Here is a 110101-nt window from a genome sequence, read left to right as displayed (position 1 = left end):
CTGTTTCCGGAGCAGCGTCCCTGTTTCGCATCCATCCAAGGGCGATAGCGCCGACGAGTTTCCATTTGGCAACCATGACGCCCAAGGAAAATGACGTCATGCGGGCGCTCTCACGACATTTCCTGGCATGCGGGATTTTGCTGCCGTTCGGCGCCGCGGCATGCCTGTCGACACCGATGTCTGATGCCGATGTCGAAAGCATAGTCGCGGTATTTGACGATTTTCTGGAAAAGAACAGCAGAACGGGTTGGGAGGAACGGCAATGAAGGAAACCTCAATGATGAACAGCGTCGCGGACCGGATTGCAGAAGCGCTCGGACGCCATGGTGTCGAGATGATCTTTGCCCAAAGCTTGCCGTCGGCGCTCATCCTTGCCGCCGAGGCGCGCGGCATTCGCCAGATTGCCTATCGGCAGGAAAATATGGGTGGAGCCATGGCGGACGGCTATGCCCGCACCTCCGGAAAAGTCGGGGTGGTTGCCGCCCAGAACGGCCCCGCCGCGACCCTCCTCGTGCCGCCGTTTGCCGAATGCCTGAAGGCAAGCATTCCGGTTGTCGCGTTGGTCCAGGATGTTGAACGCGACCAGACCGACCGGAACGCTTTCCAGGATTTCGATCAGATTGCCCTGTTTCAATCCTGCACCAAATGGGTCCGGCGCGTCACGGTTGCCGAACGGGTCGACGACTACGTGGATGCGGCGTTCACTGCCGCCACCTCAGGCCGCCCCGGACCGGTGGCGTTGCTTCTGCCGGCGGACCTTCTGCGCTCGCCCGCGCCCGTTGCCAAGCCCCGTACCCGAAATCTCGGAAGATGGCCGCTTGATCGAACGCGGCCGTCGGATCGCGATCTGCAAGACGCCGCCGAACGGATCGCCAGTGCCCGATCACCTGTCGTCCTGGCCGGCGGCGGTGTCCATTGCGGCGGGGCTGCGGAAGAACTGGCACGTTTGCAGGATGAGGCCTGCCTGCCTGTCTTCACGACCAACATGGGGAAGGGTGCGGTCAGTGAATTCCACCCGCTGTCTGCCGGTGTGCTGGGTTCACTGGTCGGCCCGCGATCCCTGGGCCTCTACAGTCATGAACTTATGTCGGAAGCAGATCTGGTCGTGCTTGTCGGCACTCGCACCAATCAGAACGGCACCGACAATTGGCGGCAGATTCCAGCCAAAGCAAATGTGATCCATATCGATATCGATCCAACCGAGGTGGGCCGAAACTATGAGGCTCTTCGGCTAATTGGCGATGCCAAGGAAACATTGGCGGCGTTGCGCCGGACGCTTCAAGCCTGCAACCTTGCGCTTAGGCGAACCCAGCGTGCGTCTCTCGAAGAGCGGATCACTTCATTCTGGCGCCATTTTGATGACGCGCGCCTTGCTCAACATGCGTCGGTCGATTCTCCCATTCGCCCGGAACGGGTGATGGCTGAGCTGCAGCCTTGGCTCGCGCGCGACATCACAATAGTGGCGGACGCCAGCTATTCCTCCATGTGGATCCTCGGACAGTTGAGGGCGCCGCGGGCCGGCATGCGTTTCATAACGCCACGGGGTCTCGCCGGACTTGGATGGGGTTTCCCGCTTGCGCTCGGCGCCAAGGCGGCCGAGCCGAAACGTCCCGTGGTCGCCGTCGTCGGCGACGGCGGTTTTGCTCATAGCTGGGCCGAGCTTGAGACGATGATACGCATGCGCCTGCCGGTGACCATCATCGTGCTCAACAACGGAATTCTCGGTTTTCAGCGTGATGCCGAGACCGTGAAGTTTGGCCAATATACGTCCGCATGCCATTTCGCCGACGTCGACCATGCGGCGCTTGCAAAAGCCTGTGGATGCCCGTCAATCCGGATCGACGATCCGGCAGCGCTCGCTCCGGCCCTGAAGCGTGGCATCGAAGGAAATGAACCACTGCTCATCGAAGTGATGACCGATCCGGAGGCCCATCCGCCCCTGTCGCTCTTCGCTGAGATGGATCGTGCCGCATGACCCCGGCTCCCCGGCAAAGGCTTGCTGTCGTCACCGGCGGTAGCTCGGGGATCGGTCTTGCAACGGCTTCAAGCCTGCTTGACCACGGCTACAAGGTAGCGTTCTTCGGTCAGCGTCAGGACCATGTTACGTCCGCAGAACAGATGCTTTCGGCGCGGTTCGGCGCCGAGAGTGTCTTTGCCCGGACGGTCGACTTGGCCAAGCCGATACAGATACAAAGGTTCTTCCACGCGCTGGAGCGCAAGTGGGCCATGCCGGATATTCTTGTCAGCAACGCGGGTATATCCCCAAAGGGCGAAAACGGTGCCACACCCTTTGCGGAGATCACCTCGAACGAGTGGCACTCGGTTCTCGCGATCAACCTGACGGGCGCAATGCGGTGCTGCCAGGCCGTCCTGCCGCATATGATCGATCGTGATTTCGGGCGCATCGTATTTATCAGTTCGATTGCTGGCCGGACAATCCCAAGGATATCAGGTGCAGCTTATGCCGCCTCGAAGTCAGCGCTTGCCGGCTTGGCCCGATCGTTGGTGGCGGCCTCTGCCGGTCACGGTATCACCGTCAATCTTATCGCTCCAGGCAGGATTGCCACCCAAATGGCAGGGGCACCAGACAGTGAGACCAACAGGACCGCGGTGGCGCGCATTCCAGTCGGACGCCTCGGGACGCCGGAGGATGTTGCCGCCGCCATCTGCTTTCTTGTCTCGGAAGTGGCGGGGTTCATCAACGGCGCGGTGCTTGATGTGAATGGGGGTGAGTTTGCTCCGTTATAGGGCAAGCCGGAGGAGGAGATATGGATTTTCGGATTCTGGTCCATTCGCGCAATGCGCAAATGTTTCTGCTTCTGCAACACGTCCTGGCAATCGAAGGTTTTTCCGTTTCGCTGACGGCGAGCATGGAAGATGCGGTAAATGTGCTGGACGACGAGTCCGTGCGCGCCATCATTGTCGATCACTCCGCGTGCGAAGCGCGTTTGGGAGATGTCGCTACCCTGAAGGCCATGCGGGGCGAAATCGCGATCGCGCTTCTTTGCAATCAATCCTACGACTCGCCGGATATGCCCTTCGATGAAACTGGCGCCGATCTTGTTTTGGCTCGCCCCTTTGATCCCGCGCAGCTCATCAATTTTCTTCGCCGGCTAAGGCTTGACGCGTTGATCGCGAACGGCGGAGCGGTAGCAAGCGCCGATGTACTTCGCTTTGCCGATCTCGAGATGAACTCAGCGACTGTCAAGGTGCGCAGGAATGGTCGCGATGTTCCACTGACTGCCTTGCAGTTCCGTCTCTTGCGGTATCTTTTGCAAAATCCTGAGGCCGTTCGAAGTCGGGAACAGCTAATTGCTGCGGCCTGGCCGGAGGATTCGGAGGTCGAGCCTCGGACGGTGGATATTCATATGGGGCATATTCGTAGGGCGCTTCGGAAGTTGGGACCGGATCTCATTCGTACAGTTCGTACGCGCGGATATGCGCTGGGCATTTACGATTGTTTAGAAAAATAGCAGAGGCTTCGTTTCCGGTGGTGGGGATCTGATAACACGAACGTATATGAAATCAGGCCGACTTCGGGGGACCGTGCAATTCACAAAACAACTCATCGAATGCACGGTCGGCGCCCCATGCTTGCGCGGAGGCGAAAGCTAGCATGCGATTTTGATCAGGCGTTAAACCCTCCCCTTCAAGCTTGTAACCGAGATCGTGGTTTGCCTCCGACCAAGCGTGCTGGAACAGTGTTTTAACTTGCAGCTCGAAAAAGTTTGGGACGGATTCAGCAGGCCAATCCGGCAAAATCAGTTCCGCGGGAAAGAGGCACACTGAGTGCCATCCAAAATATCCGAATTCCCATTCTGACGCTGGAACGAGATTCTTCGACTCAACCGGTCGCAGGTAACGCATCAGTACTTTCCGGACGCTCTCGACGTCTGATTTATAGAACACGGTAACACGGGCGCCGATTTGGTCTTGGATTTGGTCAAGCGGATGCTCATATTTCGGGGTGTTTTGCTCCGTCAATTTTGCAGCTTTTGCGACAAACCGCTCTACGCTTTTAGCCCGCGAGCTGATCCGGTCGATCCGCTTGTGGCCATCTAGATGCTCCGTCAATAGCTCGGAAAGTGAAGCAGCAAGCGGCACCAGCACTTTTTCGTAGCGAGTTCGATATTCATCTTCGATCATTGCCGCTGCACCTTCTCAAGCTTCTCGTCAATGACTCTTCCCGTCGCTGTGTAGGTCACCTCCCCATCGGCAGTTGGCTCAGTATGAGCAAACACCTGATCGAACTCAGAGGCGGCGGCGCTCAGAATGGCGCCTGAGTGAAGCTCGACGGACTTGTAAGGCAGTTGGCGCTTGAACTCTTCAGCGTTGAACCGAAATTGTTCGTTCAAAAGTCCTTGATGGCGCATCTGCTCCGAGATCGCTTCCCGTGAAAGCCGGGAAAGGCCGAGACGGGCAATAAAGTCGTTCGCAGTCATCACTTGATCGTTGAGACCAGCCCCAAGCGTCGCCGCAGCGGTAATTTCTTTCTTTATTTCGAGATTCTCGGTCGCTTTTGCTGCTTTTCGCATGGCCACAGCTAGGACCCGCGTGCCGGTCGCCGACGTGGTTTTGAAATCAGAATCTAAGAAGTCTGCTATCCAGTACCGCGAGACCTCCGTCTCGCTGCTGTTAATCTGTCGATCCACAGCCTTAGCCATCCAGAAGCCATGCTCCGTGACTGCATCTTGATATAGCACAGCCTTGTAGGATCCAACGCTCCTTAGGAAGACACGTTCGACGAACTCAACGCTGAGAGCCTCTCGGTTCTCATCCGCTAGAATGCCGCTATTCGCGGCAAAGCGCGCGATCACGATTTTGCGCTGCGCGCCCACCATGCTCGTCGCGAGGAAGAGAAGACCAAGTGCCGAGCGCCGTGTAGAATGAATTGCCAAACGCGTTGCCAGAGGAAGTCCGGTGCCGACTGACGGTGCCCGAGCGTAATCAAGCAAAAGAGTTCGGCACGGGTTCAGGCCGACGCCGTCCGCCGGCTGGTTAAAGGCGATATCGATTGAGCACTCACGTTCCGATTTTATGTAGACGTCATTGAGAAGTGTGAAGACCTCTCCCTCTAAAGGCACGTCCGTGCCGTTGATCACCCGAGGTTCTGCAACGCCCTTATTCGGATAAACAAGATAAGTTTGAAGATGTTCGATAGTCATGTCCGCCCCCGCACATGGTATTACTATCAGTCTACTTTTCACTTTGTAAACTGCGGCAATTCGTGAGCTTAGGCAAAGAACAGCCCGTCCGCCGACGGTCCCAGGTCGATTGAGACCGAATAGGTTGAAGCAGAGCGTACAGGAATTGAAAATTCTGCTTGCGAACAAGGCGGGCCATACGTTGCGCCGAGAGGTGCCCCAGCTTCCGCGTCGGTGCCTTACCTTTCGAAAAGAATTACAAATGCTGGACTCTTAGAGCTCCATCCCATTTCCCATTGAGATATTCGCAAACGAGCCGCCGATGGCAATGATGGGGCTTATCTTCAGAGCAAAGCAGACACCCGCCTCGAAACATCTCGGCCTTTAGGCGTTCCTCGATCTTTCTTTGAGCCATGAGGCGCATAAAGGACGTCTCATAGATGGTCCAATCACCCTTATCGCGCTTATAAGCCTTGAGGATATCGTCGGTTGGTGCAAGCAATGGCTGGTGGACATAGTCCACGCCGCAAATTTCCTTGAGGAAATAGGCGAGGTCATCCGCCTTGGCGAAACCGGCAAGCTGGGAAGTGTTGTGGAGGCGAACGTCGATCACCTTTTTGATCCCCGCATGTTTGACACGCTCAAAGAAGCGGGATGCTGTCGTCTTGGTGAATCCGATTGTCGCGATATCAATTTTCTCCAAACGCTCTACTCCCCCACGGCCAATTTTTGTGAGTCGCTCGGCGGCCGCTCGGCAAAAGCGACCCTCATCGCCCGGTCACGATACGCTGCCGCAAGCCTCTTCTCCACGGGATCGAACAGATCGTCATCATTCTTGCCTGCCATATCCAGCAAACGTGCCTCAACCTCGCCTTGATCGATGATCGCGCCATTGCCCAGGATATGACGAACGCGCATACCGCGTTCGCGAAGGGCGCGTCCGACCAGAAGGCAGCGATGGCAATCAAGCGGGTCATGTTCCGAACACATCATGGCGATGCGATATTTCTGTGCGCCTTCAATGATACGCTCCAGTCCCCGCGCAAACTCGTCGGTTCTGGCCATCTTCTCATAGTCTGCGACGCCGTCGCAATAAAACCGTGCGTCTTTCGGTCGTCCCCCTAATTCCTCGCCTAGGAAGACATACGCAATATCGTCTTCTCGCAATTCGTCGCGCAGAGTGCTTCGGTTGAAATGCGAGAAATGCCGCGAATATGGGGATGTTCGCACATCAGCCACCGCCGTGACCGAAGCACCCCGCAGCAGTTCCAGAAAGCGCTCATAAGAAAGCGTCGAATGCCCGATCGTCAGTACCTCAACAGCCGCTTGCACCGAAATAGCCTCCTGCTTCCAAACGACCGCCCGTTCGATACGATCTCCATCTCAATGGCTCCGCTCATCTTATCTAAGGTCGGCTAGCAGAGCCAGCGCCCTTCGTGAAAACCCTCAGTGACCAGCGTGAAGCCGGGTGGCGACGTATCCTCCGGGACCGTCGCTACAGGCAATAGACCCCGTTGACCTGCGCATAGCAGGAATCCGGCATCGCCGCGAAAGGACGACAGAGGCCCAGGCGAACATGGATCCGTTGACTCGCCTGCACGTCCGCACTCAGCCCCGCGATCCCGCTCGCTAGGAATTGGGCTTTCGCTGCATCCGCAGGCACAGAGAGATCGTAATTCATGCCACCCTGAGCAATCAAGGCACGAAGTTGTCGCTTTCCGGGCTTGGGGCTAGCCTCATAAAAGGTAATCGCGGCCGGTGCGATTTCGATTGCGTCTAAGGAGCTTGTTTGCTGGCCTGCGGCGACGTGCGCCTTGCCCGACTGAGCCCTCTGAAGATGCCCGCCAAACGCCTGGATAATCGACGCAGAGACACCTGGCGCGACCGTCTGCGCAATTTGCTGCGGTGTCATCTGCCCCAGAACTGCGGCATTATTGCCACCGACATAAAGTCGATCTTCTGTCGCATGCGGGAATGGAGAATGCGCAGGCGCTGCGTCGGCGTTGAAGCGCACAATATTGCCTATCGCGAAAAACTTTCCAGGACCCGCGTGTTGATCGGTCCAAAAGCGAGACGCTTCGGCAGTGGCATTCATTGTCGGCGGCTCGGGCCGGATCATTCCTCCGCTCTGCAAATCCCAGCCCGCCACGCAAAAGCGGGAATCATATCGAGTGACGTCGGTAATAACCAATTCATATGTTGGCATGCCATCCTCCCCAGAATAGGGGTAATCTGCGGCATAATCGGTAAAATTGCAAGTTATATTGATTGTGATGCAAATATAGATTGCATGATGGCTCGGAATGTTCCCCGTATATAGGCGAACATCTCATGCCCGTGGACGCCTTTGTGGCTTTGACGGAGGAAGGCCAAATCGTTCTGCGCACTCCGCGCGACAGTTCAGTGCCGATCACCGAGGTCCACAAAGATGAGCGTGAAATCCAAGCGGTTGGTTTGGCGCGCTCGTTATGGAAAGCCTGAATACGTCCAGATGGAGAGCGGCACCCTGATCGTGAAGCCAGGCGCGAGCGATATCCACATTGCGGCCGAAGCCCTCAATGCCCACCGCACAGACATGCGTCTTCCGGTCGAAATACCTGACCTACTAGGGAGGATGCATGAATGGGCCTGATTTGGCGACGAACTCATCGATGTCCGGGCGGGGGACACGTCACAGTGTGTAATTCAAGCCGCGCATAGGACTGAACAAAAGAAGCCTGGAAGGCTCGCAAGTTCATAAGTCCGTGATTCCGGAGTTCCTGCGTCTGCACGAATAACCTCACGGGCATGGTCACCTGAACGAAACCGTAAACTTCGGGCAATATTGGCCAAACCTACAAAAAGGGGGCGAAATCCAAAGCCATGTCCGTTCTCGGTATAATACCGGGAGACCCCTTCCGAGAGAACGAGTTCAATCGCACGTCCATGGTCGGTCAGATGGGCATAGGCAGGATTTGATTTCAAACTGGCGAGGACGCCGATGCCATGATCGGCTACAACAAATTCAAATCTGCTCGATTCGAGGCTGAACGCGATATAACCTGTGTCGCTGCGTTGACTGTGATCGACGATATTCCCCCAAAGTTCACCAATGGCGGCGACGAACTTGCCGCTATGGTCGTTTGAAAAACCCGCAGCGATGCTTAGGCGCTTCAACCGGTTAATCACGTCTGTCCAAACGAGCGGGCTGGAGATCATCGTCGAAACTGGCACAAACCCGTAGGGGTGCGGGTCCTCGACAAACCAGGGCGTTTCCCGATGAGTAACGAATCGTCGGAAATGCCGCGGATCCAGCCATGCCGCCTCGGACGGTTTCACGAGAAGCTGCGGGAAGATATGGGCGAGTTCAAGAAATGCTCCTAAAGATTGAGCAGCGCACGGCGGAATGTCCGTCGCATCGACGGCGCCGGTCTGCAACGCCAGAGAAATATCCTCGACAAGATCAAATGTGAGCGTTTCGATGAATCACCTTTAGAGTAACGCCATATCTTGGTCATAAAAGCGTCCACGAAGGAAGAGGTTCTGTTCACTTAGGTTGTGTTGAAGCATATCGTCGACCTCGGAGGGGATGTTTGTCTTGGTCGCAACCCAGTCGAGCTTAAAATTACCAGAGCGAACAGCGCGCTGGCGCTTGATCGTCTTCATGTAAGCCATCGTATCGATATAGATCACCTTCCGGAAATCTCGCTGAAGGTGCGTTATGACGTCCGGGTCTCCTCGGACAACAATATCGAGCGGCCGATCGGCGGTCTGAGCGATCTTACGCAAGCCGTCGATATGGAACTGGCGGCGCGCCTTTTTGCCGGAACCCGTGATGAACTCGTATGCGATGATACCAATCTCGCTCCGCGCACGCACGAAGTCCGCCCAACGCTCGAAGTCTTTAAATGTCCTGGAGTTGACGTGGAGTGCGCAAGCGATCCCATTTCCCTCGAATTCGCTCCAGACTATCGCAATGCGTTTCATCGCATGCAGGTCATCGGTCCGCGGCTTGTCAAGGACCAGGCTGAAGTTTGGAGCGGTGACAAGTTGAATGTCCAAATCACGAAGCTGCCGAAGGATCTGTGACCGCCGATCTTGCAAAGCCCACCAGGGTTCGATGCGTTCGTCATGATCGACTCCGCTGAGCACGAGATCAGCCGACGGATCGATCTTGAACGCCTCGCAAAGAAGATCCCGTGTTGCGAACCGAACCTCGCCACGGGCAAAGTCCACCACATCGCGGAACCTTAGGGCAAAGGCAGATCCGGATACCGGGCGATCGCGGCCGGTCCGATGGTAGATCAGTGGCACGACATCGTGCTCGATGGTCCGATAGTTTCCGGTCAGGTGTGGGATATTCGCGAGATCGAAACCAAGGATTTCACGGAGTTGATCGATGTACTGGACCGGATTTTTCACACAAACATTGGTGCATTCGTTTGGCTTTCCACAACAGAAATCCAGGCAGTCCAGAATTGAGTCCCGCACGGATAGGCCCCCACACCACTCAAATTTGGTGCAGCTTCCGCATCCGAGGGCAAGCGAATGGGCAAACGGATCATCCGTGAGCGCGCGCACGAGCACTTCATTGCTACGCGGATCTAGCAAAGCGACACCTCCGCTTTGCCTGAGAGCTTCATAACACGCCGAACAACTGCGCCGGCGGTACCGCCGCTGCTGGAAAGATTGGTCAGAACGTCAAGGTTTGGATTGTCGTAGACGCCAACAACGTTGTTGTCGCGGCTTATGGTGATCGAGGCGTTGTTCAATTCGATAATCAGCCTATCACCTTCTTTTACGACCGCACCCTTCTTCAGTGAGATCATAGCGCAGCGAGGCTGATCGGTGGGCTGTTGCGTAAAGAGGTCCGGCGTCGCGAGTTCGACGCGCTTTCGGTCTATATGCTTTCGTATCGTCGTTCGAGTTCGCGTAAGAAACTCAATTCCCATAAGCGCGCTCCGTTAACAGTGGACGGTAATATTTCGATCTACCCTTGGTGTATTCCCGAATGATTCCGCGCGAGGCCAAGCTAGCCAAGCGATTATTCCATGCCGTTGTACTTTTTGTTTTTTCGGATTCGCCGAACTGTTCCATCAAGGAGTTGGCGTCGACTTCGTCGAACTTCAAGACAAGTTCAAACGTTAGCCGTTGTTTGGGATCAAGATTGCCTACCAGTTCGATGTTCGACGTGATGCCCTCGTCCGTAAGCTCACAGGTTACGATGACGTCGTTCTTGGCATGCGCGATTACTGACAACTCATCCCAGACATCGGAGTTCGCATTGGCGACGGCCGGATAATAGGACGAGCTCTTCGCCCGTAGATAGGCCTTAAGGGTAAAGACAGACTCGCGAAGATAACTTGCGGTAGCGACCGCGATACCGCCGAAGTCGAGGAAGAGCGGTTGCGGACCGACCACTTCGTCCGGGATACTCTTGATCATCTCGGCGAAAGCGATCTTCCCATTGACGGCGCCTGCAAGGACGGGGTTATCGGAAACTTGCATCAAGGAGATTCTCACGATTCTCATCCTTCTCACGTGTGTAACGTGAGATATAGGGATCGTTTAGTTCTGCGTCAAGGGTGCGATGTTGCTCGTTTGGGTGTTCATACGCTTGGAACCCGTCCAGGGTGAGTTAAACTCTACGCCGGTGTTATCCGTCGGCCGCAAGCGTCCTGAGCGAATATTGGCGAAGAAAAATAGACGTCCTGCGCTCGCCTAATGCATGGCGACGCCGATCTTTCGAATCCATCAATGAAATCGGCGCCTTTCTAGTTACGCAGGCGCTGAAAAATGCCCAACCAGAACTGATATTCTTCTTCGTCACCTTCGCACCAAGCCTCAAACGCACACCATGCCACTGCCGTTGGCGCGCTGTCTCCGTAAAGCGCGATCGTGTCATGGACTATTTGATGATTATTGCGGGCGGCATTCGATTTGCCGTCAAAGCGGCCTGCTGCTGCACGTGTCGATGAATTTCGGGACAAGCAAACACCTCCTGCGTCCGGCGCAGGGAGTTGATTTTGAAGCCGGACGTTGGAAGCTCATTGAGGAGCTGCAAAGGTCGATATTGCCGACCTATCCTATCGTCCCAGGCATTTCGCTTGTGGCAAGCGGATCACGTCGAAAGAGGCATCGTGCAAGAAATCCGACAAAGTTTCAATTCTGCTACGATCATCGTCCGCGTGAGCGACGATCAGCTTCTTCTACGTCTATCCTTAGCGTTTCAAGCTGATCCTGGCAGACTGCATCCACTCGATCGATCAAATCCGCCGTGCGGCTCAAGAGCCATGTGAGAGCTTCTCGGCTTATCTCATAATGCTTTGAATAGCGCGCCTTAACGTAAGCCTCGTTGAGAATGTTGAACCAGGCGACAAAGCGCTGCTGGTCGCGGGGCCAAGCGTCCGCCAACTGCTGCGCCTGACTTTCTGCGAGACCACGCAGGTGCTTGAGATTGTGTGAGGCTGGGCTGTAATTGGTCAGCACAAGTAGCAACGTTGCGTAAGCCTGTTCGATCGATTGGTGCAACAGAAATGCTGCTTCCTTGAGCTTGCCTTTCGCTGCAAAAAACTCCACTCCCTCCGCGAAGCTCTTCGCGAGAGGCAACCGATCCTCCAAATACTCTGCCGCAAATTTGTAGGCGTCCGCGGGGTGAAGGAGATTGGGATTGGCCAACGGCTTGTCATCGAGTTCGTACAACACGATGCCATCGCGGCGGAGGTCGACGAAAAAATACCGGCCTTGCTTGAGCAAGGTGTTCACCTCGCGAAGCGAATGCACGATGAAATTCACTGGCGTCTTAATTTCACCGAGATGCAGAAAGCGATCCGCAGCCTTCTGCCAATACTCGGAGAAATCGGTAAGCTTGCGATTGTTGACGATAATCAGCAGGTCGAAATCCGAGCGGTAACCCTTTTTGGTATGCGGCTCATCAACCCAGCTACCGCGCGCATAGGATCCGAAGAGGATAATTTTCAGGATGCGCCCGCGCTTCTTGAAATCCGCTGAGCCGCCCTTCAGCGCATCTTCAAACTCTTCGTGCAGCACCTCAAGGACCCGAGCGAGCTCGCGCTGTTTGAGCGGCGGCAGATGGTCGATGCTAGACTTCATGAACAACGGCGGCTCTTTCACAGACATTGGATAGGCATAAATGAGCTTGCGCTTCGAATCCACAGGGTGCGTGAAGGTTGCAAGAAAAGCAATAAAAATGTTGCATCAAAAAATGGAGAATCATACTAGACTTTTATGTAGGAAATGCGAATATTAAGCGCTCTTGGGCGAAAACCAACGAAAATCTAAGAAACTCGGCGATTTTGCCGTCATTTTTGATGCAACAGAATTCCGGATCGTCGATCTGGCAGCTAACAGGAGAAGGGCTGTCATATGAATCCCGAGGTTTTTTTCTGGTCGCAAAATCCCGACCTTTATCTTGTGTTTAGCCACATTCTCGCGGTGGAAGGGCTGAGTTCCGCACTCTTGGACGAGGAAGAGGTGGGAGAACTTGCAGGCCGCACGTCCGTTTTAGCGATTGTCCTCGACACCGAAAACAACGCCGAGCATGCATTGCGCATTTGCAGTCTGATCAAAGCTGATAGGGCGACGGCGCATATCCCATTGCTCGCTCTCATCCCCGGCGGTGATGAGCGGCACTATCTGGATCTGCTCAAGGCGGGTGTAACCGAAAGCTTTGTTCGCCCGATCTCACCGGCAAGGATACTGACCTATTTGCAATCCCTTATGTCGGGGCTACCTCCGAGAACAGGAGGGATCCGCCGGGACAGCAGTACATTCACCGTTTGGGAACTCAGTATCGAGGTGAGCAAGAGGCTGATCAGGCACGGTTCGGAAGAAATTCAGCTCGGTCCCATCGAGTTCAAGCTTCTATGCCGTTTGCTTCAGGTGCCCGGCCGCGTCATCACACGGTCGGAACTAATCGAGGCCGCTTGGCCTCCCAACTACTATGTCCAGCCAAGGACAATCGATGTCCATATTGGGCGTTTGCGCCGAATGCTGGAACAGATGACCGGTCGCAATATTATCCGCACGATCCGATCCAGCGGTTACGCGGCTGAATTCGGCTAACTTCTATATTCGCACAGCTTCACATATGTTCCCTAATTTAACATTAGGAATATTTTATATTTATGGAGATTTCTGACCCCGTTTGTTGATGTTGGTGGGCGCTGATTTCAACTTCTGGTCTGCACACTGACAGACCGGAGTTTGAAAAATGGAAAAGAAGATTTCCGCGCATTCTGAGCAAAACGGGAAAACAACCCACCGTAATACCGGCAGTCTCGTTGATGTTGCCGATCGGCATTTCGAAGCTGCTCATTACCAAGGCATTATGGCGATTTACGCCCATCCGTCGCAGGGCCGAGCCGTGAAGTTGAGCTACGAGGATCGGATGGTTGTCGACTTCGTCCGATGCTCCTACTTGGGCCTGGACAATCATCCCGACATTGTCGGAGGCGCTGTCGAAGCCGTGCGGGCTTCCGGTGCGCTGCACTGGTCATGCGCCCGCACTCGTCTGAACTTTGCGGGTCTAGGTGACCTGGAGGAATCCCTTTCTGATCTCTTCGCCGCGCGGGTGATCACTTACACAACCGTGCTCGCCGCCAATATGAGCGCCTTGCCGTTGGTCGCATCAGGGCATCTCACGGGTGGTCCGAAGCCTGTCATGGTGTTTGATCGGCTGGCGCATGCAACTCTTGCATACCATAAGGGCACGATCGCCGAAGAGACACGGGTTGAGACAATTGCCCACAACGATCTTGAAGCTCTTGAGCGGTTGTGCCGACAAAATGAGGCGGTCGCCTTTATCTGCGATGGCGTCTACTCCATGGGCGGCAGTGCTCCGATCGCCGAGCTGCGCCGACTGCAAGAAAAATACGGCCTGTTTCTCTATATTGACGATGCTCACGGCGTGTCGCTCTTCGGAGAGCATGGAGAAGGTTTTGCCAAGTCCCAAATTAGGGAGCTAGGCGATCGAACAATAATTGCAGCCTCTCTCGGCAAAGGCTTTGGTGCATCCGGCGGCATGCTCATGCTGGGCACAGCCCATCAAGAGGTTCTGTTTCGTAGGTTTGCGGTGGCACACGCGTTTTCTGCGTCGCTCAATACTGCGGCCATCGGCGCGGGTTTGGCGTCCGCAAGGCTTCATCGAACCAGTGAACTGCCGCGCCTGCAAAGAGCACTTCAAGAAAAGATTGCCTTGCTTGACGCATTAATGCCGACGTCACAGCGGGGTGCGCCGCTACCCATCCGGACTGTCCAATTCGGCGACGAACTTATAGCGATCGGAGCCGCAAGAAGTCTTTTCCAGGAAGGCTTCTACACCTCGGCTATCTTTTTCCCAACGGTATCGAAGGGCCAGGCTGGGTTGCGAATTTGTGTGACGGCGTCTCACACCGATGACCAGATCAGATCTCTTTGTGCGGCGGTCGAGAAGATCAAGGAAGAGATCGTGAGCGTCTTTGAATGATGATCGGTGATGGATATCAACGCCCTTCTTCACCTCAAGTACGTCTTTGCGGCAGTTGAGTACGGCAGCATGCGGCGGGTCGCGCAGGCTTTTGGCGTGCAGGAGTCCAGCGTCAGCCGTAACATCCTTTCGCTTGAACAATACCTTGATCTGCAGCTGTTTGAGCGAGGCAATAACGGTGTTCATTTGACAAAAGCCGGCCGGGCTTGGCTCAATGAAGTTCGCATCCACTATGAGAGATTGGAGGAGGCGCTCGCCCGCACGGCACGCGGAAACGAGAATCTGACGACGCTAAGAGTAGGGGTGAATCTGTCAGTGGGGCAGGACTTCCTTGTCCAGCTTATCAGGCGCTTTGAAAAAGCACATCCTGGCGTGGCAATTGCAATCGAAGACGTCGCATATAGAAAATATGCTCATGCCATACGTCGTCGGGCGCTCGATGTCGCCTTCATGAGTGGCAATTGTCGCGCGAAATCCTGCATGAGCGAAACGGTCTGGAAGGAGGGGCTCGCCGTTCTGCTTCCAGCCGGACACGCTCTGTGCAAAAAGAAAGCCGTTTCTTGGGCAGACCTTGCCGGCGAACAGCTTCTGATTCCGGCGGGAGGAAACGTAATGCAGTTCGACCCACCCTTTTTGGCGCATATCGCGACATCTACGGATGGGTTGGCCGTGCGGCGCTGTAATGTCGGCCAATCCACTATTTTCGTGGAAGTTCAACTTGGCAAGGGCATCACGGTGGCTAGTGAAAGTCTCGCAAAGATCATGAGCATTGATTGCACAGTGTGGCGCCCGATCGCAGGGCCAAACAGCATCAATCCCGTTTCGGCGATTTGGCTTGAATCCAATCCGAAGCGCGTAGTCTTTCGTCTCGTTGCGATGGCGAAGCATATGGCTACTGAAGGACGCGCGAAGATAGCGCCGTCTGCACCCAGTGCTGCTTTTTCAGGCTGAAGATCAAAAGATTTATGCATTCGATCCGAGATGAAAGAGCCGCGGCGTTAGGCCATTGCTACGCTGCTCTTTTCAGGACGCGGCTTTCAGTTCTCATCCCTGTTGAAATCATGCGATTCCAAATCATCCAATGCGACTGATCGCTTTTGTAGCGCCAATTGTGCTCTAGCGTTTCGGGGATTGTCTATACCTTTATCGGTTCGCGTCGAGCCGCCGGTGGTATCTCGGTGGTATCTCACGGCAAAACGTTAAACGGAGTTCGCCTAGTGGCGAACATAACCTATTGCGTTTCTTAGGAAAACTGGAGCGGGCGAAGGGATTCGAACCCTCGACCCCAACCTTGGCAAGGTTGTGCTCTACCCCTGAGCTACACCCGCTCATTCCCGTCGCGATCCGGGGTAGTGTGTTGGACCGCTGGGCGTCGTCTTGCGGCGACGGGCGCTATATGGCCTAACCATTTTTCAAATGCAACAGGGAAATGACGAGTTCGCGAAGAAAAATTGCATCTTCCTTCCGACCACCGCCGGAAAGCCCGGAAATGCTGGGCTTTTTCGCCTGAAAGATTGCAATGAAATTATGGGCGACGTATCAGGGGCGAACCATTTTCATTGCGAGATGTCATGACCGAGACCAGCCCGAAAACCCGCGACGATCTTTTCCGATTCCTGGATGGGCTCGGCATCACCCATGCGACGAAGGATCATGCCCCGGTCTTCACCGTCGCCGAATCGGTGTCGCTGCGCGACGAGATTCCGGGCGGGCATACGAAGAACCTGTTCGTGAAGGACAAGAAGGACAATTTCTTCCTGCTGACCGTCGAGGAAAACGCGACGGTCGACCTGAAGACCGTGCACACGCTGATCGGCGCGGCAAGCAAGGTGTCCTTCGGCAAGCCGGAAAAGCTGATGGAATATCTCGGCGTCATTCCCGGCTCGGTCACCGCGTTCGGCGCGATCAACGACACGGCCAACAATGTCACCTTCGTCCTCGATGCCGAGCTGATGGCGCATGACGTCGTCAATTGCCATCCCCTGTCGAACGACGCGACGACATCGATTGCCAGCGCCGACCTCCTGCGCTTCATGGAGGCGACGGGTCATCAGCCGCTAGTCTTGAAAGTGACGAGCTAACATACGATTTTAGCGCTAAGATCATGGCGGGCGGCTTCTCTATCGGATTGTCCGAGCGCTCCGACCATTTCAACGGGCGTGCTGCCAGGCGACCCTATTGGGCTCGTTTGGAAATCATGCTTTTCATAAGATCAAGGATGCCGGCAGGCGGGAGACACTCATGAGCGGTTCGAACAATCCCTATAACGCTTCCTTCGGCGGGCAGATGTCGGCCACGGCATCCTTCGGTGCCGCGCCTGCGGCCGGCGGCGCTTCGCCGATCAAGGACACGACGACGGCCAACTTCGCCAAGGACGTTATCGAGGAATCACGCAGGCAGCCGGTGCTGGTCGATTTCTGGGCGCCCTGGTGCGGTCCGTGCAAGCAGCTGACGCCGGTTCTCGAAAAGGTCGTCACCGAAGCCCAGGGCCGCGTCAAGCTGGTCAAGATGAACATCGACGACCATCCGTCCATCGCCGGTCAGCTCGGCATCCAGTCGATCCCGGCCGTCATCGCCTTCGTCGACGGCCGGCCGGCCGACGGTTTCATGGGCGCGGTTCCGGAGAGCCAGGTTCGTCAGTTCATCGATCGCCTCGGCGGCCCCGCGGGCGGTGCCGACGATCAGGCAGCCGAGATCGCGGCCGTTCTGGAAGAGGCAAGCGGCCTTCTCGCCGCCGGCGACGTCAATGGCGCCGCCGAGCTCTTCGGCGCGGTGCTGCAGGCCGACCCGGAAAATGCCAAGGCGCTTGCCGGCATGGCCGAATGCATGATCGCCGCCGGGCAAAGCCAGCGCGCCCGCGAGGCGCTTGCCGACCTGCCGGAAACGCTGGCCAACGATGCCGGCATCCAGGCCGTGGTCAAGAAGCTCGACCAGATCGACGAGGCCCGCAAGCTCGGCGATCCCGTGGCCATCGAGCATGAGCTGGCCATCAATCCGGACAATCACGAGCAGCGCATCAAGCTTGCCAAGATCCGCAATGTCGAAGGCAAGCGCGAGGAAGCGGCCGAGCATCTCCTGACGGTCATGCGCAAGGATCGCAGCTTCGACGATGACGGCGCACGCCGTCAGTTGCTGGAATTCTTCGAGGTGTGGGGACCGAAGGACCCGGCCACCATCGCGGCACGGCGCAGGCTTTCGTCGATTCTGTTTTCGTAACGGGCCTGTTTTCCTAATGGCATGGCGATCGCGGGAAACCTTTCGCGCGATCGTTCGTTGGATGGGAGCGTGAGCGCGGTGTATCGGCGCGTCTGCTAAAATGCTCTTGTGTTTTCGGCAGACAGGCCCACATTGTCGATCGACGCGGCGCGGAATGGGGCGTGCGCGAGTGTGTCGTTCCTGCGCGGCCCACTGCGGCGGGCAGCGCAGTGATCTAGCGGGATGGAAAAGATGCAAGTCGGTAATGCCAGATATCTGAAGCCGGGCGATCTGCCCGAATCGGTGGTCGTCTTTCCCCTGTCCGGTGCGCTGCTGCTGCCCGGCGCGCAACTGCCGCTCAATATCTTCGAACCGCGCTATCTCGCCATGTTCGATGCGGCCATCGCCGGCAACAGGCTGGTCGGCATCGTGCAGCCCGCGCTTTCCGAACCGGCCGACTCTCCGAATCTCTCCCATGTCGGCTGCCTCGGGCGCATCACCTCCATCGCCGAAACCGGCGACGGACGCTATATCGCCGCGCTGACCGGCATATGCCGTTTCCGGCTGATGGACGAAATCACCGGCCACCAGCCCTACCGCACGTTCCGCATCACGCCCTTCATCTCCGACCTCAAGTCTCACCATGAGGAGGATACGGTGGATCGCGGCGCGCTGCTGTTTGCCTTTCGCGCCTATCTGGAAGCCAACAAGCTGGAGGCGGACTGGGAAAGCGTCGAGCGGGCCGACAATATGATGCTGGTCAATTCGCTGTCGATCATGGCGCCGTTCGATCCCGCCGAGAAGCAGGCTCTTCTGGAGGCGCCGGACCTGAAAACGCGCGCCGAAACTTTCATCGCCATCGTCAAGATCCTGCTGGCCGGCTCCGGCGACACCGATTCCGTGATGCAATAGGAGCTTGCCCATGGATGTCACCGTCAGCAAGGTCGATCCGAAACTGCTCGACCTGCTCGTCTGCCCGCTCACCAAGGGGCGGTTGAGCTACGACCGGGACAAGAACGAGCTGATTTCGGAGAAGGCACGGCTTGCCTACCCGATCCGCGACGGCATTCCGATCATGCTGATCTCGGAAGCGCGCCGTATCGAGGATTGAGGTCGAGGAGTGCGATCCGGCCTATTCGGTTCAGATCGCCTCGCCGGCGAGCAGGCGCGGATTGTCCTTCGCGGTGGTGCCGGCGGCCTGGCCGATGAAGAAGGATTTGAGGCTTGGCAATCGGTCGACGAGGCCCAAGCCGAAGTCGCGGGCGATGCGGAGCGGCGTATTGTCATTGGAAAACAGCCGGTTCAGCACGTCCGTCGTCACCCCCATGCGGAAGGTGTCGAAGCGGCGCCAGGTCTGGTAGCGCTCGAGGATGTTGATCGAGCCGATGTCCAGGCCGAGACGGTCGGCCTCGACGATGGTTTCGGCGAGCGCCGCCACATCCTTGAAGCCGAGATTGAGGCCCTGGCCGGAGATCGGGTGGATGCCGTGCGCGGCATCGCCGGCGAGCGCAAAGCGCGGTGCGACGAAGGCGCGGGCAAGCGTCAGGCCGAGCGGGAAGGCGCGCCGGTCTCCGACAGTGCGCAGCGCGCCGAGCTTGTGGCCGAAGCGGCGCTCCAGTTCTTCTTCGAAAAGAAGATCGTCGGAGGCGACCAGCCGTTCGGCATCGGAGGTGCGCTCCGTCCAGACGAGCGAGGAGCGGTTGTTCTTCAGCGGCAGGATGGCGAAGGGGCCGGAGGGCAGGAAATGCTCCTCGGCACAGCCGCCATGCGGCCGCTCATGCTCGACCGTCACGACGATGCCGGACTGGCCGTAATCCCAGGTGACCGTCTTGATGCCTGCCATGTCGCGCAGCTTCGAGCGCACGCCGTCGCAGGCGACCAGGAGCCGCGTCTCCAGCGTGCTGCCGTCGGAGAGGGTGAGCGTCGTCTTGGCGTCGTCCGTGACGAAGTCCGTGGCGCTGAGCCCATGTCTGATCGTGATGCCGAGACGCTCGCAGGCGCCGCGCAGGGCGCCGACCATGGTCAGGTTCGATACCATATGGGCGAAGGGCTGGCCTTCGGCCACCTCGCCGTCGAAGGTGAGGAAGACCGGACGCACGGGATCGCTGGTGCGCGAATCGGTCACGACCATGCGGGTGATCGGCTCGGCCTCGGGTGCGATTTCGTCCCAGACGCCGAGGACACCGAGCATCTTCGAGGCGGCGGCGATGATCGCCGAGGCCCGCATGTCCTTCTTCCATGCGGTTTCCGGAGCTGCCTCCACGATCATGATATCGAGGTGAGGCGCTGCCTGCTTGACGGCGACCGCGGCGGCAAGACCCACATATCCGCCACCCACTACCAGCATGTCCAACATAGCGCTTCCCTGTGTCCTACTATCACGTCCTGCTCTATATAGAGCATCCCGTTCGTGGTTCCTACCATTGGAGTTCAAGCAAAATGTCGCGAGAGACCGAGAAGCTCACCCCGATGGAAACGGTGCTGGCGACGCTCGATCTGGAAACGATCGAAATGAACCTGTTTCGCGGCAACAGTCCGCAGGTCGGCTGGCAGCGGGTCTTCGGCGGGCAGGTGATCGGCCAGGCGCTGATGGCGGCGCAAAGGACCGTGGATGGCGATCGGTTCGCGCATTCGCTGCATGCCTATTTCATGCTGCCGGGCGATCCCTCGGTTCCGATCCTCTATCAGGTCGACCGCCTGCGGGATGGTTCCAGCTTCAATACGCGGCGCGTGCTCGCCGTCCAGCACGGCAAGGCGATCTTTGCGCTGACGGCGTCCTTCCAGGTCGATGAGCCCGGCTTCGACCATCAGGGCGACATGCCCGGCGTGCCGATGCCGGAGGAGCTGATGGACGAGGAGCAGATCAAGCAGCGCTACCTCGCCCATGCGCCCGAGAATGTGCGCCGCTACTGGGAGCGCAAGCGGGCGATCGAAATCAGGCCCGTCTCGATCGAGAGTTATTTCTCCCGCTCGCAGCCGAGCCAGCGGCAGAACATCTGGGTCCGGCTGACCGGACCGGTGCCGGACAACCGGCTCTGCCAAAACGCCGTGCTCGCCTATCTCTCGGACATGACGCTGCTCGATGTTGCCCTGAACGCGCATGGCACGTCGGTTCTGGATCCGGGCGTCCAGGTGGCGAGCCTCGACCACGCCATGTGGTTCCATCGCCCCTTCAGGCTCGACGACTGGCTGCTTTACAGCCAGGAGAGCCCCAGCGCCTCCGGCGCGCGCGGATTTACGCGCGGCAGCCTGTTTACGAGATCAGGTGTTCTGATTGCGTCGGTGGCGCAGGAAGGCCTGATTCGTAAAAAGGCAAATGATTAAATAAACGGCAAACTTATAAATTTGCACTTTATTTGTGCTGCTCTTGCGGCGCGAAATGCTGTTTTATTGGATCTTCACAATAAAGCCGTTATATTTCAATGTGTTATAAATGTGTCACGAATCTGGCACGTCCTTTGAATGTGTATACCCAGTCGCTGCAGAAACACTCGTCGGCGGCAAGGAGAGTCGGCTCCGTGCCGAGGGTAAACAAAGGATGGGAAACCAGATGAAAATTGTGATGGCCATTATCAAGCCGTTCAAGCTCGATGAGGTCCGTGAGGCCCTCACGGCTGTCGGCATCCAGGGCCTGACCGTGACCGAAGTGAAGGGCTACGGGCGCCAGAAGGGGCATACCGAGATCTATCGCGGCACCGAATACGCCGTGAGCTTTCTGCCGAAGCTGAAGATCGAGGTCGCAGTCGCATCCGAAATCGTCGACAAGGCCGTCGAGGCCATCGCATCCGCCGCCAAGACCGGGCAGATCGGCGACGGCAAGATCTTTGTCTATTCCATTGACCATGCCGTGCGCATCCGTACGGGCGAAACCGATTCAGAAGCGCTGTAAGAACACGGCGGATCAGGGAGTTATTTGCATGTCATTTTCCAAGCTTTCCTCCACCTTCGCACGGGTGGGCGCGCTTTCTGCGGCCTTGCTTGCGCCGGCGATCGCCTTCGCGCAGACCGCCACACCGGCCGCGGCGCCAGCTGTCGCTGCGGCAGCGCCGGCGATGACCATGGACAAGGGTGACAATACCTGGATGCTGGTTTCCACGGTTCTGGTTCTCCTGATGACCATTCCGGGCCTCGCACTGTTCTACGGCGGCCTCGTCCGCGCCAAGAACATGCTGTCGGTCCTCATGCAGGTCTTCATGATCACCTCCATGGTGATGATCATCTGGTGCGTCTACGGCTACTCGCTCGCTTTCACCGACGGCGGTTCGCTGAACAGCTTCGTCGGCGGCTTCTCCAAGGCCTTCCTCGCCGGCGTTACCACCTCATCGCTGTCCGAGACCTTCACCAAGGGCGTTGCCATCCCGGAGCTGACCTATATCTGCTTCCAGATGACCTTCGCCTGCATCACGCCGGCCCTGATCGTCGGTGCTTTTGCCGAGCGCATCAAGTTCTCGGCCGTCATGCTCTTCGTCTTCCTGTGGGTGACCTTCGTCTACTTCCCGATGGCTCACATGGTCTGGTACTGGGGCGGTCCGAGCTCCTATACGGCTCCGGGCGGCATGATCTTCAACCTCGGCGCGCTTGATTTCGCCGGCGGCACGGTCGTTCACATCAATGCCGGTATCGCCGGCCTGGTCGGCGCGATCATCCTTGGCAAGCGCACTGGCTACAAGAAAGAGATCATGGCCCCGCATTCCATGACGCTCACCATGGTTGGCGCTTCGCTGCTGTGGGTCGGCTGGTTCGGCTTCAACGCTGGTTCGAACCTCGAAGCCAGCAGCGGCGCTTCGCTCGCCATGATCAACACCTTCGTCGCCACCGCGGCAGCCGCCCTTTCCTGGTGCGTTGTCGAAACCTTCACTCGCGGCAAGGCGTCGATGCTCGGTGCTGCTTCGGGCGCGGTTGCCGGTCTCGTTGCCGTCACCCCGGCTGCCGGCTTTGCCGGCCCGATGGGATCCATCGTCCTCGGCATCCTGGTTTCGCCGATTTGCTACTTCTTCGTCGACGTCGTTAAGAACAAGTTCAACTACGACGACAGCCTCGACGTCTTCGGCGTACACTGCATCGGCGGTATCTTCGGCGCCATCATGACCGGCATCCTGGTCAACCCGTCGCTCGGCGGCGCCGGCGTCGTCGATTACAGCTCGCCGACGTTCGCGGCTGGCTATGCCGGCACGGCAACGCAGGTCATGTCGCAGTTGAAGGCCGTTGTCATCACGCTTCTGTGGTCGGGCATCGGCTCGGCGATCCTCTACAAGATCGTCGACGTCATCGTCGGCCTGCGCGTCACGGTCGAAGCCGAGCGCGAAGGTCTCGACCTCGCTTCCCACGGCGAAGCCGCCTACCACAATTCCTGATTGGAGCTTGCGATGCCGGAGCAGCGTCTCCGGCATCGCCGAATGTCCCGTCGCGTCCTATTTGATTGCAGATAGGCCGCTTTTGGCCCGAACCTCGGTTCGGGCCCTTTTTGTTTGTGCTGTACCAATCGGCGGCAAAGATGGACGACACGAGAGGTTGGAATGCATGGTTAACACGCCATTAACCCTCCTCTGATTAGGTAGGGCTAACCTGCCGGCGAGTGGGCATAGACCGATTCGCTTGCGCTATCGACAAGGAACGGGGCTGGATATCATGGGCAGAAGCAATTCGGCGGCGTTGAGCGGTCGCCCCGACCGCTTATCGCTATCGAGTGTGGTTTGGCGTCAGGTCAAGGGCCTGACAGGCTTCGCGATGCTGTTCCTGCTGGCGCTCGCCGTCGCGGCGCTGGCGACCTGGAACGTCATGGACCCCAGCTATTCCTACGCAACCGCCAACGCGCCGACCAACCTGCTCGGGTTCCCCGGCGCTGCCTTTGCCGACATCGTGATGCAGTCGCTCGGCCTTGCCTCGGTGCTGGCGATGCTGCCGGTTGCCGCCTGGGCGCTGGCGTTGATTACAAACCGCAAGCTTCATCGCGTGCCGTCTCGCCTTGGCGCCTGGATCGGCGGCTGTATCGTCGCAGCCGGTTCGATCGCCTGCTTTCCGGCGCCGCCCACCTGGCCGATCCCGAATGGCATCGGCGGTGTCGTCGGCGACCTTCTCCTGCGCCTTCCGGCTCTGTTCATCGGCACCTATCCGAGCGGCGCCGTCGCCACGGTCATCGGTTCGGTTCTCGCCGTTCCGGCCATCTGGCTCATGCTATTCGCCTCCGGCATCATCGGCGAAAACCTCGTGGAAGACGAAGACGAGGATGAGAGCGACTACGAAGAGACCCGCAGCCGCGCGCGACGCGTGGGCGATGAGGACGAGGATGACGACCGCGGCGGTTTCCTCGTCAACTTTATGGCCTTCGGTGCCGTCATGCACGCCTGGTACAATGCCCAGGCCCGCCTTCGCCGCCTGTTCGGCATGGGGCCGCGCAAGCGCCGCGACCATGCCTTCGATGCGCCCTACGATTTTAACGATGACGAATTCGGCACGCTGAACGAGCCCGTGCGCGCCAAGACGCCGGTTGCGCGCGGCGATCGTCTCGAGCCGTCCATGGACGGCCCTGCTGCCCGCCGCGTCGTCTCGGCCCCCTCGATCAGTCTCGGCGACGACGAGGATGAAGACGAGGATTCGGTCTACGATCGCGACCCGCCACGTCCGGCCGGCATCCTGCCTGACGACGAGGACGAAGATTGGCCGTTGACGCCATCCGCGTCGAAGGGAGCGGCTGCCGGCCATCGCGTCACTCCGGCCGCGCCGCGTCCGAAGCCGGGCGCGCGGGCCGAGCGCGAGGCGCAGACCTCCTTCATCCGTCCCTACGGTTTCCAGCTTCCGGCCGTCCACCTGCTCGCCGAGCCGAAGGCCGTTGCCCGCGATGCCACGCTTTCGGCCGACGCGCTGGAGCAGAATGCCCGCATGCTCGAAGGCGTGCTCGAGGATTTCGGCGTCAAGGGCGAGATCATCCATGTCCGCCCCGGCCCGGTCGTCACGCTTTACGAACTGGAGCCGGCGCCCGGTATCAAGTCTTCCCGTGTCATCGGCCTTGCCGACGATATCGCCCGTTCCATGAGCGCGATCGCCGCGCGTGTCGCCGTCGTTCCCGGCCGCAATGCCATCGGCATCGAACTGCCGAACTCCACGCGCGAGACGGTCTTCCTGCGCGAACTCGTCGCCAGCCGCGACTTCGAGACCTCGAAGGCGAAGCTCGCCATGGCGCTCGGCAAGACCATCGGCGGCGAGCCCGTCATTGCCGATCTCGCCAAGATGCCGCATCTGCTCGTCGCCGGCACGACCGGCTCGGGCAAGTCCGTCGCCATCAACACGATGATCCTGTCGCTGCTCTATCGCATGACACCGGAACAGTGCCGCCTGATCATGATCGATCCGAAGATGCTGGAACTGTCGGTCTATGACGGCATTCCGCATCTGCTGTCGCCCGTCGTCACCGATCCGAAGAAGGCCGTCGTCGCGCTCAAATGGACCGTCCGCGAGATGGAAGAGCGCTACAAGAAGATGTCCAAGATCGGCGTGCGCAACATCGACGGCTTCAACAGCCGCGTCGAGCAGGCCGTCGCCAAGGGCGAGGCAATCAGCCGTACCGTGCAGACCGGCTTCGACCGCCAGACCGGCGAGGCGATCTACGAGACGGAAGAGTTCGACTTGAAGCCGATGCCCTATATCGTCGTCATCATCGACGAAATGGCCGACCTGATGATGGTCGCCGGCAAGGATATCGAAGGCGCGGTGCAGCGCCTGGCGCAGATGGCGCGTGCAGCCGGTATCCATGTCATCATGGCGACGCAGCGCCCGTCGGTCGACGTCATTACCGGCACGATCAAGGCGAACTTCCCGACGCGCATCTCCTTCCAGGTGACGTCGAAGATCGACAGCCGCACCATTCTCGGCGAGCAGGGCGCCGAACAGCTGCTCGGCATGGGCGACATGCTCTATATGGCCGGCGGCGGACGCATCCAGCGCGTCCACGGCCCGTTTGTCGCCGACGGCGAGGTGGAGGATATCGTCGCCTATCTCAAGACGCAGGGCTCGCCGCAATATCTCGACGCGATCACCGCCGATGACGACGAGGATGACGACGACGGCCATGGTCCGGCGGGCACCTCCAATCTTTCCGATTCGGAAGACCCCTACGATCAGGCGGTTGCGATCGTTCTGCGCGACGGCAAGGCCTCGACCTCCTATATCCAGCGTCGCCTCGGGATCGGCTACAACCGCGCCGCGTCGCTGATCGAGCGCATGGAGCAGGAAGGCGTCATCGGCCCGGCCAACCATGCCGGCAAGCGTGAAATTCTCGTTCCCACCGAGGCGGACATTCTGGATCGCTGAGGCCAGCGGTCTTTCCATGGCGTATATCCAGCCTATGTTCAGCGAAATTTGATCGCCGCCCACAACCGGCCATGGGCCGTTGCGCCATGAAGACGCCGACTTTGCGCGCGATGGACAAAGCATGAAGGAGAATTCGATGACCAAGTTTGATGCGCCGCCGTCCAGCCGATTGTCCCTGACCCGCCGGCATTTCCTCGGCGCTGTGGTCGCGGCCGGTGCGGCAGGCGCTCTGCCGGTTTCGGCCCTTGCGCAGGCGCAGGCGGCTGCCCTCAATCCCAACATCGCCCAGGCGATTGCCGACCATTTCTCGTCCATCAAGACGATGAAGGGCGGCTTCCTGCAGATCGGGCCGCGCGGCGATCAGATGAGCGGCGCTTTCTTCATTCAGCGGCCGGGCAAGATGCGCTTCAACTACGATCCGCCGTCGCGCATGCGCGTGATCTGCGACGGCAACAACGTGCAGGTCATCAACGACCAGACGCAGACGAGAAACATGTATCAGCTGTCGAAGACGCCGCTGAGCCTGCTGCTTGCCAACAAGATCGACCTCTCCGCCGACATGGTCCGCAATGTCGATTCGCAGCCGGATCTCACCAAGATCACGCTCGGCAACCGTACCGTCTTCGGCGATTCCACCATCACGATGATCTTCGATTCGAAGACCTACGATCTGCGCCAATGGACCGTCATCGACCCCCAGGGCAAGACGACGGATGTCATCATCAACAATGTGAAGACCAATGTCGCCTTTGACGACAGCGTTTTCCGCATCGACTATACCCGCTGATCGCCGCCGGTAGTTTGGCCTTGGGCAAGCGCCGAATGGCGCTTTTCTTTCCGTCTCAGCCGGTCTAAAGCCTTGAGTATGACCGGAGTGGTGCAGCGTTTCGCGAGAATCGCTCAACCGCTCCGGCTGTCTGTTTTGACGCAATTCCGGATGGGAAACCGCTGCGCACTTTTCCTGGAATTGCTCTGAGGGAAAGGCTTGGGTATGGGATTTTCGATTGCGACCTGGAACATCAACTCGGTGCGGCTGCGCATGCCCATCGTCGAGCAGTTCGTCATGCAGGCCCGGCCGGATATCCTCTGCCTGCAGGAAACCAAGGTTCCGAACGAGCTGTTCCCCTATGCGCCACTCCGGGCGCTCGGCTACGAGCACATCATCATTCACGGCCAGAAGGGCTATCACGGCGTTGCTATCGCCTCGCGCATTCCGCTGACCGAGGATCACCGGCAGGATTATTGCAATGTCGGCGACAGCAGGCATATCTCGGCCATCTTCGAGCGTGGCGGCCGGCGTATCCGCCTGCATAATTTCTATGTTCCGGCCGGCGGCGACGAGCCGGATCGCGCCATCAATCCGAAGTTCGGCCACAAGCTCGATTTCATCGAGGAGATGAAGCATCTGCACGCGAATGCCGAGCAGAACACTTCGGCGATCCTTGTCGGCGATCTCAATATTGCGCCGCTGGAGCATGACGTCTGGTCGCACAAGCAGCTGCTGAAGATCGTCAGCCATACGCCTGTCGAGACCGACGGGTTGCTCGAGGTCATGAAGCGCGGCGCCTGGCTCGACCTGATGCGCCAGCAGGTGCCGGCAAACGAGAAGCTCTATACATGGTGGAGCTATCGCGCCAAGGATTGGGAAGCCGCCGACCGAGGCCGCCGCCTCGATCATATCTGGTCGTCCTCCGACCTCGGCCCGCTCCTGCAGCGGATCGAGATCCTGAAGGCGGCGCGCGGCTGGGACCGCCCGTCCGACCATGTGCCGGTCGTGGCGCATTTCAATCTCTAAGAGGGAATGGCGGCCTGGAACAACTCCGGGCAAAGTCCGCCGCGATTTCCCGTCCGGGATCGCGTCAAAACAAAGAGATGGAGTGGTTCCGCGATTTCACGAAACGCGGAACCACTCTAGGAAAAGCGGCCGAGCAATGCGGCTGCCTGCCTCGCAAGGGTGGCAAAGTTTTCTCGGATGCGGTTCTGGATCAGCAGGCCGGCATCGGGATATTCCTCGATCAGCCGGTGAAACAGGGCGCGCGTGATACGGATCACGTCGGACTCTTCGACTGCCACGGCCGTATATTTCCGCTCCACCAGCGTCACCATCGCCAGTTCCGAGAGCATCGTGCCGGCTTGCACGACCGCTTCCAGCTGTTTTTGCCCGGCGGCATCGATCGTGCTGAGTTCGAAACTGCCGCGCGTGACGACATAGGCGCATTCGGCGGGCGATTTCTCCCTGAAAAGCGTCTGGCCCTCGTTCACATGGCGGCGGTCGGCGCCGAAGGCGATCAGCCGCAACGGCTCATCGCCCATGCCGTGAAACAGCGGCAATTGCGACAGCAGTCGGATATCGTCGTTCAGCGCCATCTATTGCCTACGGAATGATCTTGTAGCCGCCGTTTTCCGTCACCAGGATCTCGGCGTTGGAGGGATCGCGCTCGATCTTCTGGCGGAGGCGGTAGACGTGGGTTTCGAGCGTGTGGGTGGTCACGCCGGAATTGTAGCCCCAGACCTCTTCCAGAAGGATATCTCGGGTCACGACCTTCTGGTCGGCGCGATAGAGATAGCGGATGATGGCGGCTTCCTTTTCCGTGAGACGGATCTTCTGGCCGTCGTCTGTGGTCAGCAGCTTCTGGCTCGGCTTGAAAAGATAGCGTCCCACAGTAAAGGTCGCATCCTCGCTCTGCTCGTGCTGGCGCAACTGGGCGCGGATACGGGCGAGCAACACGGCGAAGCGGAAGGGCTTCGTCACATAATCGTTCGCTCCGGCTTCGAGACCGAGAATGGTATCGGAATCCGTGTCGTGGCCCGTCAGCATGATGATCGGCGCCTTGAAACCGTTCTTGCGCAGCAGCTTCACGGCTTCGCGGCCGTCCATGTCAGGCAGTCCGACATCCATGATGAGGAGATCGACAGGCACGGTGCGCGCGGTCTGCACGCCCTTTCCGGCGGTCGCCTCCTGCAGGACATTGAATTCCTCGTAAAGCGACAATTGCTCGACCAACATCTCGCGCAGGTCGTTGTCATCGTCCACCAGGAGAATGGTGCGTGCAGTCATGCCCTTCGGATCCTCGTTCTAATCCTTCCTAAGTCCTACGCCAAATTGCATTTTTAGCAAGTCGCGACGCGGCCCAGGCTTGGTCGTTTGGTTGAAACTGCTATGATTTCAAATGAAATCACGCGCAAAGCAAAAACATGTGAGGAAAATGGAAAAGGCAAGGGCGGGGCCGGGTGCGATCAACTTTCGCGATATGTCGGGCCTCCTTCCATTCCCGCGCAAGGGAACGGCCGTTCAGCTGGTCTGAACCGATCCTACGGGGTTAAAATCGCAGCATTCTCCACTATATAGGTTTTCGACCGGCGCGCCCGCGCGGGCCAGTCCGGGACCTATTCCTTCCAGATTTGAATCACGCCTTCACTCCCTCCACATCTCATCCCTTGGAGACTTATCGTGACCACGCAACCGACAATCACCTTCAATGACGGCAATTCCATTCCGCAGGTCGGCCTGGGCGTCTGGCAGACGCCGGAAAACGTCGCGCCTTTGGCGGTCAGCACGGCCTTGAAGGCCGGCTACCGTCATGTCGATACCGCAGCCATTTATGCCAATGAAGACGGCGTCGGCGAAGGCATGCGCCAGTCCGGCGTCGCCCGCAAGGATATCTTCCTGACCACCAAGCTCTGGAACGAAGACCAGGGCTTCGATTCCACGCTGAAGGCCTTCGACGAAAGCCTGAAGCGCCTCGGCACGGATTACATCGATCTCTATCTCATCCACTGGCCGTCGCCGCATCGCAACCGCTATCTCGATACGTGGAAGGCTTTCGTGCGTCTGAAGGAAGAAGGCCGCGCCCGCTCGATCGGCGTTTCCAACTTCGCCAAGGAGCATCTGGACCGCATCATCGGCGAAACCGGCGTGACGCCGGTTCTGAACCAGATCGAGCTGCATCCGACTTTCCAGCAGAAGGCGCTGCGCGAGGTGCACGACAAGCTCGGCATCAAGACCGAATCCTGGAGCCCGCTCGGTCAGGGCAAGCTGCTGGGCAATGCCGTCATCGGCAAGGTTGCCGCCAAGCATGGCCGCACGCCGGCGCAGGTCATCATCCGCTGGCACATCGACAACGGCCTGATCGTCATCCCGAAGTCGATCACGCCGAGCCGCATCGAAGACAACTTCAAGGTTTTCGATTTCAAGCTCGATGGCGACGACCTGGCCGAGATCGGCAAGCTCGATTCGGCCAGCGGCCGCATCGGCCCGGATCCGGTGACGGCAAGCTTCTGATTCTGGAAATTGAGTTTTGGAAAGGCCGGAAGCATCTGCTTCCGGCCTTTACGCTGGAGCGGATCAGAGCGATCCTTTTGAAAGAGACGCTCGCTTCGCGCCCGCAAAACCGGCGAGTGCTATCGCCAATGTCACGGCAATCAGCAGGGCGCCGACCGTGAAGGCGATCTGCATGCCGGTCGCAATCGCTTCCGGTCGTGCCGTTGTGATATCCGTCGTTCTCGACCCCAGCGTGAAGACGGCGCCCATGACGGATGCGCCCGTTATCAGCCCGAGATTCCGGGACAGGCTCAGCATGCCGGAAATGACGCCGCGCCGCTCAGGCGTGACGTTGGACATGATCGTGGTGTTGTTGGCCGCCTGAAACGTCGCGTAGCTGGCGGTGACGATGACCAGCGGGCCGATATAGCCAGCGGCGCCGAAGCTGCCCTGCAGCGCCGCCATCAGCAGAAGGCCTGCAATCATGCCGATAAGACCTGTCGCGGCCATACGATGAGCGCCGAAGCGGTCGACGATGCGGCCGGCCGGCACGCCTGTCAGCGCCGACACCAGGGGGCCGGCCGACATGATGGCGCCGACATGGGCCGCATCGAAGCCGAGGGCGCGGGAGAGATAAAAGGGTCCGACCACGAGCGTCGCCATGATGACGGTGGAAACGAGCGTGCTCATGGCAAGGCTCGCGCTTAGCGAGGGATCGCGGAACATGGAGAGGCGCAGCAGCGGCGATTTCACTTTCGTCTCGGCGACCGCAAAGAGGGCGGCGCCGAAGGCCGCGGCCAGAAGCAGGCCAATATTTACCGCGCCGAAGCTGCCATGCCCTGTCGTCACGGCCAGCGCATAGGCAGCCAGCGTCATTGCCAGCAGCAAGGTGCCGATCGCATCCGGGCGTCCCTGCGCGACTTTCCTGTCGGCTCGATCCGCCGGCAGGAAGCGGGCGGCCAGCAGGAAATTGACGATCCCCAGCGGCACATTGACCAGGAAGATGGTTTCCCAGCCGTACCAAGCAATCAGGATGCCGCCGAGGGATGGGCCGAGCGTGGTTCCGATCGCGGACATGGTGCCGAGCAGGCCCATGGCGCTGCCCGTCCGCTCCTTCGGCACGGTTTCGCCGACCATCGCCACGGTCAGCGCCATCATCATGGCGGCACCGAGACCTTGCAGGGCTCTCGCTGCGAGCAGAAGCCAGAGTGTCGGCGCGACGCCGCAAAAGAGGGAGGCGAGGGTGAAGAGGGCTATTCCGATCAACAGCAGACGCCGCCGCCCGAAAATGTCGCCCAGTCGCCCGACGCTGACGATCAGGGCGGTAATGGCCAGCAGATAGGCAAGCACGACCCATTGCATCTGCTGGAAGGAGGCGCCGAATGCCTGGGCGAGCGTTGGCAGGCCGACATTGGCGATGCTGGTATCGAGTGAAGGCATGAGCATGGAGAGCGAGAGGCTGGCGAGCGCCCAATGGACCGAGGGTGCGGCTTTGATGCGTCCGGACCCGCTCCTGTCCGGCTTTTCGATGACTGGCTTCAACATGAACTCCATTTCTGGCGACGTCTGATATGTCCCGGCGGAAAGGTAGCTTCTCGGCTGGAATGGCGGAACGCGCAGCATTTGCACTTCATTCGTGCGTTTGACGCTACGTATTGGGAAAACCGTGCTATGATCGCGCCATGTCCACGCCCGATCTCAACTTGCTCGTCACCCTGAATGCTCTGCTTGCGGAAGGCAGTGTTGCGCGGGCGGCCCGGCGATTGCGGCTGAGCCCATCGGCCATGAGCCGGGCACTTGCGCGCCTGCGCGAGACGACCGGCGATCCGCTGCTGGTCAGGGCCGGGCGCGGGCTCGTGCCGACGCCGCGGGCACTGGAATTGCGGGCGCGTGTCGGTCAGCTCGTTCAGGACGCGGAAGCGGCCCTGCGGCCCGCCGAGACATTGGATCTGACGCAGCTCGTCCGGACCTTCACACTACGCACCCGCGAGGGTTTCGTGGAGAATTTCGGGCCTGGGCTGATCGCTCGCATCGCGGAGCAAGCGCCCGGGGTGCGGCTTTATTTCACGCAAAAGCTGGACAAGGATAGTGCGCCGCTACGCGACGGTACGATCGATATGGAGACCGGCGTCGTCGGCGACGACACCAGCCCGGAGCTGCGAACACAGGCCTTGTTCCGGGATCGCTTCATCGGCGTGGTACGCAGCGGCCACCCGCTGAGCGAGGGGCCGATGACGCCGGAGCGCTATGCCGCCGGCCAGCACATTCTCGTTTCGCGGCGCGGCTTACGGAAAGGACAGATCGACGAGACTCTGGAAAGGCTGGGGCGCGAGCGGCAGATCATAACCATCGTCGGCAGTTTTTCGGCGGCGCTGGCCCTGGCGCGCGCCTCCGACCTGATCGTCAGCGTCCCTGAGCGCTATACCGGCAACCTGCGGGCCGGTATGCACAGTTTCGCCCTGCCGGTACCGACGTCGGACGTGACGATCTCGTTGCTCTGGCATCCCCGGCTGGACGCCGATCCGGCGCATCGCTGGCTGCGCGGCTGCATCCGCGATGTCTGCGCCGAGCGGCGTTCGGACCTGTCAGCGAGATTCGAAGCTGGCTAAATAGTTGCGGAGCAGGCTGTCCAACGCCGTTCGCTCGTCTTCCGAAAGAGTTGAAACCAGCCGCGCCTGCGTTTCGACATGCGCCGTGACTGCCGCGTCGATGAGCTCGAAGCCTTTCGACGTCAGCGATATCAGAAAGCTGCGGCCGTCATTCGGATTCTGGCTGCGGGCGACGAGGCCTGCCTTCTCCAGCTGGTCGATGCGGTTGGTCATCGTGCCCGACGACACCATCATCGTGTCCATCAGGTCGCCGGGCGAGAGGGCATAGGGCTCGCCCGAGCGGCGCAGGGTTGCCAGCATGTCGAAGTTCGCCGCGTTCAGGCCGAAGCGGGCGAAGGTCTTCTCCATTTCGCGGGAGAGATGGAGCGTGAGATTGCGCATGCGCCCGAAGAGGCCCATGGCCACAGGGTCGAGATCCGGCCGTTCGCGGCGCCATTGCTCAAGAATTTTGTCGATGCGATCCATGGCTAGACATCGCCACGAATTTATCTTGACGTCAAGATATTTCAGCTTATCTTGAGGTCAAGATAAATTCGAGGCTTGGGCCATGAACCGCAATGTCGACCTGCTGCTGACGGCCATCGCGCCGGCGATCTGGGGCAGCACCTATCTTGTGACGACGCAACTGCTGCCGGCCGGCTATCCCCTCACGGTCGCGATGCTTCGCGCCCTGCCAGCCGGGCTGCTGCTGCTCGTCATCGTGCGGCGGCTGCCACGCGGGATCTGGTGGCTGAAGTCGCTTGTCCTCGGCGCGCTGAATTTCTCGGTCTTCTGGTGGCTGCTGTTCATTTCGGCCTACCGGCTGCCCGGCGGCGTGGCAGCGACCGTCGGCGCGGTCCAGCCGCTGATCGTCCTCGTGCTGGCGCGGCTGCTGCTGGGATCGCCGATCCGCAGCCTTTCGATTATCGCCGCCGTTGCCGGTATCGGCGGCGTCGCGCTGCTGATCCTCACGCCGAAGGCGACGCTCGATCCGATCGGCATCACCGCCGGCATTGCCGGCGCCTTTTCCATGGCGGCCGGCACCGTGCTCAGCCGGCGCTGGCGGCCTGATGTCTCGCCGCTGACGTTTACGGCATGGCAGCTGACCGCGGGCGGCGTGCTGCTGCTGCCCGCCGCGCTGCTGCTCGAACCGCCGCTACCGCACCTGACCGGCGCCAACATTCTCGGCTTCACCTATCTCGGACTGATCGGCGCGGCACTCACCTATATTCTCTGGTTCCGAGGCCTGTCGCGGCTCGAGCCCTCGGTGGTCTCTCCGCTCGGCTTTCTCAGCCCGACGATGGCCGTCATCCTGGGCTGGGCGGTGCTTGGCCAGCAGCTGAGCCCGATGCAGATCTTCGGCATCGTCGTCGTGCTCGGCAGCGTCTGGCTCAGCCAGAGGGCGCAGCAAGGTCCACCGGCGGCTCAAGCTCCTTCTCCCCTCGGGGAAAAGGAGGCCCGCCCTTCGATAAATTCATGAGGTTGGATGAGGGGGTAATCGCCTTAAGTCGTAAGCGTGTGCTTCTGGCATCCCTCTCGTCCGCCTGTCGGCACCTTCTCCCCGAGGGGAGAAGGGGGGCGGGGCATCGACCTCATTTGATATGCGATTATCCTATCCACAAACAAAAAGGGCGGCCTTGAGGCCGCCCTTTGTCATTCATGCTTCCGAGTGGATCAGTTCCACTCGCGGATATCGACGAAGTGGCCGGCGATCGCGGCTGCAGCTGCCATGGCCGGCGAGACCAGGTGCGTGCGGCCCTTGAAGCCCTGACGGCCTTCGAAGTTGCGGTTCGAGGTCGAGGCGCAACGTTCGCCGGGCTTCAGGCGGTCGTCGTTCATGGCGAGGCACATGGAACAGCCAGGCTCGCGCCAGTCGAAGCCGGCAGCCTTGAAGATCTTGTCGAGGCCTTCGGCTTCCGCCTGCTCCTTTACGAGGCCGGAGCCCGGAACGATCATGGCATCGACCGTGGAGGCAACCGTCTTGCCTTCGACGACCTTGGCGACGGCGCGCAGGTCTTCGATGCGGCCGTTGGTGCACGAGCCGATGAAGACGCGATCGATGTTGATCTCGGTCATCGGGGTGCCCGGCTTCAGGCCCATATAGTCGAGGGCACGCCACTTGGACGTACGCTTGGTCTCGTCGTGGATGTCGTCCGGGTTCGGAACGATGCCCTGGATGGAGACAACGTCTTCCGGCGAGGAGCCCCAGGAGACGATCGGCGGCAGGTTGGCGGCATCGAGCGTGACGATGCGGTCATAGTGGGCGCCTTCGTCAGACGTCAGCGTCTTCCAGTAGGCGATCGCCTGTTCCAGCGCTTCGCCCTTCGGCGCACGCGGCTTGCCCTTGATGTATTCGAAGGTGATCTCGTCCGGAGCGATCAGGCCGGCGCGGGCGCCGCCCTCGATCGACATGTTGCAGATGGTCATGCGGCCTTCCATCGACAGCGAGCGAATGGCTTCGCCGGCATATTCGATGACGTAGCCGGTGCCGCCGGCGGTGCCGATTTCGCCGATGATGGCAAGGATGATGTCCTTGGCGGTGACGCCCGGCGGCAACTGGCCGTCGACCTGCACCAGCATGTTCTTCGCCTTCTTCTGGATCAGCGTCTGCGTGGCGAGCACATGCTCGACCTCGGAGGTGCCGATACCATGCGCCAGCGAGCCGAAGGCGCCGTGCGTGGAGGTGTGGCTGTCGCCGCAGACGATGGTCATGCCGGGCAGGGTGAAGCCCTGCTCGGGGCCAATGATGTGGACGATGCCCTGGCGCTTGTCGCTTTCGGAGTAGTATTCCACGCCGAATTCAGCGGCGTTCTTGGCAAGCTGCTCGACCTGGATGCGGCTTTCCTCGTTCTTGATGCCGAGGTGGCGGTCGGCCGAGGTCGGAACGTTGTGGTCGACCACGGCCAGCGTCTTCTGCGGGGCGTGGACCTTGCGGCCGGACATGCGCAGGCCTTCGAATGCTTGCGGCGACGTCACCTCATGAACGAGGTGGCGGTCGATATAGAGAAGACAGGTGCCGTCGTCCTGGGCGTCGACCAGGTGGTCATCCCAGATTTTATCGTACAGTGTGCGTGGAGCGCTCATGGCTACTTATCCATATTGGCGGTGTCGAAAGGGGGGTAGACGGATAAGGACCGTCGGCCTCGGGTGTGATCAGCGAAGTCGGCTGTTGAGCGCGCCCGAAATCATCGCAAAGAAGCGTGCCGGCAGGCGCTTATGGTCCTGCAGCACGAAAGCCGTGACGTAACGCCCGTCTTTGCTCATGATCCTAGTCATGGCCATGCTCATATCAATTTTCAAAACCTTCGGCAATGGCGACGATGGGGTGTCTCGGTACGGTCGGCATTTGGCCGCACCAGTCACATTTGCGCGTCCGGCGGCTGGCCTGACGCGATGCGGCGGAAGGCGGAGCGATCGCTGCCCGAACGCCGGCGCATCCAGGATTCCAGCTGCCGCAGCAGCAGCGACAGGCCGACCGTCAGCAGCAGATAAATGAAGGCTAGGATCGACAGCGTTTCGAAGTAGCGGAAATTGGCCGAATAATAGAGCTTTGCGAGCTGGCTGATATCGGCGACCCCGAGCACGGACACCAGCGAGCTATCCTTCACCATGGCGATGAAATCGTTCGACAGCGGCGGCAGGATGACGCGGATCGCCTGCGGAAAGACGACGAGCCGGAAGCGCTGGAAGCGGGTGAGGCCCAGCGCCTTGGCCGCTTCGATCTGGCCCTGGTCGACCGCCTGGATGCCGGCGCGGAAGATTTCGGCGATGAAGGACGAATAGCCGATTGTCAGCGCGATGATGGTGCGCCAGACGAAGGGCACGTCGCGGGTGACAAGCGGGCTTGTCCAGCCGGCGGAGACCAGCGGTGAGGTGATGACGTTATAGACGGCAACGAAGGCCGGCGTTCCCACGAAGGCGACATAGGAGAGCAGCACGAGCATCGGAATGCCGCGCACGATCTCGATATAAAAGCGCGCGACCTGCCGCAGCACGAGGAAATCCGACAGGCCAAGCAGCGCAAGCCCAAGGCCGAGCAGCATGGCAAGCGTAAAGGCCACCAGCGTCACGAAGATCGTGACGCCGATACCATTCAACAGAAGAGAGAAAATCTGGGCGTAGAGGCCGTTTGCCGCGATTGCGATGGACGCGACGACGCCGAGTATGGCAAGGGCGACCAACCACCAGGGAAAGTCTTCCTTGCCGCGGTGCCCGCCCGGGCCTGCAAATGGTGCCATCAGAGCGGGCTTCCAGTATGTCGATCTGCGGGGCTCATTGGCCCATCTTGTAGTCGAGGAACCACTTTTTGTTCAGAGCTTCGAGCGTGCCGTCGGCCTTGAGGCTGGCGATCGCGGCGTTGACCGGGGCGACGAGATCGGAGCCCTTCTGGAAGATGAAGCCGAAATCCTCGGAGCCGAGCGGGCCGCCGATCAGCTTCAGGCCGCCGTTGGAGGCATCGACATAGCCCTTGCCGGCCGTGCCGTCGGTCAGCACCAGATCGACGTCGCCGGTCTTCAGCGCTTGCACGGTCGCGCCGAAGGTTTCGAAGGTCTTGATGCGCGGGTTCTGCTCGTTGCCGTCGAGGACTTCGTAGACGGCGGTGTAGAAGGGGGTGGTGCCCGGCTGCGCGCCGATCAGGCCGTCCTTGAAGGCGGCGAAGCTCTTGGCGTCGGTGAAGCGCTTCTCGTCGCCGCGCACGAGCATGAACTGCTCGGAACGCATGTAGGGATCGGAGAAGTCGACCTTCTGCTTGCGGTCTTCCTTGATGGTGATGCCGGTCATGCCGATGTTGTACTGGCCTTCTGAAACGGCCTGGATCATCGCATCCCAGCTGGTGTTCTGGTACTCGACCTTGAAGTTCAGGCGCTTGGCGATCTCGTTCATCGCGTCATATTCCCAGCCGATCGCCTTGTTCGTCTTTGCGTCGATGAACTGCAGCGGCGGATAGGCATTCTCGGTGACGACGACGACGGTCTTGCCTTTGAGATCAGGCAGGTCGGCTGCGAAGGTGGCGAAAGGTGCAAGCACGAGGGCGCTGAGGCCCAGTAGGAACGAACGACGGAATGCCATGGAAATCTCCCCGATTAGAGCATGATGCCGAAAAGCGTGAGCGGTTTTCGGACGACGTCATGCTCCCCCTGTTTGATGCCGGCGCGGATTGAGATTTCAGGTCGATGCGACCTGAAATCATCCGACGCCAGCGTGGCGGAAAACTGTCATATTTGGAAAGCTCATGGCAAGGGCATTGCCACGGCGACGATCATAAAAATGGGAATGCAACTCTAAAACATGCGGCTCAAGGAGAAATATTCTTTTCGCCGGAACGTGTATGACGGCCATCAAAAAAGGCGACCCGAAGGCCGCCTTCCATTGTCGCGATCCGAGTGGATCGAAACTTATTCTGCTGCCGGTTCAGCAGCGGCTGCTGCTGCTTCGGCGGCTGCCTTTGCTTCTGCGGCTTCCGCTGCTGCCTTTTCGGCTGCGAGCGCCTGAGCAGCTGCAACCTTCTCGGCTTCGATGCGTGCCTTTTCATCGGCAAAAGCCTGACGCTCGGCGTCGTTCAGCTTGCGGGCGCGGGTGCCGGTGTTCTCGACGATACGGGCAGCCTTGCCGCGCAGGTCGCGCAGGTAGTAGAGCTTGGCGCGACGGACCTTACCGCGGCGAACGACTTCGACGCTTTCGATCATCGGGGAGTAGACCGGGAATACGCGCTCGACGCCTTCGCCGTAGGAGATCTTGCGAACGGTGAAGTTTTCCTGCAGGCCACCGCCGGAGCGGGCGATGCAAACGCCTTCATAGGCCTGAACGCGGGTGCGGTTGCCTTCCGTGACCTTCACGTTGACGCGAACGGTGTCGCCGGCGGAAAATTCGGGAAGAGTGCGCTTGGCTTCGATCTTGGCAGCCTGTTCGGCTTCCAACTGCTGAATGATGTTCATAGTATCAACCTCGTTGTTGCTTCAACAGCCAGAGCGCCCGAACGATCTATCCTTGGTCGGACCCGAAGGTCTCGCCGCGCGATATATGCCTGTTACGGCAGGGGCGGATACGTCTGCTTTTCTTTGGTGGTTGATGGGAAATTTCCCATGCCGGGCGCGCACATACCCTATTGCCGCGCATTTGTCACCCCTTGCGGCCGAATTATGTGGCGTTTGTTGCGGTATAGGCGTGTTGCAGGGGTGAATCCGCGGTTCGCCGCCGCCCTGTCGCGCGAGGGTCAGGATTTCCTGGGCTTTTTCCTTGTCGTTGCATTGAGAGCCGCTGCAGCGCGAACAAGTGCCTTCAACGCCTCACCATCGATCTCTTCGTTTTCACTGATATCGATTGCTCGTCTCGTATTGCCTTCGAGACTGGAGTTGAACAGACGGGAAGGGTCTTCCAGCGAAGCGCCTTTCGCGAAGGTCAGCTTCACGATGCTTTTATAGGTTTCGCCGGTGCAGATAATGCCGTCAAGCGACCACACCGGAACACCGCGCCACTTCCATTCCTCAATGACCTCGGGTTCGGCCTGTTTGATGAGTGCGCGGACATGCGCAAGCGTCTTGCCGCGCCAATCGGTCAGTTCCTGAATTCTCTCGTCGATCAGCCGGGACGCGGATGCCGGCTGTTCAGCGCCCGCCGCATTGTCTCTCGCCATGTTCCTCGCCCTCCTCAAGGTCGCAATCTCACATCCTATAGCGTTATCGAACGGCTATTCAAAACCGCGATGGTCGCGAATCTTGAGCGCCAGAGCCTGCAACTCGCGAACATGTTCATCCGTCAGAATGCGCTTGGGGATGATTCTGTAGAGGCGCTGGGACTCGTAGAACATGATGCAATGCCCATCCTGACGTGCTTTGACGAAATCGGTCCAATGCATGCGTGCTTCGCCAAAATCGCTCCAGAGATGCACTCCATCCTCATTCCACGAAAGATGAATGGGCTTCTGCAGCGTGCGCTGTTCGTTAAAGGTCTTCCGCGCGGTTCTTCCGCCCAGCGTATAGACAAGCAGGAACGGAATGCCGACGATCGCAAAGGGCGCGATAACAGCAAACGACAAAATGGAGATAAGTGCATCGTTTGTATCGATAATGCTTGCGGTAATAAGCCCATAGGCCACTATCGCCAGAATCCAGAGCACGGCAAAGCGAACGATCCCTGGTCTGCTTCCCAGATGCTGGCGAAAATGCAGACGAAGAGCGTAGGTCAGATCCTGCGGGGTCAGCTGAAAAAGAATGTCTGTCCGCTGCTCGTCCTGCTTGAGTTCTGACATAGGCTTCTTGGCTCCCGCGTCATCGATCCATCAGTTGAACTGCACGAATAGAGGCGCTGCTATCCCCGAAAGCTGAGGACACGTGCTCAAAGCGTGGTGAGATAGCGTGGCCGCTTAAAAAGCACATAGGTAATGAATAGATCCGGGCAGACGAATAGTCAGCCGGCCTCTATGCCTTTGGCATTTTGTCCAAAAGATCCGGCCTGCGTTCCCTTGTCAGCTGTTCGGCTTGTTCCCGCTGCCATTTGGCGATGGCCGCATGGTTGCCCGACGTGAGCACGGCGGGGATCTCGCGATCCTCCCAAAGCTGCGGGCGGGTGTAATGCGGATGCTCCAGCAGACCACCTTCGAAGCTCTCGTGCAGACCGGAAAGATCGTTGCCCATGACGCCGGGCAGGATGCGGACGATGGCATCGAGCAGGATCAGCGCGGCCGGCTCGCCGCCGGAGAGAATATAGTCGCCGATCGAGACTTCCTCGAGGTCACGGCCGTCGATGACGCGCTGGTCGACACCTTCGAAGCGGCCGCAGACGATGATGACGCCATCGCCGTTCGCAAGTTCGCGCACGCGCTTCTGCGTCAGCGGCTTGCCGCGCGGACTCATCAGCAGGCGCGGACGATTGTCGTTTTCGCTGGCGTGATCGATGGCGCGGGCAAGGACATCCGGCTTCAGCACCATGCCGGCGCCGCCGCCAGCGGGCGTGTCGTCGACGGTGCGGTGCCGGTCGGTGGCGAAATCGCGGATCTGCACGGTGTCGAGCGACCATTGCCCGCGTTCCATCGCCTTGCCGGCGAGCGACGTTCCGAGATGGCCGGGAAACATCTCGGGGTAGAGGGTCAGGATGGTGGCCCGGAAGCTCATGGCGCGGTCACTTCCCAATGAGGATCACTTCTTCGTCTTGCCCTGCGGCTTTTCCGGCTTCGGCGGCTTGCCGATGAGGTCGTCGGGGTCGTCGATCAGGCCGGCGGCCAGCGGATCGATCAGGACCTTGCCGCCCTCGAGGTCGATTTCAAGTACGGCGGCTTCCGAAAAGGGGATCAGCACGGGCCGCTTGCCCGGCCCCTTCAGCTCCAGGAGGTCGCCGGCGCCGAAATCATAGATGCCGCTGATCGTGCCGTAGCTGGTGCCCTTGTCGTCGACCGCTTCCAGCCCTTCGAGATCGGTGTAGTAGAACTCGTCTTCGTCGAGCTCCTCGTCCGGCAGGTTGTCGCGCTCGATGTAGAGCTCCAGCCCGTTTAGCGACTCGGCGGCATTGCGGTCGTTGACGCCGCGGAAGCGCACCACCACGATGTTCTTGGCTTCGCGAATTTCCAGCACTTCGAAGCTGCGGCCATCCATGCTGTGCAGGTGGCCGTAGTCGCCAAGCGCCGTGGGGTCCGAGGTATAGGCGCGGGCCCGCACTTCGCCTCTGAGGCCCTGTGCCGCGCCGATGGTGGCCATCAATACCGGGTTTTGCAGTTTCGTCATGCTCTCTTCGCCGATTGCCGGGATCGCTGCATAATTCCTCAAATCGGATTCGATTCAAGGAATTATGCAGCGGATATAAAGTGCTGCAGCGGCCTTTGCGCGTCATATGTGACGCGCGGGCTGCCGTTGCGTTCTCTCATAGGATGAAGACCCGCGGATGGGAAATAAAAAACGGGCGCCATGTCGCCATGCCGCCCGTTTTTCAATGATTGCGGAGCCGATTACTCGGAAGCAGCGGCTGCGTCAGCGGCCTTCTGTGCCTTTTCAGCAGCGCGTTCCTGAGCGCGCTTGCCCGGCTTTGCCTTTTCCGGGTTGTTCTTGGCGTCGCGCTGGGCAATGCCGGCTTCGGCCAGGAAGCGCAGAACGCGGTCGGTCGGCTGTGCGCCGTGGTCGAGCCAATGCTTGATGCGCTCGGCCTTGAGTTCAACGCGCTTGGCGTCGTCCTTGGCGAGCATCGGGTTCCAGGAGCCGAGGGTCTCCAGGAAGCGGCCGTCGCGCGGCGAGCGAGCGTCGGCAACAACAACGTGATAGTACGGGCGCTTCTTGGAACCACCGCGGGCGAGACGAATTTTCAGTGCCATAATTTCTACTCCTTAGGCTTTTCTTGGCCGCTTCGTTTAGCGGTATTGGTTACGTCGCGCTGCCTTTCCCGTGCCGCACGATCCCTGTCGAAAACGTCCTGCGTCTTTCGGGGATCATGCTGCCGGGAATTACCCTTTGAGATCGGCAGCGATCTGTTCATGATGCCGGATGACTTCCTTGATGACGAAGTTCAGGAACTTCTCGGCGAAATCCGGGTCCAGATTTGCGTCCTTTGCCAGACGGCGCAGGCGTTCGATCTGGTATTCTTCGCGCGCCGGATCGGCCGGCGGCAGGTCGTACTTGGCCTTCAGCACGCCCACTTCCTTCGTGCAGCGGAAGCGTTCGGCCAGCATGTGCACCAGTGCGGCATCGATATTGTCGATCGACTGGCGGTAGTTGCCCAATTGGGCTTTGACGTCTGGATCAATCATGGGGTTCGGCGATCCTTCTCACTTCTTCTTCGGCAAACCGGGCAGGCCTGGGAAACCACCGCCGAGACCCGGCAGCTTGGCGCCGCCGAGACCGGGCAATCCGCCACCGCCGCCGAGGCCCGGCATGCCGCCGGGGCGGCCGAGGCCCGCGGCTTCGGCCTGCTTCTGCAGGGCTTCGAGCTGCTTGGGATCCATGTTCGACAGGTCGGGCATTCCACCCATGCCGCCGCCGAGGCCCATCTTGCCGGCGAGGCCGCCCATCAGCTGCTTCATCATGCCGCCTTTGCCCTTGCCGCCCATCATCTTCATCATGTCCGCCATCTGGCGGTGCATCTTCAGAAGCTTGTTGATGTCGGAGGCGTCGGTGCCGGAGCCGGCGGCGATGCGCTTCTTGCGGGAATGTTTCAGCAGGTCCGGATTGGCGCGCTCTGCCTTGGTCATCGAGGAGATGATGGCGAGCTGGCGGCCGAAAAGCTTGTCGTTGAGGCCGGCGGCGGCCATCTTGTCCTTCATGCCGGCCATGCCGGGCATCATCCCCATGATGCCGCCCATGCCGCCCATCTTCTGCATCTGGCCGAGCTGATCGGCGAGATCGTTCAGGTCGAACTTGCCCTTGGCCATCTTGGCGGCCATGGCGGCCGCCTTTTCGGCGTCGATATTCTCGGCGGCCTTCTCGACCAGCGAGACGATGTCGCCCATACCGAGGATGCGGTCGGCGATGCGGCGGGGATGGAATTCCTCCAGCTCGCCCATCTTCTCGCCGACGCCGATCAGCTTGATCGGCTTGCCCGTCACCGCGCGCATCGAAAGCGCCGCACCGCCGCGGCCATCGCCGTCCATGCGGGTCAGCACGAGGCCGGTAATACCGACGCGCTCATCGAAATTGCGGGCGAGGTTGACGGCGTCCTGACCGGTCAAGCTGTCGGCGACCAGCAGGATTTCGTGCGGGTTGGACCGCTTCTTGATATCCGCCATCTCGACCATGAGCGGCTCGTCGATATGGGTGCGGCCGGCGGTGTCGAGGATGACGATGTCGTGGCCGCCGAGCTTGGCGGCCTGCACGGCGCGGGCGGCAATATCGGTCGGCGACTGGCCGGCGATGACAGGCAGCGTATCGACGCCCGTCTGCACGCCGAGCTGGCGCAACTGCTCCTGCGCTGCCGGACGGCGCGTGTCGAGCGACGCCATCAGGACCTTCTTGCGGTCGCGGCTCGTCAGGCGATTGGCGATCTTGGCCGTCGTGGTGGTCTTGCCGGAGCCCTGCAGGCCGACCATCATGACGACGACCGGGGCCGGCGCGTTGAGGTCGATGCCGACGCCTTCGCCGCCGAGCATTTCGATCAGCTCGTCATGCACGATCTTGACGACCATCTGGCCGGGCTTGATCGACTTCAGGATTTCGGCGCCGACGGCCTTTTCACGGACGCGATCGGTAAAGGAGCGAACGACATCAAGCGCCACGTCGGCTTCGAGCAGCGCGCGGCGAACCTCGCGCAGCGCTGCGGAAACATCGGCTTCCGAAAGCGCGCCGCGGCCTGTCAGTCCATTCAGAATGGAACCAAGACGGTCCTGGAGGTTTTCAAACATCAATTCTTCCTTATCGATCGCCTGGAGCTTTGGATTTGCGCATAAGTGCGGATCCTCGCCCGAAAACGTCGTGCTTTTCCATGACGAAAACAAGACGCAAAGCCAAAAAGCACCCGAGGGCGCGTCGCGCTGTCGGGTGTTGACCTCCGGGATCTCTTTATACCTTTATGGGTCCCGGTCGGTGGCTCGGAGGCTTGTGCTCGTCGCAGATTGCGGGCGATAAACAGGAAAAGGCCGGCAAAGTCAACCCAAGGCGGCGGAAATGCCTGAAATGCCCGGCCGATATCGCTATATGAATGTCGTTTTACCGGCAGCGCCTTTTCCTAATTGTTGTATCGATCCCCGCCAAGACATGATTCTCCGAGACAGACCCGAATGAATGATGCAGCCCTGACCAACCTTCTTGCCGCCTGCCGCGCCTATGCCGGCGGCCGCGTCGACGCGCAATTCAATGCGGCGGCGCAAGCCTTCTATGCGGGCGCCAAGGTTCAGCCCAAGATCGTGGCGCGGGCGGCGCGCGAGCTTGGCCACCTGCCGCCGCCGGGCGCCGCGATCTTTGCCAACATGCTCGGCACCATCGTCGAAAAGGGCGGCGCGGTGGAGCGCAGCGGCGCGGCCGTGTGGGAGCTCTATATGGCCTGGCTGCCGCAGGTCCATCGCGGCTTTGCAGGCCACAAGGAGCTGAGCCCGCGGCAAAGACAGCTACTCGATGCCTTCCAGCTGCTGAGCCAGTCGGCGGTTTCGCATCTCTCCGCCATGCCGCAGGAACGTAAGCTCGCGGCCGGCAACAAGGCGCTGATGGCGCAGCTTGCCGAGCTGCAGGATTATACGCCGGGCGCAGCCTGGGTCCGCCAGGTGCTCTTGAGCCGAAGCGACGCCTTGCTCGTGCTGCATCTGCCCAGCCGTCAGGGCTTTCGCCTGCGCTACGACAATATCGTCAACTGCTTTCATCTTTTCACGCTCATCCAGGCGGCATTCGGCGAAACGTTGCCCGGCGGCCGCGCGCCCAACAGGTTCATCACCGACATGGCGCGGTGCGTAACGGTGGCCGAAGACGGCAATGACGAGCCCTGGTGGCGCTATGAGACGGTGCAGCCGGACCAATCCGGTCTCATCGAGATTTCCGGCGAGGCGCCTGTCGAGACGATAGCCCGCATCGATGACCGGCAAGTCATTCTGCTTTCACCGCCGATCGAAGGAGCAGCCCTCTGGGATACGAGCTTCTTCACGCCGCAGCTCTTCGCCATGCCGGCGAATGTCGTGATCGAGGGAACGCTGACGGCGGGCGAGGCCGAGGAGTGGCTTGCCAGGATCGGCCGGCCGCAAGGACAGGCAGCGGACCATCAAGGCGCGGACAAGTCATGACGAGCTCATCCGGTCCATCCAGGAAAAATCCCTATTATCAGGGTCCGGTCTCGGACCACTTCGATGGTCAGCGCTTCTTCAATCCCGGCGGCGTCGCGCCGGGCGGTCCGTTCGATCTGCTGAAATGGCAGTTTGGCGGCGGCCGGGTGCGCTGGCCCAATCCCGTCATCAGCGCCTTTCCTCCGGCCAGGCCCGACCGGCACGTTTTCGGCAGCCAGTTGCGTGTGACCATGGTCGGGCATGCATCGATGCTGGTGCAGATTGCCGGTCTGAACATCCTGACCGATCCGGTCTGGTCGGATCGGGTCAGCCCCTTCCGTTCCGTCGGGCCGAAGCGCGTGGTGCCGCCCGGCATCCGCTTCGAGGACCTGCCGAATATCGACCTCGTCCTGGTGACGCACAATCACTATGACCATCTCGACGTTGCGACGCTTGCGCGCCTGCAGGCGGCGCATCGGCCGAAGATGGTGACACCGCTCGGCAACGATACGATCATTCGCCGCGCCGTTCCCGATGCCGATATCACCGTGGTCGATTGGGGCGACCGCATTGCCGTCAATGACGGGGTGACCATCGATGTCGAACCTTGTCATCACTGGTCGGCGCGGGGCATGGGCGACCGGCGCATGGCTCTCTGGGCGGCATTCGTGCTGACCACGCCATCGGGCAAGATCTATCATATCGGCGATACCGGGTTTCACGACGGCATCAATTATCAAGCCGTCCGGGAAAAGCATGGTGGCTTTCGCCTCGCGATCCTGCCGTTCGGCGCCTATGAGCCGCGCTGGTTCATGAAGGGCCAGCACCAGAATCCGGAAGAGGCGGTCAAGGGCATGAAGCTCTGCAACGCCTCCTATGTCGCCGGCCATCATTTCGCGACGTTCCAGCTGACGGACGAGGGCATCGACGCGCCGGTTCAGGCGCTGGATGTCGCCTTGAAGGCCGAGGGCGTCGAGCCGGATCGCTTTCGCCCGCTCAGGGCAGGGGAAGTCTTCGACGTGCCTGTTGCGTGAGTATTGAAACCAAAACCCCTTCTCCCCGAAGGGTGAAGGGGTTGCGTGGCCGCCTTTTGGGGCATCGAGCCCTACTGTGTAATCTCGGGCTCGACGAGTTTCGCCAGGTTGACCAGCGATTCCTGCCAGCCGAGATAGCAGGCTTCCGGCGGGATGACGTCGGGCACGCCGGCCTGGGTGATGTTGATCTCCGTTCCGACGAGAACCTTCTTCAACGTCACGGTCACTTCCATTTCCCCCGGTAGGTTCGGGTCGTCGAACTTGTCGGTGTAGCGTACCAGCTCGCCCGGGATCAGCTCACGGAAATCGCCGCCGAAAGCATGGCTTTCACCCGTCGTGAAGTTGCGGAACGACATTTTGAACGTGCCGCCGACGCTCGGTTCCAGATGATGCACGGTGCAGGCGAAGCCGTTCGGCGGCAGCCACTTGGCAAGCGCATCCGCTTCGATGAATGCGCGATAGACCTTTTCGGGGCTGGTGGCCAGGACGAGGTGCAGGCGTATGGTATTCGGCATTGTCTAAATCCTTCTGATTTGACGGAGTGGACGAGCCTAGGACGGGTGAGGTTTCGGTGATCCGACACGGGGAGTGAAATTTTTCGAAGACAGGCCGACACGCGGCGATGTTGACGATGTGAGTTGCACAGCGGGCTCGTATCGCGCTTTTGGTCGGAAGCGGTCGCTCAATCACGTCATTACTCGTACCATGATAATCGATCTCACCTCGCGGAAGTATCTCTAAATAACAACCGTAAATACGTGCTATGATTGGTAAATCAGTTCAACGGCGGTCGTTTAATGAGTGGATTTGAGGACTGGAAAAACAAGAACATTCTCGTGAGAGTAGCTGTGCTTTTGGGTCTTGGCTGGATTTTCTTTTGCATGCTATTCGCGATCTTTCTTATGATCTGCACCGGGATCGCGGGCTATCGCTTCCTGCCGTCGTCCGAATGGGTAGCGTCGATTGGGCGATGGGATATTGCGATGGGTGGAGGCACGGCACTACTTTTCTTGTTGTTCGCGCGTTTTAGCATTTCGCTTCAATTGGATAAAGGAATGTTGAAACCGGGGTGGAGGCCGACTCTTAGTATCGTGTTTTCACCATTTATCGGCTATTTGGTAGGTTCAATGGCAGGGGGCATGGCTTGGCCCATGATGTTGGCCTTGGTTGCCGGGCATCACGAAGAGCTTGCCTATACGGTAGGTCGCGCTGACAAATATTATGAAAGATATTGCTATTCGCCTTTGAAACTTCAGGGGCTGATGACTGACTTTGACGAAGTGTGCGGCGTTTCAGACGAATTCAGAAAAGGCCTTACGACCGGCACGCGCGTTATCGTTGCCGGTCACGGTACTCGTTACGGGCTGTTTGTGGCGGAACTGCGTAGATCCGGTTAGGGTCCAGCCCACGAGTGATAGATGCTTCAGGCCTTGAGTCACCATCCCACTGGTAATTCCCCCGCATTTCCGCCATATACAGCTCGAAAACAGGAATGATCCCATGAGCAATACGGTCGAATTCGCGCGGATGAACGGGCTTGGCAACAAGATCCTGGTCGTCGACATGCGCGGCCGTAAGGATGTGGTGACGGCTAAGGCGGCGATTGCGCTCAATGCCGATCCGGCCACGCAGTTCGACCAGATCATGGCCATCCACGATCCGAAGGCGCAAGGGACCGATGCCTGGATCGATATCCTGAATTGCGATGGCACCAAGGCGCAGGCCTGCGGCAACGGCACGCGCTGCGTCGTGCAGGCGCTTGCGGCCGAGACGGGCAAGAAGGTTTTCACCTTCCAGACCGTCGCCGGCATCCTGAACGCCGTCGAGCATGAGGACGGCACTATATCGGTCGACATGGGCAAGCCGGTCTTTGCGTGGGACAAGATCCCGCTTGCCGAGGAATTTGCCGATACGAGCCGCATCGAGCTGCAGATCGGGCCGATCGACAATCCGGTCCTGCATTCGCCATCCGTGATGTCGATGGGCAATCCGCATGCGATCTTCTGGGTCGACAAGGATCCGATGTCCTTCGATCTCGCCCGTTTCGGGCCGCTGCTCGAAAACCATCCGATGTTTCCCGAGCGCGCCAATATCACGCTGGCACAGGTGCTTTCGCCGACGACGGTGCGCACCCGCACCTGGGAGCGCGGCGCCGGCTTGACGCTGGCCTGCGGTTCGGCCGCCTGCTCAGCCGCCGTCAGCGCCGCCCGCACCGGCCGCACCGGCCGCAAGGTGACGATCGATGTCGCCTCCGCGCCTGCTCCGGGTCTGCTCACCATCGAGTGGCGGGAGACGGACGACCATGTCGTCATGACCGGTCCTGCGGAATGGGAATGGTCCGGCACCGTCGATCCGATCACCGGCCTTTGGGCGCGCGATGAAGAGCAGGGGGCTCAGGCGCGGTGAGCGGGGTCGAGGTCATTACCTTCGGCTGTCGTCTCAACACCTATGAATCCGAAGTGATGAGGGCCGAGGCGGAGAAGGCCGGGCTCAATAATGCCATCCTGGTCAATACCTGCGCCGTGACTGGCGAGGCCGTGCGCCAGGCGCGGCAGGCGATTCGCCGCGCGCGGCGCGACAATCCGCATGCCCGCATCATCGTGACGGGCTGCGCGGCGCAGACCGAGAAGCAGACCTTTGCCAAAATGGACGAAGTGGATGCCGTGCTCGGCAACGAGGAGAAGCTGAAGAGCGCTTCCTATCGTTCGCTGCCGGATTTCGGTGTGTCGGCGGAAGAGAAGCTGCGCGTCAACGACATCATGAGCGTGCGGGCGACAGCGCCGCAGATGATCCGCCATATCGACGGCCATGTGCGCGCCTTCATCCAGGTGCAGAACGGCTGCGATCATCGCTGCACCTTCTGCATCATTCCCTATGGCCGCGGCAATTCGCGCTCGGTGCCGATGGGCGCCGTGGTCGATCAGGCGCGCAACCTCACCGAAAGCGGCTATTGCGAGATCGTGCTGACCGGCGTCGATGCCACCAGCTATGGCGCCGATCTGCCGGGAACGCCGACGCTCGGCCTGCTTGCCAAGACGCTTTTGAAGCAGATCCCGGATATCCGCCGCCTGCGGCTTTCTTCCATCGACAGCATCGAGGCCGACCGGCACCTGATGGACCTCATCGCCGACGAGCCGCGCTTCATGCCCCATCTGCATCTGTCCTTGCAGCATGGCGACGACATGATCCTCAAGCGCATGAAGCGGCGGCACTCGCGCGCCGATGCCATCAGCTTCATCGAGGATGTGCGCCGCCTGCGCCCCGAGACGAGCTTCGGCGCCGATATGATCGCCGGCTTTCCCACGGAAACGGAAGAGATGTTTGCCAATGCCGTCGGCCTCGCCGAAGAGGCCGCGATCGCGCATCTGCACGTCTTTCCCTACAGCCCGCGCCCCGGCACGCCCGCCGCCCGCATGCCGCAGCTCGACCGCGCCTTGGTCAAGGAGCGCGCCGCGCGGCTGCGCGAGGCTGGACAAAGACTGCACCAGACCCATCTCGACAGCATGGCCGGAACACGGCAATGGCTGCTCGTCGAGAACAACGGGCTGGCGCATACGGAAAACTTCACGCTTGTCGCCGCCCCCGGCCTTCGGCCGCGCGACCTTGTGCAGGTCGCAATCACCGGCCACAATGGCAAGCACCTCGACATGCAACTTCTGGCCGCCGACGCGGCCTAATGCTTCAACGGATACTTCATGGCGCTCGGTTTCATCAAAAAAGTCTTCACCTTCGGCCGTGAAAAGCCGGCGGTAGAACAAGCGCCTGCGGAGGATTCAGCGAAGGTCGAAACTCCTGCTGCGGATGTTTCGCCGGCTACCGATTTTGCCGAGCCTGCGTCATCCCCCTCTGTCCCTTCGGGACATCTCCCCCACGAGGGGGGAGAACGGTTGGAGGATGCCGCGCCGGTTGAGCAAGAGCAATTGGCTGAAAGCCAGGCAGATGCTTCTGTCGCAGAAGAGATTGAGGCTGCCAAGGTTCCCCATTCCCCCGAATCCGAGTCGAAAGAGCAGCATGAAGAGCTTCAGGCAATCGAACCGGAGCAATCCGCCGATACTGAAGCCAGCGTAGTTTCGGAAGAGCACCCCATCGAACCGATCTCCCCCCTTGTGGGGGAGATGTCCGACAGGACAGAGGGGGGTGACGAAGGTGCGGCAGAGACCGACCTAGCGTCGAAAGACATTGACACCGCCCCCATCCTTCCCAAGGGCTTTGCAACCGCCGCCAGCATTCCCGAGCCCACTCCGGAAGCCCCAAAGCAAAAACTCTCCTGGTTCCAGCGCCTGCGCGCCGGTCTTGCGCGCACCTCGTCGCAGCTGACCGGCCAGATCGCGGCGCTCTTCACCAAGCGCAAGCTCGACGACCAGACGCTGCAGGATCTGGAGGATCTGTTGATCCAGGCCGATCTCGGCGTCGAGACGGCGATGCGGGTGACCGATACGCTGGCCTCCGAGCGCTATGGCAAGGATGTGACCAGCGAGGACGTCGGCCGCATCATGGCTCAGGAAATCGCCAAGGTTCTGAAGCCCGTCGCTAAGCCGTTGCAGCTCGATCTCAGCCACAAGCCGCATGTCATTCTCGTCGTCGGCGTCAACGGCACCGGCAAGACGACGACCATCGGCAAGCTGGCGGCAAAGCTTTCCGGCGCCGGGCTGAAGGTCATGGTCGCGGCCGGCGATACGTTCCGCGCCGCCGCCATCGAGCAGCTGAAGATCTGGGCCGACCGGACCAAGTCGGAATTCATCGGCACCAAGCTCGGCGCCGATGCCGCCGGCCTTGCCTTCGATGCTTTCCAGCAGGCCAAGGCCAACAAGAGCGACGTGCTGATCATCGACACCGCCGGCCGCCTGCAGAACAAGGCGGAGCTGATGGCCGAGCTCGAAAAGATCGTGCGCGTGCTCGGCAAGCTCGATCCGGATGCGCCGCATACCGTGCTGCAGACGCTCGATGCCACCACAGGCCAGAATGCCTTGAACCAGGTGGAAATCTTCCGCAACGTCGCCGGTGTCAACGGTCTCATCATGACCAAGCTCGACGGCACGGCGCGCGGCGGCATCCTTGTCGCCATCTCGGCCAAGCACAAACTGCCGGTCTATTTCATCGGCGTCGGCGAGGGTGTAGACGATCTTGAGCCGTTCGAGGCTGAAGATTTTGCCAACGCCATCGCAGGAACGGGTGCCGGAAGCAGCCAATGAACGACAAGAACAAACTCGACGATAGCGAAAGTGCCGCAATGACGACCAGCGACAACGAACTGACCCCAAGCGCCGCCGACAAGCATCACCCGATGCTGAAGCTGGTGCTGGAACTCGGGCCCTTGCTGGTATTTTTCTTCGGCAATCTGCGGGGAGAATGGCTGGCACAGCAATTTCCGCAGTTGGCGACGCTCGGCGGGCCTCTTTTCGTCGCCACCGGCCTGTTCATGGCGGCAACGGTGCTCTCGCTCGTCGTCTCGAAGGTCATGCTCGGCCATCTGCCGCTGATGCCCTTCGTCTCCGGCATCGTGGTTCTCGTCTTTGGCGCTCTCGGCATCTACCTGCAGAACGAAACCTTCATCAAGATGAAGCCGACCATCGTCAACGCCCTGTTCGGCGTGGTGCTGCTTGGCGGGCTCGCCTTCGGCAAATCGCTGCTCGGCTATGTCTTCAATGCCGCCTTTCAGCTCGACAGCGAGGGCTGGCGCAAGCTGACACTGCGCTGGGGCCTCTTCTTCCTGGTTCTGGCCGTGCTCAACGAAGTCGTCTGGCGCCTGTCGAACTGGTATTATCTGCCCGACGTGAAGGCCGCAGACAATCTCTGGGTGAACTTCAAGGTCTGGGGCACGATGCCGATCACCATCCTCTTCACCCTGTCGCAGATGCCGCTGATCATGAAGCATACGGTCGAGCCGCCGGCGGAAGGTGGAAAATGAGCGAAGCCATCGACGCGCAACACCGCTACCGGCAGCAGAGCTTCTGGTTGATCGCCTGTGCCATCGTCCTGCTCGTGCAGATCGTCACGGAATACATGATGGGCCGCGTGCCGATCTGCACCTGCGGCTACGTGAAGCTTTTCGAGCCGGTCGTGAAATCGAGCGGCAATTCGCAGCATATCGCCGACTGGTACACGCCGTCGCACATCATCCACGGCTTCCTGTTCTTCGGGCTGACGCATCTGATCATGCGCCGCAAGCCGCTGTCGATGCGGCTTTTCGTGGCCATGCTGATCGAATCCGGTTGGGAGATCCTGGAAAACTCGCCGATCATCATCAATCGCTACAGGGCGGCGACGATTTCGCTCGATTACGTCGGTGACAGCATCCTCAATTCGTCGATGGACGCGGTGTTCATGGTCGTCGGCTTCCTGTTTGCTTGGCGCGCGCCCGTGCTGGTGACGGTCGCCATCGCCATCTTCTTCGAGCTGCTGACCGGCTGGCTGATCCGCGACAATCTCACGCTCAACGTGCTGATGCTGGTGTGGCCGGTCGAGGCGATCAAGACGTGGCAGGGCGGGATTTAGTCTTATCCTCGCCCCATCGGGGAGAGGGTGGCGCGATAGCGCCGGGTGAGGGGGCGTTACCGGGAGAGTGATGCCTTTCGCTTGCCGCTCAAGGCCCTAGTCGCTTCCCGACCCCCTCATCCGCCCTTTGGGCACCTTCTCCCCGAGGGGAGAAGGAGTTCAGGCCGCCGGTTTCCCCAGAGCCTTCTCAATCGCCGGATAAAGCCCTTCCTTCAAGCTCGTCGGAGTAAATGGACCGACCTGTTTGTAGAGGATCGTGCCGTCGGGCGAGACAAGGTAGGATTCCGGGATGCCGTAGACGCCCCAGTCGATGGCGGCGGAGCCGTTGGGGTCGATGCCGATCGCATTGTAGGGATTGCCGAGCTCGCCGAGGAAGCGTAGCGCGTTCTCGCTCGTATCCTTGTAGTTGATCGCCACGATGTTCAGCCGGCCGTCCTTGGCGAGTTCCTTCAGCACCGGATGCTCGTCACGGCATGGGATGCACCAGGAGGCGAAGACATTGACGAGGGTCAGCTTGCCCTTGATGGCATCGTCCGTCAGTGCCGGCAGGTTGGAGCCTGCGAGCGGCGGCAGGGCGAGCTTGGGCGCTTTCGTGCCGATCAGCGCCGAGGGAATGGCCGATATATCTGTGCCGTGCACTTCCTGGTCGTACATGACCTTGCCGACAGCGAGCGCGATGCAGGCAAAGACGATGAGCGGGATCAGCGCCAGAAGATAGCGCGCGGTGCCGCCACCCGATTTCGGCTGATTCTTGTCGTCGGCATCGGCAGTCATTTCGCGTCGCCTTCCGGCTTGCGCTGCGAGCGGCGGCGGATGCCGGAAGCTTCGAGCGCTGCCAGTTCGCGGCGGCGCAGGCGTCCGTCGATCCATGTCCAGGCGATGATGGCGAGGATCATGACGGCGGCAAAGCCGTAGGAGCCGAGGACGTAGAAGGGATGCGTCATGCTAGTCCTCCCGGCCTGCCATGCGCGCGGCGATGCGGCGCTGCGCGGCAATGCGGCGGCGCCAGATCTCGTTGCGGATCGCCATCAGGTGCAGCGTGAAGAACAGCAGCGTGAAGGCGAGCGCCATGATGAAGAGCGGCCAGAGGAATTCCGCGTCGATGGCCGGACCGTCGAGGCGCATGATGCTTTCCGACTGATGCAGCGTGTTCCACCAGTCGACCGAGAACTTGATGATCGGAATGTTGATGAAGCCGACCAGCGTCAGGACGGCGGCGACGCGGGCCGCCTTCGACGGATCGTCCATGGCGCGGTTGAGCGCGATCAGGCCGAGATACATGAGGAACAGGATGAAGACGGAGGTCAGCCGCGCATCCCAGACCCAATAGGTGCCCCACATCGGCTTGCCCCAGAGCGAGCCGGTGACCAGCGCGATCAGAGTGAAGGCGGCGCCGAGCGGTGCTGCCGTCTTGCCCGCGACATCGGCCAGCGGATGGCGCCAGACGAGCGTGCCGATCGCCGACATGCTCATGATCGTGTAGCACATCATCGAAAGCCAGGCGGCCGGGACGTGGATATACATGATGCGGACGGTATCGCCCTGCTGGTAATCGCCTTCGGTGGAGAAGGAGAGGTAGAGGCCGATCGCGAAGAGAATGGCCGAGATCACCGCCAGCCAAGGGATGAGACGCGCCGAAAAAGCCAGGAACCGCGTGGGGTTGGCGAGGTCGGAAAATCGGCTGATCGCAGGGCTGATATCGCTCATGCGGCTTGTTTAACCCGATATGGCTTTTCCGGCAATCGACAGCATTGTCTCAGATCGACGAAACAGTCTCTCATCAAGATCAATCTGTCGTGTTGCGCAGCGCGAGCGCTGCGGCGGCCGGGCCGATAACGGCGAAGAACAGGGTCAGCGCGATCAGGATCAGGAACGGCGGCAGGAAGGGTTGCGGTCCCTCGACGGCGGCGTAGGTGGCGCCGACGCCGAAGATCAACACCGGGATCGCCAATGGCAGCACCAGAATGGAGACCAACAGGCCGCCGCGCGGCAATGCCACGGCGACGGCAGCGCCGACCGCGCCGATGAAGGTGATAGCCGGCGAGCCGACGAGCAGGGTCAGAGCCGTCACGCCGATTGCCGTCTCGTTCATATTCATAAAGAGACCGAGAAGCGGCGAGGCGATGACGAGAGGCAGGCCGGTCGCCACCCAATGGGCCGCGCATTTGACGAGAACCGTCAGCACCAGCGGCGTCTCCTGCATGACGAGCAGATCGAGCGAGCCGTCGTCGCGCTCGGCCTGGAACAGCCGGTCGAGGCCGAGGAGGCTGGCCAGCAGCGCACCGATCCAGACGATGGCCGGGCCGATGCGCGACAGAAGCTTGAGGTCCGGACCGACGCCGAAGGGGATGACGGCGACGACGGTGAGAAAGAAGAGGATGCCGATCAACGCCCCGCCGCCGGCGCGCACCGAAAGCTTGAGGTCGCGGAGGAAGAGGGCGGTCATGGATAACACCTGCCTTGGCGAGAGATACCCCCCTCTGTCCCTTTCGGGACATCTCCCCCACAAGGGGGGAGATTGGGAACTTGCTGCGCGCGCGTGCCCCTATCCGAGATCCAATCCGCAGAGACCAGGCCTGTTGGCTTTGTAAGCAGGTTCGGCAATCTCCCGGCAATCTCCCCCCTTGTGGGGGAGATGTCACGAAGTGACAGAGGGGGGTGTAGCAGTCTCCACGCGGGAAAGAATACCTGCTTCATCCCCACACCCCTTCGCTCACCCCGGCAAACCCCGTCATCCGCATTTCCTGTGCCTTCTCCAGCCCCAGCGGCTGGTGCGTGGCCGCAAGGACAATGCCGCCATTCTTCTGGTGAGCGGTGATCAGCTGCGCGAAGAGCTGGTCCGCCGACGTGTCCAGCGCCGCGGTCGGTTCGTCGAGAATCCAGATCGGCCGATGGGCCACCAGGAGTTTGGCGAAAGCGATTCGCCGCTGCTGGCCGGCGGAGAGGTAGCCGAAGGGCAGGTGGGTGATGCCGGCAAGCCCGACGGCTTCAACGGCTTCGTCGACACCGAGGCCGAAGCCGCCCGCCATGTCGCCGAGGAAGGTCTTCCAGAAAGAGAGATTTTCAGCCACGGTGAGCTCGGATTTCATCGCATTGCGGTGGCCGAGATAGTGGCTGGCCTCGCCGGCCGGCCGGTCCGAATCGCCGTCCTTGCCCGTCCATGCGACACGGCCCTTTTCCTGCCTCAGAAGACCGGCCACCACACGCAAAAGCGTGGACTTTCCGGAGCCGTTTCGCCCCGTGAGAACGAGGGCATCGCCGCCGCCCAAGCCAAAGGAAACATTCAAGAAAATCAGGTCCTCGCCCCGCCTCGCCGCCAGATTTTCAGCGCTTAGATGCATTCGCTCAGGCTTTCCTATTTTCTTTACCGCAACGCGCAAAAAATTGTCCAAATTTGCATCTTGTCACTCTGGCAAGTCTTTACGAAATTATCTATAAGACCTGCAACCACGCCAGCGGTCGGCGTGAATTCCATCCTTGCGCCGAACTTAAGGTATTTTCCTTACGTGCGGACAGCGGAAATGGCCGTACCCGCATCCTGATGTGCATAAAGTGCATAGGCGTTCGCACGACTGTGTTGGCTATCAGAAACGGGGTATCTCGTGTCTAAATCTCTTGACAGTTTCAATTGTCGTTCCACGCTGACCGTGGGCGGGAAAGACTATGTGTATTTCAGCCTTCCCAAGGCTGAAGCCAATGGTCTGCCCGGCGTTTCCAAGCTGCCTTACTCCATGAAGGTGCTTCTGGAAAACCTGCTGCGTTTTGAAGACGGGCAGTCGGTCACGAAGGATCATATCCTTGCCGTCGCCGAATGGCTGACCAACAAGGGCACCGTCGAGAACGAAATCGCCTATCGCCCGGCGCGCGTGCTGATGCAGGACTTCACCGGCGTTCCGGCCGTGGTCGACCTTGCTGCCATGCGTGACGCGATGGTTTCCCTCGGCGGCGATCCTGAAAAGATCAACCCGCTCGTTCCCGTCGACCTCGTCATCGACCACTCCGTCATCGTCGACGAATTCGGCACGCCGCAGGCTTTCGCCCGCAACGTCGAGCTCGAATATCAGCGCAACGGCGAACGTTACCGCTTCCTGAAGTGGGGCCAGCAGGCATTCAAGAACTTCCGCGTCGTTCCTCCCGGCACCGGCATCTGTCATCAGGTCAATCTCGAATATCTCGGCCAGACCGTCTGGACGAAGGAAGAGGACGGCGAAACGATCGCTTATCCGGACACCTGCGTCGGCACCGATTCGCACACGACCATGATCAACGGTCTCGGCGTTCTCGGCTGGGGCGTCGGCGGTATCGAAGCTGAGGCCGCCATGCTCGGCCAGCCCGTTTCCATGCTGCTGCCCGAGGTCATCGGCTTCAAGCTCACCGGCAAGCTCAAGGAAGGCGTTACCGCGACCGACCTCGTGCTGACCGTCGTGCAGATGCTGCGCAAGAAGGGCGTCGTTTCCAAGTTCGTCGAATTCTTCGGCCCCGGCCTCGACGCGCTGCCGCTCGCCGACCGCGCCACCATCGGCAACATGGGTCCGGAATACGGCGCGACCTGCGGCTTCTTCCCGGTCGACAAGGAAACCTTGAACTATCTCGACATGTCCGGCCGCGCGAAGGATCGTATCGCACTGGTCGAAGCCTATTCGAAGGCGCAGGGCATGTGGCGCGACAATGACGGCGCCGACCTCGTCTTCACCGATACGCTGGAACTCGAGCTTAGCGACGTCGTTCCGGCCATGGCCGGCCCGAAGCGCCCGGAAGGCCGTATTCCCCTGGAAAACATCGCCTCCGGTTTCGCGACGTCGCTCGAAACCGAATACAAGAAGCCCGGCCAGCTTTCGAACCGCTATGCCGTCGAAGGCACGGATTTCGATCTCGGCCATGGTGACGTGGCGATCGCCGCCATCACATCCTGCACCAACACCTCGAACCCGTCGGTGCTGATCGCGGCCGGACTTCTCGCCCGCAACGCCGTTGCCAAGGGCCTGAAGAGCAAGCCGTGGGTCAAGACCTCGCTGGCTCCCGGATCGCAGGTCGTCGGCGAATATCTCGCCAAGTCCGGCCTGCAGGCCGATCTCGACAAGCTCGGCTTCAACCTAGTCGGCTTCGGCTGCACCACCTGCATCGGCAATTCCGGCCCGCTGCCGGCGCCGATCTCGAAGACGATCAACGACAAGGGCCTGATCGTATCTGGCGTTCTCTCCGGCAACCGCAACTTCGAAGGCCGTATCTCGCCCGACGTCCAGGCCAACTACCTGGCATCGCCGCCGCTGGTCGTCGCCTATGCGCTTGCCGGCACGGTGCAGCTCGACCTGACGAAGGAGCCGATCGGCGAAGACCAGGACGGCAAGCCCGTGTTCCTCAAGGACATTTGGCCGACCTCGCACGAGATCCAGGAATTCATCCTGAAATACGTCACCCGCGAACTTTACGAATCCAAGTACGCCGACGTCTTCAAGGGCGATGCCAACTGGCAGGCCGTGCAGGTTCCTCCGGGTCAGACCTACGCCTGGGACGACAACTCGACCTACGTGCAGAACCCGCCCTACTTCGTGGGCATGGGCAAGACCGGCGCCGGCGTTTCCGACATCAAGGGCGCCCGCGTTCTCGGTCTCTTCGGCGACAAGATCACCACCGACCACATTTCTCCGGCCGGTTCGATCAAGGCTGCCTCGCCGGCCGGTGCCTACCTCATCGGCCATGGCGTCGGCGTTGCCGACTTCAACCAGTACGGCACGCGCCGCGGCAACCATGAAGTCATGATGCGCGGCACCTTCGCCAACATCCGCATCCGCAACCACATGCTCGGCCCGAACGGCAAGGAAGGTGGCTACACCATCCATTATCCGTCCAAGGAAGAGACGTCGATCTACGATGCGGCTATGCAGTACAAGGCCGAGGGCGTTCCGCTCGTCATCTTCGCAGGTGTCGAATACGGCAACGGCTCGTCGCGCGACTGGGCTGCCAAGGGCACCAACCTGCTCGGCGTGCGCGCCGTGATCGCCCAGTCCTTCGAGCGTATTCACCGCTCGAACCTGGTCGGCATGGGCGTCATCCCCTTCGTCTTCGAGGAAGGCACCACCTGGGCCGGCCTCGGCCTGAAGGGCGACGAGCTCGTCACGATCGAAGGCCTGGAGCACATCAAGCCGCGCGAGCGCAAGATCGCCAAGATCACCTATGGCGACGGCTCGGTGAAGGACGTTCCGATCATCTGCCGCATCGATACGCTGGATGAGGTCGTCTACGTCAACAACGGCGGCATCCTGCAGACCGTTCTGCGCGATCTCGCCGCCTGATAGGTCTTCCAAGCATGCTTGCACGCCGCCGGGGAAAGTCTCCCGGCGGCGTCTTGTTTTTCACGCCGATGTGTACGGCAAGCCCGGTGCCGGGCCTTGGTCTCACCCCATCGTGACTTTGCGTCATCGCGCTAAACCATTATCTCTTGTTTCAGATTTTTCGGGCTTGATGTGGGCTTGGTTGCCCAGGGAGCGTGAGCGTTTCGGAACCTGTGCGGCAGATGGCTCTGGAACTTTGAGACAGAGGTAAAAGGGAAATGCGCCTTCGATTTTCGGTTTCGCTTCTGGCAGGCATCGCGCTGGCAAGTTCGTTGCACGCGCAGGAGGCCGCGAAGATCAAGGGTGTCGTCGAGCTCTTCACCTCGCAGGGCTGCGCCTCCTGTCCCCCCGCCGATGCGGCCTTCCGCAAGCTGATCCGCCAGGGCGATGTGGTGGCCCTTGCGTATCACGTCGACTATTGGAACTATCTCGGCTGGAACGACACCATGGCGTCCAAGGACAATACGGCGCGCCAATATGCCTATGCCCGCACGCTTGGGCGCAGCGGGGTCTATACGCCGCAGGCGATCGTCAATGGCCGGGACCATATGAACGGCGCCGACCTCGACGCCATCAATGTGAAGCTCGACGATTTCCAGCGTGTCGGCGAGGGGCTGACGATCCCGGTCAATGCGGCCATGAAGGGCGACGAACTGGAAATCAGGATCGGCGCCGGCCAGGGCAAGGCCAATGTGGTCATCGTCTATTTCGACAAGGAGCAGATGGTGGCGCCGAAGGGCGGCGAAAACAATGGCCAGCAGATCGCCTATATGCATGCCGTGTCGGATGTTGAAACGGTCGGCATGTGGGACGGCAAGGCCATGAGCCTCGTGCTGCCTTCCAACGTGCTGGACAAGGCCGGACGAAGAGGCATGGCCGTCCTCCTGCAATCCTCGACGCCTTCGGGCGATCCGGCGGCGATCCTCGGGGCGACGGTTCTGACGGTCGGTTCCGACGGCTGAATGGTTTCCCCGAATGTCGGCCTGTGCCGAAAGCTTCCTGTTTCGGCTTGCGCCAAAAGCTCTCTATTTTGGCTGGCGCTAAAAAGGTCTCTATTTTGGCTCGCGCCAAAAAGAGGGAGTGCCCGGCGGGACGCATTCGGGGCTGGGGTTTAATCGATGCGCCCCGGCCGGGCCGTTTGACGCGGCGGCGCCAAACGGCCCTCTATACTTCCTGTAAATTGGGCGTCGTTTTGACTGAAATGCGGCATGGAGGAGATGGTTTCAGGCGTGGGAAAGAAATTGTGAGGCCTCATCCGTCTTGCAATTTGATGCGGCTGAGGCAAACTGTCATTCTCCTGTCATGAGATAGCCCCTGGGGGATTGATGACTGATCAGCCGGATTTGCGACACGGTGAAAGCCGTTCCGTCGATACGAACTCCTCCGTAGTCGTCGATCTCAGGGAATACAAACAGAGCAAGGATCCGCTGCCGGTGACCTTCCATCGCCGGGAGCTGGACGCGATCTTGTGGATCTACGGCCGCATGGTCGGCGAAGGCGAGTGGCGGGACTACGCCATCGACCACCTCAAGGACAAGGCGGTTTTTTCCGTCTTCAAGCGTTCCGGCGAGATGCCGCTCTTCTGTATCGAAAAGAATCCGAAGCTTGCGGCCAAGCAGGGCGCCTTCTCCGTCATCAATACCAATGGCATGATCCTGAAGCGCGGCCACGACCTGCAGCAGGTCCTGAAGGTTTTCGACAAGCAGCTGAAGCTGGTGGACAAGTAGCCGTTTCTCCGCAGTTGGGGGTATCAGGGGCTCAACAGGAGCGCAGATCTATCCTCCAAACAACGTCCCCGGATAAACTGCGGGATCCGGATCGCTGCCGTTGCCGTCCCCGAGCGCTTTCTGCATCAGCATGGTATCCAGCCATCGGCCGTGCTTGTAGCCGGTGCCCTTCAGGAGGCCGACCTCGGTGAAGCCTGCGGCGCGATGCACGGCGACGGAGGCGGGATGGGCGCCGCCGATCACGGCGATCATCTGGCGGAAGCCGAGCGTCTGGCAGCCCTCTACCAATGTGTCGAGCAGCAGCCTGCCCACGCCGCGCCCGCGGGCCTGCGGTGCCAGGTAGATCGAATCCTCCACCATCCAGCGATAGGCCGGCCGCGTGCGGAACGACGAGGCGTAGGCATAGCCGAGAAACGCGCCCGCCTCGTCTTCGGCGACGATATAGGGATAGCCCTTCTCGCGGATCGCCTGAAAGCGCGCCGCCATTTCCTCCTCGGTCGGCGGCGTGATCTCGTAGCTCGCCGTGCCATTCAGCACGGAGTCGCGATAGATTGTCGTGATGTGGGAAAGGTCGTCTGTGGAAGCGCTGCGAAGGCTGACGGACATCTGCTTTTGTGGCCTGATCTGCGGTTTGCGACGGCTGCTATCAAATCGCACGGGCTGTGACCAGGCAAATAAAAAGGCGGCCGAAGCCGCCTTTTCGATGGTTGTTCACGCCGCGCGATTAGTTTCGGTTGCCCATGAACCGCAGCAGGAACATGAACAGGTTGATGAAGTCCAGGTAGAGCGACAGGGCGCCCATGATGGCCTTGCGGCCGGCCACGGTGGCATCGTCGGCGGCGTAGTACATTTCCTTGATCCGCTGCGTGTCGTAGGCGGTGAGGCCTGCGAAGAGCAGCACGCCGATCACGGAAATGGCGAACTGCAGCGCGGACGAAGCCAGGAAGATGTTGACCAGCGAGGCGATGATGAGGCCGAAGAGACCCATCATCAGGAACGAACCCATCGCCGAGAGATCACGCTTGGCCGTGTAGCCGTAGAGCGACAGCGCGCCGAACGAGGCGGCGGTCACGAAGAAGGTCTGCACGACGCTCTGGCCGGTGTAGATGATGAAGATCGACGACAGCGACAGGCCCACCAGCGCGGCGTAGACCCAGAAGGTCGTCGTCGCGGCGGCCACGCTCATGCGGTTGATCCTGAAGCTCAGGAAGAAGACCATTGCCAGCGGAGCCAGCATCACAACCCACTTCAGCGGGCTCAGATAGATCGCCTGACCGAAGGTCGTGATCTGTCCGTCTGCGAAAGCGAGCGAGAAGGAGAGATAGGCGGCAACACCCGTGATCGCCAGACCCAGCGCCATCAGGTTATAGACCTTGAGCATGTAGGCTCGAAGGCCAGCGTCTATCATCGCACCGGACTGTGCACCGCTCTGCACCCGGTTTTGGTAATTGCGAAAGTCAGCCATGTTTTCCTCTTTCAAGCTCCGATTTGAATACGGTGTCGGGTCTTTCGGACCCAGGCGCCGCTGCGGAGCTCCAGCATGCCTGCACAGAATATGAGGCTTTCAGGCCTTATACACAAGGGTCAAGCGGCGGCCCCCGTGTTAAATCGATGTAATATCGGGCCGTTTTGACGGCTCTCCGCGCGAATCAAAGCTCGCGCAGAACGGGTGCCGCCTTCTGGCCGAGGATGCGCCATGTGCCGATCAACCCGATGCCGACCGTCAGCACCAGGGCGATCATCAGCGTCGAGAAGGCGACGCCGGGCAGGAAGGCCGACGGCAGGTGCATGATATGGCTGACGATATACCAGGCGGATGCCGCCCCGGCGATCAGCGCGAAGATTGCGGTCGCCGCGCCGAGGATCAGGTATTCGTAGCTGAAGGCGCGAATCAGCGTGGCACGCGTCGCGCCGAGCGTCTTGAGAATGACGGCGTCGTGCGTGCGGGCGCGATTGCCGGCGGCGAGCGCCCCGGCCAGCACCAGCACGGATGCGATCAGCGCGACGGAGGCGGCCGAGCGGATGGCGGTTGCGAGCTGCCCGACCAAAGTATTGACGACATCGAGCGCATCCTTGACGCGGACGCTGGTGATGGTCGGATAGGTATTGGTGACTTTCCTCAGGATCGCGGCCTCCTGTGCGGAAGTCGCCGACGTATCGGTCAGCGTTGCCAGCCAGGCATGCGGTGCGCCCTTGAAGGTATTGGGCGAGAAGATCATCACGAAATTGATCGACAGCGACTGCCATTGCACCTTGCGGAAGCTGGCGATCCTGGCGGTGACGTTGCGGCCGAGCACGTTGACGGTAACCTTGTCGCCGAGCTTCAGGCCGAGCGCCTTGCCTTCCTCCTCTGAAAAGGAAACGAGCGGTTCGCCGCCATAGTCCTTGTCCCACCATTTGCCTTCGGTGACCGAGGCGTTTTCCGGCACGGTTTCGGCATAGGTGATGCCGCGGTCGCCGCGCAGGACCCATTGTCCGGCGGCCGGCACTTTCATCTTCGTCACATCCTCGCCGTTGAAGGCGACGATGCGGCCGCGCAGCATCGGCGCTTCCACGAGCTTGCCCTTCGGATCCTCGGCGAGCACGATCTTGCGGAAGCCTTCCAGCTCCGGTCCCTGGATATCGACGAAGAAGAAGTTCGGCGCCTGTTCGCTCATGCGTCCCATCAGCTCACGGCGCATGTTGCCGTCGATCAGCGTCAGGGTCACCAGCAGCGCCAGGCCGAGGCCGAGCGACAGCACGACGGAGGAGGTGAGCGCGCCCGGCCGGTGGATGTTGCCGATTGCCAGGCGCAGCGCCGGCGAGCGCACGCGCGGACTGCGGCGGGCAAGCCAGGAAAGCAGGGCGGCCACCACGCGCAGCACGACGAAGGCCCCGGCGATCGAGACGACGAAGACGATCGCGAGGAAGCGGTCATAGGCGGTAACGATCGCCAGTGCTGCAAGCGCCGCCATCAGCAGGCCCGCGGCGAGCAGATAGGGCCAGCCGGGCAGGCGGCGAGTTTCGAAGCCCTGCTCGCGGAACAGCGCCGTCGCCGGCACCTCGCGGGCATGGCCGAGCGGGGGAATGGCAAAGGCAAGGGTCGTCAGCAGGCCGAAGAGGGCAGCAAGCGTCAGCGCGCCGGGATAGAGCCGGGGTGCGGTCGAAATGGGCAGGAATTCCGCCATGAACTGCGAAGCGATCACTGGAGCGATGGCGCCGAGGACAAGACCGGCGGCGACGCCCGCCAGCGCGATGACAGCGATCTGGATGAGATAGATCAGCACCACGACGAAGGCGGGGGCGCCCAGGCATTTGAAGGTGGCGATGGTGGTGCGTTTCGAGTCGAGAAAGGCGCGCACGGCATTGGCGACGCCGACGCCGCCGACGATGAGGGCCGCCAGCCCGACCAGCGTCAGGAACTGCGAAAAGCGGGTGATGTTGTCGGCAAGCTCGGGCGCGGCACGGCTGCTGGTGCGGATCGACCAGCCGGCCTGCGGGAAGGCGGCATTGGCGCGATCGCCGATATTGCGCAGATCGGCGGCAGGATTGTCCATGCGGATCCTGTAGGCCTGCTCGACGAGGCTGCCTGTCGTAATCAGGCCGGAGGCCGTCAATGCGTCGCGGCTGGTGAGCAGTCGGGGGGCAAAGCCAAAACCTTCGGAGACGGCATCCGGTTCATTGGCGATGGTGCCGGTGATGCGCAGTCTGGCGTTGCCCAGCAGCAGATCGCCGCCGAGCTTGAGGTTCAGCCGTTCGAGCAGCAGCGGCGCGACCACAGCGCCATAGGCGCCATCTCTGGCGGCAAGCAGGGTCGATAGCGGCTGGTCGGGATCGGCCTGGAAGTTGCCGTAGAGCGGATAGGCGCCGTCGACCGCCTTGACCTCGACCAGCGCCTGGTCGGAGCCATCGGGCAGGCGGGACATGGAGCGCAGGTTGGTGGAGCGGGAGAGCGTGCCGAGGCCCTGGAGATAGGCGAGCTCCTCGGGGGATGCCTCCCGGTTGCGCAGCTCGAAGCGGACGTCGCCTGCCAGCAGCGATTGTCCCTGTGTCGAGATCGCGTCGGTGATCGAGCGCGATACGGAATTGACGGCAGCGATCGCGCCGGTGCCGAGCGCGATGCAGGCGAGGAAGATGTAGAAACCGCCAAGGCCGCCGCGCAGTTCACGCAGGGCGAGGCGGAAGGCGAGCGGCAGGCGAAGTCCCGCCGGGCTCATGCAATGGCTGCCTGGTTGGCGCGCGTGCGCGTGCTGTCATTCTCGATTTCGCCGGATCGAACGCGGATCTGGCGCGAGCAGCGCGCGGCAAGCGCGGGATCGTGGGTCACGAGCAGCATGGTCGTGCCACGTTCGGCCTGCTGGGCAAAAAGCAGGTCGGCGATCTGGCGTCCGGTGTCGGTGTCGAGATTGCCCGTCGGCTCGTCGGCGATCAGGACGGCCGGCGAGGGCGCGAGCGCGCGGGCGATTGCCACGCGCTGCTGCTCGCCGCCGGAAAGCTGGCCGGGATAGTGCGTGAGCCTCTCGCCCAGCCCCACCGCCTCCAGCTCCCGCCGGGCGATGTCGAAGGCGTCCTTGTTGTTGGCAAGCTCCAGCGGCACGGCGACGTTTTCCAGCGCCGTCATGTTGGCGATGAGATGGAAGGACTGGAAGACGATGCCGATGTTGCGGCCGCGGAAATCGGCGATGCGATCCTCGCTCAGGCTGTGCAACGGCGTATCGCGGATCATCAGTTCACCGCCGTCGAGCTTTTCGAGGCCGGCCAGCACCATCAGCAGGGTGGACTTGCCGGAGCCGGAGGGGCCGACGATGCCGACGGATTCACCCTCCATGATCGTGAGGTCGATGCTCTTCAGCACATGGACCGACGCGGCGGCATTGCCGAGCGTCAAATCCGCCTTCTTCAGCTCGATAATGGTTTTTGCCAATGCGAACGCCCTATATATCAGAGAACATCAGAGACAATGGCGGGCGCGATAGGCCCGAGCAGCGAATTTAGGGAATGGATCATGGGTTTTAAAGTTGCCGCGTTTCAATTCGCTGTCATCACTTTCGGTCTTTTGTTTGGCGCGGTGGGCGCTGCAGAAGCGCGGACGATCCAGCTGGTCGGGTTCGGCGACAGCCTGATGGCAGGCTATCAGCTGCCGCCCGGGGATGGATTTCCCGCCAAGCTGGAGGCCGCGCTGAAGGCCACGGGGCTGGACGTGGCCGTCGCCGATGCCGGTGTCTCGGGCGATACGACGTCGGGCGGGCTCTCGCGCATAGACTGGTCGGTGCCCGACGGCACCGACGGCGTCGTTCTCGAGCTCGGCGCCAACGACGCGCTTCGCGGCATTCCGCCGGAGCAGACGGAAAAGAACCTCGAGACGATGATCGAGCGGCTGAAGGACAGAAAGATTCCAATCTTTCTCGTGGGCATGCTGGCACCGCCGAACATGGGGTCGGACTACGCCGAGAAATTCAATCCGATCTATCAGCGTCTGGCCGGCAAATACCAGCTTGCCCTTTATCCGTTCTTTCTCGACGGCGTCGCCGCGCATGCGGATCTGCAACTCTCGGATGGCATGCATCCGAACCCAAAGGGTGTCGATGTCATGGTCGAGCGCATGTTGCCGGCTGTCATGAGTTTTGTAGGGATGATTGACGCAGGTGCGAAATAGATGCTTGCACCGACTGCAAATGCGTGATTCCCTACTCAAACCTGCAAGAGATTCGGGGAGTCCTCGTCATGCCGAGACTTTTTACCGCCCTCGAAATTCCGCGCAACGCGGCCATGAGCCTGTCATTGTTGCGCGGTGGTCTCCCGGGAGCCAGGTGGATCGACGTTGAAAATTATCACATCACTCTGCGGTTCATCGGCGATGTCGATGGCCGGACGGCTGATGAGATCGTCGACAGGCTGGACCGGATAGATCGCCCTGAGTTCCAGCTTCGGCTGGAGGGCATAGGTTCCTTCGGCTCCAAGAAACCGCATTCGGTTTGGGCCGGGGTCTCCCAGTCACCGGACATGTCCGCCCTGCAAGGTGAAATCGAGCGCATCTGCCAGCGGATCGGCCTGCAGCCGGATCCGCGCAAGTTCACGCCGCACGTCACGCTCGCCAGGTTGAAATCCTCGCGGGTCGACGATGTGGTGCACTATCTCTCCGGCCGCGGCAATTTCTACACCCAGCCGTTCACGGTCGGGCGCTTCGTGCTTCTGTCGTCGCGCGAGTCGGTCGGCGGCGGTCCCTATCTGACGGAAGAGATATTCCCGCTTCACGAGCCCCGAAGCACTTATCCGACTTTGGGCAACAGCGCGCTGCAGCCAGCCAAGAGCATGGTATAGACCATCTCGAAATCCTCGCGGTCGCCGTAATAGGGATCGGGAATGTCCTTGTTGCTGCCAAGCGCAAGGGCATTGAAAAGATGCAGCTTGCCGAGAGCATCGGCAGGCGCTGTCTTGCGCAAGTTCTTCAAATTGTCTTGATCCATTGCCAGGATCAGATCGAACCCGCCGAAGTCGGCCGATGCGATGCGTCGGGCACGCTGGCCTGAAATATCGATTCCATGACCGGCCGCGGCGGCAATCGAACGGCGATCCGGACGCTGCCCCTGATGCCAGCCGCCGGTACCGGCCGAATCAATTTCGAATTCGCCCGCGCGGCCGGCCTTGTTCGCCAGATGCCTGAATATGCCTTCGGCGAGAGGCGACCGGCAGATGTTGCCGGCGCAGACGAAAAGAATCCTGTGACGATCCATGCTATCGTTCAACCGCTAGAGAGGAGTGATTTGTCATGAAATACGAGAAGCTGGACCGCGCGGCAATCGATGAAAACCTTGCCGAGCTGAATGGCTGGGCGCTTGCGGCCGATGGTCTTTCGCTTTCGAAGACGTTCAAGTTCCGCAACTTCGTCGAGGCCTTCGGCTTCATGACGGAAGCCGCCCTTGCCGCCGAAAAGTTCAACCATCACCCGGAATGGTTCAACGTCTATTCCCGTGTCGAAGTGAAGCTGACGACGCATGATGTCGGCGGGTTGACCGATCATGACGTCAAGCTGGCCAAGGCGATGGAGAAGGCCGCCGCGCGTCGGCTCGATTGAATCGCGCCTAGCGATCACCATATGTTTACACGGCCCGGGCGACGGGCCTCGGTAGAGGTGAATGGAATGGATGACATCAAGTACGGGGAAATCCTGTTGCCTGGTGACGAAGAGACCCAAAAAGAGCAGGAGAAATCGGTGCGCAGCAAATTCTGGCCGACCTTGCGGAAGGCGGCTCGCCATATCCCGTTTTCCCGCGATGTCGTGGCCGCCTTCTATTGCGCGCTCGACCCGCAGACGCCGACGCGTGTTCGCGGCATATTGCTGGCGGCGCTCGGCTATTTCGTCATGCCCATCGACATCATCCCCGATTTTTTCGCCGTCATCGGCTACTCCGATGACGTCGCGGTACTGACGCTCGCTTTCAGCATGATCAGGGGGCATATCCGCCAGGAACATTACGATGCCGCCGACCGGGCTCTGGAGAACGAACCCGAGGGCATGAAGACGGTCTGATGCGGGCTCCGCGAGGGAGATCCGAATCCTCTCGGGTTTCCAGAGCTTTATGAGGCTCCTCTGATTTTAGCGAGGTCAAATTCTTGCCCGAATCTTTCTGTCTTAAATCGAACCCGTAGGATGGTGCTCCACCATCCGGGTTTTCCAATTCCTTCTGATGTGTTTCAAGCCTAGCACGATATCTGGATTGAAATGACACGGAGCCGATGGTGGGCAGCGCTCCGTTGACGGTTTGGTAACCTGAATAAAGTCAAAATGAGGCAGCTCACGAGCATAGGCGTGCGTCAATCGAATCGCCATGAGCTCTGGACCGCAAGAAATCGGCAGGAAACCATGTTTGTAAAAAGCTTCGCAATCGCCCTCTCGCTCGTTCTGGCCGGCACCGGTATCGTGTCCGCACAGACCAAGAAGCAGACGCAGGCAGCGGCAGCAGCGGCGCCGGCCTCTCCGTCGCGCATTCAGCAATTCGACGCCTGGGGCGCCTATTCCTACCAGTCCGCCGGCGGCAAGGTCTGCTACGTTCTGTCCGTGCCGACCGCGAAGATGCCGGCAACGGGCATCGACCACGGTGACAATTTCTTCATCGTGTCGCAACGCCCGGGCCAGAACATTTCCTATGAGCCTCAGGCGATGATGGGCTATCCCCTCAAGGACAATTCCAAGGTCAACGTCGTCATCGACAACAAGACCTTCGTGATGTTCACCAAGGACAAGGCTGCCTGGGTCGAGAACGCGGCGCAGGAGCCCGCGCTGGTGGCGGCTCTGAAGTCCGGCCATTCGCTGAAGGTTTCGGCGACCTCGAAGAAGGGGACGGCGACCTCCTACACCTATTCGCTGAAGGGCGTCAGCGCCGCGCTGAAGCAGATCGAAAACTGCAAGTAAGATCGAGCGTCGAGAGATCACGGCAACGTGATCCTCCCGCCGCCGCGACCGCAAAGACGAGGCCGGCCGTATGGACCGGCCTTTCGCTTTTTGAGGGCCAGCCTGCGCTTTTGAGGGAAAGGGATGACGCGGGCGGAAATTAATGCTAAAGGCCGCGCCAACAGCAGGTGTGCGGCAGACAGCTTGTCCCGCCACCGCATGAATCTTCAGATTTCCGTGCCTTGCCCGCATCCGCAGCTTTCGTCAGCTTTTGCGGCATCGCCGATGTGAACCGTTGGAATGATCCTATGTCCGCCACCGATGTCATGACCCATCCCAAGCTCAAGCCGATGCCCGTGTCGCAGCCGGTCGAACTTTCGCCGAAGCCGTCGCTGATCGGCCTGACGCGCGAGGAAATGGGTGCGGCGCTCAAGGAAAAGGGCGTCCCCGACAAGCAGATCAAGATGCGTGTCAGCCAGCTCTGGAACTGGATCTATGTGCGCGGCGTCTCCGATTTCGATGCCATGGCGAATGTGTCGAAGGACATGCGCGAGATGCTGAAGGCGCATTTCACCATCGCGCGTCCCGAAATCGTCGAGGAGCAGGTTTCCAACGACGGCACCCGCAAATGGCTGCTGCGGTTCCCGCCGCGCGGCGCTGGGAGACCCGTTGAGATCGAGGCGGTCTACATTCCCGAAGAGGGGCGCGGCACGCTCTGCATTTCCAGCCAGGTCGGCTGTTCGCTCACCTGTTCCTTCTGTCATACCGGCACGCAGCGCCTGGTGCGCAACCTGACGGCGGAGGAAATCCTGTCGCAGCTGCTGCTGGCGCGCGATCGTCTCGGCGATTTTCCGGATCGCGAGGCTCCGCAGGGCACGATCATGCCGGCCGAGGGCCGCAAGGTCAGCAATATCGTCATGATGGGCATGGGCGAGCCGCTCTACAATTTCGACAGCGTCAAGACGGCGCTGCTGATCGCGTCGGACGGCGACGGCCTTTCTCTTTCGAAGCGTCGCATCACGCTTTCGACCTCGGGCGTCGTGCCGGAAATCTATCGCACCGGCGACGAGATCGGCGTCATGCTGGCAATCTCGCTGCACGCCGTGCGCGACGACCTGCGCGACATGCTTGTGCCGATCAACAAGAAGTATCCGCTGAAGGAGCTGATGGACGCCTGCCGCGCCTATCCAGGCCTGTCCAATGCGCGGCGCATCACCTTCGAATATGTGATGCTGAAGGGCGTCAACGACAGCCTCGAGGATGCGAAGGGGCTGATCCAGCTGCTGAAAGGCATCCCGGCCAAGATCAACCTGATCCCCTTCAACCCCTGGCCCGGCACCAACTACCAGTGTTCAGACTGGGAGCAAATCGAGAAGTTTGCCGATTTCATCAATTCGGCCGGCTATGCCTCCCCGATCCGCACGCCGCGCGGGCGCGACATTCTCGCCGCCTGCGGTCAGCTGAAGTCGGAGTCCGAGCGCATGCGCAAGACGGAGCGATTGGCGTTCGAAGCCATGATGATCGCCAATCACGGCGAGGATTGAGATCGATGCTCCTCGGACTGCGCAAGCCGATCAGGCTCCTTTGGGGCTATGTCGCCGCTTGCGCGCTGATGGGCTTCGTTCTGGCCTGCGTTGCCGCCTACACCCTGCCTGGAACCGGAGTACCGGAGCTTTTGGCTCTGACCGTCGAGATGACCAAGGCGGCGATGATCGTCAGCATTCTGCCGTCTCTCGTCGTCATTCCGATCATGGAATGGCGCGGCGTCCGCCGCTGGTTCGGCTATGCGATCTACGGCGCCGCCCTGTCGACAGTGGCTTCCATCCTGATTTCAGGTGCCATGGAAAAGCCGCAGCCCCTCAATCTGATCACGATCGCTGTCTGCTTCGCCTTCCTGGGGGCGGCCTGCGCTACCGTCTACTGGTTGATTGCCGGCCGATACCCGATCCTCAGCGAGCCTGAGTGAAGAAGATCTTCACCGCGAAAATCGAGAAGACGCTGGCAAAGGCGTAATCGAGACCGCGCATGACGCCGCGGTTCCTCTGCAGCCAGGATGACAGGCCGTCGGCGGCAAGAACGACGATGACGTTCACCGGCATGCCGACCACGATGAAGAAGAAGCCGAGGAAGAGCAGCTTGTGCGTGACGGCGGGATCGCCTGCCGTGACGAACTGCGGCAGGAAGGTCATGAAGAAGATGATGACCTTGGGGTTCAGCAGGTTGACCCAGAAGCCGTTGGAGATGTTGGAGAGCGGCGTTCCGCTGACCGCATCGACCTTCTTGACCGACAGGCTGGAGCCGAAGCGGATCGCCTGGATCGCCAGCCACAGAAGATAGGCCGCCCCCCCTGTCTTGAGTACCGTGAAGGCGACCGGCGAGGCCGTGATCAGCGCCGAAATGCCGAAGGCCACCAGGCAGGTGTGGACGACGACGCCGAGCGTGGTGCCGAGGACGACGAAGAGAGCGGCCTTCTTTCCCTGCGCCAGTGCGCGGCTGATCGACAGCGTCATGTCGGGACCGGGCGTCATCGCCAGCAACAGGCTTGCTGCCGAAAAGGCGAGAAGGGTCGGCAGGCTGGGTATGAAGTCCATGAGATGCTCCGAAAGCCGGATGGGGGGATGCGTGTTTTCTTATCCGGCTTTCGGGGGATTGCAAATCAATCCTTCTTTTCGAGGAAGGCCTTGAATTGATCGGCATAGTCGGGGTGCCAGCGCGACAGCGGCGGCCGGTTCTCGACGATATCGCCCGCCGCCCAGAGCATGCGGCGCTCGTCGGTCGGACGGGCCACGTCGTTGTCGGGGCAGAGGATGTAGAAATCGCCGCGTTCCAGGCTTTCCACCATGAACTCGACCGTCTGCTCCGGCGTCCAGGCGGCGGCCGGCTTTTCCTTGCGCTCGCCCTTGGTGAGGCCGGTGAAGACGAAGCCGGGAATGAGGAGGTGGGCCGATATCTTCCCGCCCGCAGTGTTGCGCAGCTCGTGCTGCAGCGCTTCGGTAAACACCTTCACGCCGGCTTTCGAGACATTGTAGGCCGGATTGCCCGGCGGCGTGGTGATGCCCTGCTTCGAGCCGGTATTGATGATAACGCCCGGTTCGCCATGCGCCAGCATTCCAGGCCCGAAGACCCGCGTGCCGTTGATGACGCCGAGCAGATTGACGCCGAGGATGGCGTCCCAGCCGGCCTGGGCGCTGAAGATCGAGGTTTCCGGGCCGATGCCGGCATTGTTCATCAGCACATGCACACGGCCGAAACGCTGCAGAACGGCGCGCTCCAGCGCTTCCAGAGCCTCCTTGCTGGCGACGTCGGTCTCCACGGCCAGGACGTGTTCCTCGCCTGTGATCGCCTTGAGCTCGGCCGCCGCTTGCGCCAGCCTGTCGCCGCCGAGATCGGCGATCGCGACGCTCATGCCGAGCGAGGCGAAATATTTCGCGGCGGCGAAGCCGATGCCGGATGCGCCTCCGGTGATAACGGCAACATTGGATTTCTTGAAAATGTCCTGAATATCGGTCAAAGGGGTGCCCTCCGAGGCATTGCTTGCTCGGCGCCGAATATGGTGCTTTCCGGAGGCGAGTCAAACCCGCGTCGAACCCGCGCGAGGCGCTATGCCGCGCTTCCCCTTGCGCCTCACGATAATCTCGCTAAAAGTTTCGCGACACAGGTTTGCGGGCCTCTCCTCTGGCTCGCTTTGAAACGGAACTCATCATGGCATCACATAAAGACGTGAAGAAAGTCGTTCTCGCCTATTCCGGCGGTCTCGACACCTCGATTATCCTGAAGTGGCTGCAGACGGAGCTGGGCGCGGAAGTCGTCACCTTCACCGCCGATCTCGGCCAGGGCGAAGAGCTGGAGCCGGCGCGCAAGAAGGCCGAGCTGCTCGGCATCAAGGAAATCTATATCGAGGATGTGCGCGAGGAATTCGTGCGCGATTTCGTCTTCCCGATGTTCCGTGCCAATGCCGTCTACGAAGGCGTCTACCTGCTCGGCACCTCGATCGCCCGTCCGCTGATCTCCAAGCACCTGATCGAGATCGCCAAGAAGACCGGCGCCGATGCCATCGCGCATGGCGCGACCGGCAAGGGCAACGACCAGGTTCGCTTCGAGCTGTCGGCCTATGCGCTGAACCCGGATATCAAGATCATCGCTCCGTGGCGCGACTGGTCGTTCAAGAGCCGTACCGACCTGCTCGAATTCGCCGAGAAGCACCAGATTCCGGTTGCCAAGGACAAGAAGGGCGAGGCGCCGTTCTCCGTCGATGCCAACCTGCTGCACTCCTCGTCCGAAGGCAAGGTTCTGGAGGATCCGTCGCAGGAGGCACCCGAATACGTGCACATGCGCACGATTTCCCCGGAAGCGGCTCCGGACAAGGCGACCGTCATCAAGGTCGGTTTCGAAAAGGGTGATGCCGTTTCGATCAACGGTGAGCGCCTGAGCCCGGCGACGCTGCTGGCAAAGCTCAACGAGTATGGCCGCGACAACGGTATCGGCCGCCTCGACCTCGTCGAGAACCGCTTCGTCGGCATGAAGTCGCGCGGTGTCTACGAGACCCCCGGCGGCACGATCCTGCTCGCAGCCCATCGCGCCATCGAATCCATCACGCTCGACCGCGGTGCGGCGCACCTCAAGGACGAGCTGATGCCGCGCTATGCCGAGCTGATCTACTACGGCTTCTGGTTCTCGCCGGAGCGCGAGATGCTGCAGGCCCTGATCGACAAGAGCCAGGAGCATGTCGAAGGCGAAGTGACGCTGAAGCTCTACAAGGGCAATGTCATGACGATCGGCCGCGAAAGCCCGAAGTCGCTTTACTCCGACAAGCTCGTCACCTTCGAGGACGACCAGGGCGCCTACGACCAGAAGGACGCAGCCGGCTTCATCAAGCTCAACGCGTTGCGCCTGCGCACGCTCGCCAAGCGTAATCTGTCGAAGTAATTCATATAACAGATACAGAAAAGCCCGCTTCCGGTCGCCGGAGGCGGGCTTTCTATTTGTGAAAGGTGGTGGTCGGGTTAGTCGACCGGCCGCAGTTCGCGTTCGACTTCGGCAGGCGCTTCGGCCTTCTGCAGATTGCTGCGGAAGGCGCAGAGCGCGTCATGCAGTTGCACCTGCAGTTCCTTGTCGAAGCCCTGCGTCGCATTGCGCTCGACTTCGCAGACTTCCCTGTCGATCTGTTTCAACTTGGCGTCGGCGGATTCCGAGAGCACGATCCGCTTGGCGCGGCGGTCGAGCGGGTCCGGCTGGCGTTCGATCAGGCCCCGTGCCTGCAGCTTGTCCAGAAAGGCGCTGACGGTCATCGGCTCCAGCCCCATCCGGGAGGCGATGTCTAGCTGGCGGCTGCCATTGATGGCGGCGACCTGCATCAGTGTTCGGGCTTCACCCGCCGTCAGTCCGAGCCCCGCGACAAGAATGCGTCGCTCGAAGGCCGCTCTGATCAGTCGGGCGCAATCGCTTACAAGAAAAGCGAGCGAGTCCGTATTAATCCTGCTGTTCATAAGCGCTTCCCTACCTACGCTCTTTAATTTTTGGGGCCCCGCTACGTTCTTATTGTTTTCGTTCCCCGAACACAACGGCTTCTTCAGACTTAAAATGAACTGCGGCTTGACCGGATTCCGCAGATTGCTACTCTCACGCGATTACCAGCGGGAACATCCATCATGACGCAATCGCTTGTTGTCGGCGCCTTTCTTGCCGCGCTTTTTTATGTGCTCATTCCGGGGCCCGCTTTCCTGGCTCTCCTCGGCATCGGAGCGGGGCAGGGGCGCAAGGCCGGCGCGCTCTTCGTCAGCGGTCACCTGCTGGGCGATATCATCTGGTCCACGCTTGCTTTGGTCGCCATCGTCGGCGCCAAGACCATCGGCACCTTCGTTTTCGACCTGCTGGGATTGCTGTGCGGCTTCTATCTTGCCTGGATCGGCTGGAACGCGGTGACGGCCAAGCCGAAGGGTGACGGCAAATCGCTCGTCAATGTCGACCGTCCCTTCCGTCGCGGCCTGATCTTCGGCGTCACCAATCCCAAGGGATATCCCGTTGCGCTGGCGACCTTCACGGCCCTCGTCGCAGGCTCTGCGAGCGCGCTGACCTTCAGCGCGCTGCCGTTGCTGCTCGTCGTCTCCTTCGTCGGCTTCATAACGGCAGACCTGATTCTCATCGGCATCATCGGAGCGGGCGCCGTGCGGCGGTTCTATCGCGCGCATGAACGGCTGATCGTGCGCTGTTCCGGTGTGCTCTTCATGGGCTTTGCCGCGCAGGCGCTCTGGCACGCTACGCCCGGCCTGCTCGGCTGGCGCAAGGCCTGATCGTCCTCCTCCAATTTGTTCGCCCGCCGCCATACCAATTCGGCGGGGGTCGCCTTATATCGTGCTTCGATCAGATGTCTGTCGAAAGGATGCCCCGCATGTCTTCCCTTACCGCCGTCAATCCTGCGCTCGTCGAATGGACCGGACATCAGGGGCTGCCGCGTTTCGATGCCGTGAAGGATACGGATTTTGCCGCCGCCTTCGACGCGGCGCTCGCCTCGCACGAGGCGGAGATCGACGCGATTGCCGGTGACGGCGAGCCGCCGACCTTCGCCAATACGGTGATCGCGCTCGAAATCGCCGGCGACGAGCTGTCGCGTATTTCGGCGCTGTTCTGGAACAAGGCCGGCGCGCATACGAACGAGACGATCCAGGCGCTGGAGCGCGAGATTGCGCCGAAGATGGCGCGGCATTATTCGAAGATCGGCACGAATGCGGCTCTTTTTGCCCGCCTCGATGCCCTCTGGGAGGGGCGTGACGCTCTCGGGCTGACGCTGGAAGAAACCCGTGTGCTGGAGCGGCACTGGAAAGGTTTCGTCAAATCGGGCGCGAAATTGCCGAAGGCCGAGCAGGAGCGCCTGTCGACGATCAACGAGACGCTTGCGGGTCTTGGCGCGCATTTCGGCCAGAACGTGCTTGCCGATGAAAAGGGCTGGGTGCTTCTGCTGTCGGAAGAAGCCGATCTGGCCGGCCTGCCGGACTATCTGCGCGAGGCGATGGCATCGGCCGCGCGTGAGCGCGGCGAGGACGGCAAGTACGCGGTCACGCTGTCGCGCTCGATCATCGAACCCTTCCTGACCTCCTCCGAGCGCCGCGACCTGCGCGAGCAGGCCTTCAACGCATGGGTGGCGCGCGGCGCCAATGGCGGCAAAACCGACAACCGCGAGATCATCCGCGAGACGCTGGCGCTGCGGGCGGAGAAGGCGAAGCTGCTCGGCTATGCCAATTTCGCCGAACTGAAGCTCGACAACACCATGGCGAAGACGCCGGAAGCGGTGAACGATCTGCTGATGGCCGTGTGGTCGAAGGCGGCGGCTCGTGCCGGCGAGGAGGAAAAGGATATTGTCGCGCTGATCGCCGAGGAAGGCCGCAATCACGAGGTCATGCCCTGGGACTGGCGGCACTATGCCGAGAAGATCCGGACGCGGAAGTTCGATTTCTCCGAAACGGAGCTGAAGCCTTATCTGCAGCTCGAAAAGATCATCGCCGCCTGCTTCGATGTCGCCGGCCGTCTTTTCGGCATCAAGGCTGTCGAGCAGAAGGGCATCCCCGCCTATCATCCCGATGTGCGTCTGTTCGAGATCCGTGACCGCTCGGACAAGTTGGTCGCGCTGTTCCTCGGCGATTATTTCGCCCGCAGCTCGAAACGGTCCGGGGCCTGGATGAGCTCGTTCCAGTCGCAGCACAAGCTGCCGCTGAAGAACGGCGAGGTCGGCGAGCTGCCGATCATCTATAATGTCTGCAATTTCGCCAAGCCTGCGGAAGGCCGGCCGGCGCTGCTGTCGCTCGACGACGCGCGCACGCTGTTCCACGAATTCGGTCATGCGTTGCATGGAATGCTGTCGAACGTCACCTACCCATCCGTTTCGGGCACGGGCGTTTCCCGCGATTTCGTCGAGCTGCCGTCGCAGCTCTACGAGCACTGGCTGACCGTGCCCGCCATCCTCAAGCAATATGCCGTCCACTACGAGACCGGCGCGCCGATCCCGCAGGCGCTGCTCGACAAGGTTCTGGCGGCCCGCACCTTCAATGCCGGCTTCAATACCGTCGAGTTCACCTCGTCGGCCTTGGTCGACATGGCGTTTCATACCCGCGGCGCAATCGAGGATCCGATGGCGGTGCAGGGCGAAGTGCTGGCCGGGATCGGCATGCCGAAATCGATCGTCATGCGCCATGCGACGCCGCACTTCCAGCATGTGTTTTCCGGCGACGGCTATTCGGCGGGCTACTATTCCTACATGTGGTCGGAGGTGCTCGATGCCGATGCCTTCGCCGCCTTCGAGGAAACCGGCGATGCCTTCAATCCGGAGATGGCCGCAAAATTGAAGGCCAATATCTATTCGGTCGGCGGGTCGATCGACCCGGAAGACGCCTACAAGGCTTTCCGCGGCAAGCTGCCGAGCCCGGATGCGATGCTGAAGAAGAAGGGGCTGGCGGCCTGATTTAGCGGCCGGACACGAATTCTCGCGATGGAGGATGCTCTCACTAGCCCTGCCGCCCGTTCTTAGCCTCGGGCCAAAGCTGCACGAGATAGCGGTCGTCCCCATCGAGCCCGTCTTCGCTAAGGGTATCGAGGCCGAACATGCTCACGCGCACGCCGAGCGGCCCCACTTTCACTGGAAGTCGGGGAGCGTCGGGCTCGTAATCGGTCAATCCGGCTAATACGAGCTGGCCTGAAGGGCAGTCGAACCCGGCTTCGACCACATACTTTTGGGCGTCGAGCTCAGGAGTTGGGCATTGATCGTGCCACTCCACGCTGACTGGCACCATCATGTTGCGCGCCGTATGGAAGATGATTGCATAGGGTCCGACGGTAAGGCGGCGTGCCAGCGTCTCGTCCGTATAATTATCCGGCAGATCGGGGTGGGTTTCGTCGCGCAGATATATCTGGAAGTAGTCAGCAAAAAGATCGCCTTGATAGAGAATTCTAAACATATGTGCCTCTGTGGGGTGGCAGTTGTTTTGAGCGCCGTGAAATTGGCATGTCAGTGATCTTGAGATCTGCTTACCGCCGATTTGTATGATCGCGCTTGGTCCGGACCGATTTTGCCCTGTAAATCAGGATTTGCGCGAGAGCAGCGCCAACAGCTCGGTCAGTTGATCGGCTTGAACATCATCGAGCTTGTCGCCGAGGTGACGTTGAAGGGCCGAGGCATAGGCGGCCCACATGCGGTCCCGCATGGCGCTGCCCGCCTCGCGGATAACCACCCAACGGCCCCGGCCATCCTCTGAAAACACCTCGCGGCGGACAAGGCCTGCCTTTTCCATCCGGTCGAGCAGGCGGGACAGGTTATGCTGGGCAAGTAGCGTCCGCTCCTCGATTTCGTAGGGTCGCAGTCTGCCACCGGTGGCCCGCACCAGCTCCAGCAGCACATCATACCAGCCGAGCGGCGGCAGCCCGGCTGCTTTCAAGTCTTGCTCGATTGCAGCCAGGACGATCTGTTGTGTCCGCATGAGGCCTATCCACGCGCGGGTGACGGCGGGCGAGGGCTGCGGGGTCTTGGTATCTGAACAATCGGACATGGATGCAATTACATCTATATTGACCATGCTGGCAAGTGCGCATATAGATGCAAATGCATCTATATTGAGCGAAGGCTCCCGGAGATTTGATCATGCCCGACGCCAAGCTGACCCTCATCAGCCATCACCTTTGCCCCTACGTCCAGCGAGCCGCAATCACGCTTGCCGAAAAGGGTGCGCCATTCGATTTCCGCTATGTCGATCTGTCGGCCAAGCCCGACTGGTTTCTGGCCATTTCCCCGCTCGGCAAGGTGCCGCTCTTGATCGTGCGGCAGGACGGTGGAGCGGAAACGGTCCTGTTCGAGAGTGCCGTGATCTGCGAGTATCTCGAGGAAACCCAGTCCGGCGCAAAGCTCCATCCGGCCGATCCACTGATCCGTGCCCAGCATCGCGGCTGGATGGAATTCGGCTCTTCCATCCTTTCGGACCTGTGGGGATTCGAGACCGCCAAGGCTGAGGAAATCTACGAGATCAAGCGCAAGGCGTTGACCGGCAAGTTTGCTCGCGTCGAAGCGCAATTGAGCGACGGACCCTTTTTCGCCGGAGAGGCGTTTAGCCTGGTCGATGCGGTCTTTGCGCCGATCTTTCGTTATTTTGACGTGTTCGACACCATAACACCGACCGGTGTCTTCGACCGGCTGCCGCGTGTCATGGCGTGGCGCAAGGAATTGGCTTTGCGGCAAAGCGTTCGAGATGCGGTGGCGTACGACTATCCCGATCGCCTCAAAGCCTTCCTAGTGGCCCATGATGCTTGGCTGCTGAAAAGCGCCGCCTGACGGATCAGCAGAAATCGTGAAGAAGGCAACGGCGTGCATCTGATATTGGCGACGCCGCTGACGGGAGGCTTTCGTTATCTTCGCGCGCAAGGTTGGTATATTCGTGGCGCGCGAAAGTGGGCTTGACGCTGCTTTCTTGCCTCCCCCCTTTCGCATTCGCGAAAAAAAGGGTATGAGCGCGCCAAACGTAATTGGCCTGTTTGCTTTATACAGCGCCCCAGCCTCAGAGATTAAGACATATGGCACTTCGCAACATCGCGATTATCGCGCACGTTGACCATGGGAAAACCACCCTCGTCGACGAGCTCCTGAAGCAGTCCGGCTCCTTCCGCGAGAACCAGCGCGTTGCTGAGCGCGTCATGGATTCCAACGATCTGGAAAAGGAACGCGGCATCACCATTCTCGCCAAGGCGACCTCGGTCGTCTGGAAGGATACCCGCATCAACATCGTCGATACCCCCGGCCACGCCGACTTCGGCGGCGAAGTCGAGCGTATCCTGTCGATGGTGGATGGCGCGATCGTTCTCGTCGATGCCGCCGAAGGCCCGATGCCGCAGACCAAGTTCGTCGTCGGCAAGGCTCTAAAGGTTGGCCTGCGTCCGATCGTTGCGATCAACAAGATCGACCGTCCGGACGCCCGCGCCGACGAAGTCATCAACGAAGTCTTCGATCTCTTCGCCAATCTCGATGCGACCGACGAACAGCTCGACTTCCCGATCCTCTACGGTTCCGGCCGTAACGGCTGGATGAACTATTCGCCCGAAGGTCCGAAGGACGAAGGCCTCGGCCCGCTTCTCGATCTCGTCGTCAAGCACGTTCCGGAGCCGACCGTCGGCGAAGGCCCGTTCCGCATGATCGGCACGATCCTGGAAGCCAACCCCTTCCTCGGCCGCATCATCACCGGCCGCATCCATTCCGGCTCGATCAAGCCGAACCAGGCCGTCAAGGTTCTGCACGCCGACGGCAACACGATCGAAACCGGCCGCATCTCCAAGATCCTCGCCTTCCGCGGCATCGAACGCCAGCCGATCGAGGAAGCGCAGGCTGGTGACATCGTCGCCATCGCCGGCCTTTCCAAGGGTACGGTTGCAGATACCTTCTGTGATCCGCAGGTCAGCGAGCCGTTGATTGCGCAGCCGATCGACCCGCCGACCGTCACCATGTCCTTCATCGTCAACGACAGCCCCTATGCGGGCACCGAAGGCGACAAGGTCACCTCGCGCGTCATCCGCGACCGCCTGTTCAAGGAAGCCGAAGGCAACGTCGCGCTGAAGATCGAGGAAGCCGAAGGCAAGGATTCGTTCTATGTCTCCGGCCGCGGCGAATTGCAGCTCGCCGTTCTGATCGAAACCATGCGTCGCGAAGGCTTCGAGCTTGCCGTGTCGCGTCCGCGCGTCGTCATGCACAAGGACGAGAGCGGCCAGCTTCTCGAGCCGATCGAAGAAGTCGTCATCGACGTCGATGAAGAGCATTCCGGTATCGTCGTCCAGAAGATGTCCGAGCGTAAGGCCGAAATGGCCGAGCTGCGTCCTTCGGGCGGCAATCGTGTCCGACTCGTGTTCTGGGCGCCGACCCGCGGCCTCATCGGTTACCAGTCGGAACTTCTGACCGATACGCGCGGCACCGCCGTCATGAACCGCCTGTTCCACGACTACCAGCCCTACAAGGGCGAGATCGGCGGACGCGTCAACGGCGTTCTGCTCGCCAACGAAGCCGGCGAAGCCGTCGCCTATGCCCTGTTCAACCTGGAAGACCGCGGCCCGATGATCATCGATGCCGGCGAGAAGGTCTATGCCGGCATGATCATCGGCATCCACACCCGCGACAACGACCTCGAAGTCAACGTGCTGAAGGGCAAGAAGCTCACCAACATCCGCGCCGCCGGCAAGGATGAAGCCGTGAAGCTGACGCCGCCGATCCGCATGACGCTCGACCGCGCGCTCTCCTGGATCCAGGACGACGAGCTGGTGGAAGTTACGCCGAAGTCGATTCGCCTGCGCAAGATGTATCTCGATCCGAACGAGCGCAAGCGCTTCGAGAAGGCCCGCCTGGCCTGATCGCGTATCGTCCAGAACCACTCGACCCCGGCCATCGTGCCGGGGTTTTTATTTGTGTGTTCGGTTTTTGAGCCCTTGTCCTAAAGGTTAAAAAGTCGTTAATTTTTATTAATGATCCACGGATAAAGCCTGTGGGCAAGTTCGCCATCTTTATGAATGAGGATGGTTAATTCGCGTTGGCGAGACCAGAGTAGACGTTATGAAGACGTTGTCGATTGATGTTCGGCGGGCAGAACCCCATGATGCCCGAGCCATTTCGGAGGTGCACCGCCAGTCGTGGCAGTACACCTATGCCGGCATCATTCCGCATCGCGCTCTCGGCCAGATGATCGAGCGTCGCGGCGAATCCTGGTGGCGCAAGGCGACCAGCGGCCCGGCCACGCTGTTGGTTCTGGACGTTGCCGGTGAAATCGCCGGCTATGCCACGCTGGGGCTCAATCGTGCCCGCGCGCTCCCTCAGGAAGGCGAGATCTACGAACTCTATCTGCGCCCGCAATATCAGGGCCTCGGACTGGGGCGCATGCTCTTCGGCGAGGCACGGCGGCTGCTGAAGTCTCTCGGCTGCAAGGGACTGGTTGTCTGGTGCCTCGAGGAAAATGAAAATGCCTACCGCTTTTATCGCGGGCAGGGCGGTGCGGATTTCTGCGAAGGCATCGAAACTTTCGACCACAGGCAGCTCAGGAAGATCGGTTTCGTCTGGCCGTGAGCGGCGCTGTGGCGCTTTGAACCCGCTGCATAATTCCTTAAGCCGAGTCGGATTTAAGGAATTATGCAGTAAATCCGCCTCTTTCCCGATGCGTTGTTGCGTTGCCGCATGAATCCGATTATTTGGCTGGCGGCAACCATCCTATTTAGGGGACAAGCATGCGTATCGACGCGATTTCCATTGGCAAGAACCCGCCCGAAGATGTCAACGTCATCGTTGAAGTGCCGGTCGGCGGTCATCCGATCAAGTACGAAATGGACAAGGAGGCCGGCACGCTGGTCGTCGACCGTTTCCTCTACACGCCGATGACCTATCCCGGCAATTACGGCTTCGTTCCGCACACGCTCTCCGACGACGGCGACCCGATCGACGTGCTGATCGCCAACACCCGTCCGCTGGTGCCGGGCTGCGTCATCAATGTTCGCCCGATCGGCGTGCTGATGATGGAAGACAATTCCGGCAAGGACGAGAAGATCATCGCCGTTCCCGCGCCGAAGCTGACGATGCGCTATGACAAGGTCAAGGAATATACCGACCTGCCCGAGATCACGCTGAAGCAGATCGAGCACTTCTTCGAGCACTACAAGGATCTGGAGCCCGGCAAGTGGGTCAAGATCTTCGGCTGGAAGGGTTCGAAGGAAGCCGGCGAACTCATTCTCGAAGCGATCGAGCGCGCCAAGAAGGCCTGATCACCGGCCTTCGGTTACGGCGCAAAGCCTCCTTATCAAATCCTCCGGTTCGCCCTCGAGCCGGAGGATTTTTTTGCGCGCGGTGTCGCCGCTCAGCAGGGCAAGCGAGGATTTCGGGATGCCGAGGCTCTTTGCCAGCAATACGATCAGCGCCTTGTTGGCCTTGCCCTTTTCGGGTGCTGCCGAAACACGCGCCTTCAAATAGGATTCGCCGTCGCTGCCGGTTTCCAGCCCATCGATCGCGTCACGCCCGCCATTGGGCGTGAGCCGCACGGAAAGCCGCAGGTGATCCGGAAAAGCCTGCCAGGGCTTGCTCACCGCAGGAACATGGGGACGATCGAATTCCACATGAGCGAGCGGATGAAGAAGATGATCAGCAGCAGGATGACCGGCGAGATATCGATGCCGCCGAGATCGGGCAGGATGCGCCGGATCGGGCGCAGGGCCGGCTCCGTGACCGCATAGAGGAAATTGCCGACGGAACTGACGAACTGATTGCTCGAATTGATGACGTTGAACGCATAGAGCCAGGAAAAGATGGCGCTGCCGATCAGTATCCAGGTATAAAGATTCAAAGCCAGATCAATGGTTTGAAATAAGGCGAGCATGTCCGTCTCCATTTCGCGGTTGACAGACATGTAGACATTGGCGACTAAACGAGCAAGTCCCATGCTCCGAAGCATGTTGAATCATGTTTAAAAGGCCGGTGCGTGCGTTTGTGTCGCCTGCCGCGCCGGAAAGTCTCGCCCCATGTCGTTCGCTGCCAGCGGAGACCGGTTTGCCGCCTTCAGGCATATCGCCTATACCTATTTCTTCTTCGCGCGGTTTTTGACGGGCTTTGCGACCCAGATCGTCAGCGTCTCGGTTGGCTGGCAGATGTACGATCACACCGGAAATCCGGTGTATCTCGGGCTGATCGGGCTGGTGCAATTCCTTCCCTCCCTGCTGCTGATCCTGGTTACCGGCACGGTGGCCGACCGCTATAACAGGCGCAGGGTTGCCGCGGTCTGCATCTTCGTCGGGATGCTCTGTACGGCGGCACTGCTCTTCCTGACGGTGACCGGCACCTTTGCGCCCCTGCCGGTCTTTCTGATCCTTGCCGTTTTTGGCGTCGAGCGCGCCTTCATGACGCCGGCCATGCAGTCGCTTGCTCCCAATCTCATTCCGCCGCAGGATCTGTCGAATGCCGTGACCTGGAACTCCATGTCATGGGATGCGGCGGCCGTTCTCGGGCCTGTGGCCGGCGGCTTGCTCTATGGCGTGGGTGCCGGCGTGTCCTATACGGTCGCGGTGGTCTTCCTGACGGCCGGCTCGATCCTGACCTTTCTCATTCCGAAGCCGCAGCAGCGTGTCGCGCACCAATCGAAGAGCATGAACGAAATCCTGGCGGGCTTTCGTTTCATCTGGTCGGAGAAGGTGGTGCTCGGCGCCGTCTCGCTCGATCTCTTCGCCGTGCTGCTCGGCGGCGCGGTGGCGCTGATGCCGGTCTATGCGCGCGATATCCTGACGCTGGGACCCTGGGGGCTTGGCCTGCTGCGCGCGGCACCGAGCTTCGGCGCGATCGCCATGGGCCTGTTTCTGGCGACCTATCCCATCCGGCATCGCGCCGGCCTCTACATGTTTGCCGGCGTCGCCATGTTCGGGGTGGGAACGCTGGTCTTCGGCATCTCTCATACGCCATGGCTGTCGATCGTTGCTCTCGCCCTCATGGGCGCATCGGACCTGATCTCGGTCTATGTGCGGGAAACGCTGATCACGCTCTGGACGCCCGATCATGTTCGCGGCCGCGTCAATGCGGTCAACATGGTTTTCGTGGGCGCTTCGAACGAGCTCGGCGAATTCCGCGCCGGCACCATGGCCCATTATTTCGGCGCCGTGTCCGCCGTCGTCATTGGCGGTATCGGCACGCTTGCGGTCGCTGGCCTCTGGGCCGCAGGCTTCCCGCAGCTTCGCCGGATCGACAGCCTGAATGCGCCCGATCGCGAGGGCGAGCCGCAGACGGCTTAGAGCAATTCCAGCAAAAGTCCGCAGCGGCTTTCCGTCCGGAATTGCATGAAAGCAAAGAGACGGAACGCAGCCGCAATTCCATGCCATGCGGAGCTGTACAGAGCGGTGCTAAGGGGCGTTCGAGCAGATCTTCAAGGCGATATGCCGCCGCTTCAGGCCGCCATCGCCTGCTTGCCCGCGAAGACGTGATCGAGGAATTCCGATAGCCAGGCTTTCAGCGCGGCGTCGAAGATCATCCGGCCTTCCAGGTGCTCGCGGCCCTGCTGGGCGTTCGGCATGCAGAAACGATGTTCGCCGTGCACCACCCAGCGCTGCATCATGGCGCGTGTGAGTTCGGCATGAAACTGCAGGCCCCAGGCGTTGGGGCCGTAGCGATAGGCCTGGTTGGGATAGGTCTCGGCCGTCGCCAGCAGATCGGCGCCGTGCGGCAGTTCGAAACCCTCGCGGTGGAAGTGATAGACCATCTGCGGCCAGCGCATCAGCAGCCGGCCCTTTTCCGTCGGCTGCAATGCATACCAGCCGATCTCGGTCTTGCCATCGTCGCGCGCCTTTACCTTGGCGCCGAGGTGGCGGGCGAGCAGCTGCGCGCCGAGGCAGATGCCGAGATAGGGCCGGTTCTCCTTGAGCGGAATCTTCAGCCAGTCGATCTCGGTCTTGATGAAGTCGTCGGGATCGTTGGCACTCATGGGGCCGCCGAAGACCACGGCGCCGGCATGCGCTTCGAGCGTCGGGGGCAGGGGATCGCCAAGGACCGGGCGGCGGATATCGAGATCATAGCCCTTCTCCAGCAGCATCTGGCCGACGCGGCCGGGGCTGGAGCGTTCCTGATGCAGGACGATCAATATCGGGCGGCCAGCGCTCTTCGGCGCTTCAATCATCATTGCCTGTCTCCACCCTGGAACCGGGCGCGCGTGCTGCTGCTTCCTGGCGCTTCATGATGCGCTCGCGGTCGGAAATGCCCATGAGATCGGCGATGCGCCAGATCGCGTGGTCTTCCATCTCGCTGCGCTCGCCATCGGCATAGACGATATCCCAGAGGATGCCGAGGAGTTCGAGCCTTTGGGTGCTGTCGAGGTGGCGCTTCAGGTCCGAGGTGAAGCGATAGTAGTCGACAGCCTCGCTTTCAGCCTCCTCGCCGGCGGCGATCAGACGGTCGAGCTGGCGGCCATCCAGACCGTATTGGTCCTTCAGGAGCTTGCGCAGCCTTTTCTTCTCGCTGTTCTCGATCTTGCCGTCCGCTTCCATCACCTGGATACAGAGCGCCGCGACAGCGACGCGCGGGTCGTCGGGTGCAAAGCCGGATCTGGGGTGGTCCTGGGTCAGGTTATGAAGGAATTCCTGAAAGCGTTCAAACATCCGTATCCATTCTCAAAGCAAACCGAGCAGGGTTCTTGGGGCACCATGCTCCATCTTTTTGTTTCCATGCAATTCCAGACGCAAAACCGCTGCGCACTTTTGCTGGAATTGCATTAGAACAACTTGAGCCGTGTCTTGGGTTCCGGTTCAAGCCTTCTATCCTTCACGCCCGGATCGTCCGGCGCGCCACCGAAGAAGGGTCGCTGTTCCGACGGCTGCTGCGGCGTTGCGGCAGCCGCGCTCGGCGCGGCCTTTGCCGTTGCGGGCTCCAATTCCATGACATAGGTATCGGCCGTCGGCGATGCAACTTTCGGTGAATTCGGCGCCTCCGTCGTGGTTGCAGGCGCTGCCTCACGCATGGGGGGAAGCGACTTCAGCGCCGCGTCGACCGATACCGTGGAGCCCTCTTCCACTGGCCCCTCGATCTGGCCGAAGGGCGCTTTCCATTCGAAGGCGTCGAGACGGCCGGTGACCGGCGACAGCGGCAACCATTTCTCCGATACGAAGCCATCGGCGACCCAGGCGGGATCGCGCGGCGCACGCAATGCCTGCGCCATCCAGTGACGGACGCGGCCCTGATCTCCGGTTTCGGCCTCCTCGATATCGGCCAGCAGTAGGAAAGCGCCTTCACGCGCATCGATCCGCGCTGCGGCTTCGGCCTTGGCCCGGGCCTTGCCGAAATCGCCGGCGTCCATGGCCGCCTTGGCCGTCAGCAGCAGCGCTTCGACATTGTTCGGGCGGATGGCTTCCAGTCGTTCGGCGCGCTTCAGGCGGTCGGTGACGGAATCGCCGCTGCGGGCCCGCACATAGGCCCTGCCGATCTCGGGATGCGGATGTGTCTTCCAGACCTGCTCGAGGATGGAGGCGGCCTTGCGCACCTTGTCCTCGCGAAAGAGGGCCTTTGCCGCAATCAGCGCCGCGGGCACGAAATCGGCGACAAGCTTCAGCGCGGACAGCGCATCGTCGCGGGCGCCGGCAGGGTCGCTTTCCAGTTTGTCGTCGGCGCGCGCCGTCAGGAGCACGGCGCGTTGGCGGTTGGCCGTCGTCTTGTCGACGACGTGGGCGACCTTCTGCTGGTCCAGAAGCTTGATGGCGTCGTCCCAGCGGCCGGCCTGGCTGCGATATTCCAGCGTCGCCTGCGCCGCCCAGGGCAGATAGGGCGCCTGGTCGGCGGCCTTCTCGGCATATTGCCGCGCAGCTTCATGGGCACCGAGGCGCTTGGCTTCGAGATAGAGGCCGCGCAATCCGAGTTCGCGCGTTTCCGGATCGTTTGCCATCAGCTCGAACTTCTGGCGTGCCTCGTCGTGCTTGCCTTCGATCAAGGCCGCCTGTGCTTCCAGCAGGTTGATGAGCGGCTCCTGATCGGCGCGGATGAGGCCACGGGTGCGCGCGGCCATCTTGCGGGCGAGCAGCGCATTGCCGGCGCCGGCCGCGATCAGGCCGGTCGAAAGCGCCTGATAGCCGCGATCGCGCTTGCGGGCACGGAAATAGCGGGTGACGGAATGCGGCGACGTCCAGATCAGCCGCACGAACCACCAGAGAATCATGACGGCGGCGACCAATGCGATCAGGATCGCGGCGGCGACGATCAGCTTGGTCTGGTAAAGCTGGCCTTCCCACACCAGCGAGAGATCGCCGGGGCGGTCCGCCAGCCAGGAAAAACCATAGCCGAGAGCGAGGATAAGAATGGCGAAGATAAGCAGTCTGATCATTGCCGCGCTCCGTCCTTAATTCTGTTTCCCGGTATTGGCGATCGCCTTCGACAGGGCATCGCTTACCAGATCCTCGACGCGGATGCGGGCCTCCAGCGATTGCTTGAAGGCGGCGGAAGCCGACTTGGCCGCGTCGGGCAGGTTGTTCCACTCCGTCACGGCACCCGGCAGATCGCCATTCCTGACCTTGTCCTCGAAACGGGCGGCGATGGCATCGATGCCGTCGCCGGGGACGTTGCCGACGGGACGAACCTGGACCAGCGACTTGGCGCTCGACATCAGGCGGTCGCTCCAGCTCTGGTTCGGATCGTCGGTCTGGGCCGTCGCGACGATCACCGTCGCCACGTCGGAAACCTGACGGATCAGGTCGGCGCGGGAGGGAACGCCGGTCTGGGCGAAGTTCTTGAGATCAGCGACGGCCGGATCGTCCGATGCGACATTGGCGAAGGTGTCGAGTTCGGGCTGGAAGGGGCCGCCGCGGTCGATGGCGGCCTTCAGCGCAGCCGCCGCGATCGCGCGGGCAACGGCACTCTCCTGGCTCGGTCCGCTCAGCTTCTTTTCGGCATCGTCGAGACGCTTGCTGACTTCGGCATCGGATGTGGCCTGAGTCTGGGTCGCCTTGCTGAGATCCGCCTTCAGCTGCTCGACTTCGCCGCTCAGTGAAGCGATCTTCTGGTCCGACGCCGCATTTGTTTCGCCCGATCCGCCCGCCGAAGTGCCATTGGCAGCGCTGGTCTCAAGGGCGGCGACGCGGGCCGCAAGCGTTTCGTCCGGCTTGGCTGCGGGCGCGGCGGCGAGATTGGCGACGCTCTGCTTGAGGCCATCGATCTCTGCATTCAATGCGGCGATATCGGCGGACGTGTCCTTGCCGCTACGGCCGCCGGGCAAGACGCCGGCATATTGCAGGGCGCCCGCGCAGACGAGCGCAATCAAACCGCCGACGATGCCGGCCGCGACAAGGCCGGAGGTCGACCCTTCCCGCCGTGGCTGCTGTGGCTGCTCGGCATAGGAAGGGGCGGGATCGGCGTGCCGTGCCGATGCCTGCGGCTCTTCCGGCTCGGAAGCGGAGACAGGCTCCTGCACGTCTTCGCGAAGCGGCTCCCTCTCCGCTTCGAGCGGCATTTCCACTTCATTGGCGGATGAGGAGCCGAATTCGTCGTGACTGCGCTCGGTGATATCTTCGGGCGCCGCGTCCTGCGCAGTTTTTTCGGCTTCCAGGTCGATCGTGACCGGCTCGTCGTTGGGCTTCGAATGGTTAGGCGGTTTTCCCGGTACCATGAGGTCCTCTTTTCATGCGCTGCAACGAAGTTAGACAGACAAGACGATTATGGAAAGGCCTTACATCAAAATTGCGGCCTCACGCGTGGATCAGAAGCGTCAGAAGCCGGTCTTCGCTCGGCATGTCGGCGATATCGACATGCAAACGCATCGATGCGGGAATCGCTTCGGCGATGGCTTCGCTCAGGCAGAGGAACCGCATGTCCGCGAAGACTTCGGGGTTTCGTTCGACGAAAGGCAGGCTGAAAAGGCGTTTGGCCGTCTGATGGGAATAAAGCAGTACGGCATCCGCCCGGATGTCGACGAAAAGCCGGCGGAGAACGGCATCGTCGGGGCTAAGGTCGCGCATGCGGTAGCATTCGACGGTAAGGAACGGCAGGCGCAATTCCTCCAATCTCGTTTCGAACCCGGCTGCGCGGGGAGAGCCGGCGAGATAAAGGAGAGGGGTGGCGTTCAGGCTTGCCGGGTGGCTTGAAATGAGGGTCGCGAGTTCGGTGCCCCCACCCTCCGATACGACGATAGTGTCAAATCCCAGGGCCGCCGCTTCTTTGGCCGTTGCCTTGCCGACGGCAAAAAGTGGACGAGACAGATGCGGTTTCAGATCCGATGCCAATGCGGCAAGCACCCGGATCGCCTCGGCGCTGGTGACGGCGATGGCGCCCTCCGTCTGCCGAAGCGCTTGCTTCGCCTCCTCCAGGCAATGGACGGGTTCTGCCAGCGGCAGCAGCAGGGGCTCGTGTCCCATCTGCGCCAGCCGCCGCACGGTGCGTTCACCCGAATGCCGAGGGCGGGTGACGACGACGCGCATCGTTCGTCAGGTCCAGTCTTCGAAGAAGGTGCTGCCGGCCTCGGCGCGGATCGCCTGGCCGGCATTGATGCCGAGCGCCTCGGCATCGCGCCGGTGACCTTCGATGGTGGTCGTGTGCACCTGCTTGCCATCCGGGGTGAGGATCATGCCGAAGAAGCGCAGATGATCGCCTTCGCAGATTGCGTAGCCGGCTATCGGCGTACGACAGGAGCCGTCAAGCGCGGCAAGGAAAGCCCGTTCGCAGGATACGGTATCGAAGGTCGGCCCGTCGTTGATGGCGGCAAGCAGGTCGTTCATCCGCGCGTCGTCGATTCGGCTTTCGATAGCGATCGCGCCTTGCGCAGGTGCCGGCGGGAATTCGTCCGGGTCGAGAATATCCGTGATGATTTCGACCATGCCGAGCCGCTTCAGGCCGGCGAGCGCCAGCAATGTCGCGTCGGCCTGTCCCTCTTCCAGCTTGCGGAGACGGGTCTGGACCGAACCGCGGAAGGTGATGACGTTGATATCCGGGCGCAGGCGGCGGATCAGCGCCTGGCGGCGCAGCGAGGCCGAACCGACGGTCGCGCCATGCGGCAGCTCGGTCAGTTTCGGCGCGGTGCGGCCGATGACGGAATCGCGAATGTCCTCGCGCGGCAGGTAGGCCGTCAACGCCAGGCCTTGCGGCAGCTTGGTCGCCATGTCCTTGGCCGAGTGCACGGCGAAGTCGAGCTCGCCCGAAGTCAGCTTCTCTTCAAGCTCCTCCGTGAACAGGCCCTTGCCGCCGATTGCCGCCAGCGAGCGGTCGGTGATGCGGTCGCCCTTGGTCGTGAGAACGACGATTTCGAACATCTCCTCCGGAAGGCCGTGGGCCGCCATCAGACGGTCGCGTGCCTCGTGCGCCTGGGCGAGCGCCAGCGGGCTGCCGCGCGTGCCGATCCGGAAAGGTTTTGTTTGCATCCGCTTTGATCCGTTGTTACCGACAGTTCCCGTAACCATATTTCCGCTTTACCGCAATCGACCTGTAGGCAACGAACATTCTCCATGGCACCCATTCTTCGTATTCTCGGCATCGAAACAAGCTGCGACGAAACCGCTGCAGCCATTGTCGAGCGCCGGGATGACGGCACGCCCACGGTTTGTTCCGATGTCGTCCTCAGCCAGTTGGACGAGCATAGCGCCTATGGCGGCGTCGTGCCGGAAATTGCCGCGCGGGCGCATGTCGAGGCGCTGGATACGCTGATCGACGAGGCATTGAAACGCGCCAATGTGTCGCTCTCGGACGTCGACGCCATCGCCGCGACGTCAGGCCCGGGCCTCATTGGCGGGCTGCTCGTCGGCCTTATGACCGGCAAGGCGATCTCGCGTGCCACAGGCAAGCCATTATACGCCATCAACCATCTGGAAGGCCATGCCCTGACGGCGCGGCTGACGGACGGGCTTGGCTTTCCCTATCTCATGCTGCTCGTTTCCGGCGGCCATACCCAGCTGATCCTGGTGCGCGGCGTCGGCGAATACGAGCGCTGGGGGACGACCATCGACGATGCTCTCGGCGAAGCCTTCGACAAGACGGCCAAGCTGCTGGGATTGCCCTATCCCGGCGGCCCGGCCGTGGAAGCCGCCGCGAAAAGCGGCAATCCGGACCGCTTCGATCTTCCCCGGCCGCTGGTCGGCGAGGCGCGCCTCGACTTTTCCTTTTCCGGCCTGAAGACGGCCGTGCGGCAGGCGGCGACGGCGATCGCGCCGGTAACGGAGCAGGATATCGCCGATATCTGCGCCTCTTTCCAGAAGGCGATCTCGCGCACCTTGAAGGACCGCATCGGCCGCGGGCTGCAACGGTTCAAGGCGGAATTCCCGAAGATGGCGGACAAGCCGTCGCTGGTGGTGGCAGGCGGCGTCGCCGCCAATCTCGAGCTGCGCCGCACGCTGCAGGAACTTTGCGATGCCAACGGCTTCCGCTTCATCGCGCCGCCATTGAGATTGTGTACGGACAATGCCGTCATGATCGCCTGGGCGGGACTCGAGCGCATGGCGACGGGCAGGGCACCTGACGATCTCGACGTGCAGCCGCGTTCGCGCTGGCCGCTGGATCAGAAGGCGGAAACTCTGCTCGGGCACGGCAAGCGAGGAGCGAAAGCATGAGCGGCAGGGAGCGGATCGCAGTCATCGGCGCAGGCGCCTTCGGCACGGCGCTTGCAGCCGTCATCGCGCTCACCGGCCGCAGCGACGTGACGCTCGTCGGACGCAACGCCGGGCTGATGGCGGATCTTGCCGCCGATCGCATGCATGATGCCGTGCTGCCCGGCATCGAACTTCCGGATTCGCTGGAGTTTTCCGCCGAGCCGGATGCAGTTTCCAATGCCGGCATCGTGCTTTTCGCCATGCCCTCGCAGGCGCAGGCCGATGCTGCCCGGCACTATGGTCCTTATCTTGCCAAGGATGCCATCGTCGTGACCTGCGCCAAGGGCATCGACAAGGTTTCCGGCGATCTGCTGACCGACATGCTGGAGCGGGAGCTGCCGGAGCACGCCGTCGCCGTTCTCTCCGGGCCGGGTTTTGCCGCCGATATCGCCAAGGGCCTGCCGACCGCCATGGCGATCGCCGCGGCCGACATGGCCGTGGCGGAAAGGCTTGCCCAGGCTATTTCCGGCCCGACCTTCCGTCTCTATGCATCGGACGACCGCATCGGCGTGCAGCTCGGCGGCGCGCTGAAGAATGTTCTCGCCATTGCCTGCGGCATCGTCGAGGGCCGAGGGATCGGCGATTCCGCGCGCGCGGCGCTGATCAGCCGCGGTCTCGCCGAAATGTCGCGCTTCGTCGCGGCCAAGGGCGGCAAGGCGGAAACGGTGCGCGGGCTTTCGGGCCTCGGCGACCTCGTGCTGACGGCCACCAGCCACCAATCCCGCAATCTCAGATTTGGTATCGCGCTTGGCCAGGGCGACATCGTCGACCCGGCGCACGGCACACTGGTCGAAGGCGCCTATGCCGCATCCATCGCCGCGCGGCTCGCCCACGAACTCGGCGTCGACATGCCGATCACCGACGCAGTTTCCGCCATCATCGACGGCAAGCTCGACATCACGGCCGCTATCGGGCAATTGATGACGCGGCCGATCACCACGGAATAGCTTGAATGTCACCGACGCTCTGGATATATTACTGGATATATCGGAGGGTCTGATGAGCAACTCGCAAAAACGCGCAATTCAGAACTACCGCTCCCGTCTTGGCGAGCGCGGTCTCGCTCGTTTTGAGGTGCTTGGGCTCGATAGTGATAAAGCTCTCATCAGGGAGATGGCGCGGCGACTGGCAGAGGGCGGAACGCAATCGGCCCAGATTCGCGATGTCCTGATGAAAACAGTTTCGGGCGAACCGCCGAAAAAGGGCGGCGTTTACGCTTGGCTACGCAGTTCGCCGCTCGTCGGAGCCGACATCGATCTCGAAAGGGTAAGAACCGAAGTGCGCGAGATCGATCTTTGACGCGCTATTTGCTGGATACCAATATCATCAGCAACACTATTAAACCCGAACCGTCGCCGTATCTCGTGCGATGGTTTGAGGCTCAATTGGATCACAATCTTTTCATCGCAGCGTCCACGATCGCCGAAATTCGGCGCGGCATCCTGATCATGCCGAAGGGGCGCAAGCGTGATGATCTCGAATCCTGGTTTCTTGGTAGTCAGGGACCGCAAGTCTATTTTGCCGGGCGTATCCTCCCGTTCGAGGAGAACGCTGCTTTGATCTGGGCTCAACTCATGGCGGAGGGCAAGGCGGCGGGAAGGCAACGTGATCCTATGGACATGTTGATTGCCTCTGTTGCAATTGCGAATGATTGCATTATCGCTACCCATAACGAAGCCGATTTCTGGGGCCTCGATATCATCAATCCCCTTCGCGCAGAAATGTGATGACCTCTCGCGATTGAGGCTTTATCCGTCACTATCGATAGTTTCGATTTTATTGGGAGAACCAAACCATGCTGTTCGCCTTTGTCTGCAAGGACAAGCCCGGTTACCTGAATGTCCGCATGGAGACGCGCCCGGCGCATGTGGAACACCTGAACAAGCTCAATGCCGAAGGCACGCTGAAGATGGCGGGTCCTTTCCTCGACGCGGAAGGCAAGCCGAACGGCAGCCTGGTCATCGTCGATGCCGAAAGCGTCGAAGCGGCCGTCGCGATCGCCGATGCCGATCCGTACACGAAGGCCGGCCTGTTCGAGAGCGTCGAGATCAAGCCGTTCAACTGGGTCTTCAACAATCCGGGGGCATGAGACATGGCGCACTGGCTTTATAAATCCGAGCCGTCCTCCTGGTCCTGGCAGCAGCAGAAGGATGCCGGCGACAAGGGAACCGAGTGGACCGGCGTGCGCAACTATCTCGCCCGCAACAACATGCGGGCCATGCAGATCGGCGACAAGGGCTTCTTCTATCATTCCAACGACGGGCTGGAGATCGTCGGTATCGTCGAGGTTTGCGCGCTGGCGCATCCCGATTCGACCGCCAAGGACGATCCGCGCTGGGAGTGCGTCGATATCCGCGCCGTCCGCGACCTGCCGAAGCCGGTGTCCTTGAAGGACGTCAAGGCCAATCCGAAGCTTTCGCAGATGGCACTCGTCACCTCCATGCGGCTCTCCGTTCAGCCTGTCACGGATGAGGAATATGCCGAAGTCTGCCGCATGGGCGGCCTGGACAATCCGCCGGTCTGATCCGGCCTGATTCGGTGGGTGCGGGCTCTTTGAAAACCGATCCTGAAAGCTTCATCCGCGCCAACACCAGCCTGATGGCGCCGCCGCATGTGCCGGAGATCCGGCTGCATCTGGCGAGCGAGGCGCATGAGCTGTGGCTGAAGACGGAAGAGGAGCTGGAAGAGATCGGCCTGCCGCCGCCCTTCTGGGCCTTCGCCTGGGCGGGCGGCCAAGGCCTGGCACGCTATATCCTCGATCATCCCGAGGCCGTGGCCGGCAGGACCGTGCTCGACTTTGCCAGCGGCTCCGGGCTTGTCGCCATCGCGGCCAGGCAAGCGGGCGCAAGCCATGTGCTTGCTGTCGATATCGACCCGTGGGCGGGGACGGCCATCCGGCTCAATGCCGTCGAAAACGGCGTCGCCCTCGAATTTGCCAGTGAGAATATCGTCGGTCGGGCCGTGGATGCGGACGTAATTCTTGCCGGCGACGTCTTCTATGATCGCGATTTCGCCGCCGGCCTCGTCCCCTGGCTGCGGCGCTTGGCGGGCGAAGGGAGGTCCGTTCTGGTCGGCGATCCCGGCAGGGCCTATCTTCCCAAGGACCGCCTGGAAGAGCAGGCGATTTACCAGGTGCCGGTGACGCGGGCGCTGGAGGACAGCGAGGTCAAGAAAACTACGGTCTGGCGATTTCTCGCTGGCTAGAACGCCGCTACAATCTCTTCGGAAAATGCTCTGGCCCGTCAGTGCCGGATGACGCAGACGCCGGCTTCGTATGAGCACGGATTGCCGGCATAGCGGACGTTGATGACCTTTGCCCGCGGCCTTGGCTGCGTCACGGCGGGGCGGGCATAGGGATTATACCCGCCATAGCCCAATACATACGTGCCGCCATTGGCATGATAGACGTCGGCCGTGCCGGCATAGGTGCCGGCGTTCGCGGCGTCGCGCCGCTCCATGACCACGATCCTGGCCGGCTGCTGCAGCCCAGCGCCCTGCGGCTCGGAAATCTGGTGCAGGCGTACGATGCCCGAATGGTTGTGATGATGCCTGTGGCGATAGTCGTCCGCCGACGCCTGCGTCGAGGAAAGAATGGCCGCTGCCGCCAAAACGAGCGCTGCTGCCTTTAAAAGATGCGGCGTCATGATTCGTCCTCCGCTTCGGTCCGTTAATGAAATCTTAACGGCAGATTGCCTCAAGACCGCCGCGAAGTCCACGTCAGGGTTGCCGAAATGGTAAATAGCCCGGAATGGGAAGCTCGTCGTTGCATGCTCGCTAAAGTGCAGAGCGACCCCAATCGATTAAATTCAATGCAGGCATCAATTGTGCTTGTCGATAGGCATTTCGGCGATTAATGGTCGCAATGATGCAACGCACACTGCACGTCTCTGCGCGCGCGTTGCCCCGGAGATCCGGGTTCTAAGCGTATCGTAACGCCGCGAGGTTCTGATGGCGAACGTCACACAAAGCCGGCCACTGTCGCCGCATCTGCAAATCTACAAACCCATTCCCACCATGGTCATGTCGATCGTCCACCGCATTACCGGTGGTGCGCTCTACTTCGGCACGCTGCTGGTCGCCTGGTGGCTGATCGCCGCCGCGACGGGCCAGGCCTATTTCGACCTGGTCAACTGGATCATGGGCACGATCATCGGCCGGATCATCCTGCTTGGCTACACCTGGGCGCTGCTGCACCATCTGATCGGCGGTCTGCGCCACTTCGTCTGGGACCTCGGGCACGGTTTCGATCCCGCCGTCTCGACCAGGATGGCCAAGCTCACGCTCGTCGCCTCGATCTGTCTGACCGCGCTGGTCTGGATCATCGGCATCGTCATCCGGCTGGGTTGATTGGCATGATTGTTCCCGAAAAGCGTTCGAACGCTTTTCGGGATCATGTGCTTTAAAGGATATTTCTCATGGATATGCGCACTCCTCTGGGCAAAGTCCGCGGTCTCGGTTCCGCCAAGGAAGGCACCGATCATTTCTGGCGTCAGCGCCTGACCGCGGTTGCCAACGTTCCACTATTCCTCTTCTTCGTCATCTTCCTGATGATCTACGCCGGCGCGCCCTACGCGGAAGTCGTGCACGCGCTGTCGAACCCGCTCGTCGCCGTCATTATGGGCCTGATGGTGGTCTCCGGCATCATTCACATGAAGCTCGGCATGCAGGTCATCATCGAGGACTATGTCCACGGCGAATTCGGCAAGATCGTCCTTCTCATGCTCAACACGTTCTTCGCGATCGTCATGGCGGGGCTCTGTCTTTTCGCCATTCTGAAGATCGCGTTCGTAGGATAAATGCATCATGGCACCGAACTCATCCACTCAGAATGGGCCTGCTCAAAACGGGAAAGCCTACAAGTATGTCGATCACTCGTATGATGTGATCGTCGTTGGCGCCGGCGGCGCCGGCCTGCGCGCAACGCTCGGCATGGCCGAGCAGGGCTTCCGCACCGCCTGCATCACCAAGGTCTTCCCGACGCGTTCGCACACCGTCGCAGCCCAGGGCGGCATCGCGGCTTCGCTGCAGAATATGACGCCGGACAGCTGGCAGTGGCACCTCTACGACACCGTCAAGGGCTCGGACTGGCTCGGCGACGTCGACGCCATGCAGTATATGGTCATGGAAGCGCCGAAGGCCGTCTACGAGCTCGAGCACTACGGCGTGCCTTTCTCGCGCAACGAGGAAGGCAAGATCTATCAGCGCCCGTTCGGCGGCCACATGCAGAACTTCGGCGAGGGACCGCCGGTGCAGCGCACCTGCGCAGCCGCCGACCGCACCGGCCACGCCATCCTGCATACGCTTTACGGCCAGTCGCTGCGCAACAACGCCGAATTCTTCATCGAGTATTTCGCGCTCGACCTCATCATGTCCGACGATGGCAGCCGCTGCACAGGCGTCGTTGCCTGGTGCCTCGATGACGGCACGATCCATCGTTTCGCCGCCAAGATGGTGGTGCTGGCGACCGGCGGCTACGGCCGCGCCTATTTCTCGGCAACCTCGGCCCACACCTGCACCGGTGACGGCGGCGGCATGGTGGCCCGTGCCGGCCTGCCGCTGCAGGACATGGAATTCGTGCAGTTCCATCCGACCGGTATCTACGGTTCGGGATGTCTGATCACCGAAGGCGCGCGCGGCGAAGGCGGCTATCTCGTCAATTCCGAGGGCGAGCGCTTCATGGAGCGCTATGCTCCTTCGGCGAAGGACCTTGCCTCGCGCGACGTGGTTTCGCGCTGCATGACGCTGGAAATCCGCGAGGGTCGCGGCGTCGGCAAGAACAAGGACCATATCTTCCTGCATCTCGACCATCTCGATCCGGCCGTGCTGCATGAGCGCCTGCCCGGTATTTCCGAGAGCGCGCGCATCTTCGCCGGCGTCGACGTGACCCGCGAGCCGATCCCGGTGCTGCCGACGGTCCATTACAACATGGGCGGCATTCCCACCAACTATTGGGGTGAGGTGCTGAATGCCGACAGCAACAATCCCGAGCGCATCCTGCCGGGTCTGATGGCCGTCGGTGAAGCCGGCTGCGCATCGGTGCACGGCGCCAACCGCCTCGGCTCCAACTCGCTGATCGACCTTGTGGTCTTCGGCCGTGCCGCCGCCATCCGCGCCGCGCAGGTCATCGACCGCAACAGCCCGGTTCCGGCGGTCAACGTGGCCGCCTGCGACAAGATCATGGAACGCTTCGATCGCCTGCGCCATGCCAGCGGCGGCACGCCGACGGCGGCCCTTCGCGAGAAGATGCAGCGCGCCATGCAGGAAGATGCCGCCGTGTTCCGCACCCAGGAATCGCTGGAATCCGGTTGCCGCCGCATTTCGGAGATCTGGAAGGACATGTCCGACATCAAGGTCACCGACCGTTCGCTGATCTGGAATTCCGACCTCGTCGAAACGCTGGAGCTGCACAATCTGATGGCCAACGCCATCACGACCATCTACGGCGCCGAGGCCCGCAAGGAAAGCCGCGGCTCGCATGCCCGCGAGGACTACACCGAGGGCAAGTTTGCCGGCCGTGACGACGAGAACTGGCGCAAGCATACGCTTGCCTGGGTCAACGACGCCGGTGACGTGAAGCTCGACTATCGTCCCGTTCACACCGACCTGATCGCCGAAGGCATCGATCCGCACAAGATCGAGCCGAAGGCACGAGTATATTAAGTGCTGTCGTTAGACGAAGCTTCCGATGATGACGGAGAGCGAGTCTCGTCAAAATTGCGGGCCGCTTTTCCGTTGTCTATGCGAAAGGATTTTGAAGTTCCAGTGAACAGGAGCGCTTATCAAGTTGGCGTTGATAAGCATTATCCGGCTCGTCTCCGTGAGATGATTAGCGCAGCTGTTTTAACGTACTCGTTGCAGAATAAATCCGTCGATAACATTTATAGAAAGTACTTCAAAGACAAGCCATATTCAGAAGATCCCGGGGGTGATGCTCGTTTAGATCGGCTCTATCGTCGGAGTTGTCGAGAGCAGATCACTTGCGTAGATGAGGTACTGAAATGGTATCCGAAGTTGCTGGCGCGTGAGCCATTTGTTGGCGAAGTGATCGGCGATTTAACGCTTACTCGGGTCTTTTATAGTTTTGAGCGCGCTTTCTCGGAGGCCGATAAAGGTGCGTTGTTTGAAGCGGTAGCGATAGCGCGCATGATTCTCGAACAGGTCTCTTGGTTTTTTGCCGTACATAACTTGGATGACGGTGAAGTAATCAAGAAAACTAAGACAACCAAATCGATTGCGACCACCACGGCCCAATTTCCTCAAGTAGGGCGCTTGTATGGGTGGATGAGTGATCATGCTCATTGGAGCTACAATGCTCATGTGAAAGTAATCGTCGAAGAAGATAATGATGAGAGCCCGATGAGCGCGTTGCTGGCTTCCTCGGAGTTCAAAGCAATTGCCTACGCGATGCTGATTGCGCTGACCTTTTTAGTTGCGGAAATTGTAGCCTCCATACTGGGTAGCTATCCAGGGCTTTCTTCTGCGGAAGAGTTTAAAAAATGGAATGCGATGCGCGGGGCCTTCGATGCAGCCTCGATGATAGACAAAATGTATCATCTATCTGGTGAGGCGCCAGATATTGGATTAATTCTGAACATCGTGAAGGTGGATAGAAAGAATGGTTGAACTCGCTCTCCCCAAGAACTCTCAGATGCGCGAAGGCAAGGTCTGGCCGAAGCCGGTCGGCGCCAAGAATACGCGCGAATTCCGCGTCTATCGCTGGAGCCCGGATGACGGCCAGAACCCGAGCATCGACACCTACTACATCGATATCGACGATTGCGGTCCGATGGTGCTCGACGGCCTGCTCTACATCAAGAACAAGATCGATCCGACGCTGACGCTGCGCCGTTCCTGTCGCGAAGGCATTTGCGGCTCCTGCGCGATGAACATCGACGGCACCAACACGCTCGCCTGCACCAAGGGTCTGGACGAGATCAAGGGCACGGTGAAGATCTATCCGCTGCCGCACATGCCCGTCGTCAAGGACCTCGTGCCGGACCTGACGAATTTCTACGCTCAGCACCGGTCCATCGAGCCCTGGCTGAAGACGGTATCGCCGCCGCCGGCCAAGGAGTGGAAGCAGAGCCACGAGGACCGCCTGAAGCTCGACGGTCTCTACGAGTGCATCCTTTGTGCCTGCTGCTCGACCTCCTGTCCGAGCTACTGGTGGAATGGCGACCGCTATCTCGGTCCCGCCGTCCTGCTGCAGGCCTATCGCTGGCTCATCGACTCCAGAGACGAAGCCAAGGGTGAACGCCTCGACAATCTCGAGGATCCCTTCCGTCTTTATCGCTGCCACACGATCATGAACTGCGCCCAGACCTGCCCGAAGGGTCTGAACCCGGCTAAGGCAATCGCCGAAATCAAGAAGATGATGGTTGAGCGGCGGGTCTAACCCGCCGTTCCGGTCACTCCCGCGGTGCCCGCGATATTTGATAGGTCCTTGATAAGGCACATGGATCGGAGAGGATGCCGAAGTTCGCGGCTTCCCTCCATTTTAGGGGAGGTTCGGCGTATCGCCTTGAAACCACCCGATTCTTGTCCAGCTATGGCCTACTGCAATTTGTGACGGTATCGACTTGATTAACCAAAGTGAAATACGATAATTCGGACATCATTAAACATATCTTTGCAGATGTCAGCGGTGGACAATCATTTAGGAGTGTGATGATGCAGTTTAGATATGCAGTGACGGCTGCGGCGATTGGTCTGTCGCTTGCCGGTTGCCAGCGCACGGCATACAACAACGACAGTTATTCTGCCCCGCCACTGCAGGCCCAGCCTGTTCCTTCCGTTCAATCCAGCCAGCTTCCGCCCGCAGGCGCCGGCAACGGCTCGCAATTTCCGGCTGCTCCGGCAACGGGCGCGGCGAATGCGGGCAATCCGCAGCAACAGCAGGCGATGGCGGCATCCGCCATGGATGTCACGAAGGAATCAATGGTCGGCAGCTGGAAGGTCAGCAATGGCGGATCAAGCTGCGACATGTTCCTGACGCTGACGAACCTCGGCAGCGGCTCGCGCGGCGGTACGCGCGGTTGCGCGGGCGAACTCACCGCGATGGGTTCGTGGGAAGTTTCGGGCAAGCAGGTTCTCCTGAAAAATCGTGACGGCTCCACAATCGGCACGGTCTACAAGACGGCGGATTCGCGCTTTGACGGCTCGACCGCGTCCGGCCAGCCGCTCAGCCTCAGCCGATAAGCTTATTTGAAAGGTGCAGCACCCCTTGGGTGCGCTCCTGTTCGCACAGGCGGATATTTCCCCATGCAGCCCATGCCAGATTACTCGATCAGCGTCTGCGAACAGCTAAAGGCGCTGACGGCGTCCGGGTCCCTCCAGGTGGATTCGGCGCAGATGGATGTGGCGAAAATGCTGGACCGCGTGCTTGCCGATCTCAAGCGGAAGCGGCCTGCCGCCAAATCCAGCGCGCTCGGCTGGATGTTTGCTGCACGCAAGAAGTCGGTCGAGACGATCAAGGGCCTTTACATTCACGGCAGCGTCGGACGCGGCAAGACCATGTTGATGGACATGTTCTTCGCCATGGCGCCCTGCCAGAAGAAACGCCGGGCGCATTTCTTCGAGTTCATGACCGATGTGCACAACCGCATCGCGGCGCAGCGGCTGAAGTTCAAGAACGGCGAGACCAAGCAGGCCGACCCGATCCCGCCGGTTGCCGCCGACCTCTACGCCGAGGCCGAACTGCTTTGCTTCGACGAATTCACCGTTACCGACATTGCCGATGCGATGATCCTGTCGCGGCTGTTTTCCGAGCTGTTCTCGCTCGGCTGCGTGCTGATCGCCACGTCGAACGTGGAGCCGGACAATCTTTATCGTGACGGCCTCAACCGCGGCCTGTTCCTGCCCTTCATCGATCTCCTGAAAAAGTACGTCGATGTGGTGACGCTGGATTCGCCGACGGACTACCGCATGGAGAAGCTGAACAGCCAGCCGGTCTATCTGACGCCGCTCGACCAGCGTGCCGATATGGCGATGGATGCCTCCTGGATGGGCGCGCTGCATGGACGCAAGGCGCAGCCGACGGAGATCCCGATGAAGGGGCGCTCCATTCATGTGCCGCTCGCCGTCGATCGCATGGCGCGCTTCTCCTTCGCCGATCTTTGCGATGCGCCGCTGGGGCCCGCCGATTTCCTCGCCATCGCCGAGCGCTTCGACACGATCTTCCTCGATCATGTGCCGAAGCTCGGCCCGGACAAGCGCAACCAGACGAAGCGTTTCATCATTCTTATCGACACGCTCTACGATCACAATATCCGCCTCTACGTGTCCGCGGCCGCCATGCCGGAGGATCTGCTGGAGGAGCGGCGAGGGACGGAAGGCTTCGAATTCGACCGCACGGCGTCGCGGCTTTTCGAGATGCGCAGCGCCGAATATCTGGCCCAGACTCCGGCCAAGCGCGCTGCCGAGTAACAATTCGGTGACAGAACATCTTACGTTTACGTAAGATATTTTGTATCTAACCGATTGAAATTCCTGATCTCAAAATAATCAATTGCCAATTTCACCCTTTGGGTCTATGCGATTGACGGCTATTGTGGATGCCTGTCACGGTGTCCCGCCACGGATTTTGATCGCAAAGGATACACCGAAATGGCGCGCAACAAGATCGCACTTATTGGTTCTGGCATGATTGGTGGCACGCTGGCGCATCTCGCCGGCCTGAAGGAACTGGGCGACATCGTCCTGTTCGACATCGCGGACGGCATTCCCCAGGGCAAGGGTCTCGACATCGCCCAGTCTTCTCCGGTCGAAGGTTTCGACGCCAACTTGACCGGCGCCAGTGACTATTCCGCGATCGAAGGCGCTGATGTCTGCATCGTCACCGCCGGCGTTGCCCGCAAGCCGGGCATGAGCCGCGACGATCTGCTCGGCATCAACCTCAAGGTCATGGAACAGGTCGGCGCCGGCATCAAGAAGTATGCCCCGAACGCTTTCGTGATCTGCATCACCAACCCGCTCGACGCCATGGTCTGGGCGCTGCAGAAGTTCTCGGGCCTGCCGACCAACAAGGTCGTCGGCATGGCCGGCGTGCTCGACAGCTCGCGCTTCCGCCTGTTCCTCGCCAAGGAATTCAACGTTTCCGTCGAAGACGTCACCGCTTTCGTTCTCGGCGGCCATGGCGACTCGATGGTTCCGCTCGCCCGCTACTCCACCGTTGCCGGCATCCCGCTGACCGACCTCGTCACCATGGGCTGGCTCACTGCCGAGCGCCTCGAAGAGATCATCCAGCGCACCCGTGACGGCGGCGCCGAGATCGTCGGCCTGCTGAAGACCGGCTCGGCCTACTACGCTCCGGCCGCTTCGGCCATCGCGATGGCTGAATCCTACCTCAAGGACAAGAAGCGCGTCCTGCCTTGCGCCGCGCATCTCGACGGCCAGTACGGCGTAAAGGACATGTATGTCGGCGTTCCCACCGTTATCGGTGCCGGCGGTATCGAGCGCGTCATCGAGATCGATCTGAACAAGGCCGAGAAGGAAGCCTTCGACAAGTCGGTCGCGGCCGTTGCCGGTCTTTGCGAAGCTTGCGCCACCATCGCGCCGTCGCTGAAGTAATTTCCGCGTTCCAACAGGGATAAGTCCATGAACATTCATGAATACCAGGCCAAGGCGCTGCTGAAGACCTATGGCGCACCCGTCGCGGACGGCGTTGCCATCTTCTCCGCCGATGAGGCCGCCGCCGCTGCCAAGCAGCTTCCAGGTCCGCTTTACGTCGTCAAGAGCCAGATCCATGCTGGCGGCCGCGGCAAGGGCAAGTTCAAGGAACTCGGCCCGGACGCCAAGGGCGGCGTTCGCCTGGCCAAGTCGGTTGACGATGTCGTCGCCAACGCCAAGGAAATGCTCGGCCACACGCTGGTGACCAAGCAGACCGGCCCGGCCGGCAAGCAGGTCAACCGCCTCTACATCGAAGACGGCGCCGACATCGATCGCGAGCTTTATCTCTCGATCCTGGTCGACCGCTCGGTCGGTCAGGTCGCTTTCGTCGTTTCGACGGAAGGCGGCATGGACATCGAGACCGTCGCGCACGATACGCCGGAAAAGATCATCACCGTCGCCATCGATCCGTCGACGGGCGTCACGGCCGCCAACTCGGCTGCTCTTTCCGACGCGCTGAAGCTCGAAGGGGCTGCCCGCGAGGACGCTGCCAAGCTCTTCCCGATCCTCTACAAGGCCTTTGTCGAAAAGGACATGGCGCTGCTGGAAGTGAACCCGCTGATCGTCATGACCAACGGCCGCCTCCGCGTCCTCGACGCCAAGGTCTCGTTTGACGGCAACGCGCTCTTCCGTCACGAAGACATCCGCGCCCTGCGCGACACCTCGGAAGAGGACGAGAAGGAAATCCAGGCCCACGAATACGACCTGGCCTATGTCGCGCTCGACGGCAACATCGGCTGCATGGTCAACGGCGCCGGCCTTGCCATGGCAACCATGGACATCATCAAGCTCTACGGCGCCGAGCCGGCGAACTTCCTCGATGTCGGCGGCGGCGCTACCAAGGAAAAGGTCACGGCCGCCTTCAAGATCATCACCGCCGATCCGGCCGTCCAGGGTATTCTGGTCAACATCTTCGGCGGCATCATGAAGTGCGACGTCATTGCCGAAGGCGTGCTTGCGGCCGTCAAGGAAGTCGGTCTGAAGGTTCCGCTCGTCGTGCGCCTCGAAGGCACCAACGTCGAGCTCGGCAAGAAGATCATCAACGAATCCGGTCTCAACGTCATCTCTGCCGATGACCTGGACGATGCCGCCCAGAAGATCGTTAAGGCAGTCAAGGGAGCCTGAGGCAAGATGTCGATCCTCATCAACAAAGATACGAAGGTTCTGGTTCAGGGCCTGACCGGCAAGACCGGTACTTTCCACACCGAGCAGGCGCTTGCCTATCACGGCACGAAGATGGTCGGCGGTATCCACCCCTCCAAGGGTGGCGAGACCTGGACCGGCTCCAAGGGCGAAAAGCTGCCGATCTTCAAGTCGGTCGCCGAAGGCAAGGAAGCCACCGGCGCCAACGCCTCGGTCATCTACGTGCCGCCGGCAGGTGCTGCAGCTGCGATCCTCGAAGCGATCGAAGCCGAGATCCCGCTCATCGTCTGCATCACGGAAGGCATTCCGGTCGCCGACATGGTCAAGGTCAAGGATCGCCTCATCAAGTCCAAGTCGCGCCTGATCGGGCCGAACTGCCCGGGCGTCCTGACGCCGGACGAATGCAAGATCGGCATCATGCCGGGCTCCATCTTCAAGAAGGGCTCCGTCGGCGTTCTCTCGCGCTCCGGCACGCTGACCTATGAAGCCGTGTTCCAGACCACGAACGAAGGCCTCGGCCAGACGACGGCCGTCGGTATCGGCGGCGACCCGGTCAAGGGCACGGAATTCATCGACATCCTGGAAATGTTCCTCGCAGACGACGAAACCAAGTCGATCATCATGATCGGCGAAATCGGCGGCTCGGCTGAAGAAGACGCGGCCCAGTTCCTCAAGGACGAAGCCAAGAAGGGCCGCAAGAAGCCGATGGTCGGCTTCATCGCCGGCCGCACGGCACCTCCCGGCCGCACGATGGGCCATGCCGGCGCCGTCATCTCCGGCGGCAAGGGCGGCGCGGAAGACAAGATCGCGGCAATGGAATCGGCAGGCATCCGCGTGTCGCCGTCGCCGGCGCGTCTCGGCAAGACTCTGGTGGAAGTCCTCAAGGGCTGACCCTACCTATAGCAAGGCCGGACGGGGTGGCGGCTATCTCGTCCCGTCCGGTTTCGAAATTCGCAGATGCTGACTTACGGCCTTGACGGCCTCAAGTGAAATACGGTCGCCGGGGACCCGAAAACCGGCAATGCAAACAAGTTGGGAGACGGGCGAAAGCGTCCGCAGATTCACCATGGCAAGGCAAGAAGCCAACGAGCAGTTTCAGATCACCTCGTTCCTGGATGGCGCCAACGCTGCCTATATCGAGCAGCTCTATGCGCGCTATGAGGACGATCCTTCATCGGTCTCCGACGAATGGCGGTCTTTCTTCAAGGCGCTCGAGGATAGCCCCGACGACGTGAAGAGGGCGGCCAAGGGCGCCTCCTGGCAGCGCAAGAACTGGCCGATCCCGGCGAAGGGCGACCTGGTTTCCGCGCTCGACGGCGACTGGGGCGTTGTCGAAAAGGTCATCGAGACCAAGCTGAAGGCGAAGGCCGAAGTCGCCGGCACCCCGGCCGACACGACCGACGTCCTGCAGGCGACGCGCGATTCCGTCCGCGCCATCATGATGATCCGTGCCTATCGCATGCGCGGCCATCTGCATGCCAAGCTCGACCCGCTCGGCATCGCCGCTCCCGTCGAAGACTACAAGGAACTGTCGCCGGAAGCTTACGGCTTCACCGAGGCGGACCTCGATCGCAAGATCTTCATCGACAACGTGCTCGGCCTCGAATATGCCAGCGTACGCGAGATGATCGAGATCCTCGAGCGCACCTACTGCTCGACGCTCGGCGTCGAATTCATGCATATCTCCAATCCGGAAGAGAAGGCATGGATCCAGGAACGCATCGAGGGCGTCGACAAGGGGATCGCTTTCAATCCCGAGCGCAAGAAGGCCATCCTGCAGAAGGTCATCGAAGCCGAGGGCTATGAACAGTTCCTCGACGTCAAGTTCAAGGGCACCAAGCGTTTCGGCCTAGACGGTGGCGAATCGCTGATCCCGGCGCTCGAGCAGATTCTCAAGAGCGGCAGCCAGCTCGGCCTCCGGGAAGCCGTGTTCGGCATGGCCCATCGCGGCCGTCTGAACGTGCTGTCCCAGGTCATGGGCAAGCCGCATCGCGCCATCTTCCACGAGTTCAAGGGCGGCTCCTACGCTCCCGACGAAGTCGAAGGTTCGGGTGACGTGAAGTACCATCTCGGCGCCTCCTCGGACCGCGATTTCGACGGCGCCAAGGTGCACGTCTCGCTGACGGCGAACCCGTCGCATCTGGAAATCGTCAATCCCGTCGTCATGGGCAAGGCCCGCGCCAAGCAGGATATGGGCGCCACCCAATGGGATGGCGACATCATCCCATTGTCGGAACGCGCCAAGGTCGTGCCCTTGCTGATCCACGGCGACGCGGCTTTCGCCGGTCAGGGCGTAACTGCCGAAATCCTCGGCCTGTCAGGCCTGCGCGGTCATCGCGTTGCCGGCACGATGCACGTCATCATCAACAACCAGATCGGTTTCACCACCAATCCGGCCTTCTCGCGCTCGTCGCCCTATCCGTCCGACGTCGCCAAGATGATCGAAGCGCCGATCTTCCACGTCAACGGCGACGATCCGGAAGCCGTGGTTTACGCTGCGAAGATCGCAACCGAATTCCGCATGAAGTTCCACAAGCCTGTCGTGGTCGACCTGTTCTGCTACCGCCGCTACGGCCACAATGAAGGCGACGAACCGTCCTTCACGCAGCCGAACATGTACAAGGTCATCCGCGCCCACAAGACGGTGCTGCAGATCTATTCGCAGCGGCTGATCAGCGAAGGCGTGCTGACCGAAGGCGAAGTCGAAAAGATGAAGGCCGACTGGCGCGCCCATCTCGATCAGGAGTTCGAGGCCGGCCAGTCCTACAAGCCGAACAAGGCCGACTGGCTGGATGGCGAGTGGTCCGGCCTGCATACGGCCGACAATGCCGACGAGCAGCGCCGCGGCAAGACTGCCGTGCCGATGAAGGCGCTGAAGGATATCGGCCGCAAGCTGTCGGAAATCCCGGCAGGCTTCCACGCACACCGCACCATCCAGCGCTTCATGGAAAACCGCGCCAACATGGTGCAGACCGGCGAGGGCATCGACTGGGCCATGGCGGAAGCCCTGGCGTTCGGTTCGCTCGTCGTCGAAGGCCACAAGATCCGCCTGTCCGGTCAGGATTGCGAACGCGGCACCTTCTCGCAGCGTCATTCGGTTCTCTACGATCAGGAGACCGAAGAGCGCTACATCCCGCTCGCCAACCTGTCGCCGACCCAGGCCCGTTACGAAGTCATCAACTCGATGCTGTCGGAAGAAGCGGTTCTCGGCTTCGAATACGGCTATTCGCTGGCCCGTCCGAACGCGCTGACCCTGTGGGAAGCCCAGTTCGGCGACTTCGCCAACGGTGCGCAGGTCGTCTTCGACCAGTTCATCTCGTCGGGCGAACGCAAGTGGCTGCGCATGTCCGGCCTCGTCTGCCTGCTGCCGCATGGCTATGAAGGCCAGGGTCCGGAACACTCTTCCGCCCGCCTGGAACGCTATCTGCAGCTCTGCGCCGAGGACAACATGCAGGTCGCCAACGTCACGACGCCGGCGAACTACTTCCACATCCTGCGCCGTCAGCTGAAGCGCGACTTCCGCAAGCCGCTGATCCTGATGACGCCGAAGTCGCTGCTGCGCCACAAGCGCGCCGTGTCGACGCTGGCGGAGATGGCGGGCGAAAGCTCGTTCCATCGCCTGCTGTGGGACGATGCCGAACTGATCAAGGACGGCCCGATCAAGCTGCAGAAGGACAACAAGATCCGTCGCGTCGTCATCTGCTCGGGCAAGGTCTACTACGATCTGCTGGAAGAGCGCGAGAAGCGCGGCATCGACGACATCTACCTGCTGCGCATCGAACAGCTCTATCCTTTCCCGGCCAAGGCGCTCATCAACGAGCTCAGCCGCTTCCGCAACGCGGAAATGGTCTGGTGCCAGGAAGAGCCGAAGAACATGGGTGCATGGTCGTTCATCGATCCGTATCTGGAATGGGTGCTCGCCCACATCGATGCCAAGTACCAGCGCGTTCGCTACACCGGCCGTCCGGCCGCCGCCTCTCCGGCGACGGGCCTGATGTCCAAGCATCTGTCGCAGCTTGCGGCGTTCCTCGAGGACGCGCTCGGCGGTTGAGGGGTTGCGCGATGACCGGTTTTCGTTTGAAGATTGCGTCGTCGCGTCCCAGCCTTCCGCATGATGCGACGGGGGAGAAGATGGCCGCCATGCAGAAACATGCCGCCTATCGCCAGGATCAAGCAAATGCCCGGTCGGCCACTGTCGTCGTCCGGGCGATTGCGTCACGGCGCATCACCCGTCCCCCGGCCGTCTGTCGCCGGAATTCCATCTAACTCATAATGACGAAAATCAGGATTTGAACAATGGCCACTGAAATCCGCGTTCCTACCCTCGGCGAATCCGTCAGCGAAGCGACCGTCGGCACCTGGTTCAAGAAGGTCGGCGATGCCATCAAGGCCGATGAGCCGCTTCTCGAGCTTGAAACCGACAAGGTGACGATCGAAGTCCCCGCACCGTCGGCCGGCACCCTGTCCGAAATCGTTGCCCAGGCCGGCGAGACCGTAGGCCTCGGCGCACTGCTCGGCCAAATCTCCGCCGGCAACGGCGCTGCCGCCGCTCCGGCGCAGGCTGCTGCTCCGGCCCCAGCCGCTGCCGCTCCGGTTGCGGCGCCTGCCGTTTCCGCTCCGGCTTCTTCCAT

Annotated in this window: 118 protein-coding genes and 1 tRNA gene (2 of these 119 only partly in view); 66 read left to right on the top strand and 53 right to left on the bottom strand. The window is 60.8% G+C overall.

The features are described 5' to 3' along the window. The 4 genes in view from ACQZ6J_RS14550 to ACQZ6J_RS14535 are tightly spaced (at most 20 nt apart) and all read left to right on the top strand, a layout consistent with a single transcriptional unit that may run on beyond the window. On the top strand, positions 1–266 hold the final stretch of the coding sequence (locus tag ACQZ6J_RS14550) for an aspartate aminotransferase family protein (protein ID WP_449084564.1). Its footprint begins 1093 nt before the window's first position; the window shows 266 of its 1359 coding nt (coding positions 1094–1359); its start codon lies off the left edge, out of view; it ends in the stop codon at positions 264–266. A gap of 11 nt (positions 267–277) precedes the next feature. Continuing rightward, positions 278–1975, top strand: coding sequence for an acetolactate synthase catalytic subunit (locus ACQZ6J_RS14545; protein ID WP_449084563.1), 1698 nt, complete (start codon positions 278–280; stop codon positions 1973–1975). Then, positions 1972–2748 carry a 3-oxoacyl-ACP reductase FabG gene (fabG, locus tag ACQZ6J_RS14540; protein ID WP_449084562.1) on the top strand — a complete coding sequence of 259 codons (777 nt, stop codon included), beginning with the start codon at positions 1972–1974 and terminating at the stop codon, positions 2746–2748. Before ACQZ6J_RS14545 ends, fabG begins: the two co-directional genes overlap by 4 nt. Before the next feature lie 20 nt (positions 2749–2768). After that, the gene (locus ACQZ6J_RS14535; protein ID WP_449084561.1) at positions 2769–3473 is read left to right on the top strand and encodes a winged helix-turn-helix transcriptional regulator; all 705 of its coding nucleotides are present in this window, start codon (positions 2769–2771) and stop codon (positions 3471–3473) included. Between the two features lie 52 nt (positions 3474–3525). Here ACQZ6J_RS14535 and ACQZ6J_RS14530 read toward each other — a convergent pair whose 3' ends face one another. The 5 genes from ACQZ6J_RS14530 to ACQZ6J_RS14510 all read right to left on the bottom strand — a co-directional run bounded on the left by ACQZ6J_RS14530 (position 3526) and on the right by ACQZ6J_RS14510 (position 7350). Next, positions 3526–4146 (bottom strand): GTP pyrophosphokinase, encoded by a 621-nt coding sequence (locus ACQZ6J_RS14530; protein ID WP_449084560.1) that lies wholly within the window; start codon positions 4144–4146, stop codon positions 3526–3528. After that, positions 4143–5165 carry a hypothetical protein gene (locus tag ACQZ6J_RS14525; protein ID WP_449084559.1) on the bottom strand — a complete coding sequence of 341 codons (1023 nt, stop codon included), beginning with the start codon at positions 5163–5165 and terminating at the stop codon, positions 4143–4145. Before ACQZ6J_RS14525 ends, ACQZ6J_RS14530 begins: the two co-directional genes overlap by 4 nt. A gap of 235 nt (positions 5166–5400) precedes the next feature. Further along, positions 5401–5847 (bottom strand): DUF488 domain-containing protein, encoded by a 447-nt coding sequence (locus ACQZ6J_RS14520; RefSeq protein ID WP_449084558.1) that lies wholly within the window; start codon positions 5845–5847, stop codon positions 5401–5403. A gap of 5 nt (positions 5848–5852) precedes the next feature. After that, positions 5853–6476, bottom strand: a complete 624-nt coding sequence (locus ACQZ6J_RS14515) for a DUF488 domain-containing protein (RefSeq protein ID WP_449084557.1) — start codon at positions 6474–6476, stop codon at positions 5853–5855. A gap of 163 nt (positions 6477–6639) precedes the next feature. Further along, a complete protein-coding gene (locus tag ACQZ6J_RS14510) occupies positions 6640–7350 on the bottom strand; it encodes a dual OB domain-containing protein (protein ID WP_449084556.1) in 711 nt (236 codons plus the stop codon). 125 nt (positions 7351–7475) lie between these two features. Between ACQZ6J_RS14510 and ACQZ6J_RS14505 the strand changes: the two genes are divergently transcribed. Continuing rightward, positions 7476–7625 (top strand): hypothetical protein, encoded by a 150-nt coding sequence (locus ACQZ6J_RS14505; RefSeq protein ID WP_449084555.1) that lies wholly within the window; start codon positions 7476–7478, stop codon positions 7623–7625. 204 nt (positions 7626–7829) lie between these two features. Here the strand turns inward: ACQZ6J_RS14505 and ACQZ6J_RS14500 are convergent, their stop codons facing one another. From ACQZ6J_RS14500 to ACQZ6J_RS14475, 6 genes are all read right to left on the bottom strand, one after another. After that, positions 7830–8561, bottom strand: coding sequence for a hypothetical protein (locus ACQZ6J_RS14500; protein WP_449084554.1), 732 nt, complete (start codon positions 8559–8561; stop codon positions 7830–7832). Positions 8562–8615: 54 nt separating this feature from the next. Beyond that, positions 8616–9704, bottom strand: coding sequence for a hypothetical protein (locus tag ACQZ6J_RS14495; protein WP_449084553.1), 1089 nt, complete (start codon positions 9702–9704; stop codon positions 8616–8618). 23 nt (positions 9705–9727) lie between these two features. Next, positions 9728–10075: a hypothetical protein gene (locus ACQZ6J_RS14490; protein WP_449084552.1), complete on the bottom strand. Its 348-nt coding sequence runs from the start codon at positions 10073–10075 to the stop codon at positions 9728–9730. Further along, entirely contained in the window at positions 10065–10631 is a 567-nt protein-coding gene (locus ACQZ6J_RS14485) for a hypothetical protein (protein ID WP_449084551.1), read from the bottom strand. Before ACQZ6J_RS14485 ends, ACQZ6J_RS14490 begins: the two co-directional genes overlap by 11 nt. Before the next feature lie 266 nt (positions 10632–10897). Then, complete coding sequence (locus tag ACQZ6J_RS14480) at positions 10898–11113, bottom strand: hypothetical protein (protein WP_136686740.1); 216 nt, start codon at positions 11111–11113, stop codon at positions 10898–10900. Between the two features lie 187 nt (positions 11114–11300). Continuing rightward, complete coding sequence (locus tag ACQZ6J_RS14475) at positions 11301–12236, bottom strand: nucleotidyltransferase and HEPN domain-containing protein (protein ID WP_449084550.1); 936 nt, start codon at positions 12234–12236, stop codon at positions 11301–11303. A gap of 273 nt (positions 12237–12509) precedes the next feature. On the opposite strand from ACQZ6J_RS14475, the gene ACQZ6J_RS14470 reads away from it, so the two are divergent. The 3 genes from ACQZ6J_RS14470 (at position 12510) to ACQZ6J_RS14460 (ending at position 15561) form a co-directional block, all read left to right on the top strand. Further along, a complete protein-coding gene (locus ACQZ6J_RS14470) occupies positions 12510–13208 on the top strand; it encodes a winged helix-turn-helix domain-containing protein (protein ID WP_449084549.1) in 699 nt (232 codons plus the stop codon). A gap of 148 nt (positions 13209–13356) precedes the next feature. Further along, entirely contained in the window at positions 13357–14610 is a 1254-nt protein-coding gene (locus ACQZ6J_RS14465; protein WP_449084548.1) for an 8-amino-7-oxononanoate synthase family protein, read from the top strand. A gap of 9 nt (positions 14611–14619) precedes the next feature. After that, on the top strand, positions 14620–15561 hold the full coding sequence (locus ACQZ6J_RS14460; protein ID WP_449084547.1) for a LysR substrate-binding domain-containing protein: 942 nt from the start codon (positions 14620–14622) through the stop codon (positions 15559–15561). A gap of 302 nt (positions 15562–15863) precedes the next feature. On the opposite strand, the gene ACQZ6J_RS14455 is transcribed toward ACQZ6J_RS14460, so the two are convergent. Then, a tRNA-Gly gene (locus ACQZ6J_RS14455) sits at positions 15864–15938 on the bottom strand. 243 nt (positions 15939–16181) lie between these two features. Here ACQZ6J_RS14455 and ACQZ6J_RS14450 point away from each other — a divergent pair. From ACQZ6J_RS14450 to ACQZ6J_RS14435, 4 genes are all read left to right on the top strand, one after another. Beyond that, entirely contained in the window at positions 16182–16691 is a 510-nt protein-coding gene (locus tag ACQZ6J_RS14450; protein WP_449084546.1) for a prolyl-tRNA synthetase associated domain-containing protein, read from the top strand. 160 nt (positions 16692–16851) lie between these two features. After that, the gene (trxA, locus tag ACQZ6J_RS14445) at positions 16852–17826 is read left to right on the top strand and encodes a thioredoxin (RefSeq protein ID WP_163987130.1); all 975 of its coding nucleotides are present in this window, start codon (positions 16852–16854) and stop codon (positions 17824–17826) included. Between the two features lie 231 nt (positions 17827–18057). Continuing rightward, positions 18058–18717, top strand: coding sequence for an LON peptidase substrate-binding domain-containing protein (locus ACQZ6J_RS14440; protein WP_163987129.1), 660 nt, complete (start codon positions 18058–18060; stop codon positions 18715–18717). Positions 18718–18727: 10 nt separating this feature from the next. Then, the gene (locus ACQZ6J_RS14435) at positions 18728–18916 is read left to right on the top strand and encodes a Trm112 family protein (protein WP_163987128.1); all 189 of its coding nucleotides are present in this window, start codon (positions 18728–18730) and stop codon (positions 18914–18916) included. A 30-nt stretch (positions 18917–18946) separates the two neighbouring features. Here ACQZ6J_RS14435 and ACQZ6J_RS14430 read toward each other — a convergent pair whose 3' ends face one another. Further along, complete coding sequence (locus ACQZ6J_RS14430; RefSeq protein WP_449084545.1) at positions 18947–20161, bottom strand: ubiquinone biosynthesis hydroxylase; 1215 nt, start codon at positions 20159–20161, stop codon at positions 18947–18949. An 83-nt stretch (positions 20162–20244) separates the two neighbouring features. Here ACQZ6J_RS14430 and tesB point away from each other — a divergent pair, with 83 nt between their 5' ends. The 6 genes from tesB to ACQZ6J_RS14400 all read left to right on the top strand — a co-directional run bounded on the left by tesB (position 20245) and on the right by ACQZ6J_RS14400 (position 27907). After that, positions 20245–21129, top strand: a complete 885-nt coding sequence (gene tesB, locus ACQZ6J_RS14425) for an acyl-CoA thioesterase II (RefSeq protein ID WP_163987126.1) — start codon at positions 20245–20247, stop codon at positions 21127–21129. 214 nt (positions 21130–21343) lie between these two features. Next, the gene (locus ACQZ6J_RS14420; protein WP_034509110.1) at positions 21344–21694 is read left to right on the top strand and encodes a P-II family nitrogen regulator; all 351 of its coding nucleotides are present in this window, start codon (positions 21344–21346) and stop codon (positions 21692–21694) included. A gap of 28 nt (positions 21695–21722) precedes the next feature. Further along, positions 21723–23159 (top strand): ammonium transporter, encoded by a 1437-nt coding sequence (locus ACQZ6J_RS14415; protein ID WP_163987125.1) that lies wholly within the window; start codon positions 21723–21725, stop codon positions 23157–23159. A 274-nt stretch (positions 23160–23433) separates the two neighbouring features. Beyond that, positions 23434–26112 (top strand): FtsK/SpoIIIE family DNA translocase, encoded by a 2679-nt coding sequence (locus tag ACQZ6J_RS14410; RefSeq protein WP_163987124.1) that lies wholly within the window; start codon positions 23434–23436, stop codon positions 26110–26112. Positions 26113–26248: 136 nt separating this feature from the next. Beyond that, on the top strand, positions 26249–26899 hold the full coding sequence (locus ACQZ6J_RS14405) for an outer-membrane lipoprotein carrier protein LolA (RefSeq protein WP_449084544.1): 651 nt from the start codon (positions 26249–26251) through the stop codon (positions 26897–26899). Positions 26900–27103: 204 nt separating this feature from the next. Further along, the gene (locus ACQZ6J_RS14400; RefSeq protein WP_449084543.1) at positions 27104–27907 is read left to right on the top strand and encodes an exodeoxyribonuclease III; all 804 of its coding nucleotides are present in this window, start codon (positions 27104–27106) and stop codon (positions 27905–27907) included. A 116-nt stretch (positions 27908–28023) separates the two neighbouring features. Here ACQZ6J_RS14400 and ACQZ6J_RS14395 read toward each other — a convergent pair whose 3' ends face one another. Continuing rightward, entirely contained in the window at positions 28024–28479 is a 456-nt protein-coding gene (locus ACQZ6J_RS14395; protein WP_163987121.1) for a cyclic nucleotide-binding domain-containing protein, read from the bottom strand. 7 nt (positions 28480–28486) lie between these two features. Then, positions 28487–29170, bottom strand: coding sequence for a response regulator transcription factor (locus ACQZ6J_RS14390; protein ID WP_163987120.1), 684 nt, complete (start codon positions 29168–29170; stop codon positions 28487–28489). Positions 29171–29563: 393 nt separating this feature from the next. Between ACQZ6J_RS14390 and ACQZ6J_RS14385 the strand changes: the two genes are divergently transcribed. Then, the gene (locus ACQZ6J_RS14385) at positions 29564–30394 is read left to right on the top strand and encodes an aldo/keto reductase (RefSeq protein ID WP_449084542.1); all 831 of its coding nucleotides are present in this window, start codon (positions 29564–29566) and stop codon (positions 30392–30394) included. Between the two features lie 63 nt (positions 30395–30457). On the opposite strand, the gene ACQZ6J_RS14380 is transcribed toward ACQZ6J_RS14385, so the two are convergent. Next, entirely contained in the window at positions 30458–31918 is a 1461-nt protein-coding gene (locus ACQZ6J_RS14380; RefSeq protein WP_449084541.1) for an MFS transporter, read from the bottom strand. 137 nt (positions 31919–32055) lie between these two features. On the opposite strand from ACQZ6J_RS14380, the gene ACQZ6J_RS14375 reads away from it, so the two are divergent. Continuing rightward, positions 32056–32982, top strand: coding sequence for a LysR family transcriptional regulator (locus ACQZ6J_RS14375; RefSeq protein WP_449084540.1), 927 nt, complete (start codon positions 32056–32058; stop codon positions 32980–32982). Here the strand turns inward: ACQZ6J_RS14375 and ACQZ6J_RS14370 are convergent. Beyond that, positions 32959–33447, bottom strand: a complete 489-nt coding sequence (locus ACQZ6J_RS14370; protein ID WP_163987116.1) for a MarR family winged helix-turn-helix transcriptional regulator — start codon at positions 33445–33447, stop codon at positions 32959–32961. The genes ACQZ6J_RS14375 and ACQZ6J_RS14370 overlap by 24 nt on opposite strands. A gap of 82 nt (positions 33448–33529) precedes the next feature. Here ACQZ6J_RS14370 and ACQZ6J_RS14365 point away from each other — a divergent pair, with 82 nt between their 5' ends. Continuing rightward, positions 33530–34441, top strand: coding sequence for an EamA family transporter (locus ACQZ6J_RS14365; RefSeq protein WP_449084539.1), 912 nt, complete (start codon positions 33530–33532; stop codon positions 34439–34441). Between the two features lie 194 nt (positions 34442–34635). On the opposite strand, the gene leuC is transcribed toward ACQZ6J_RS14365, so the two are convergent. The 11 genes from leuC to ffh all read right to left on the bottom strand — a co-directional run bounded on the left by leuC (position 34636) and on the right by ffh (position 44278). Next, positions 34636–36045, bottom strand: a complete 1410-nt coding sequence (gene leuC / locus ACQZ6J_RS14360; RefSeq protein WP_163987114.1) for a 3-isopropylmalate dehydratase large subunit — start codon at positions 36043–36045, stop codon at positions 34636–34638. 275 nt (positions 36046–36320) lie between these two features. Further along, positions 36321–37199, bottom strand: coding sequence for an amino acid ABC transporter permease (locus ACQZ6J_RS14355; protein WP_449084538.1), 879 nt, complete (start codon positions 37197–37199; stop codon positions 36321–36323). A gap of 34 nt (positions 37200–37233) precedes the next feature. Further along, positions 37234–38031: a transporter substrate-binding domain-containing protein gene (locus ACQZ6J_RS14350; RefSeq protein ID WP_449084537.1), complete on the bottom strand. Its 798-nt coding sequence runs from the start codon at positions 38029–38031 to the stop codon at positions 37234–37236. Between the two features lie 326 nt (positions 38032–38357). After that, complete coding sequence (gene rplS, locus ACQZ6J_RS14345; RefSeq protein WP_449084536.1) at positions 38358–38897, bottom strand: 50S ribosomal protein L19; 540 nt, start codon at positions 38895–38897, stop codon at positions 38358–38360. Between the two features lie 278 nt (positions 38898–39175). Next, the gene (locus ACQZ6J_RS14340; RefSeq protein ID WP_449084535.1) at positions 39176–39595 is read right to left on the bottom strand and encodes a DUF1801 domain-containing protein; all 420 of its coding nucleotides are present in this window, start codon (positions 39593–39595) and stop codon (positions 39176–39178) included. Between the two features lie 54 nt (positions 39596–39649). Further along, positions 39650–40210 (bottom strand): YcxB family protein, encoded by a 561-nt coding sequence (locus tag ACQZ6J_RS14335; RefSeq protein WP_449084534.1) that lies wholly within the window; start codon positions 40208–40210, stop codon positions 39650–39652. A 169-nt stretch (positions 40211–40379) separates the two neighbouring features. Further along, the gene (gene trmD / locus ACQZ6J_RS14330; protein ID WP_163987108.1) at positions 40380–41072 is read right to left on the bottom strand and encodes a tRNA (guanosine(37)-N1)-methyltransferase TrmD; all 693 of its coding nucleotides are present in this window, start codon (positions 41070–41072) and stop codon (positions 40380–40382) included. Between the two features lie 24 nt (positions 41073–41096). Further along, positions 41097–41678 carry a ribosome maturation factor RimM gene (gene rimM / locus ACQZ6J_RS14325; RefSeq protein ID WP_449084533.1) on the bottom strand — a complete coding sequence of 194 codons (582 nt, stop codon included), beginning with the start codon at positions 41676–41678 and terminating at the stop codon, positions 41097–41099. A gap of 221 nt (positions 41679–41899) precedes the next feature. After that, entirely contained in the window at positions 41900–42259 is a 360-nt protein-coding gene (gene rpsP, locus ACQZ6J_RS14320; protein WP_163987106.1) for a 30S ribosomal protein S16, read from the bottom strand. A gap of 129 nt (positions 42260–42388) precedes the next feature. Further along, positions 42389–42691 (bottom strand): chorismate mutase, encoded by a 303-nt coding sequence (locus ACQZ6J_RS14315; RefSeq protein WP_163987105.1) that lies wholly within the window; start codon positions 42689–42691, stop codon positions 42389–42391. Positions 42692–42709: 18 nt separating this feature from the next. Beyond that, a complete protein-coding gene (gene ffh / locus ACQZ6J_RS14310) occupies positions 42710–44278 on the bottom strand; it encodes a signal recognition particle protein (protein ID WP_163987104.1) in 1569 nt (522 codons plus the stop codon). A gap of 375 nt (positions 44279–44653) precedes the next feature. On the opposite strand from ffh, the gene ACQZ6J_RS14305 reads away from it, so the two are divergent. Together ACQZ6J_RS14305 and ACQZ6J_RS14300 are read left to right on the top strand one after the other, a co-directional pair. Further along, entirely contained in the window at positions 44654–45643 is a 990-nt protein-coding gene (locus ACQZ6J_RS14305) for a hypothetical protein (protein ID WP_449084532.1), read from the top strand. Continuing rightward, on the top strand, positions 45640–46656 hold the full coding sequence (locus ACQZ6J_RS14300; RefSeq protein ID WP_449084531.1) for an MBL fold metallo-hydrolase: 1017 nt from the start codon (positions 45640–45642) through the stop codon (positions 46654–46656). Before ACQZ6J_RS14305 ends, ACQZ6J_RS14300 begins: the two co-directional genes overlap by 4 nt. A 71-nt stretch (positions 46657–46727) precedes the next feature. On the opposite strand, the gene ACQZ6J_RS14295 is transcribed toward ACQZ6J_RS14300, so the two are convergent. Then, positions 46728–47171, bottom strand: coding sequence for an SRPBCC family protein (locus tag ACQZ6J_RS14295; protein WP_449084530.1), 444 nt, complete (start codon positions 47169–47171; stop codon positions 46728–46730). Between the two features lie 252 nt (positions 47172–47423). Here ACQZ6J_RS14295 and ACQZ6J_RS14290 point away from each other — a divergent pair, with 252 nt between their 5' ends. The 6 genes from ACQZ6J_RS14290 to ACQZ6J_RS14265 all read left to right on the top strand — a co-directional run bounded on the left by ACQZ6J_RS14290 (position 47424) and on the right by ACQZ6J_RS14265 (position 53151). Then, positions 47424–48053 carry a hypothetical protein gene (locus tag ACQZ6J_RS14290; RefSeq protein ID WP_449084529.1) on the top strand — a complete coding sequence of 210 codons (630 nt, stop codon included), beginning with the start codon at positions 47424–47426 and terminating at the stop codon, positions 48051–48053. 103 nt (positions 48054–48156) lie between these two features. After that, positions 48157–49062, top strand: a complete 906-nt coding sequence (dapF, locus tag ACQZ6J_RS14285) for a diaminopimelate epimerase (RefSeq protein WP_449084528.1) — start codon at positions 48157–48159, stop codon at positions 49060–49062. Beyond that, entirely contained in the window at positions 49059–50333 is a 1275-nt protein-coding gene (gene mtaB / locus ACQZ6J_RS14280; RefSeq protein ID WP_449084527.1) for a tRNA (N(6)-L-threonylcarbamoyladenosine(37)-C(2))-methylthiotransferase MtaB, read from the top strand. The genes dapF and mtaB overlap by 4 nt, the downstream gene beginning before the upstream one ends. An 18-nt stretch (positions 50334–50351) precedes the next feature. Beyond that, complete coding sequence (gene ftsY, locus ACQZ6J_RS14275) at positions 50352–51848, top strand: signal recognition particle-docking protein FtsY (RefSeq protein WP_449084526.1); 1497 nt, start codon at positions 50352–50354, stop codon at positions 51846–51848. After that, positions 51845–52564, top strand: coding sequence for a septation protein A (locus ACQZ6J_RS14270; RefSeq protein ID WP_163987097.1), 720 nt, complete (start codon positions 51845–51847; stop codon positions 52562–52564). Before ftsY ends, ACQZ6J_RS14270 begins: the two co-directional genes overlap by 4 nt. Continuing rightward, positions 52561–53151, top strand: a complete 591-nt coding sequence (locus ACQZ6J_RS14265; protein ID WP_449084525.1) for a DUF2585 domain-containing protein — start codon at positions 52561–52563, stop codon at positions 53149–53151. Before ACQZ6J_RS14270 ends, ACQZ6J_RS14265 begins: the two co-directional genes overlap by 4 nt. Before the next feature lie 159 nt (positions 53152–53310). On the opposite strand, the gene ACQZ6J_RS14260 is transcribed toward ACQZ6J_RS14265, so the two are convergent. The 5 genes from ACQZ6J_RS14260 to ccmA form a co-directional block, all read right to left on the bottom strand. Continuing rightward, a complete protein-coding gene (locus ACQZ6J_RS14260; RefSeq protein ID WP_449084524.1) occupies positions 53311–53925 on the bottom strand; it encodes a DsbE family thiol:disulfide interchange protein in 615 nt (204 codons plus the stop codon). Next, positions 53922–54095 (bottom strand): heme exporter protein CcmD, encoded by a 174-nt coding sequence (gene ccmD / locus ACQZ6J_RS14255; protein WP_449084523.1) that lies wholly within the window; start codon positions 54093–54095, stop codon positions 53922–53924. The genes ACQZ6J_RS14260 and ccmD overlap by 4 nt, the downstream gene beginning before the upstream one ends. A gap of 1 nt (position 54096) precedes the next feature. Next, positions 54097–54858: a heme ABC transporter permease gene (locus ACQZ6J_RS14250; protein WP_449084522.1), complete on the bottom strand. Its 762-nt coding sequence runs from the start codon at positions 54856–54858 to the stop codon at positions 54097–54099. A gap of 79 nt (positions 54859–54937) precedes the next feature. Continuing rightward, a complete protein-coding gene (ccmB, locus tag ACQZ6J_RS14245) occupies positions 54938–55597 on the bottom strand; it encodes a heme exporter protein CcmB (protein ID WP_113384841.1) in 660 nt (219 codons plus the stop codon). A gap of 247 nt (positions 55598–55844) precedes the next feature. Continuing rightward, the gene (gene ccmA / locus ACQZ6J_RS14240) at positions 55845–56492 is read right to left on the bottom strand and encodes a heme ABC exporter ATP-binding protein CcmA (protein WP_449084521.1); all 648 of its coding nucleotides are present in this window, start codon (positions 56490–56492) and stop codon (positions 55845–55847) included. A 261-nt stretch (positions 56493–56753) separates the two neighbouring features. Between ccmA and acnA the strand changes: the two genes are divergently transcribed. The 3 genes from acnA to ACQZ6J_RS14225 all read left to right on the top strand — a co-directional run bounded on the left by acnA (position 56754) and on the right by ACQZ6J_RS14225 (position 61210). After that, positions 56754–59444, top strand: coding sequence for an aconitate hydratase AcnA (gene acnA, locus ACQZ6J_RS14235; protein WP_449084520.1), 2691 nt, complete (start codon positions 56754–56756; stop codon positions 59442–59444). A 257-nt stretch (positions 59445–59701) separates the two neighbouring features. Then, positions 59702–60445, top strand: a complete 744-nt coding sequence (locus tag ACQZ6J_RS14230; protein WP_163987089.1) for a DUF1223 domain-containing protein — start codon at positions 59702–59704, stop codon at positions 60443–60445. 363 nt (positions 60446–60808) lie between these two features. Continuing rightward, on the top strand, positions 60809–61210 hold the full coding sequence (locus tag ACQZ6J_RS14225) for a DUF2794 domain-containing protein (protein WP_163987088.1): 402 nt from the start codon (positions 60809–60811) through the stop codon (positions 61208–61210). Positions 61211–61258: 48 nt separating this feature from the next. Here ACQZ6J_RS14225 and ACQZ6J_RS14220 read toward each other — a convergent pair whose 3' ends face one another. The 4 genes from ACQZ6J_RS14220 to ACQZ6J_RS14205 form a co-directional block, all read right to left on the bottom strand. Further along, the gene (locus ACQZ6J_RS14220; protein ID WP_449084519.1) at positions 61259–61816 is read right to left on the bottom strand and encodes an N-acetyltransferase family protein; all 558 of its coding nucleotides are present in this window, start codon (positions 61814–61816) and stop codon (positions 61259–61261) included. 118 nt (positions 61817–61934) lie between these two features. Beyond that, positions 61935–62675, bottom strand: a complete 741-nt coding sequence (locus ACQZ6J_RS14215) for a Bax inhibitor-1/YccA family protein (protein WP_449084518.1) — start codon at positions 62673–62675, stop codon at positions 61935–61937. Positions 62676–62859: 184 nt separating this feature from the next. Then, complete coding sequence (locus tag ACQZ6J_RS14210) at positions 62860–65406, bottom strand: ABC transporter permease (RefSeq protein ID WP_449084517.1); 2547 nt, start codon at positions 65404–65406, stop codon at positions 62860–62862. After that, complete coding sequence (locus ACQZ6J_RS14205; protein WP_449084516.1) at positions 65403–66113, bottom strand: ABC transporter ATP-binding protein; 711 nt, start codon at positions 66111–66113, stop codon at positions 65403–65405. Before ACQZ6J_RS14205 ends, ACQZ6J_RS14210 begins: the two co-directional genes overlap by 4 nt. 81 nt (positions 66114–66194) lie before the next feature. On the opposite strand from ACQZ6J_RS14205, the gene ACQZ6J_RS14200 reads away from it, so the two are divergent. Further along, positions 66195–66845, top strand: a complete 651-nt coding sequence (locus ACQZ6J_RS14200; protein ID WP_449084515.1) for an arylesterase — start codon at positions 66195–66197, stop codon at positions 66843–66845. A 68-nt stretch (positions 66846–66913) separates the two neighbouring features. Further along, positions 66914–67510 carry an RNA 2',3'-cyclic phosphodiesterase gene (gene thpR / locus ACQZ6J_RS14195; protein ID WP_163987082.1) on the top strand — a complete coding sequence of 199 codons (597 nt, stop codon included), beginning with the start codon at positions 66914–66916 and terminating at the stop codon, positions 67508–67510. Here the strand turns inward: thpR and ACQZ6J_RS14190 are convergent. Then, positions 67459–67923: a low molecular weight protein-tyrosine-phosphatase gene (locus tag ACQZ6J_RS14190; protein WP_449084514.1), complete on the bottom strand. Its 465-nt coding sequence runs from the start codon at positions 67921–67923 to the stop codon at positions 67459–67461. The two genes, thpR and ACQZ6J_RS14190, sit on opposite strands and share 52 nt — an antisense overlap. Positions 67924–67958: 35 nt before the next feature. On the opposite strand from ACQZ6J_RS14190, the gene ACQZ6J_RS14185 reads away from it, so the two are divergent. The 5 genes from ACQZ6J_RS14185 to ACQZ6J_RS14165 all read left to right on the top strand — a co-directional run bounded on the left by ACQZ6J_RS14185 (position 67959) and on the right by ACQZ6J_RS14165 (position 71547). After that, positions 67959–68264: a 4a-hydroxytetrahydrobiopterin dehydratase gene (locus ACQZ6J_RS14185; protein WP_449084513.1), complete on the top strand. Its 306-nt coding sequence runs from the start codon at positions 67959–67961 to the stop codon at positions 68262–68264. A gap of 66 nt (positions 68265–68330) precedes the next feature. Further along, complete coding sequence (locus ACQZ6J_RS14180; RefSeq protein ID WP_449084512.1) at positions 68331–68720, top strand: YkvA family protein; 390 nt, start codon at positions 68331–68333, stop codon at positions 68718–68720. A 333-nt stretch (positions 68721–69053) separates the two neighbouring features. Beyond that, positions 69054–69602 carry an invasion associated locus B family protein gene (locus ACQZ6J_RS14175; protein ID WP_449084511.1) on the top strand — a complete coding sequence of 183 codons (549 nt, stop codon included), beginning with the start codon at positions 69054–69056 and terminating at the stop codon, positions 69600–69602. A 305-nt stretch (positions 69603–69907) separates the two neighbouring features. Beyond that, complete coding sequence (gene rlmN, locus ACQZ6J_RS14170) at positions 69908–71125, top strand: 23S rRNA (adenine(2503)-C(2))-methyltransferase RlmN (protein WP_449084705.1); 1218 nt, start codon at positions 69908–69910, stop codon at positions 71123–71125. Positions 71126–71130: 5 nt separating this feature from the next. Beyond that, a complete protein-coding gene (locus ACQZ6J_RS14165) occupies positions 71131–71547 on the top strand; it encodes a hypothetical protein (protein WP_449084510.1) in 417 nt (138 codons plus the stop codon). Here ACQZ6J_RS14165 and ACQZ6J_RS14160 read toward each other — a convergent pair. Both ACQZ6J_RS14160 and ACQZ6J_RS14155 read right to left on the bottom strand, forming a co-directional pair. Then, a complete protein-coding gene (locus ACQZ6J_RS14160) occupies positions 71531–72172 on the bottom strand; it encodes a LysE family translocator (RefSeq protein WP_163987075.1) in 642 nt (213 codons plus the stop codon). The two genes, ACQZ6J_RS14165 and ACQZ6J_RS14160, sit on opposite strands and share 17 nt — an antisense overlap. 65 nt (positions 72173–72237) lie before the next feature. Beyond that, a complete protein-coding gene (locus ACQZ6J_RS14155) occupies positions 72238–73092 on the bottom strand; it encodes an SDR family NAD(P)-dependent oxidoreductase (protein ID WP_449084509.1) in 855 nt (284 codons plus the stop codon). Between the two features lie 191 nt (positions 73093–73283). Here ACQZ6J_RS14155 and ACQZ6J_RS14150 point away from each other — a divergent pair, with 191 nt between their 5' ends. Further along, positions 73284–74507 (top strand): argininosuccinate synthase, encoded by a 1224-nt coding sequence (locus ACQZ6J_RS14150; RefSeq protein ID WP_163987073.1) that lies wholly within the window; start codon positions 73284–73286, stop codon positions 74505–74507. Between the two features lie 77 nt (positions 74508–74584). Here ACQZ6J_RS14150 and ACQZ6J_RS14145 read toward each other — a convergent pair whose 3' ends face one another. Beyond that, positions 74585–75067: a MarR family winged helix-turn-helix transcriptional regulator gene (locus ACQZ6J_RS14145; protein ID WP_163987072.1), complete on the bottom strand. Its 483-nt coding sequence runs from the start codon at positions 75065–75067 to the stop codon at positions 74585–74587. Positions 75068–75229: 162 nt separating this feature from the next. On the opposite strand from ACQZ6J_RS14145, the gene ACQZ6J_RS14140 reads away from it, so the two are divergent. Together ACQZ6J_RS14140 and ACQZ6J_RS14135 are read left to right on the top strand one after the other, a co-directional pair. Next, entirely contained in the window at positions 75230–75871 is a 642-nt protein-coding gene (locus tag ACQZ6J_RS14140) for a LysE family translocator (RefSeq protein ID WP_163987071.1), read from the top strand. 98 nt (positions 75872–75969) lie between these two features. Then, positions 75970–78033, top strand: a complete 2064-nt coding sequence (locus ACQZ6J_RS14135; RefSeq protein WP_449084508.1) for a M3 family metallopeptidase — start codon at positions 75970–75972, stop codon at positions 78031–78033. A 43-nt stretch (positions 78034–78076) separates the two neighbouring features. On the opposite strand, the gene ACQZ6J_RS14130 is transcribed toward ACQZ6J_RS14135, so the two are convergent. Next, the gene (locus ACQZ6J_RS14130) at positions 78077–78526 is read right to left on the bottom strand and encodes a hypothetical protein (protein ID WP_163987069.1); all 450 of its coding nucleotides are present in this window, start codon (positions 78524–78526) and stop codon (positions 78077–78079) included. Positions 78527–78649: 123 nt separating this feature from the next. Further along, positions 78650–79114: a MarR family winged helix-turn-helix transcriptional regulator gene (locus tag ACQZ6J_RS14125; protein ID WP_449084507.1), complete on the bottom strand. Its 465-nt coding sequence runs from the start codon at positions 79112–79114 to the stop codon at positions 78650–78652. 92 nt (positions 79115–79206) lie between these two features. Here ACQZ6J_RS14125 and ACQZ6J_RS14120 point away from each other — a divergent pair, with 92 nt between their 5' ends. From ACQZ6J_RS14120 to ppa, 4 genes are all read left to right on the top strand, one after another. Further along, entirely contained in the window at positions 79207–79890 is a 684-nt protein-coding gene (locus tag ACQZ6J_RS14120) for a glutathione S-transferase family protein (RefSeq protein ID WP_449084506.1), read from the top strand. 239 nt (positions 79891–80129) lie between these two features. Beyond that, complete coding sequence (gene typA / locus ACQZ6J_RS14115; RefSeq protein ID WP_163987067.1) at positions 80130–81947, top strand: translational GTPase TypA; 1818 nt, start codon at positions 80130–80132, stop codon at positions 81945–81947. 199 nt (positions 81948–82146) lie between these two features. Then, positions 82147–82653, top strand: coding sequence for a GNAT family N-acetyltransferase (locus ACQZ6J_RS14110; protein WP_163987066.1), 507 nt, complete (start codon positions 82147–82149; stop codon positions 82651–82653). Positions 82654–82811: 158 nt separating this feature from the next. Beyond that, positions 82812–83342 (top strand): inorganic diphosphatase, encoded by a 531-nt coding sequence (ppa, locus tag ACQZ6J_RS14105; RefSeq protein ID WP_163987065.1) that lies wholly within the window; start codon positions 82812–82814, stop codon positions 83340–83342. Here ppa and ACQZ6J_RS14100 read toward each other — a convergent pair whose 3' ends face one another. Together ACQZ6J_RS14100 and ACQZ6J_RS14095 are read right to left on the bottom strand one after the other, a co-directional pair. Continuing rightward, positions 83343–83660, bottom strand: coding sequence for a DUF167 domain-containing protein (locus ACQZ6J_RS14100; RefSeq protein WP_449084505.1), 318 nt, complete (start codon positions 83658–83660; stop codon positions 83343–83345). Beyond that, positions 83657–83980, bottom strand: a complete 324-nt coding sequence (locus tag ACQZ6J_RS14095; protein ID WP_163987063.1) for a YggT family protein — start codon at positions 83978–83980, stop codon at positions 83657–83659. The genes ACQZ6J_RS14100 and ACQZ6J_RS14095 overlap by 4 nt, the downstream gene beginning before the upstream one ends. Before the next feature lie 112 nt (positions 83981–84092). Between ACQZ6J_RS14095 and ACQZ6J_RS14090 the strand changes: the two genes are divergently transcribed. Next, positions 84093–85349, top strand: a complete 1257-nt coding sequence (locus tag ACQZ6J_RS14090; protein WP_449084504.1) for an MFS transporter — start codon at positions 84093–84095, stop codon at positions 85347–85349. 152 nt (positions 85350–85501) lie between these two features. Here ACQZ6J_RS14090 and ACQZ6J_RS14085 read toward each other — a convergent pair whose 3' ends face one another. From ACQZ6J_RS14085 to hemC, 6 genes are all read right to left on the bottom strand, one after another. Next, a complete protein-coding gene (locus ACQZ6J_RS14085) occupies positions 85502–86227 on the bottom strand; it encodes a glutamine amidotransferase (protein WP_449084704.1) in 726 nt (241 codons plus the stop codon). Continuing rightward, positions 86220–86705 (bottom strand): tellurite resistance TerB family protein, encoded by a 486-nt coding sequence (locus ACQZ6J_RS14080; RefSeq protein WP_092717417.1) that lies wholly within the window; start codon positions 86703–86705, stop codon positions 86220–86222. Before ACQZ6J_RS14080 ends, ACQZ6J_RS14085 begins: the two co-directional genes overlap by 8 nt. A 113-nt stretch (positions 86706–86818) precedes the next feature. Beyond that, positions 86819–88417, bottom strand: a complete 1599-nt coding sequence (locus tag ACQZ6J_RS14075) for a heme biosynthesis HemY N-terminal domain-containing protein (protein ID WP_449084503.1) — start codon at positions 88415–88417, stop codon at positions 86819–86821. Between the two features lie 15 nt (positions 88418–88432). Next, on the bottom strand, positions 88433–89695 hold the full coding sequence (locus ACQZ6J_RS14070) for a COG4223 family protein (protein WP_449084502.1): 1263 nt from the start codon (positions 89693–89695) through the stop codon (positions 88433–88435). Between the two features lie 79 nt (positions 89696–89774). Further along, positions 89775–90503 (bottom strand): uroporphyrinogen-III synthase, encoded by a 729-nt coding sequence (locus ACQZ6J_RS14065; RefSeq protein WP_449084501.1) that lies wholly within the window; start codon positions 90501–90503, stop codon positions 89775–89777. A gap of 6 nt (positions 90504–90509) precedes the next feature. Next, entirely contained in the window at positions 90510–91439 is a 930-nt protein-coding gene (gene hemC / locus ACQZ6J_RS14060) for a hydroxymethylbilane synthase (RefSeq protein WP_449084500.1), read from the bottom strand. Positions 91440–91523: 84 nt separating this feature from the next. Here hemC and tsaD point away from each other — a divergent pair, with 84 nt between their 5' ends. From tsaD to ACQZ6J_RS14025, 7 genes are all read left to right on the top strand, one after another. Beyond that, complete coding sequence (gene tsaD / locus ACQZ6J_RS14055) at positions 91524–92621, top strand: tRNA (adenosine(37)-N6)-threonylcarbamoyltransferase complex transferase subunit TsaD (RefSeq protein ID WP_163987057.1); 1098 nt, start codon at positions 91524–91526, stop codon at positions 92619–92621. Beyond that, complete coding sequence (locus ACQZ6J_RS14050; RefSeq protein ID WP_449084499.1) at positions 92618–93607, top strand: NAD(P)H-dependent glycerol-3-phosphate dehydrogenase; 990 nt, start codon at positions 92618–92620, stop codon at positions 93605–93607. The genes tsaD and ACQZ6J_RS14050 overlap by 4 nt, the downstream gene beginning before the upstream one ends. A gap of 52 nt (positions 93608–93659) precedes the next feature. Further along, positions 93660–93959 carry a hypothetical protein gene (locus ACQZ6J_RS14045; protein ID WP_449084498.1) on the top strand — a complete coding sequence of 100 codons (300 nt, stop codon included), beginning with the start codon at positions 93660–93662 and terminating at the stop codon, positions 93957–93959. Further along, complete coding sequence (locus ACQZ6J_RS14040; protein WP_449084497.1) at positions 93956–94387, top strand: PIN domain-containing protein; 432 nt, start codon at positions 93956–93958, stop codon at positions 94385–94387. The genes ACQZ6J_RS14045 and ACQZ6J_RS14040 overlap by 4 nt, the downstream gene beginning before the upstream one ends. Positions 94388–94455: 68 nt before the next feature. Beyond that, positions 94456–94749: a YciI-like protein gene (locus ACQZ6J_RS14035; protein ID WP_163987053.1), complete on the top strand. Its 294-nt coding sequence runs from the start codon at positions 94456–94458 to the stop codon at positions 94747–94749. 3 nt (positions 94750–94752) lie between these two features. Further along, positions 94753–95184, top strand: a complete 432-nt coding sequence (locus ACQZ6J_RS14030; protein ID WP_449084496.1) for an EVE domain-containing protein — start codon at positions 94753–94755, stop codon at positions 95182–95184. Positions 95185–95213: 29 nt separating this feature from the next. Continuing rightward, positions 95214–95864, top strand: coding sequence for a class I SAM-dependent methyltransferase (locus ACQZ6J_RS14025; protein WP_449084495.1), 651 nt, complete (start codon positions 95214–95216; stop codon positions 95862–95864). Between the two features lie 38 nt (positions 95865–95902). Here the strand turns inward: ACQZ6J_RS14025 and ACQZ6J_RS14020 are convergent, their stop codons facing one another. Then, positions 95903–96304, bottom strand: coding sequence for a hypothetical protein (locus ACQZ6J_RS14020; protein ID WP_163987050.1), 402 nt, complete (start codon positions 96302–96304; stop codon positions 95903–95905). 304 nt (positions 96305–96608) lie between these two features. On the opposite strand from ACQZ6J_RS14020, the gene sdhC reads away from it, so the two are divergent. The 12 genes from sdhC to odhB all read left to right on the top strand — a co-directional run. After that, entirely contained in the window at positions 96609–97007 is a 399-nt protein-coding gene (gene sdhC, locus ACQZ6J_RS14015; protein ID WP_163987049.1) for a succinate dehydrogenase, cytochrome b556 subunit, read from the top strand. A gap of 68 nt (positions 97008–97075) precedes the next feature. Next, complete coding sequence (gene sdhD, locus ACQZ6J_RS14010) at positions 97076–97456, top strand: succinate dehydrogenase, hydrophobic membrane anchor protein (RefSeq protein WP_163987048.1); 381 nt, start codon at positions 97076–97078, stop codon at positions 97454–97456. Between the two features lie 7 nt (positions 97457–97463). Continuing rightward, positions 97464–99320: a succinate dehydrogenase flavoprotein subunit gene (sdhA, locus tag ACQZ6J_RS14005; RefSeq protein WP_449084494.1), complete on the top strand. Its 1857-nt coding sequence runs from the start codon at positions 97464–97466 to the stop codon at positions 99318–99320. After that, positions 99321–100283, top strand: coding sequence for a hypothetical protein (locus ACQZ6J_RS14000; protein WP_449084493.1), 963 nt, complete (start codon positions 99321–99323; stop codon positions 100281–100283). Beyond that, complete coding sequence (locus tag ACQZ6J_RS13995; protein WP_047630647.1) at positions 100276–101055, top strand: succinate dehydrogenase iron-sulfur subunit; 780 nt, start codon at positions 100276–100278, stop codon at positions 101053–101055. The genes ACQZ6J_RS14000 and ACQZ6J_RS13995 overlap by 8 nt, the downstream gene beginning before the upstream one ends. Before the next feature lie 275 nt (positions 101056–101330). Then, positions 101331–101858 (top strand): protease inhibitor Inh/omp19 family protein, encoded by a 528-nt coding sequence (locus ACQZ6J_RS13990; protein WP_163987360.1) that lies wholly within the window; start codon positions 101331–101333, stop codon positions 101856–101858. A gap of 63 nt (positions 101859–101921) precedes the next feature. Then, a complete protein-coding gene (zapE, locus tag ACQZ6J_RS13985; protein WP_449084492.1) occupies positions 101922–103085 on the top strand; it encodes a cell division protein ZapE in 1164 nt (387 codons plus the stop codon). A 180-nt stretch (positions 103086–103265) separates the two neighbouring features. Further along, complete coding sequence (gene mdh / locus ACQZ6J_RS13980; RefSeq protein ID WP_163987045.1) at positions 103266–104228, top strand: malate dehydrogenase; 963 nt, start codon at positions 103266–103268, stop codon at positions 104226–104228. A 27-nt stretch (positions 104229–104255) separates the two neighbouring features. Continuing rightward, positions 104256–105452: an ADP-forming succinate--CoA ligase subunit beta gene (sucC, locus tag ACQZ6J_RS13975; protein ID WP_163987044.1), complete on the top strand. Its 1197-nt coding sequence runs from the start codon at positions 104256–104258 to the stop codon at positions 105450–105452. Between the two features lie 6 nt (positions 105453–105458). After that, the gene (sucD, locus tag ACQZ6J_RS13970; protein ID WP_163987043.1) at positions 105459–106361 is read left to right on the top strand and encodes a succinate--CoA ligase subunit alpha; all 903 of its coding nucleotides are present in this window, start codon (positions 105459–105461) and stop codon (positions 106359–106361) included. A gap of 175 nt (positions 106362–106536) precedes the next feature. Then, on the top strand, positions 106537–109521 hold the full coding sequence (locus ACQZ6J_RS13965) for a 2-oxoglutarate dehydrogenase E1 component (RefSeq protein WP_163987042.1): 2985 nt from the start codon (positions 106537–106539) through the stop codon (positions 109519–109521). Between the two features lie 245 nt (positions 109522–109766). Next, positions 109767–110101 carry the start of a 2-oxoglutarate dehydrogenase complex dihydrolipoyllysine-residue succinyltransferase gene (odhB, locus tag ACQZ6J_RS13960; RefSeq protein WP_449084491.1) on the top strand. The gene runs 892 nt beyond the window's last position, so only the first 335 of its 1227 coding nucleotides appear in the window; its start codon is at positions 109767–109769; the stop codon falls past the right edge of the window.

This window comes from Rhizobium sp. A37_96 (assembly GCF_053521765.1).
The sequence above is the reverse complement of the archived record's forward strand: the minus strand, read 5'-3'. Positions and strand labels throughout refer to the sequence as shown.

Bases quoted from the DNA above. Each gene is read 5' to 3' on its own strand.
- sucD (WP_163987043.1), top strand. From the start codon at position 105,459: ATGTCGATCCTCATCAACAAAGATACGAAGGTTCTGGTTCAGGGCCTG.
- ACQZ6J_RS14270 (WP_163987097.1), top strand. From the start codon at position 51,845: ATGAACGACAAGAACAAACTCGACGATAGCGAAAGTGCCGCAATGACG.
- leuC (WP_163987114.1), bottom strand. From the start codon at position 36,045: ATGAGCGCTCCACGCACACTGTACGATAAAATCTGGGATGACCACCTG.
- ACQZ6J_RS14460 (WP_449084547.1), top strand. From the start codon at position 14,620: ATGGATATCAACGCCCTTCTTCACCTCAAGTACGTCTTTGCGGCAGTT.
- ACQZ6J_RS14420 (WP_034509110.1), top strand. From the start codon at position 21,344: ATGGGAAACCAGATGAAAATTGTGATGGCCATTATCAAGCCGTTCAAG.
- ACQZ6J_RS14220 (WP_449084519.1), bottom strand. From the start codon at position 61,816: ATGTCCGTCAGCCTTCGCAGCGCTTCCACAGACGACCTTTCCCACATC.
- ACQZ6J_RS14405 (WP_449084544.1), top strand. From the start codon at position 26,249: ATGACCAAGTTTGATGCGCCGCCGTCCAGCCGATTGTCCCTGACCCGC.
- ACQZ6J_RS14265 (WP_449084525.1), top strand. From the start codon at position 52,561: ATGAGCGAAGCCATCGACGCGCAACACCGCTACCGGCAGCAGAGCTTC.
- ftsY (WP_449084526.1), top strand. From the start codon at position 50,352: ATGGCGCTCGGTTTCATCAAAAAAGTCTTCACCTTCGGCCGTGAAAAG.
- ACQZ6J_RS14390 (WP_163987120.1), bottom strand. From the start codon at position 29,170: ATGACTGCACGCACCATTCTCCTGGTGGACGATGACAACGACCTGCGC.
- ACQZ6J_RS14180 (WP_449084512.1), top strand. From the start codon at position 68,331: ATGGATGACATCAAGTACGGGGAAATCCTGTTGCCTGGTGACGAAGAG.
- ACQZ6J_RS14530 (WP_449084560.1), bottom strand. From the start codon at position 4,146: ATGATCGAAGATGAATATCGAACTCGCTACGAAAAAGTGCTGGTGCCG.
- ffh (WP_163987104.1), bottom strand. From the start codon at position 44,278: ATGTTTGAAAACCTCCAGGACCGTCTTGGTTCCATTCTGAATGGACTG.
- ACQZ6J_RS14400 (WP_449084543.1), top strand. From the start codon at position 27,104: ATGGGATTTTCGATTGCGACCTGGAACATCAACTCGGTGCGGCTGCGC.
- ACQZ6J_RS14150 (WP_163987073.1), top strand. From the start codon at position 73,284: ATGGCATCACATAAAGACGTGAAGAAAGTCGTTCTCGCCTATTCCGGC.
- tesB (WP_163987126.1), top strand. From the start codon at position 20,245: ATGTCGCGAGAGACCGAGAAGCTCACCCCGATGGAAACGGTGCTGGCG.
- ACQZ6J_RS14070 (WP_449084502.1), bottom strand. From the start codon at position 89,695: ATGGTACCGGGAAAACCGCCTAACCATTCGAAGCCCAACGACGAGCCG.
- ACQZ6J_RS14075 (WP_449084503.1), bottom strand. From the start codon at position 88,417: ATGATCAGACTGCTTATCTTCGCCATTCTTATCCTCGCTCTCGGCTAT.
- rimM (WP_449084533.1), bottom strand. From the start codon at position 41,678: ATGACGAAACTGCAAAACCCGGTATTGATGGCCACCATCGGCGCGGCA.
- ACQZ6J_RS14230 (WP_163987089.1), top strand. From the start codon at position 59,702: ATGCGCCTTCGATTTTCGGTTTCGCTTCTGGCAGGCATCGCGCTGGCA.
- trxA (WP_163987130.1), top strand. From the start codon at position 16,852: ATGAGCGGTTCGAACAATCCCTATAACGCTTCCTTCGGCGGGCAGATG.
- ACQZ6J_RS14190 (WP_449084514.1), bottom strand. From the start codon at position 67,923: ATGGATCGTCACAGGATTCTTTTCGTCTGCGCCGGCAACATCTGCCGG.
- ACQZ6J_RS13995 (WP_047630647.1), top strand. From the start codon at position 100,276: ATGGTTGAACTCGCTCTCCCCAAGAACTCTCAGATGCGCGAAGGCAAG.
- ACQZ6J_RS14485 (WP_449084551.1), bottom strand. From the start codon at position 10,631: ATGCAAGTTTCCGATAACCCCGTCCTTGCAGGCGCCGTCAATGGGAAG.
- ACQZ6J_RS14415 (WP_163987125.1), top strand. From the start codon at position 21,723: ATGTCATTTTCCAAGCTTTCCTCCACCTTCGCACGGGTGGGCGCGCTT.
- ACQZ6J_RS14510 (WP_449084556.1), bottom strand. From the start codon at position 7,350: ATGCCAACATATGAATTGGTTATTACCGACGTCACTCGATATGATTCC.
- ACQZ6J_RS14140 (WP_163987071.1), top strand. From the start codon at position 75,230: ATGACGCAATCGCTTGTTGTCGGCGCCTTTCTTGCCGCGCTTTTTTAT.
- ACQZ6J_RS14535 (WP_449084561.1), top strand. From the start codon at position 2,769: ATGGATTTTCGGATTCTGGTCCATTCGCGCAATGCGCAAATGTTTCTG.
- ACQZ6J_RS14470 (WP_449084549.1), top strand. From the start codon at position 12,510: ATGAATCCCGAGGTTTTTTTCTGGTCGCAAAATCCCGACCTTTATCTT.
- ACQZ6J_RS14210 (WP_449084517.1), bottom strand. From the start codon at position 65,406: ATGAGCCCGGCGGGACTTCGCCTGCCGCTCGCCTTCCGCCTCGCCCTG.
- ACQZ6J_RS14350 (WP_449084537.1), bottom strand. From the start codon at position 38,031: ATGGCATTCCGTCGTTCGTTCCTACTGGGCCTCAGCGCCCTCGTGCTT.
- sucC (WP_163987044.1), top strand. From the start codon at position 104,256: ATGAACATTCATGAATACCAGGCCAAGGCGCTGCTGAAGACCTATGGC.
- ACQZ6J_RS14130 (WP_163987069.1), bottom strand. From the start codon at position 78,526: ATGTTTAGAATTCTCTATCAAGGCGATCTTTTTGCTGACTACTTCCAG.
- ACQZ6J_RS14430 (WP_449084545.1), bottom strand. From the start codon at position 20,161: ATGTTGGACATGCTGGTAGTGGGTGGCGGATATGTGGGTCTTGCCGCC.
- ACQZ6J_RS14545 (WP_449084563.1), top strand. From the start codon at position 278: ATGATGAACAGCGTCGCGGACCGGATTGCAGAAGCGCTCGGACGCCAT.
- ACQZ6J_RS14080 (WP_092717417.1), bottom strand. From the start codon at position 86,705: ATGTTTGAACGCTTTCAGGAATTCCTTCATAACCTGACCCAGGACCAC.
- ACQZ6J_RS14165 (WP_449084510.1), top strand. From the start codon at position 71,131: ATGCTCCTCGGACTGCGCAAGCCGATCAGGCTCCTTTGGGGCTATGTC.
- trmD (WP_163987108.1), bottom strand. From the start codon at position 41,072: ATGAGCTTCCGGGCCACCATCCTGACCCTCTACCCCGAGATGTTTCCC.
- rpsP (WP_163987106.1), bottom strand. From the start codon at position 42,259: ATGGCACTGAAAATTCGTCTCGCCCGCGGTGGTTCCAAGAAGCGCCCG.
- ACQZ6J_RS14250 (WP_449084522.1), bottom strand. From the start codon at position 54,858: ATGAGCGATATCAGCCCTGCGATCAGCCGATTTTCCGACCTCGCCAAC.
- ACQZ6J_RS14045 (WP_449084498.1), top strand. From the start codon at position 93,660: ATGAGCAACTCGCAAAAACGCGCAATTCAGAACTACCGCTCCCGTCTT.
- ppa (WP_163987065.1), top strand. From the start codon at position 82,812: ATGCGTATCGACGCGATTTCCATTGGCAAGAACCCGCCCGAAGATGTC.
- ACQZ6J_RS14215 (WP_449084518.1), bottom strand. From the start codon at position 62,675: ATGGCTGACTTTCGCAATTACCAAAACCGGGTGCAGAGCGGTGCACAG.
- hemC (WP_449084500.1), bottom strand. From the start codon at position 91,439: ATGCAAACAAAACCTTTCCGGATCGGCACGCGCGGCAGCCCGCTGGCG.
- ACQZ6J_RS14225 (WP_163987088.1), top strand. From the start codon at position 60,809: ATGACTGATCAGCCGGATTTGCGACACGGTGAAAGCCGTTCCGTCGAT.
- ACQZ6J_RS14125 (WP_449084507.1), bottom strand. From the start codon at position 79,114: ATGTCCGATTGTTCAGATACCAAGACCCCGCAGCCCTCGCCCGCCGTC.
- ACQZ6J_RS14175 (WP_449084511.1), top strand. From the start codon at position 69,054: ATGTTTGTAAAAAGCTTCGCAATCGCCCTCTCGCTCGTTCTGGCCGGC.
- ACQZ6J_RS14525 (WP_449084559.1), bottom strand. From the start codon at position 5,165: ATGACTATCGAACATCTTCAAACTTATCTTGTTTATCCGAATAAGGGC.
- ACQZ6J_RS14030 (WP_449084496.1), top strand. From the start codon at position 94,753: ATGGCGCACTGGCTTTATAAATCCGAGCCGTCCTCCTGGTCCTGGCAG.
- ACQZ6J_RS14450 (WP_449084546.1), top strand. From the start codon at position 16,182: ATGACCGAGACCAGCCCGAAAACCCGCGACGATCTTTTCCGATTCCTG.
- mdh (WP_163987045.1), top strand. From the start codon at position 103,266: ATGGCGCGCAACAAGATCGCACTTATTGGTTCTGGCATGATTGGTGGC.
- ccmA (WP_449084521.1), bottom strand. From the start codon at position 56,492: ATGCATCTAAGCGCTGAAAATCTGGCGGCGAGGCGGGGCGAGGACCTG.
- ACQZ6J_RS14505 (WP_449084555.1), top strand. From the start codon at position 7,476: ATGCCCGTGGACGCCTTTGTGGCTTTGACGGAGGAAGGCCAAATCGTT.
- ACQZ6J_RS14035 (WP_163987053.1), top strand. From the start codon at position 94,456: ATGCTGTTCGCCTTTGTCTGCAAGGACAAGCCCGGTTACCTGAATGTC.
- ACQZ6J_RS14295 (WP_449084530.1), bottom strand. From the start codon at position 47,171: ATGCCGAATACCATACGCCTGCACCTCGTCCTGGCCACCAGCCCCGAA.
- ACQZ6J_RS14465 (WP_449084548.1), top strand. From the start codon at position 13,357: ATGGAAAAGAAGATTTCCGCGCATTCTGAGCAAAACGGGAAAACAACC.
- ccmB (WP_113384841.1), bottom strand. From the start codon at position 55,597: ATGACCGCCCTCTTCCTCCGCGACCTCAAGCTTTCGGTGCGCGCCGGC.
- sdhC (WP_163987049.1), top strand. From the start codon at position 96,609: ATGGCGAACGTCACACAAAGCCGGCCACTGTCGCCGCATCTGCAAATC.
- ACQZ6J_RS14475 (WP_449084550.1), bottom strand. From the start codon at position 12,236: ATGAAGTCTAGCATCGACCATCTGCCGCCGCTCAAACAGCGCGAGCTC.
- dapF (WP_449084528.1), top strand. From the start codon at position 48,157: ATGAGCAATACGGTCGAATTCGCGCGGATGAACGGGCTTGGCAACAAG.
- ACQZ6J_RS14490 (WP_449084552.1), bottom strand. From the start codon at position 10,075: ATGGGAATTGAGTTTCTTACGCGAACTCGAACGACGATACGAAAGCAT.
- ACQZ6J_RS14380 (WP_449084541.1), bottom strand. From the start codon at position 31,918: ATGTTGAAGCCAGTCATCGAAAAGCCGGACAGGAGCGGGTCCGGACGC.
- ACQZ6J_RS14185 (WP_449084513.1), top strand. From the start codon at position 67,959: ATGAAATACGAGAAGCTGGACCGCGCGGCAATCGATGAAAACCTTGCC.
- ACQZ6J_RS14050 (WP_449084499.1), top strand. From the start codon at position 92,618: ATGAGCGGCAGGGAGCGGATCGCAGTCATCGGCGCAGGCGCCTTCGGC.
- ACQZ6J_RS14110 (WP_163987066.1), top strand. From the start codon at position 82,147: ATGAAGACGTTGTCGATTGATGTTCGGCGGGCAGAACCCCATGATGCC.
- ACQZ6J_RS14355 (WP_449084538.1), bottom strand. From the start codon at position 37,199: ATGGCACCATTTGCAGGCCCGGGCGGGCACCGCGGCAAGGAAGACTTT.
- ACQZ6J_RS14120 (WP_449084506.1), top strand. From the start codon at position 79,207: ATGCCCGACGCCAAGCTGACCCTCATCAGCCATCACCTTTGCCCCTAC.
- ACQZ6J_RS14440 (WP_163987129.1), top strand. From the start codon at position 18,058: ATGCAAGTCGGTAATGCCAGATATCTGAAGCCGGGCGATCTGCCCGAA.
- ACQZ6J_RS14145 (WP_163987072.1), bottom strand. From the start codon at position 75,067: ATGAACAGCAGGATTAATACGGACTCGCTCGCTTTTCTTGTAAGCGAT.
- ACQZ6J_RS14020 (WP_163987050.1), bottom strand. From the start codon at position 96,304: ATGACGCCGCATCTTTTAAAGGCAGCAGCGCTCGTTTTGGCGGCAGCG.
- ACQZ6J_RS14300 (WP_449084531.1), top strand. From the start codon at position 45,640: ATGACGAGCTCATCCGGTCCATCCAGGAAAAATCCCTATTATCAGGGT.
- ACQZ6J_RS14095 (WP_163987063.1), bottom strand. From the start codon at position 83,980: ATGTCTGTCAACCGCGAAATGGAGACGGACATGCTCGCCTTATTTCAA.
- ACQZ6J_RS13990 (WP_163987360.1), top strand. From the start codon at position 101,331: ATGCAGTTTAGATATGCAGTGACGGCTGCGGCGATTGGTCTGTCGCTT.
- ACQZ6J_RS14435 (WP_163987128.1), top strand. From the start codon at position 18,728: ATGGATGTCACCGTCAGCAAGGTCGATCCGAAACTGCTCGACCTGCTC.
- ACQZ6J_RS14315 (WP_163987105.1), bottom strand. From the start codon at position 42,691: ATGATTGATCCAGACGTCAAAGCCCAATTGGGCAACTACCGCCAGTCG.
- ACQZ6J_RS14160 (WP_163987075.1), bottom strand. From the start codon at position 72,172: ATGGACTTCATACCCAGCCTGCCGACCCTTCTCGCCTTTTCGGCAGCA.
- typA (WP_163987067.1), top strand. From the start codon at position 80,130: ATGGCACTTCGCAACATCGCGATTATCGCGCACGTTGACCATGGGAAA.
- ACQZ6J_RS14065 (WP_449084501.1), bottom strand. From the start codon at position 90,503: ATGCGCGTCGTCGTCACCCGCCCTCGGCATTCGGGTGAACGCACCGTG.
- ACQZ6J_RS14090 (WP_449084504.1), top strand. From the start codon at position 84,093: ATGTCGTTCGCTGCCAGCGGAGACCGGTTTGCCGCCTTCAGGCATATC.
- tsaD (WP_163987057.1), top strand. From the start codon at position 91,524: ATGGCACCCATTCTTCGTATTCTCGGCATCGAAACAAGCTGCGACGAA.
- sdhA (WP_449084494.1), top strand. From the start codon at position 97,464: ATGGCACCGAACTCATCCACTCAGAATGGGCCTGCTCAAAACGGGAAA.
- ACQZ6J_RS14335 (WP_449084534.1), bottom strand. From the start codon at position 40,210: ATGTCAGAACTCAAGCAGGACGAGCAGCGGACAGACATTCTTTTTCAG.
- ACQZ6J_RS14410 (WP_163987124.1), top strand. From the start codon at position 23,434: ATGGGCAGAAGCAATTCGGCGGCGTTGAGCGGTCGCCCCGACCGCTTA.
- rlmN (WP_449084705.1), top strand. From the start codon at position 69,908: ATGACCCATCCCAAGCTCAAGCCGATGCCCGTGTCGCAGCCGGTCGAA.
- thpR (WP_163987082.1), top strand. From the start codon at position 66,914: ATGCCGAGACTTTTTACCGCCCTCGAAATTCCGCGCAACGCGGCCATG.
- ACQZ6J_RS13965 (WP_163987042.1), top strand. From the start codon at position 106,537: ATGGCAAGGCAAGAAGCCAACGAGCAGTTTCAGATCACCTCGTTCCTG.
- ACQZ6J_RS14200 (WP_449084515.1), top strand. From the start codon at position 66,195: ATGGGTTTTAAAGTTGCCGCGTTTCAATTCGCTGTCATCACTTTCGGT.
- fabG (WP_449084562.1), top strand. From the start codon at position 1,972: ATGACCCCGGCTCCCCGGCAAAGGCTTGCTGTCGTCACCGGCGGTAGC.
- ACQZ6J_RS14260 (WP_449084524.1), bottom strand. From the start codon at position 53,925: ATGACTGCCGATGCCGACGACAAGAATCAGCCGAAATCGGGTGGCGGC.
- rplS (WP_449084536.1), bottom strand. From the start codon at position 38,897: ATGAACATCATTCAGCAGTTGGAAGCCGAACAGGCTGCCAAGATCGAA.
- ACQZ6J_RS14135 (WP_449084508.1), top strand. From the start codon at position 75,970: ATGTCTTCCCTTACCGCCGTCAATCCTGCGCTCGTCGAATGGACCGGA.
- zapE (WP_449084492.1), top strand. From the start codon at position 101,922: ATGCAGCCCATGCCAGATTACTCGATCAGCGTCTGCGAACAGCTAAAG.
- ACQZ6J_RS14340 (WP_449084535.1), bottom strand. From the start codon at position 39,595: ATGGCGAGAGACAATGCGGCGGGCGCTGAACAGCCGGCATCCGCGTCC.
- ACQZ6J_RS14395 (WP_163987121.1), bottom strand. From the start codon at position 28,479: ATGGCGCTGAACGACGATATCCGACTGCTGTCGCAATTGCCGCTGTTT.
- ccmD (WP_449084523.1), bottom strand. From the start codon at position 54,095: ATGACGCATCCCTTCTACGTCCTCGGCTCCTACGGCTTTGCCGCCGTC.
- ACQZ6J_RS14085 (WP_449084704.1), bottom strand. From the start codon at position 86,227: ATGATTGAAGCGCCGAAGAGCGCTGGCCGCCCGATATTGATCGTCCTG.
- ACQZ6J_RS14365 (WP_449084539.1), top strand. From the start codon at position 33,530: ATGAACCGCAATGTCGACCTGCTGCTGACGGCCATCGCGCCGGCGATC.
- ACQZ6J_RS14375 (WP_449084540.1), top strand. From the start codon at position 32,056: ATGTCCACGCCCGATCTCAACTTGCTCGTCACCCTGAATGCTCTGCTT.
- sdhD (WP_163987048.1), top strand. From the start codon at position 97,076: ATGGATATGCGCACTCCTCTGGGCAAAGTCCGCGGTCTCGGTTCCGCC.
- ACQZ6J_RS14370 (WP_163987116.1), bottom strand. From the start codon at position 33,447: ATGGATCGCATCGACAAAATTCTTGAGCAATGGCGCCGCGAACGGCCG.
- ACQZ6J_RS14305 (WP_449084532.1), top strand. From the start codon at position 44,654: ATGAATGATGCAGCCCTGACCAACCTTCTTGCCGCCTGCCGCGCCTAT.